This is a genomic window from [Lactobacillus] rogosae (assembly GCA_900112995.1).
GTDB lineage: Bacteria > Bacillota > Clostridia > Lachnospirales > Lachnospiraceae > Lachnospira > Lachnospira rogosae.
Genome location: FONU01000007.1, coordinates 1 through 115,343 on the forward strand (window position 1 = coordinate 1; position 115,343 = coordinate 115,343).

General features: G+C 37.1%; 92 protein-coding genes, 2 tRNA genes, 1 other RNA gene and 1 pseudogene (1 of these 96 running past the window's edge). 15 read left to right on the top strand and 81 right to left on the bottom strand.

Translation table 11 applies throughout. The features are described 5' to 3' along the window. From BM157_RS03015 to BM157_RS03050, 8 genes are all read right to left on the bottom strand, one after another. The coding region (locus BM157_RS03015) for a transposase (protein ID WP_318255788.1) at window positions 1-297 on the bottom strand (297 nt) is incomplete at its 3' end. A 137-nt stretch (window positions 298-434) separates the two neighbouring features. Then, on the bottom strand, window positions 435-878 hold the full coding sequence (aroQ, locus tag BM157_RS03020; RefSeq protein ID WP_022503322.1) for a type II 3-dehydroquinate dehydratase: 444 nt from the start codon (window positions 876-878) through the stop codon (window positions 435-437). A 2-nt stretch (window positions 879-880) separates the two neighbouring features. After that, a complete protein-coding gene (locus tag BM157_RS03025; protein WP_090139906.1) occupies window positions 881-1,390 on the bottom strand; it encodes a shikimate kinase in 510 nt (169 codons plus the stop codon). Then, window positions 1,383-2,255 (bottom strand): shikimate dehydrogenase, encoded by an 873-nt coding sequence (gene aroE, locus BM157_RS03030; RefSeq protein ID WP_318255789.1) that lies wholly within the window; start codon window positions 2,253-2,255, stop codon window positions 1,383-1,385. The genes BM157_RS03025 and aroE overlap by 8 nt, the downstream gene beginning before the upstream one ends. A 109-nt stretch (window positions 2,256-2,364) precedes the next feature. After that, on the bottom strand, window positions 2,365-2,886 hold the full coding sequence (locus BM157_RS03035; protein WP_022503319.1) for a YqeG family HAD IIIA-type phosphatase: 522 nt from the start codon (window positions 2,884-2,886) through the stop codon (window positions 2,365-2,367). 67 nt (window positions 2,887-2,953) lie between these two features. Beyond that, window positions 2,954-3,403: a transcriptional regulator NrdR gene (gene nrdR / locus BM157_RS03040; RefSeq protein ID WP_022503318.1), complete on the bottom strand. Its 450-nt coding sequence runs from the start codon at window positions 3,401-3,403 to the stop codon at window positions 2,954-2,956. Between the two features lie 327 nt (window positions 3,404-3,730). Continuing rightward, on the bottom strand, window positions 3,731-4,507 hold the full coding sequence (gene sigG / locus BM157_RS03045) for an RNA polymerase sporulation sigma factor SigG (protein ID WP_022503317.1): 777 nt from the start codon (window positions 4,505-4,507) through the stop codon (window positions 3,731-3,733). A 139-nt stretch (window positions 4,508-4,646) separates the two neighbouring features. After that, window positions 4,647-5,330, bottom strand: a complete 684-nt coding sequence (locus BM157_RS03050) for a zinc metallopeptidase (RefSeq protein ID WP_022503316.1) — start codon at window positions 5,328-5,330, stop codon at window positions 4,647-4,649. Window positions 5,331-5,510: 180 nt separating this feature from the next. Between BM157_RS03050 and BM157_RS03055 the strand changes: the two genes are divergently transcribed. Next, window positions 5,511-5,765 carry a PRC-barrel domain-containing protein gene (locus tag BM157_RS03055; protein ID WP_022503315.1) on the top strand — a complete coding sequence of 85 codons (255 nt, stop codon included), beginning with the start codon at window positions 5,511-5,513 and terminating at the stop codon, window positions 5,763-5,765. 78 nt (window positions 5,766-5,843) lie between these two features. Continuing rightward, window positions 5,844-6,893, top strand: coding sequence for a lactonase family protein (locus BM157_RS03060; RefSeq protein WP_022503314.1), 1,050 nt, complete (start codon window positions 5,844-5,846; stop codon window positions 6,891-6,893). Window positions 6,894-7,000: 107 nt separating this feature from the next. Here BM157_RS03060 and trpS read toward each other — a convergent pair whose 3' ends face one another. Beyond that, window positions 7,001-8,086 carry a tryptophan--tRNA ligase gene (gene trpS / locus BM157_RS03065; protein WP_055174133.1) on the bottom strand — a complete coding sequence of 362 codons (1,086 nt, stop codon included), beginning with the start codon at window positions 8,084-8,086 and terminating at the stop codon, window positions 7,001-7,003. A gap of 162 nt (window positions 8,087-8,248) precedes the next feature. Here trpS and pyrB point away from each other — a divergent pair, with 162 nt between their 5' ends. Then, window positions 8,249-9,169, top strand: coding sequence for an aspartate carbamoyltransferase (gene pyrB, locus BM157_RS03070; RefSeq protein ID WP_022503312.1), 921 nt, complete (start codon window positions 8,249-8,251; stop codon window positions 9,167-9,169). 16 nt (window positions 9,170-9,185) lie between these two features. Beyond that, the gene (locus BM157_RS03075) at window positions 9,186-9,614 is read left to right on the top strand and encodes an aspartate carbamoyltransferase regulatory subunit (RefSeq protein WP_022503311.1); all 429 of its coding nucleotides are present in this window, start codon (window positions 9,186-9,188) and stop codon (window positions 9,612-9,614) included. A 207-nt stretch (window positions 9,615-9,821) separates the two neighbouring features. Here BM157_RS03075 and BM157_RS13200 read toward each other — a convergent pair. Continuing rightward, window positions 9,822-10,102, bottom strand: a pseudogene (locus tag BM157_RS13200) (transposase); the annotation flags it as partial. 254 nt (window positions 10,103-10,356) lie between these two features. Between BM157_RS13200 and BM157_RS03085 the strand changes: the two are divergent. Beyond that, entirely contained in the window at window positions 10,357-11,745 is a 1,389-nt protein-coding gene (locus BM157_RS03085; RefSeq protein ID WP_022503310.1) for an alanine/glycine:cation symporter family protein, read from the top strand. Beyond that, window positions 11,742-12,077 carry a hypothetical protein gene (locus tag BM157_RS12890; RefSeq protein ID WP_147581221.1) on the top strand — a complete coding sequence of 112 codons (336 nt, stop codon included), beginning with the start codon at window positions 11,742-11,744 and terminating at the stop codon, window positions 12,075-12,077. The genes BM157_RS03085 and BM157_RS12890 overlap by 4 nt, the downstream gene beginning before the upstream one ends. Window positions 12,078-12,205: 128 nt before the next feature. Here BM157_RS12890 and BM157_RS03095 read toward each other — a convergent pair whose 3' ends face one another. From BM157_RS03095 to BM157_RS03180, 18 genes are all read right to left on the bottom strand, one after another. Continuing rightward, complete coding sequence (locus tag BM157_RS03095; protein WP_090139908.1) at window positions 12,206-14,248, bottom strand: DUF4012 domain-containing protein; 2,043 nt, start codon at window positions 14,246-14,248, stop codon at window positions 12,206-12,208. A 165-nt stretch (window positions 14,249-14,413) separates the two neighbouring features. Then, an RNA gene (rnpB, locus tag BM157_RS03100) (RNase P RNA component class A) lies at window positions 14,414-14,802 on the bottom strand. 49 nt (window positions 14,803-14,851) lie between these two features. Then, entirely contained in the window at window positions 14,852-15,883 is a 1,032-nt protein-coding gene (queA, locus tag BM157_RS03105; RefSeq protein ID WP_055174128.1) for a tRNA preQ1(34) S-adenosylmethionine ribosyltransferase-isomerase QueA, read from the bottom strand. 36 nt (window positions 15,884-15,919) lie between these two features. Continuing rightward, window positions 15,920-18,346 carry a phenylalanine--tRNA ligase subunit beta gene (pheT, locus tag BM157_RS03110; RefSeq protein WP_055306145.1) on the bottom strand — a complete coding sequence of 809 codons (2,427 nt, stop codon included), beginning with the start codon at window positions 18,344-18,346 and terminating at the stop codon, window positions 15,920-15,922. Window positions 18,347-18,369: 23 nt separating this feature from the next. Then, entirely contained in the window at window positions 18,370-19,389 is a 1,020-nt protein-coding gene (gene pheS, locus BM157_RS03115) for a phenylalanine--tRNA ligase subunit alpha (RefSeq protein WP_022503216.1), read from the bottom strand. A gap of 96 nt (window positions 19,390-19,485) precedes the next feature. Further along, the gene (locus tag BM157_RS03120) at window positions 19,486-20,973 is read right to left on the bottom strand and encodes a hypothetical protein (RefSeq protein WP_090139911.1); all 1,488 of its coding nucleotides are present in this window, start codon (window positions 20,971-20,973) and stop codon (window positions 19,486-19,488) included. Between the two features lie 8 nt (window positions 20,974-20,981). Beyond that, window positions 20,982-21,803 carry a hypothetical protein gene (locus BM157_RS03125; RefSeq protein ID WP_022503214.1) on the bottom strand — a complete coding sequence of 274 codons (822 nt, stop codon included), beginning with the start codon at window positions 21,801-21,803 and terminating at the stop codon, window positions 20,982-20,984. After that, window positions 21,800-22,864 (bottom strand): DUF5716 family protein, encoded by a 1,065-nt coding sequence (locus BM157_RS03130; RefSeq protein ID WP_090139913.1) that lies wholly within the window; start codon window positions 22,862-22,864, stop codon window positions 21,800-21,802. Before BM157_RS03130 ends, BM157_RS03125 begins: the two co-directional genes overlap by 4 nt. A 31-nt stretch (window positions 22,865-22,895) precedes the next feature. Then, window positions 22,896-26,453 (bottom strand): DUF5717 family protein, encoded by a 3,558-nt coding sequence (locus BM157_RS03135; RefSeq protein ID WP_055306147.1) that lies wholly within the window; start codon window positions 26,451-26,453, stop codon window positions 22,896-22,898. 5 nt (window positions 26,454-26,458) lie between these two features. After that, window positions 26,459-27,781: a replication-associated recombination protein A gene (locus BM157_RS03140; RefSeq protein ID WP_022503211.1), complete on the bottom strand. Its 1,323-nt coding sequence runs from the start codon at window positions 27,779-27,781 to the stop codon at window positions 26,459-26,461. A gap of 77 nt (window positions 27,782-27,858) precedes the next feature. Beyond that, the gene (locus tag BM157_RS03145; RefSeq protein ID WP_443974483.1) at window positions 27,859-29,028 is read right to left on the bottom strand and encodes a D-alanyl-D-alanine carboxypeptidase family protein; all 1,170 of its coding nucleotides are present in this window, start codon (window positions 29,026-29,028) and stop codon (window positions 27,859-27,861) included. A 179-nt stretch (window positions 29,029-29,207) separates the two neighbouring features. After that, window positions 29,208-31,016 carry a hypothetical protein gene (locus BM157_RS03150; RefSeq protein WP_090139915.1) on the bottom strand — a complete coding sequence of 603 codons (1,809 nt, stop codon included), beginning with the start codon at window positions 31,014-31,016 and terminating at the stop codon, window positions 29,208-29,210. Window positions 31,017-31,031: 15 nt separating this feature from the next. Then, window positions 31,032-32,420 (bottom strand): glycine--tRNA ligase, encoded by a 1,389-nt coding sequence (locus BM157_RS03155; RefSeq protein ID WP_055306149.1) that lies wholly within the window; start codon window positions 32,418-32,420, stop codon window positions 31,032-31,034. 150 nt (window positions 32,421-32,570) lie between these two features. Continuing rightward, window positions 32,571-33,176: a TatD family nuclease-associated radical SAM protein gene (locus tag BM157_RS03160; protein ID WP_022503207.1), complete on the bottom strand. Its 606-nt coding sequence runs from the start codon at window positions 33,174-33,176 to the stop codon at window positions 32,571-32,573. A gap of 112 nt (window positions 33,177-33,288) precedes the next feature. Beyond that, complete coding sequence (locus BM157_RS03165; protein ID WP_022503206.1) at window positions 33,289-34,116, bottom strand: pyridoxamine kinase; 828 nt, start codon at window positions 34,114-34,116, stop codon at window positions 33,289-33,291. A gap of 93 nt (window positions 34,117-34,209) precedes the next feature. After that, window positions 34,210-34,950 carry a DNA repair protein RecO gene (recO, locus tag BM157_RS03170; RefSeq protein ID WP_022503205.1) on the bottom strand — a complete coding sequence of 247 codons (741 nt, stop codon included), beginning with the start codon at window positions 34,948-34,950 and terminating at the stop codon, window positions 34,210-34,212. 15 nt (window positions 34,951-34,965) lie between these two features. Next, the gene (era, locus tag BM157_RS03175; RefSeq protein WP_082421519.1) at window positions 34,966-35,943 is read right to left on the bottom strand and encodes a GTPase Era; all 978 of its coding nucleotides are present in this window, start codon (window positions 35,941-35,943) and stop codon (window positions 34,966-34,968) included. A 28-nt stretch (window positions 35,944-35,971) separates the two neighbouring features. Beyond that, window positions 35,972-38,947 carry an insulinase family protein gene (locus BM157_RS03180; protein WP_090139918.1) on the bottom strand — a complete coding sequence of 992 codons (2,976 nt, stop codon included), beginning with the start codon at window positions 38,945-38,947 and terminating at the stop codon, window positions 35,972-35,974. 308 nt (window positions 38,948-39,255) lie between these two features. On the opposite strand from BM157_RS03180, the gene rfbD reads away from it, so the two are divergent. Continuing rightward, window positions 39,256-40,095, top strand: a complete 840-nt coding sequence (gene rfbD / locus BM157_RS03185) for a dTDP-4-dehydrorhamnose reductase (protein WP_022503202.1) — start codon at window positions 39,256-39,258, stop codon at window positions 40,093-40,095. Between the two features lie 3 nt (window positions 40,096-40,098). Further along, window positions 40,099-41,391 (top strand): dicarboxylate/amino acid:cation symporter, encoded by a 1,293-nt coding sequence (locus tag BM157_RS03190; RefSeq protein WP_022503201.1) that lies wholly within the window; start codon window positions 40,099-40,101, stop codon window positions 41,389-41,391. Between the two features lie 134 nt (window positions 41,392-41,525). Here the strand turns inward: BM157_RS03190 and BM157_RS03195 are convergent, their stop codons facing one another. The 6 genes from BM157_RS03195 to thrC all read right to left on the bottom strand — a co-directional run bounded on the left by BM157_RS03195 (window position 41,526) and on the right by thrC (window position 49,344). Continuing rightward, window positions 41,526-42,167: a bifunctional 4-hydroxy-2-oxoglutarate aldolase/2-dehydro-3-deoxy-phosphogluconate aldolase gene (locus BM157_RS03195; protein ID WP_022503200.1), complete on the bottom strand. Its 642-nt coding sequence runs from the start codon at window positions 42,165-42,167 to the stop codon at window positions 41,526-41,528. A gap of 129 nt (window positions 42,168-42,296) precedes the next feature. Further along, window positions 42,297-43,427, bottom strand: coding sequence for a molecular chaperone DnaJ (dnaJ, locus tag BM157_RS03200; protein ID WP_022503199.1), 1,131 nt, complete (start codon window positions 43,425-43,427; stop codon window positions 42,297-42,299). Window positions 43,428-43,620: 193 nt separating this feature from the next. Beyond that, complete coding sequence (gene dnaK / locus BM157_RS03205; protein WP_055174123.1) at window positions 43,621-45,501, bottom strand: molecular chaperone DnaK; 1,881 nt, start codon at window positions 45,499-45,501, stop codon at window positions 43,621-43,623. Between the two features lie 190 nt (window positions 45,502-45,691). Beyond that, window positions 45,692-46,333, bottom strand: a complete 642-nt coding sequence (gene grpE, locus BM157_RS03210; protein WP_022013298.1) for a nucleotide exchange factor GrpE — start codon at window positions 46,331-46,333, stop codon at window positions 45,692-45,694. Between the two features lie 17 nt (window positions 46,334-46,350). Beyond that, entirely contained in the window at window positions 46,351-47,451 is a 1,101-nt protein-coding gene (hrcA, locus tag BM157_RS03215) for a heat-inducible transcriptional repressor HrcA (protein WP_022013297.1), read from the bottom strand. 405 nt (window positions 47,452-47,856) lie between these two features. Then, the gene (gene thrC / locus BM157_RS03220; RefSeq protein WP_055174122.1) at window positions 47,857-49,344 is read right to left on the bottom strand and encodes a threonine synthase; all 1,488 of its coding nucleotides are present in this window, start codon (window positions 49,342-49,344) and stop codon (window positions 47,857-47,859) included. A gap of 378 nt (window positions 49,345-49,722) precedes the next feature. On the opposite strand from thrC, the gene BM157_RS03225 reads away from it, so the two are divergent. Then, window positions 49,723-50,550, top strand: a complete 828-nt coding sequence (locus BM157_RS03225; protein ID WP_055306151.1) for an AP2/ERF family transcription factor — start codon at window positions 49,723-49,725, stop codon at window positions 50,548-50,550. An 888-nt stretch (window positions 50,551-51,438) separates the two neighbouring features. Here the strand turns inward: BM157_RS03225 and leuD are convergent. From leuD to BM157_RS03250, 5 genes are all read right to left on the bottom strand, one after another. After that, window positions 51,439-51,924, bottom strand: a complete 486-nt coding sequence (gene leuD, locus BM157_RS03230) for a 3-isopropylmalate dehydratase small subunit (RefSeq protein ID WP_022502660.1) — start codon at window positions 51,922-51,924, stop codon at window positions 51,439-51,441. A 91-nt stretch (window positions 51,925-52,015) separates the two neighbouring features. Further along, window positions 52,016-53,281, bottom strand: a complete 1,266-nt coding sequence (gene leuC, locus BM157_RS03235) for a 3-isopropylmalate dehydratase large subunit (protein ID WP_022502659.1) — start codon at window positions 53,279-53,281, stop codon at window positions 52,016-52,018. 198 nt (window positions 53,282-53,479) lie between these two features. Beyond that, window positions 53,480-54,535 carry a S66 family peptidase gene (locus BM157_RS03240; RefSeq protein WP_090139920.1) on the bottom strand — a complete coding sequence of 352 codons (1,056 nt, stop codon included), beginning with the start codon at window positions 54,533-54,535 and terminating at the stop codon, window positions 53,480-53,482. Between the two features lie 15 nt (window positions 54,536-54,550). Then, the gene (locus tag BM157_RS03245) at window positions 54,551-55,333 is read right to left on the bottom strand and encodes an adaptor protein MecA (protein ID WP_022502657.1); all 783 of its coding nucleotides are present in this window, start codon (window positions 55,331-55,333) and stop codon (window positions 54,551-54,553) included. Window positions 55,334-55,401: 68 nt separating this feature from the next. After that, window positions 55,402-56,328: a hypothetical protein gene (locus tag BM157_RS03250; protein WP_090139922.1), complete on the bottom strand. Its 927-nt coding sequence runs from the start codon at window positions 56,326-56,328 to the stop codon at window positions 55,402-55,404. Between the two features lie 179 nt (window positions 56,329-56,507). Between BM157_RS03250 and BM157_RS03255 the strand changes: the two genes are divergently transcribed. Then, a complete protein-coding gene (locus BM157_RS03255) occupies window positions 56,508-58,004 on the top strand; it encodes a hypothetical protein (protein WP_090139924.1) in 1,497 nt (498 codons plus the stop codon). Between the two features lie 79 nt (window positions 58,005-58,083). Here BM157_RS03255 and ilvC read toward each other — a convergent pair whose 3' ends face one another. The 13 genes from ilvC to BM157_RS03320 form a co-directional block, all read right to left on the bottom strand. Next, the gene (gene ilvC / locus BM157_RS03260) at window positions 58,084-59,109 is read right to left on the bottom strand and encodes a ketol-acid reductoisomerase (RefSeq protein ID WP_090139926.1); all 1,026 of its coding nucleotides are present in this window, start codon (window positions 59,107-59,109) and stop codon (window positions 58,084-58,086) included. A gap of 31 nt (window positions 59,110-59,140) precedes the next feature. Next, the gene (ilvN, locus tag BM157_RS03265; protein ID WP_022502653.1) at window positions 59,141-59,632 is read right to left on the bottom strand and encodes an acetolactate synthase small subunit; all 492 of its coding nucleotides are present in this window, start codon (window positions 59,630-59,632) and stop codon (window positions 59,141-59,143) included. 43 nt (window positions 59,633-59,675) lie between these two features. Continuing rightward, entirely contained in the window at window positions 59,676-60,320 is a 645-nt protein-coding gene (locus BM157_RS03270; protein ID WP_090139928.1) for an ATP-binding cassette domain-containing protein, read from the bottom strand. 21 nt (window positions 60,321-60,341) lie between these two features. Further along, the gene (locus tag BM157_RS03275; protein WP_022502651.1) at window positions 60,342-61,103 is read right to left on the bottom strand and encodes an ABC transporter permease; all 762 of its coding nucleotides are present in this window, start codon (window positions 61,101-61,103) and stop codon (window positions 60,342-60,344) included. Beyond that, window positions 61,090-61,977: a hemolysin family protein gene (locus BM157_RS03280; RefSeq protein WP_022502650.1), complete on the bottom strand. Its 888-nt coding sequence runs from the start codon at window positions 61,975-61,977 to the stop codon at window positions 61,090-61,092. The genes BM157_RS03275 and BM157_RS03280 overlap by 14 nt, the downstream gene beginning before the upstream one ends. A gap of 86 nt (window positions 61,978-62,063) precedes the next feature. Beyond that, window positions 62,064-62,420: a type II toxin-antitoxin system PemK/MazF family toxin gene (locus BM157_RS03285; RefSeq protein ID WP_022502649.1), complete on the bottom strand. Its 357-nt coding sequence runs from the start codon at window positions 62,418-62,420 to the stop codon at window positions 62,064-62,066. A gap of 134 nt (window positions 62,421-62,554) precedes the next feature. Further along, complete coding sequence (gene alr, locus BM157_RS03290) at window positions 62,555-63,739, bottom strand: alanine racemase (protein ID WP_022502648.1); 1,185 nt, start codon at window positions 63,737-63,739, stop codon at window positions 62,555-62,557. Next, window positions 63,739-65,370: an NAD(P)H-hydrate dehydratase gene (locus BM157_RS03295; protein WP_055174111.1), complete on the bottom strand. Its 1,632-nt coding sequence runs from the start codon at window positions 65,368-65,370 to the stop codon at window positions 63,739-63,741. Before BM157_RS03295 ends, alr begins: the two co-directional genes overlap by 1 nt. Continuing rightward, window positions 65,367-65,987 carry a hypothetical protein gene (locus tag BM157_RS03300; protein ID WP_055306328.1) on the bottom strand — a complete coding sequence of 207 codons (621 nt, stop codon included), beginning with the start codon at window positions 65,985-65,987 and terminating at the stop codon, window positions 65,367-65,369. The genes BM157_RS03295 and BM157_RS03300 overlap by 4 nt, the downstream gene beginning before the upstream one ends. 29 nt (window positions 65,988-66,016) lie before the next feature. After that, window positions 66,017-66,652, bottom strand: coding sequence for a redox-sensing transcriptional repressor Rex (locus BM157_RS03305; RefSeq protein ID WP_055174110.1), 636 nt, complete (start codon window positions 66,650-66,652; stop codon window positions 66,017-66,019). 130 nt (window positions 66,653-66,782) lie between these two features. Continuing rightward, window positions 66,783-69,239, bottom strand: coding sequence for a homocysteine S-methyltransferase family protein (locus BM157_RS03310; RefSeq protein WP_090139931.1), 2,457 nt, complete (start codon window positions 69,237-69,239; stop codon window positions 66,783-66,785). After that, on the bottom strand, window positions 69,232-69,915 hold the full coding sequence (locus BM157_RS03315; protein ID WP_090139933.1) for a hypothetical protein: 684 nt from the start codon (window positions 69,913-69,915) through the stop codon (window positions 69,232-69,234). The genes BM157_RS03310 and BM157_RS03315 overlap by 8 nt, the downstream gene beginning before the upstream one ends. Continuing rightward, window positions 69,916-71,553: a DEAD/DEAH box helicase gene (locus BM157_RS03320; RefSeq protein WP_022502642.1), complete on the bottom strand. Its 1,638-nt coding sequence runs from the start codon at window positions 71,551-71,553 to the stop codon at window positions 69,916-69,918. It lies immediately after the preceding gene. A 150-nt stretch (window positions 71,554-71,703) separates the two neighbouring features. Here BM157_RS03320 and abc-f point away from each other — a divergent pair, with 150 nt between their 5' ends. From abc-f to BM157_RS03340, 4 genes are all read left to right on the top strand, one after another. Beyond that, window positions 71,704-73,608, top strand: a complete 1,905-nt coding sequence (gene abc-f / locus BM157_RS03325; RefSeq protein ID WP_055174108.1) for a ribosomal protection-like ABC-F family protein — start codon at window positions 71,704-71,706, stop codon at window positions 73,606-73,608. Between the two features lie 137 nt (window positions 73,609-73,745). Next, window positions 73,746-74,027, top strand: coding sequence for an HU family DNA-binding protein (locus BM157_RS03330; protein WP_022502640.1), 282 nt, complete (start codon window positions 73,746-73,748; stop codon window positions 74,025-74,027). A 112-nt stretch (window positions 74,028-74,139) separates the two neighbouring features. Next, window positions 74,140-74,592: a CYTH domain-containing protein gene (locus BM157_RS03335; protein WP_055174107.1), complete on the top strand. Its 453-nt coding sequence runs from the start codon at window positions 74,140-74,142 to the stop codon at window positions 74,590-74,592. Window positions 74,593-74,623: 31 nt separating this feature from the next. After that, on the top strand, window positions 74,624-75,913 hold the full coding sequence (locus tag BM157_RS03340; protein WP_172677767.1) for a chloride channel protein: 1,290 nt from the start codon (window positions 74,624-74,626) through the stop codon (window positions 75,911-75,913). A gap of 121 nt (window positions 75,914-76,034) precedes the next feature. Here BM157_RS03340 and BM157_RS03345 read toward each other — a convergent pair whose 3' ends face one another. The 8 genes from BM157_RS03345 to BM157_RS03380 form a co-directional block, all read right to left on the bottom strand. Beyond that, window positions 76,035-77,060, bottom strand: coding sequence for an ABC transporter substrate-binding protein (locus tag BM157_RS03345; RefSeq protein WP_242854089.1), 1,026 nt, complete (start codon window positions 77,058-77,060; stop codon window positions 76,035-76,037). Continuing rightward, entirely contained in the window at window positions 77,057-78,763 is a 1,707-nt protein-coding gene (gene recJ / locus BM157_RS03350; RefSeq protein ID WP_055306331.1) for a single-stranded-DNA-specific exonuclease RecJ, read from the bottom strand. The genes BM157_RS03345 and recJ overlap by 4 nt, the downstream gene beginning before the upstream one ends. Before the next feature lie 119 nt (window positions 78,764-78,882). Beyond that, window positions 78,883-81,123: a protein translocase subunit SecD gene (gene secD / locus BM157_RS03355; RefSeq protein WP_090139934.1), complete on the bottom strand. Its 2,241-nt coding sequence runs from the start codon at window positions 81,121-81,123 to the stop codon at window positions 78,883-78,885. Between the two features lie 31 nt (window positions 81,124-81,154). Beyond that, window positions 81,155-82,513, bottom strand: a complete 1,359-nt coding sequence (gene scfB / locus BM157_RS03360) for a thioether cross-link-forming SCIFF peptide maturase (RefSeq protein WP_055306159.1) — start codon at window positions 82,511-82,513, stop codon at window positions 81,155-81,157. 172 nt (window positions 82,514-82,685) lie between these two features. Further along, window positions 82,686-82,832 (bottom strand): six-cysteine ranthipeptide SCIFF, encoded by a 147-nt coding sequence (gene scfA / locus BM157_RS03365; protein WP_012739622.1) that lies wholly within the window; start codon window positions 82,830-82,832, stop codon window positions 82,686-82,688. Between the two features lie 67 nt (window positions 82,833-82,899). Continuing rightward, window positions 82,900-83,865 (bottom strand): AEC family transporter, encoded by a 966-nt coding sequence (locus BM157_RS03370; RefSeq protein ID WP_022502633.1) that lies wholly within the window; start codon window positions 83,863-83,865, stop codon window positions 82,900-82,902. A gap of 24 nt (window positions 83,866-83,889) precedes the next feature. Continuing rightward, window positions 83,890-84,690, bottom strand: coding sequence for a bifunctional hydroxymethylpyrimidine kinase/phosphomethylpyrimidine kinase (gene thiD, locus BM157_RS03375; RefSeq protein WP_055306161.1), 801 nt, complete (start codon window positions 84,688-84,690; stop codon window positions 83,890-83,892). Between the two features lie 222 nt (window positions 84,691-84,912). After that, a tRNA-Leu gene (locus BM157_RS03380) sits at window positions 84,913-84,997 on the bottom strand. A 266-nt stretch (window positions 84,998-85,263) separates the two neighbouring features. Between BM157_RS03380 and BM157_RS03385 the strand changes: the two genes are divergently transcribed. Then, window positions 85,264-85,346: transfer RNA gene (locus BM157_RS03385), tRNA-Leu, on the top strand. A gap of 171 nt (window positions 85,347-85,517) precedes the next feature. Here the strand turns inward: BM157_RS03385 and BM157_RS03390 are convergent. The 21 genes from BM157_RS03390 to BM157_RS03490 form a co-directional block, all read right to left on the bottom strand. Then, complete coding sequence (locus tag BM157_RS03390; RefSeq protein ID WP_443974422.1) at window positions 85,518-86,075, bottom strand: peptidylprolyl isomerase; 558 nt, start codon at window positions 86,073-86,075, stop codon at window positions 85,518-85,520. An 87-nt stretch (window positions 86,076-86,162) separates the two neighbouring features. Continuing rightward, window positions 86,163-86,399, bottom strand: a complete 237-nt coding sequence (locus tag BM157_RS03395; protein WP_022502630.1) for an HPr family phosphocarrier protein — start codon at window positions 86,397-86,399, stop codon at window positions 86,163-86,165. Between the two features lie 205 nt (window positions 86,400-86,604). Continuing rightward, window positions 86,605-87,192, bottom strand: a complete 588-nt coding sequence (yihA, locus tag BM157_RS03400) for a ribosome biogenesis GTP-binding protein YihA/YsxC (protein ID WP_022502629.1) — start codon at window positions 87,190-87,192, stop codon at window positions 86,605-86,607. Window positions 87,193-87,213: 21 nt separating this feature from the next. Further along, on the bottom strand, window positions 87,214-89,568 hold the full coding sequence (lon, locus tag BM157_RS03405) for an endopeptidase La (protein ID WP_349153328.1): 2,355 nt from the start codon (window positions 89,566-89,568) through the stop codon (window positions 87,214-87,216). Further along, entirely contained in the window at window positions 89,565-90,836 is a 1,272-nt protein-coding gene (clpX, locus tag BM157_RS03410) for an ATP-dependent Clp protease ATP-binding subunit ClpX (protein WP_055306163.1), read from the bottom strand. Before clpX ends, lon begins: the two co-directional genes overlap by 4 nt. A gap of 237 nt (window positions 90,837-91,073) precedes the next feature. Then, window positions 91,074-91,655, bottom strand: coding sequence for an ATP-dependent Clp endopeptidase proteolytic subunit ClpP (gene clpP / locus BM157_RS03415; RefSeq protein WP_022207568.1), 582 nt, complete (start codon window positions 91,653-91,655; stop codon window positions 91,074-91,076). Window positions 91,656-91,829: 174 nt separating this feature from the next. Further along, a complete protein-coding gene (tig, locus tag BM157_RS03420) occupies window positions 91,830-93,119 on the bottom strand; it encodes a trigger factor (RefSeq protein WP_022502626.1) in 1,290 nt (429 codons plus the stop codon). A 130-nt stretch (window positions 93,120-93,249) separates the two neighbouring features. Then, window positions 93,250-93,675 carry a hypothetical protein gene (locus BM157_RS03425; protein WP_055306165.1) on the bottom strand — a complete coding sequence of 142 codons (426 nt, stop codon included), beginning with the start codon at window positions 93,673-93,675 and terminating at the stop codon, window positions 93,250-93,252. 284 nt (window positions 93,676-93,959) lie between these two features. Then, on the bottom strand, window positions 93,960-95,444 hold the full coding sequence (locus tag BM157_RS03430; protein WP_090139937.1) for a glutamate synthase subunit beta: 1,485 nt from the start codon (window positions 95,442-95,444) through the stop codon (window positions 93,960-93,962). A gap of 90 nt (window positions 95,445-95,534) precedes the next feature. Further along, complete coding sequence (gltB, locus tag BM157_RS03435; RefSeq protein ID WP_090139939.1) at window positions 95,535-100,076, bottom strand: glutamate synthase large subunit; 4,542 nt, start codon at window positions 100,074-100,076, stop codon at window positions 95,535-95,537. Window positions 100,077-100,583: 507 nt separating this feature from the next. Further along, window positions 100,584-101,513: a diacylglycerol/lipid kinase family protein gene (locus tag BM157_RS03440; protein ID WP_242854088.1), complete on the bottom strand. Its 930-nt coding sequence runs from the start codon at window positions 101,511-101,513 to the stop codon at window positions 100,584-100,586. A gap of 104 nt (window positions 101,514-101,617) precedes the next feature. Then, window positions 101,618-103,231 carry an MBL fold metallo-hydrolase RNA specificity domain-containing protein gene (locus BM157_RS03445; RefSeq protein WP_055174098.1) on the bottom strand — a complete coding sequence of 538 codons (1,614 nt, stop codon included), beginning with the start codon at window positions 103,229-103,231 and terminating at the stop codon, window positions 101,618-101,620. 102 nt (window positions 103,232-103,333) lie between these two features. After that, on the bottom strand, window positions 103,334-104,764 hold the full coding sequence (locus BM157_RS03450) for a GDSL-type esterase/lipase family protein (protein WP_090139941.1): 1,431 nt from the start codon (window positions 104,762-104,764) through the stop codon (window positions 103,334-103,336). Between the two features lie 25 nt (window positions 104,765-104,789). Beyond that, window positions 104,790-107,420 (bottom strand): NYN domain-containing protein, encoded by a 2,631-nt coding sequence (locus tag BM157_RS03455; RefSeq protein WP_456361687.1) that lies wholly within the window; start codon window positions 107,418-107,420, stop codon window positions 104,790-104,792. Beyond that, on the bottom strand, window positions 107,413-108,279 hold the full coding sequence (gene aguB / locus BM157_RS03460; RefSeq protein ID WP_055306168.1) for an N-carbamoylputrescine amidase: 867 nt from the start codon (window positions 108,277-108,279) through the stop codon (window positions 107,413-107,415). Before aguB ends, BM157_RS03455 begins: the two co-directional genes overlap by 8 nt. Before the next feature lie 127 nt (window positions 108,280-108,406). After that, window positions 108,407-109,564 (bottom strand): agmatine deiminase, encoded by a 1,158-nt coding sequence (aguA, locus tag BM157_RS03465; protein ID WP_022502617.1) that lies wholly within the window; start codon window positions 109,562-109,564, stop codon window positions 108,407-108,409. After that, window positions 109,561-110,778: a carboxynorspermidine decarboxylase gene (nspC, locus tag BM157_RS03470; protein WP_090139943.1), complete on the bottom strand. Its 1,218-nt coding sequence runs from the start codon at window positions 110,776-110,778 to the stop codon at window positions 109,561-109,563. The genes aguA and nspC overlap by 4 nt, the downstream gene beginning before the upstream one ends. 15 nt (window positions 110,779-110,793) lie before the next feature. Then, on the bottom strand, window positions 110,794-112,053 hold the full coding sequence (locus tag BM157_RS03475; RefSeq protein ID WP_055306171.1) for a saccharopine dehydrogenase family protein: 1,260 nt from the start codon (window positions 112,051-112,053) through the stop codon (window positions 110,794-110,796). A gap of 76 nt (window positions 112,054-112,129) precedes the next feature. After that, window positions 112,130-112,996, bottom strand: a complete 867-nt coding sequence (gene speE / locus BM157_RS03480) for a polyamine aminopropyltransferase (RefSeq protein WP_055174093.1) — start codon at window positions 112,994-112,996, stop codon at window positions 112,130-112,132. 58 nt (window positions 112,997-113,054) lie between these two features. Beyond that, window positions 113,055-114,500 carry an aminotransferase class I/II-fold pyridoxal phosphate-dependent enzyme gene (locus BM157_RS03485; RefSeq protein ID WP_090139960.1) on the bottom strand — a complete coding sequence of 482 codons (1,446 nt, stop codon included), beginning with the start codon at window positions 114,498-114,500 and terminating at the stop codon, window positions 113,055-113,057. Window positions 114,501-115,108: 608 nt separating this feature from the next. Next, window positions 115,109-115,343, bottom strand: the 3' portion of a protein-coding gene (locus tag BM157_RS03490; protein WP_022502612.1) for a ribonuclease H1 domain-containing protein. Its footprint extends 353 nt past the window's final position; 235 of the gene's 588 nt are visible here — the last part of the coding sequence; its start codon lies beyond the right edge, outside the window; its stop codon occupies window positions 115,109-115,111.

The window sequence follows — 115,343 nt, forward strand, 5'->3', positions numbered from 1 at the left end:
ATATTTGCGAACCCATTGATATAACATAGAATCACGAATTCCTGCGTGAATTGCGACTGATTTGTTGGATTCTCCGGAAATCACTCTAGCAACAAGTTCCAATTTTTCTTCAGGGGACCATTTTTTATAAGATCCTTTTGGCTTTAGTGCATCGGGCCCTTGAGCATCTTCAAGATGCATCCAATCATTTAAGTAATGGATAAAACGTTCTCTGGAAATACCTTTAGGAATGTCTGGAACAATCCCTTGGCGATACATCTCTACACATTTCCTTTTAAATTCATAACTATATCGCATAAAAATACCCTCCTTACTGGTTTGTCCAGTAAAGAGGGTACATATCAGTGTACAGGCTCTTTTTATTCTGCCCATTATAAAGAAGAACCTATAGCCAAATCGTGCTATAGGTTCTTCTTTATAATGATTATCATCTATTAATTACTCTTCGTCATATCTGTTAATGCTTCCATCGCATACAGATAACCTCTAAGTCCAAGTCCTACAACCTGTCCCTGACATACTGGAACTGTAACAGATGTATGTCTGAATTCTTCTCTTGTATGAACATTGGATATATGTACTTCTATCTTCGGTATTGCAGCTATCGAAGCAAGTGCATCTCTTACTGCATAGCTGTAATGTGTAAATGCCCCCGGATTAATTACAATACCATCAACATCATTGTAATAAGCTTCCTGAAGCTTATCTATAATTGCACCCTCATGGTTGCTCTGGAATACCTCAACTTTAACATTAAGTTCCTCTGCTTTCTTGTTAATCATATCAACAAGCGTGTCATAATTATCATTGCCATATATTCCTTTTTCTCTTATTCCAAGGAAATTAATATTAGGTCCGTTAATAACAAGTATCTTCATTGCTAATCCTCCATATTCTTAATGATTGCTGTATACATCTGTTCAAATGACATCTTCTGCGTATCAACTATCATATCAGCCGCATCCAGATATATATCTTCTCTCTGCTCCATAAGGTTATGTATCTTCTCGTGAAGCCCACCGCCCTGTAATAATGGACGTTTGGTGTCCTTACTCAACCTTTTGCAGAGTTCCTCCTCAGAAGCTTTAAGATATACTACTGTTCCAAGCTTTCTTAAAAGCTCCCTATTGACCTCTCTTAACACAAGTCCGCCACCAACAGATATGACGCAGTTATCAAGAGTATCTGATAACTCTTTTACCGTCTCTGTCTCCATATCCCTGAAAGCTTCCTCTCCCTTCTTTGCAAAGATTTCGCTTATTGTTGTATTCTGCTTTTTCTCGATATACTCATCTGTATCATAGAACTTTCTATCGTGTCGTCTTGAAACCCAGCGGCCAAATGTCGTCTTTCCACTTCCCATAAATCCAATAAGTACAATATTATTCAATTCCAAGTTCCTCTTTCATCTTATTATACACTTTATCCGCCTGTTCTTTTGTGACACTTACATCATTCCATAACTCATACGCCGCAACCCCTTGGTATAAAAGCATTTTTAAACCGTTGCAGGCTGGCTTTCCGGAATTTTTACACATTTTCATAAAACGTGTTTCACTAGGATTATATATAATATCAACTCCGACTTTTACCTTCTTATAAAATGCTTCATCATCAATTACAACATCATCCACATTAGGATAAAGTCCAACGCTTGTGGTCTGTATCACAACGTAATCATCAGCTTCCAGCTTATCATACTCACTTATAAGCATAGGCTTGATACATTCTTTACCGAAATAATCATTAACTGCTTTGGCTATATCGTAAGCCTTTTCCTTAGTCCTGTTAAGCACATATATTTCTTTAGCACCGCTCTTTGCACATAAAAATGCTATTGCTCTTGCCGCTCCGCCTGCACCAAGAATTACACAACGGCTGCCTAAAAGCACAACTCCCTCGTCTATAAGTTCTCTTTCAAGTCCCAATATATCTGTATTATAGCCTTTATAGCCCTTATCTGTTCTTACAAGCGTATTAACAGCTCCTATAGCTTTAGCAAGCGGATCAATATCCACAAGTGACTCCATAACAGCCTGCTTGTGTGGAACTGTTACATTAAGTCCTAATATGTTAAGTGCATAAGCTCCATTTACTGCTGTGACAACATCACCCTTTTCAACCTTGAAGGTTGTATACACCATATTCATATCCATAAGCTGTGCAAGGCTGTTATGTATCACCGGGGAAATTGAATGTCCCACCGGATTACCTATAAGACCGCACACTCTTGTTGTACCATTAATATCTATCATTAAAATCTTACTTCCTTTCTTATGAGCTTATATCTAAAGTACAGATAAATTCATATATTATGAAATCACAATAAATATATATCTTGAAATTATATTAAACCTATATGTATTAGAAACCTGCTTTTCCGCCTTCTCTTTTAATATGCTTCTTATAAAAATGCAGAACTATCCATTCAAGCCTTCTTTTTAGAATTATCTGTATTTCCTCGTGCTTGTCTATCGGCTTTACAAGAACAGACTTAATTCCTGCCCTGTTAGCACCCCACACATCTGTGAACAACTGATCCCCCACAAAATATGTGTCAGACTTATCAGTATTCATATACTCCATAGCTTTAACATAATTCTTAGGAGATGGCTTTCCTGCCTTGCTTACATATAATGAACCAACCTCATCTGCAAGCGGCTTAACCCTGTATTCTTTATTATTGGATATTATGCAGGTATTATATCCCATAGCCTTTAAATCACCAAACAGCTTCTTTGCACGCTCAGTAACTGGTGCTCCGTGTTCAACAAGCGTGTTGTCAACATCAAATATAATTCCCCTGTAGCCTTTATCATAAAGTCCCTTGTAATCTATATCGTATGCAGAGTCTATATACATATCCGGATAAAACCTTTTAAACATCTGTAATTACTACCTTTCTTATCAGCCTTTCTGCTGTTCTTAAGCATTTGTTACTTTTAAGTATCTACTACTTTTTAAGTATTTTCTTGATTTCGTCCATAAATGTATTAACATCCTTAAACTCCCTGTATACAGAAGCAAATCTTACATATGCAACTTCATCTAAATCCTTTAACTTATCCATAACAATAGAACCTATCGTTGTTGTAGGTATCTCTTTCTCCTCCATATTAAATATCTGTCCCTCAATGTCATCTACCATATCATTAATCTGTTTCATTGATATCGGACGCTTATGGCACGACCTGACTATTCCAGCCACTATCTTTTCCCTGTCATAAGGTTCTCTGTTATTATCTTTCTTCACAACTATAAGAGGAAGTGTCTCTACTTTCTCGTATGTGGTAAAACGCTTTCCACATTCATCACACTGACGGCGTCTTCTTATAGAGCTGTCATCTGTAGGTCTTGAATCTATTACTCTTGTATTCTCTTTTCCGCAATATGGGCACTTCATTCACAAACCTCCCCTAAATACAATAAACTACTAGAATTATAGCCCACTGGTGCTGTTATGTCAAAATATCTATAAAATATTCCATAAACACACTATAGCACTAATTAATAATCAATCTATATTACAGTCAAAAGCCTTTCTGACTGTAAAGACATACAATAATAATACCATATACAATACACATAACATAAAATATCAGGGCTGCCGCACCAAATATAATCTATAATATAAAGACATTATCAACCTGTTATTATCTTCCTATTATAAATTCTACTTTGTGCGACAGCCCTTTATTTATTTATTATTTTATTAATACTTGCTATGCTGTTAAGACATATGCTTCTTCATATTCTTAAGAGCACATTTTTCAAGCCTGCTTACCTGTGCCTGTGATATTCCAATCTCTTCGGCTATCTCCATCTGTGTCTTATATTCATAAAAACGCTTTCTTATTATCTGCTGTTCACGCCCGCTTAACTTTGCAAAGGCAGAGTCCAATGCCAGATGTGTAACCCAGTTCTCTTCCCCATCTGCTTTATCTTTAATCTGGTCTATGACATATAATGTATCCCCGCCTTCATTAAATACCGGTTCATACAGTGAAACAGTTGGGGATACAGCCTCAAGTGCTATAACAATATCCTCCTTAGATGCTCCTATCTCACTTGCAATCTCCGATATTGTCGGTTCCTTCTGCCTGCTCTTTAATAGCTGTTCTTTTGTATAAAGTGCCTTATAAGCCATATCCTTTAATGAACGGCTTACTCTTATTGCACTGTTATCACGAAGATACCTCTTAATCTCCCCAGTAATCATTGGAACTGCATAGGTTGAGAACTGCACGCCCTGCGATACATCAAAATTGTCTATTGATTTTATAAGACCTATACAGCCAATCTGGAATAAATCATCCACATTTTCATTACTGTTAGAAAATCTGCCAACAATGCTTAATACCAGACGGAGATTACCTTTAATAAATCTCTCTCTTGCTGTCTGGTCACCAGCCTTTATCTTTAATAAAAGCTCTTTCTTCTCCTTCGCACTAAGCAGAGGCAGCTCCTGCGTATTAACACCACATATCGTAACTTTTACACCAGCCATTAACCTTTCCTCCTAAAGACATTGCGAACATTTATCTTTAGTGGAAAGGCATACATTTAAGTTCGCTTATATTACAAGCATTACCACATAAATGTACTTTTATACTGTTGTGAACTGGCAATTATATACATATTTAATATTAATCATCTCTTCTTGTAAGAAGAACAAGTCTTAAAAGCTGAAGAATAGATGTAAGAAGTGCCGCTACATATGTTAATGCTGCTGCTGTAAGCACCTTTCTTGCACCGGTAAGTTCACTTGACTCAAGCATATTACGTTCTCTTAAGGTTCTTAATGCTCTTGCGGAAGCATCAAATTCAACCGGGAGAGTAAGAAGCTGGAATACTACAACAAGTGAGAAAAGCACTACTCCAAGCTGCATAAGTCCTGTAGCTCCAAGGAATAAACCTAAAAGAATTATTGGCCATGAAAGAGCTGAACCAATATTAGCTATCGGTATTACAGCTGCTCTTATCTTAATTGGAAAATATTCTTCGTCATACTGCATAGCATGTCCACACTCATGGGCGGCCACGCCTATAGCTGCTACTGATGTTGAATTGTATACAGAATCTGATAATCTAAGAACTCCTTCCTTTGGTGAATAATGGTCTGTAAGATTACCGCTTACTCTCTCAATTCTTACATTAGTAATTCCTGCCGCTCTTAATATTTCCTGTGCTGCCATAGCACCTGTAAGCCCTGAACGGCTGTTATACTTATCATATCTGTTAAATGTCGATTTAACATTCATAGATGCTATAAGACTTATTATTGCACCTATAATAACGAGTATATATGTTGCATCATAGAAATAATACATATATTTTCCTCCATCGAATTATCAATTTTATTATTTAATATGATAGCCTATGCCAATCTGTGTGTCAAACCCATAACACATTTGTTCATTAATATTTCATTATTATACCTGTTATATGCACTTTCCCCTTTAAAAATACATATTTTATATTAAGTATAATTATATAAAATGAGGTGTTGTATGAAGATATTTGAACTAAAAAACAAGCAGGTTATCAACGAAGAGGACTGCTGTATTATAGGCTGTGTTATTGATATTGACTTTGACCCTAAAAATGGCTGTATCAATTCTATAATAATTCCTGGTCCTGGACGGCTTTGCGGCTTCTTTGGACGTGAATTTGTGTATGTCATACCTTTCAGATGTATCAAATCTATTGGGCGTGACATTATCCTTGTCAATGTCTGCCTTGATAAACATAAAGAAAAATGCTAATATATACATATAATTTAGTGAGTACACGGTTATTTAACTTATCTTGACTATACGTTATATTTTGATTGGAGGTTACTTATGAACGATAGATATGTGGCTTATGCAGGTACTTATACCCACGAAAGCAGCAAAGGTATTCATATATATGATATGGACGTTGAAAAGGGACGAATAACTGAAAGATGTGAGGTTACAATTGATAATCCCTCATATATAACATTATCTTCTAATAAGAAGTATTTATACGCAATATGTGATCAGGGTATTTCTTCATTTGCTATTACTGAAGATGGTTCTCTTGAACTTATGAATGTTGCTTCTATCAACGGAATGAGAGGCTGTCATATTTCTGTAACTAAGGATAACCGTTTTCTTGTTATTTCCGGCTATCACGATGGCAAGATTACTGTAATGCATATTAATGCTGATGGTTCTTTAGGTGATATAGCTGATGAGGTATTTCATAAGGGTCTTGGAAGCGTTGCTGAACGTAATTTCAGACCCCATATAAGTCATACCTGCTTTACACCTGATGAAGAACTTTTATGTGTATGTGATCTTGGAATTGACCAGATTAAGCTTTATGAATTCAACCATACAACTGGAAAGCTCAAGCTTTTTGATATTATACGTTCACAGCTTGAATCTGCTCCAAGAAAGATGATATTCTCAGAAGATGGACGATTCGCTTATGTTGTATGTGAATTAAAGAATTATATTAACGTATATTCTTATGATGCTTCTTCTGATAAGAACAGATTTGAGATGATTCAGAATATATTCACTGTAAGACGCGACCATAAGTCTAACAGTGCAGCTTCAGACATATGCCTTACTAATTCAGGCAATAACTTAATCTGCTCTAATGCCGGTGATAACACTGCTACAATATATTCTGTGGACAAGACTACAGGAAAGATAATTACACTTAACTCACTTCCTGTAAGTGGTGATTATCCTAAGTACATATGCCTTTTTCCTGATGACAAGCACCTTTTATCCATGAATAATGAAGGCAACTCAATAACAATATTTACTGTAGACTATACCAAAGGACTTATTGTTATGAATGGCAAAGAACTTAAAATATCACGTCCTAACAATATGGTTATTAAAAAGTTAGATTAATTGATAAAGGATCGGCCATAAATCCAGACCAAGCCTTTATCAAAGCAAAAGGCACTGTGCTATATGCATTCTCATCCTGAATACATATATGGCACAGTGCCTTTTTATTATCCGCTGTACTTTTCTGACTGTGCATTTATAAGCTGAACATCATCAAAGTAATTAATCTTCATAGCAGCCTTAACTTCGCTTAATGTCTGTTCTGCTACCTCATAAGCATTCTTAGTTCCCTGTTTAAGTATCTCGTATACATAAGGAATATCCTTCTCATATTCGTGTCTTCTATTTCTGATTGGCTCTAATTCCTTGTTAAGAACATTTAAAAGGAACTTCTTAACCTTAACATCACCAAGTCCACCTCTCTTATAGTGGTCTTTTAATTCATCAAGGTTATTATACTCTGGTAAGAATAATCCAAAGTCTTCTTCCTTACTGAATGCATCAAGATATGTAAATACAGTATTACCTTCTATCTTACCAGGATCCGATACCTTAATATGATCTGGATCTGTATACATACTCATAACCTTTTTCTTAACATCTTCTTCTGTATCAGAAAGATATATGCAGTTACCAAGCGACTTACTCATCTTAGCTTTGCCATCTGTACCTGGAAGTCTTAAACATACTTTATTATCCGGAAGAAGTATCTGTGGTTCTACCAATGTATCTCCATATACTGAATTGAACTTTCTTACAATCTCTCTTGTCTGTTCAATCATCGGCTCCTGATCCTCACCTGCCGGAACTGTTGTAGCCTTAAATGCTGTTATATCAGCGGCCTGGCTTATTGGATAGCAGAAAAATCCAACCGGTATGCTCGCTTCAAAGTTACGCATCTGGATCTCTGACTTAACTGTTGGGTTTCTCTGAAGTCTTGAAACTGTAACAAGATTCATATAATAAAATGTAAGCTCTGTAAGCTGTGAAATCTGTGACTGAATAAATATATCAGACTTAGCTGGGTCTAAACCGACTGAAAGATAATCAAGTGCAACCTCTATTATGTTCTGGCGTACCTTCTCAGGATTATCAGCATTATCTGTAAGTGCCTGAGCATCTGCTATCATAATAAATATCTTATCGTATTCACCTGAATTCTGTAATTCTACTCTTCTCTTTAATGAACCAACATAATGACCAACATGAAGCTTTCCTGTTGGACGGTCACCTGTTAATATTATCTTAGACATATTGCTCCTCCATTCTTATGCAACGCATCTATGCATATCACAAATATTCATAATTTTATCACATTTTTTTTAAAATAACAATTGAGAATTAATCTAATTAATAGTAATATATATAACAGAGTGCCAAGAGCACAATAATATATACTTGTGGAGGAACAATTAATGAAACATTTACTTAGTCCACTAGACTTAAGTGTCACAGAACTTGAAGATTTACTTAATCTTGCAAGAGACATTTCTAAAGATCCTAAAAAATACAGCCATGTATGTGATGGTAAAAAGTTAGCAACTTTATTTTATGAACCTAGTACAAGAACCCGTCTTAGTTTTGAAGCAGCAATGCTCAATCTTGGAGGGTCTGTATTAGGTTTTTCTTCTGCTAACTCAAGTTCAGCATCAAAGGGCGAAAGCGTGGCTGATACTATACGGGTAATTTCCTGCTATGCAGACATATGTGCTATGCGCCACCCAAAAGAAGGTGCTCCTATGGTTGCAGCAAGCAAGTCTTCTATACCTGTAATCAATGCAGGTGATGGCGGACACCAGCACCCAACACAGACACTTACAGATCTTATGACTATAAGGGAACTCCGCGGTTCTCTTGACAACTTTACAATAGGCCTTTGTGGTGACCTTAAGTTCGGAAGAACTGTTCATTCACTTATCAATTCACTCGTAAGATATAAAAATGTCAAATTCGTGCTTATATCTCCTAAGGAATTAAGAATACCTGATTATATAAGAGATGATGTATTAAAAGCCAACCAGGCTGAATTCATTGAAATGGAAAACCTAGAAGATGCTATGCCTGAGCTTAACATATTATATATGACAAGAGTACAGCGTGAAAGATTCTTCTCAGAAGATGAATACCTCAGAATGAAAGATTTCTATATACTTGATAAGTCAAAAATGGCTCTTGCAAAAGAGGATATGTATGTTCTCCACCCACTTCCTCGTGTTAATGAAATATCAGTAGATATAGATGATGACCCAAGAGCTGCTTACTTTAAACAGGTACAATTCGGTGTATATGTAAGAATGGCTCTTATTATGACACTTCTTGGTCTTAATAACAAGTAAATATAGGAGGGTAATTATGTTAAATGTAGGACAACTTAATGAAGGCTTTGTACTAGACCATATTGAAGCCGGCAAATCAATGATGATATATAATAACCTTGGTCTTGGCGAACTCGACTGTCAGGTTGCTATTATCAAGAATGCAAGAAGCAGTAAAATGGGAAGAAAGGATATTATCAAGATTGAGGGCGGACTTGACCTTGTTGATTTAGATGTATTAGGATTTATCGATCATAATATCACTGTTAATATTATTAAAGACGGACAAATAGTAGATAAGAAATCACTTTCATTACCAAAGCAGATTACTAATGTTATCAAATGTAAGAATCCTAGATGTATTACTTCTATTGAACAGGGTCTTGACCATGTATTTGTTCTTTCTGACCCTGTTAAGCAGGTATACAGATGTAAATACTGTGAAGAGAAATATACTGGTAAATAATATCCCCCAATACAACATTCGTACAGCTTTATTATATAAGCTTGAAGTTCTAATGTAATCTTCTGATTATATAGTAAAAAGGGGATGTGAAAAAACTCGATTGAGTTTTTTCGCATCTCCCTTTTTGTACCTGTTGTGTATAAATGACTGAAATCATGCGCAAAGAAAGCACACTTCCCCTACCCCATAGAAATTCTTTTTTTGAATCTATGCGGCAGTTCTGTTTCTCATCTTTTTTTCTGATGTTTATATAGATTGTGGCCTATCGCCACAAGTAAAACTTCCAGTTTGACTGAATGAATACCTCTTCGGACAATTCTCTTGTACCAACGGTCGTTTTTTATAATTCCGAAAGTCAAGTGTTCATAATGACGCTGTTCTTTGGATTTTCGCTTTCCACTTCCGTAAACAAATGTACTTGTATCCAGTTCCCATAAAAGTACTAGCTGCTCAACGATTTCATTCAGATAATCCGGTACATACTTAGTTACCAGTGAACCAATGGTATTTAGATAATGCAAACAATACTTGATGAAATTCCATGTTAAACGATGCTGTAGGCTTCAAACATAGTTGAAAGATTTAATTATTTAAAGTTTTTGACTTTAACCCTTAAAAGTACTTGCGTTTAAGGGTTAATATGGGCTATACTATTATGGAATTTGTCCGGGAATCAGGCTGTTGTAGATGACGTGAGCAGCATGTATCCCGGATGTTGTGAGTATGGAAGAGGGTTTAAAGTATGATAGTTACTCTGATTGAGAAAGTATATAGTTTTCTGTGGGGAGATCTGGTGCAGATTCCACTGCCGGGCGGCAGCACTCTGGGGATTTCGCTTCTGATTATATTACTGATTCCTACAGGAATTTATTTTACGGTTCGGACGCGTTTTCTGCCGATTCGCCTGTTCCCGGATATGGTGCAGGCACTGGTTGAGAAGAAACAAGAAAAAAACAGTCTGTCTTCATTTCAGACACTGATCGTTTCGACGGCAACCCGTGTCGGTATGGGAAATCTGGTCGGTGTTGTTGCGGCAATTTCGGCAGGCGGCGCCGGTGCGGTTTTCTGGATGTGGGTGACGGCAATTATCGGTTCATCAACAGCTTTTATTGAAGCGACACTGGCACAGCTTTATAAAGAAAAAGATCCGCTGTACGGAGGTTACCGCGGCGGTCCGGCGTATTATATTCATGCATATGTAGAAGAAAAACAAAAGAAAAAGAGAAACAAAGTGGTGATTTCTGTGTTGTTTGCAATCTCCGGTCTGATCTGCTGGTGCGGTATCAGTCAAGTGATCAGCAATTCTGTTGTTTCTTCATTTAAAAATGCATTTTCCATTCCGCCGATCTATATGACGGTAGTACTTGTTGCTGTGGCTGCTGTGATAGTGCTTCGTAAAGATGCGACAGTTAAGATCCTGGATATGGTAGTGCCGGTCATGGCGGTATGCTATTTTGCAATCACGATTCTGATCATTGTGACGAATCTTGGAAGTTTACCGGGTGTTTTTGCAAGAATTTTTGAGGAAGCATTTGGATTCCGACAGGCAGCAGCCGGCGGTTTTGGCGCAGTCCTAATGAATGGAATCAAACGTGGACTGTTTTCGAATGAAGCAGGTTCCGGATCTGCTCCGTGTGCGGCAGCAGCGGCAGAATGTGACCAGCCGGTCAAAGCCGGATTGGTACAGGCGCTCGGGGTATTTGTGGATACGATCGTGATCTGCAGCTGTACAGCATTTATCATGCTGCTTGCGCCGGAAGAAAAAGTTACAGGACTTTCCGGAATGGATCTTCTGCAGACAGCAATGGAACATCATCTTGGCCGTTTTGGTGTGATCTTTATTGCGGCGACGCTGTTTTTATTCAGTTTTTCGACGTTTCTGGGCATCCTTTTTTATGCGAGATGCAATGTTGCATATCTTTTCGGAGATAACTGGGCTTCACAGACTGCATACAAAGTACTGGCACTTGTGATGCTGTTCATCGGCGGCCTTGCAGCATATACATTTGTGTGGGATCTTGGTGATGTTGGAATCGGACTGATGACGATCTTTAATATCATCATTCTTTACCCACAGGGTGAGAAGGCTCTGAAAGAACTGAAAGAATACGAAAAAGAAAAAAGAAAATGAAAAACACAAAGAGAAAGCATTTGAAACTATGTCTGTTGTTATTGTTTATGGTTTTGGGATGTTTTGCGATAACCAATGTCAGGACGACAACGGTGCAGGCATCATCGCGGACGTTCAAATCAAATGGCAGAACCTATATGGAAAAGCATAATGACAATACACTTAATACGGTATTGTATCAAAAAGTTTCCGGACGTTACAAACAGGTTGCGAAATCGTCAACATATCTCATCTACAGATTTTCTTATGGAAAGAAATTGTATTTTTCAAGTGCTGACGATGAAACTTCTGATATACCAGGGGTAATTTTCGAACATTTTTTGGGGATGTGAAAAAACTCAATCGAGTTTTTTCACATCCCCTTTTTTTATTTCATATATACCATATAATCAACAGGTTGTATACACTACAACCTGCCTTCATAACACTTTCTAAAATATTCAATACTTACTGACTTGTTTTATCTGTATGCCTGTAATGTAGGTGTTGTGCGAATCTTAAGTGGTGTATCAACGCCTTCTGCTGTTGTTACTGTATACTTTATTACCTGTGGTGAACCTGCTTCTACTACAAGATCAACATTATAACCAACCTCAAGATTATCATACTCATCAGTTGTTATCTTAAGGCCATTATTAGTCTCAAAGTTACCTATAGTACCACCTGCTGGTGCGAATAAATGAACAAATCCTCTTATTCCACCATCGAATCCACCAAGAATATAGCCACCTGCTCTTGTTATATTGCTTCTTTTAATTGTATTAGTTAATGTCACAGTAATATCATAGCTTCTTGTTCCATCTGTATTAATAACAGGCTCACTCATCTCTGTATCAATATTTAAGAACCAGCCTAATTTACAAGGCTCATATAAGCTGAAGAATACTCCTGCTTCTGGATTAGCCGGGTCATCATTAAGATTCCCTGAACAGCCTGCATCCTTAGCATACTGCTCTTCCTGCTCATCTACGAACCAGAGCATAATTGTGTTCTCTTCAACACCTTCATTAAACATATCTACATATTCATTAATTCTCTTAAAATCAAAGCCTGATACCAATACTGCCATTGCCTGCTTGGCTGTCTCTGCAAAAAGACCATCAACATATTCATTAGCTTCATTATAATCAACATTAGTGCCTCTGTCACTAAGATATTTATAATAAAGCTCATACTGTAATACTGATACGGCATTATCACCATTAAGCTCTGTTCCATCAGGAAGTGTAATTGGTCCTGATATTCTAAGAACCTTCTGTATAATAGTCGGTGTAAGTGAGAGCACACCATCAACGCTCTCACCGTGCTTAGCTTCATAAGCCAAAGCCCATATCTGAGCAGCTCTTTCAAAATCAGGGTTAAAACTTGCATCTCTTGAATAGATTAACGTATCATTGAATATCTTTAATTCTTTTCTTGTAACATTAGCTTCATCTGGTGGGTATGTTGCCAATACATCATTAACAGGATTAAAATCTCCAATTGACATTACACCATCTTCAACCCTTATTGTTCCGATTGAACCTGGGAAACCACCTGCAGCTCTTATCTCTGCTGTATTCTGTGCAGCAAGAAGATATACCTTATCACTTCCATCGCCGATAAATGCTTTCATTAATGGAATGTAATCTTCATAATCTGTGTACATACTCATAAGTGATGTTATCTTATCACTATAAGAAGATATCATTGTTCCCATACTTCCCGGAAGTTCAACCTTGTTCATCTTAGCAGTCATATTATTAACCACTGGCTGTATCTGCTCTAAAAGATCAAGATAGGCATTAATTGTTGTTACACTAAAACCATCACCTACTTTAAGACCTGACATAGGGTATTCTGATATTGTTGCTACTGCCGGCTTTATAATATCATCTGATGCATCTTCAACAAGTCCTATAAGTGTATCTACTGACTTAACATACTTTCCTGCAACCGGAATGTGGCTTGCCATCTTCCACAATGGGCTTGATAATGTCTTGCTTATCTTATAAGTTGTATTGTCAAGCTTTAATACTGCTGTATTAGCTGCCTCAGCATCCTGGGCTTTTACAGCTCCAAGCATATCATTCATCTCTGTCTTTAATTCATTAGCATTCTTTAACATTCCCTTGGCATCAGATAAGCCTTTAACACCCATAATTCCTATAATAACAACAACCGCAGCTACTATTGAAACAATTGTTATAGTACGTTTCTTTTTCTGCTGTTTTGTTAATCTCTTCTTACCACTGTGGCTGTGATGTTCCCCACTGCTATGGTGGCTGTGATGTTCCCCACTGCTATGGTGGCTGTGGTGTCCTTCACTACTATTGCTGCTGTGATGTTCTGAATTATTGTTACTGCCCTCTCTTACATTGTGACGGCTGTTATTGTTAGCTGTATTACTGCCAGTATGCTGGACATTGCTTCTTCTATGACCACTGTTCTGGCTGCTTTTATTATCCACAGTGTTCTCACTGTTTAAGTTCTCATTGTTATCTTTATAATCATTATTGTTCATTACTATCCATCCATTTCCTATTATAAAAAAGAATGTGCTAAGCACATTCTCGCGACGAGTGCTGTCGCTTGCGACAAACTACAGCTTCACGCGAGTGCGCATAACTGGCACATAGTGCCTTTTATTTAATAGGAAATTATATTGGAATTTCCTATTAAATAAAAAAATATGAGCAGTACTATAAGCCGGGTTATGTCCAGCCAGGCTTTGACCTGACTACTGATGATCATCTATCTAGACCTGCTGTTACCAGCAGGCTCAAGCAACCTACCTAAAAGCACGACGGGCAGCCGTATCGCTTTATATTTGGTCTTGCTTCGAATGGGGTTTACATAGCCAGTATTGTTACCAATACCACGGTAGTCTCTTACACTGCCTTTCCACCCTTACCAATAAGCTCAACACTAAGTGTTAAGCACTGGCGGTATATTTCTGTTGCACTAGCCTTGGAGTCACCTCCACCGGACGTTATCCGGCATCCTGCCCTGCGAAGCCCGGACTTTCCTCACCTGCGGTCTTTCGACACTTGCAGCCGCGATCATCTGTACTACTCACATTTATTAGTATTATTAAGTTAATTGTAACTTTGTAAACATCTAACGCCTACTTAATGAACATAGCATCCCCAAAACTAAAGAATCTGTAACGTTCTTTTACTGCAACTTCATAAGCATTAAGAACATTTTCTCTTCCTGCAAGTGCTGACACAAGCATTACAAGAGTTGATTCTGGGAGATGGAAATTAGTTATAAGACAATCTATTGCCTTAAACTTATAACCTGGATATATAAATATTTCTGTCCAGCCACTCTTAACTGGTATATGTCCATTTTCATCAGCTACTGATTCAAGAGTTCTTGTGCTTGTAGTTCCTACAGCTATAACTCTTCCACCATTAGCCTTGGTATTATTAATTATATCTGCTGCTTCTTTATCAACCTGATAGAATTCTGAGTGCATATGATGATCAAGTATATTCTCAACCTTAACTGGTCTGAATGTTCCAAGACCTACGTGAAGAGTAACTCTTGCAATCTTCACTCCCATATCTTCTATCTGTTTAAGCAGTTCTTTTGTAAAATGTAGTCCTGCCGTAGGTGCTGCTGCTGAACCCTCGTGCTTGGCATATACTGTCTGATAGCGGTTCTTATCTTCAAGCTTATGTGTGATATATGGTGGAAGCGGCATCTGTCCTAGTTCATCAAGAATTTCCTCAAATATGCCATCATAACTAAACTGTATAAGTCTGTTACCTTCCTCAACTATATCAATAATCTCACCTGTAAGCTTTCCGCCACCAAATACTATCCTTGCACCAACCTTGCATTTCTTTCCTGGCTTAACAAGGACTTCCCACGTATCCTGTCTGTCTTCGAGTCTTTTTAACAAAAGCACTTCAATGGCAGCACCTGTTCCTTCTTTCTCACCGATAAGTCTTGCAGGTATAACCTTAGTATCATTAATTACAAGGCAGTCACCCGGCTTAAGATATTCTGTTATATCCCTAAATATCTTGTGTTCTATAGCTCCTGTGTTCTTATCAAGAACCATCAATCTGGAGCTTGAACGGTCTGACAGAGGGTCTTGTGCTATAAGTTCCTCTGGCAGATCATAATAAAAATCATGTAAATCCATAATAATCCTCTATTCAGATTGTGCACTCTATATTCACTACATACGAAGTTCGATTCCATTATCACTTAAGTCTTTATATATCTTCTCCATTACTGGTGTGATATCCTTATCCTCAAGTGTTCTGTCCTTAGCTCTAAAAGATATTGAATATGCTACTGACTTGTAGCCCTCTTTAATCTGGGCACCTTCATATATATCAAATAACTTGTAACTCTCAAGTATGCTTCCGCCGCGTTTCTCGATTATCTTCTCAATCTTTCCTACAAGAACTGACTTAGGCATAACCATACTTATATCCCTTGTAACTGCTGGGAACTTGGCAATACCCTCAAACTTTCTGTCAAAGCTTGCCATCTTAGTTACAATTGAAAGGTCAATAACAACAATATATGTTCTGTCGCCTAATGAATAAGTATCTGCTACATCTGGATGTAATTCACCCATATAGCCAATCTTTGTTCCATCATAGATAATCTCTGCCTGACGTCCTGGGTGAAGGAATGTAATTCCTGCCTCTGGATTGTATTCCGGCTTAACTCTCATTCCAATTCTTTCAAGGAATTCTTCAACTACACCCTTCATCTGGAAGAAATCAACATCTCCAAATGCTCCAAGCGTGAACATAACTCTCTCATCTGGAAGCTCGTTAACATCATCTGCTGCAAGATATACCTTTGCAAGCTCATATAACTTAACATTCTTATTACGTCTGTTATAGTTAGTTGATAATGATGTAAGCATACCATTAACAGGAAGTGTTCTCATTATTGAGAAATCTTCTCCTAATGGATTAGAGATAACCACTGTCTTTCTGTATTCTGAGTCGGCCGCAAGCTTAAGCTTATCAAATACCTTAGGGCTTTCAAATGAATATGTCATAGCCTGTGAGAATCCACAGAACTGTGCAACTTCACCTGCTACATCTTCAATACTTCTCTCAAATGGTATCTTACCCATTGTTGTAGAACCCTTTGGAAGTGTTGTAGGAATATTATCATATCCGAAGAATCTTGCTACTTCCTCTGCAATATCTGCATCTCTGTTAAGATCCTGTCTAAATGTAGGAATAATAAGCTCATTAGAAGCTTCATCATATTCTACTTCAAGTCTCTTGAAATATGAAAGCATATCTTCCTTTGATACATTTGTTCCAAGAAGTGCATTATACTTATCTGGTTCAAATGATATTCTCTTCTTAGATACCGGCTCATCATATATATCAACAACACCGCCAACTACTTCACCTGCACCTAACTGTTCTATAAGGTCACAGGCCCTGTTCATAGCTTCAAGTGCAAGCTCTGGATCTAAGCCCTTCTCAAACTTACCAGAAGCATCTGTTCTTAAACCAATCTTCTTAGTTGACTTTCTTATATTAGTTCCATCAAATGTTGCAGCTTCAAAAAGCATTGTCTTAACATCATCTGTTATCATTGAGTTCTCACCACCCATAATACCAGCAAGACCAATAGCCTTTTCTCCATCACATATAAGAAGTGCTTCTGAATCAAGTGTTCTTTCCTGTCCATCAAGTGTAACGAACTTCTCATTCTCAGCAGCAGTTCTTACAATAATCTTCTTATCAGCGATTGTATCATAATCATAAGCGTGCATTGGCTGACCATATTCTATCATAACATAGTTAGTAATATCTACTATGTTATTAATAGGTCTGATGCCTGCTGTCATAAGTCTGTGCTGCATCCACTTTGGTGATGGAGCAAGCTTTATATTCTTAACAACTCTTGCTGTATATCTCTTGCAAAGCTGCTTAGCTGCTACTTCAATCTTAATATAGTCATTAACATCTTCGCTATTGCCTGTAGCATTAACAACTGGAGGATTGAATGGCTTTCTGAATGTAGCTGCTGCCTCTCTTGCGATACCAAGGATACTATAGCAGTCTACACGGTTGTTAGTAATCTCATATTCAAATACTGTATCATCAAGTCCAAGATATTCTACAGCACTCTCTCCTACTTTGGCATCATCACCAAATATATAAATACCATTTTCTGCTGCATCTGGATAGAATTCTCTTGATGAACCAAGTTCTTCAATTGAACACATCATTCCATAAGACTCAACGCCTCTTAACTTGCCTTTTTTAATCTTAATTCCATCTTCTGGAAGTGGACTTCCATCGTGTCCGCCAGCCACACGTCCGCCGTCAAGAACAACTGGAACTTTCTGTCCACTTGTTCCTGGTTCAATATTAGGAGCACCTGTAACTATCTGAACAGTTTCATTTCCTACATTCACCTGACATACTACAAGCTTGTCTGCATCTGGATGTCTTTCTACTGAAACAATCTGTCCTACAACAATTTTATCCAGATTTTTATCAAGCTCATTAAAACATTCTACCTTAGTACCTGAAAGAGTCATAGCATCTCTGAATTCCTGATTTGTACACTCTAAACCTGGAACAAGGTCCTTTATCCATTTAATAGATGTATCCATACTTATCCTCCACTTATTATTAATTAGAACTGCTTTAAGAATCTTGTATCATTCTCGTATAACAATCTCATATCATCGATTTCGTATTTAAGAAGGGCAACTCTTTCAAGACCTACGCCAAACGCAAAACCTGTATATTTATCTTTATCAATTCCGCACATTTCAAATACATGTGGGTGAACCATTCCGCAGCCAAGTATTTCAATCCAGCCCTCACCCTTACAAAAACGGCATCCCTTGCCGCCACATTTAAAGCAGCTTACATCCATCTCGGCACTAGGCTCTGTGAACGGGAAATGATGTGGTCTGAACTTAACCTTAGTATCTTCACCGAATAACTCCTTAGCGAATTCTGCAAGTGTTCCCTTAAGGTCAGCAAATGTTATGTTCTCATCAATTACAAGACCTTCAACCTGATGGAAGCAAGGTGAATGGGTTGCATCAACTTCATCTGCTCTGTATACACGTCCAGGTGAAATCATTCTTATTGGAAGTCTGCCTTTTTCCATAACTCTTGCCTGAACAGGTGATGTCTGTGTTCTAAGAACAACTTTATCATTGATATAGAATGTATCCTGTTCATCTTTTGCTGGATGGTTAGCTGGAATATTAAGTGCCTCAAAGTTGTAATAATCATATTCTACCTCTGGACCTTCTACAACTTCGTATCCCATTCCTATAAATATCTTTTCTATTTCTTCACGCGCAAGCATATTAGGATGTTTATGTCCAAGTTCAGCTTTCTTGGCTGGAAGTGTTACATCAATTACCTCTGCCTTCATCTGAAGCTCTCTCTTCTTGGCAGCAAGCTCTTTCTTGGCAGCCTCTAATACTTCTTCAATTGCCTGTCTTGTTTCGTTGACAATCTGTCCAACCTTAGGTCTGTCCTCAGGAGCTACCTCCTTCATACCCTTTAAAACTTCAGTAAGCTCGCCTTTTTTACCAAGAAAAGCAACTCTGATATCATTTAACTTATCAAGAGAATCTGTTGCCTTTATCTGTGACAACGCATTTTCTTTGATTGCATCAAGTCTTTCTTTCATCTTATCCTCCTTCTTGCGCTATTTACACATTGTTAATCATTTCGCAAAAAACCACTCTCAATTGTAACACAATGCTCATATTTCGCAAGTATTATTTTAATTATTCTTATGTCTTTTCTCATAAATCTCAAGAACCTGCATAGCTTCCTTGGCATGCACCTTATTCTTTTTAGTCACATTTTTAATATTATTTCTTGCATCTTCTATTCTTGATTCATTATATTCTATCTGTTCTCTTAACTTCTGGCGTCTTATGGAAAGATTATGTCTTACCTCTACCATTTCTTTAGGATTAAGTATCGCCTTAACTTGTCCTATCCATATATGTGTATCAATTACACCAAGCTGTCTTAATATATCTGTAAGCTCCGCTTCTGCCTCATTAAGATTACTTGTTATCTCAAGTATTTTACGCTGTTCATCTTTCATCTCAACATATGCCTGAAACTTCTGCTCAAGCTCAAATGCACTCTTTACCGCATATTTGCTATATTCATATTCAAGCACATTTACAGCATTTACATACTTTATCTTGTACTTATTAAGAAGTGCTGTTGCTTTATTAAGCTTTACCTCTGTCACATACACTTTTCGTTCTGTTGATTTAAGATAAGCAAACAGACCAAGCGAAAGCGTAAGTGCAAGTATTACAACTGTTATGAACATTCCAATGTGTTCATCATCTGGTGAAGCCGCTGATATAAGAAGAAATATAACAAACACCCCTACAAGAAGTGCCAGCATAAGTACTGAATACTTCTTAATTCTAAGCTGTTTTTTCACAAGGTCATTTGCCTCTATACGATACATTGACCTCTCACCCTTAATCATTCTTACATTCTTTAATACTGTATTGTAATCTTCTTCATCGTGCCTCAGCTTTACAAGTGCCTCTGGAAAATCTTCCTCATAAGATTCCATCATACGGTACACTTTGTTGGAAAGCTTGTTCTCCGGTGATTTAAAAATACGCCTGTCAACCGACAGATTATCAACACGGTCTGCCGCATACATAAGCTTAAGCTTTATATTTTCCGGTGCATTCTCGATTCTTTGTATATCCTCATAATAATCAGTTACACTGTCATATTCTACCTTGGCATTTTCTATATATCTTGAAGCTTCCTCCATAATATCACACTGGCTTTTAACAAAGCTCCCAACCTCTGAGCCTGTAAATCCTGCCGTGTCAACCTCTTCAAGATTATCCTGCGTATTATTGACCGCTCCGCCAAGATTAACCTTATCAACTGTTCTTATAAGCGTCTGTGCCTGTATACTGTTAAGCAGGTGGTCATATTTTTCTTCTTCCTTTAACACATCTGCCTGCTGTTTCTTAGTCTTTTCTGTCAGCCCTCTGAATTCATCAGCAGATGCATCACTGCCAGCCGTCTTATATAATTCTTCTTCCAGATCATCATTATGATTACTGCCAGTATACGAACCCACCTGATAGCTGTGTATCATATCATTAATAGAACGTTTATTTCTAAATCCATTCTCATCTTCATACACAAGCTCCTCAAGGTCTTTTAAATCCTCATCACTGTCATAATTATTTTTTAAGAATTTGAATAATCCCACTTGTCTTATCACCTCGCAGTATATTTATAATAATCCTGTTTCCAATTGGTAAGAATATCATCTAATACTTTATGATACCCTGCCACATCTCCTGCATTTTTATACTTCTCTGTGTCATTAAGCTTTCTAATCTCGTCCTGATACGCAGCATTATCCATAAGCTGTTCTATCTTTCTTCTTATGATATACTCCTCCTCTGGCACATCTTCATTAATAACACTTCCGTCTTTATCCATAAACCACTTTGCCGCAAGGTAACACTTGTATGAATTCTTATGCTGTCCTATCTCATATGCTTTCATAAAGCTGTATGAAGCCTCATTATATAAGAACATTCTTGCAAGTGCAACACCCATATTATGGTACACACCTGCTAAGAACGCTGCCGGGGCAGCATTGCTGTATTCATCTATAATCTGCTTATAACAGTCAACCGCCTTATAGAAGCACTCATTAGAAAGAAAACTGTCCCCTCTTAATCCAAGTCTTTCATAAGCATTCTGATTATCAAGCGTATTCAGTATTTCGCTTATCTTTTCAATCTGTTCCAAAGAATAATAATCAACTGATTTAAGTATTGTGACAAGCATACTTGCCAACAGCTCATTATTACTTTTCATTATGGTTAATCTCTGGGCAAGTGCTGTATTTCCCACTTCATCCCTAAGAAATGTTATAAGCTCATCATTGATAAAATCATTAGTAAGTATATATATATTATTGTAAATATAATAACACAGTTCTTCTTCTGTATACAATCTGATACCTGACTGCATTATATATAAAGGATTGTCTGCAACCTTCCCCCTGCACAAAATCATTGCACTCATACATCTGCCTCACTTAAATCCAGTTCTTCAACTATAACACTATCCGATGCCTGATATATCTCACCAAAACCAAGGTCTTTTACTGTAACAATACATTTATCCTGTGAAGATGCCTTTACATTCATTGATATTCTTGTTGTCTTTCCTTCCCTGTAAGGAATAGAGCTTATATCAACCTGCTTTTCTATATATTTTCCGTCCGGCCATATAATCTGGAAATTTATAACCGACACATCTTCAATAATAAAATCAATTGTTCTTTCTGCCATATACCAGTTAGTTCCCATTTTGACAATTCTAAACTTCATAGGACGTCCGTGTTCTGATATATCCGTTTCAATATCAGCTTTTATCCTGCCATCTGTAAGAAGGCACACATTACCAAATACCTGTGGAGATATATACTCCAACGCTGCAAAGCACGCACCTCTTACATATAAATTCTGCCCAACAAATGCTTTTCTTCCTGCAACTAATACTTTGGTGAATTCATCTGGAAGCCTGTCCACATCAAATCCCATACCTGTAAGATATACACTTGAAGCCCTGTGCTTCTTAAAATATTCTGTCATATACAAGGTAACGGAATGTGAAGCCTTTTCTATTGTACTTCCTTCAGGCTGGCTTAATGTATGCTCCTGTAATATGTACTGCATATCACCAATCTTATTGCAGTACAATCTGTATACATCAATTCCCGAAGCATTGTAATCCATAAGCACTGTACCATTCTGATAAAGTTCCTTCTTCTGGCTGTACGCATAATATGCAAAGCTTTCTATTCTGCTTATTATCTGGTACTGCTCATTTGCAACACCTGCATTGTACAGCTCCTCCTTTACAATCTCCAGTGTATCTTTGGTAAAATCAGGAACAACAACACATATAGAAGCTACACTGCTGGCATTTTTCTTATTAATAACAGCTTTTATATTCTCTGATAAAGTTTTGTCTTTTTCGGTATCTGCTGCCACTGGTGCTTTTAACTCACTGTCATACACACACATCTGTATATTATCCTCAAGCAGCTCCACTCCTATTATCAAATCTGTATCGTTCATAACTATCTCCATTCTTAGCAGGAATTTAGTCTTACTGCCTCATATTCTCTGGTACAAACAACTGCTTTGTCACATAATCTTCTACTGCATAGCTTTCCATAAGCTTCTTTAATGTAACCATATCCCTTAGCTCCTCGCTTGCAAGACATTCATTAATTGCATCAAATCTGCCCTTATTATCTCCATCATTAAGGTTATCGTACAATATGTTATATTCCTTCGTATTAGTGTCTGTTCCAATTGTATAATTATATATAACCTTGTCGTTATAGAACAATGAAAGTCTGTATGTAAATACTCCGCAGTTATCACATTTCATAACTGCACTTGCATATTCTTTAGCATCATTAACTTTATAATTAATGACAACTTTATTATCAGGATTGCCATAATACTCAATCACTGTAACACCACATGCATTATACGGTATATTAAGAACACCATTAAAACGTTTATAATAATCATAGATTATCTCTTTTGCACATAATTCATCAAGAATCTTCTGTGCTGTGTCTTTAATATCTGGTTTATTCAATTCTTTTATATTCTCTGATACTTTTTTAAGCCACGCAGCAAGGCATATTACAGGAATACCAATCTTATCTTTGTAACATTCTTTTACAACCGTAAATGTTATGTCACTTACATTTTTTCCTTTAATAAAATATAAAAATGAATTATAAGCTATATATGCTTTGGCTATCAGCTGTGATGCACCTTTATTATAATAATCTGTAAATACCTGTGTAAGCTTATCATAATAATCTTTATCCTGAGTAAACATATACTGTGAGATAACCCTCTCAGAAAGATTTTTAATATTTACGCCAAAATCAGATGCACTCTTCCACAACCTGTACATATCCTTGTCTGAACCATTATAATTATCAACCATATATTCAAGTACCAGCTCATTATACAGATGATTCCTGAACACATATTCACACAATATATCTTTATAGCTTTCCTTATTAACCGAAGCAGTAAGCTCGTGTACTATGAACTTAAACATCTTGCCTGCTGGAACTATTGTATAGCCGTAGCGTTCCATAAGTTCCCTTGCCTCATAATACATTCCGTACTCCAAAAGTATTTCAATAAGCCCCTGTGCCGTATTGATATCAAGACCATCTTTAATAAGGTCACTGTACTCATCATTAAAGGTTTCACCTTCATAATATTCTTTATAATATTCAATAAGCCACGAATTAATAAGTTGTCGGTATTCGTATGTAACTCCTTTAACCATCGCCGCTTTCTTATATATAGATGGTGTATCCGCATTATATATATGCTTCTTTCTGCAATAATCTGCTCTGAATAAAGCTATATATGGCTCTTCAATGTCATATTCATCTAACAATGTTATATCCAGTGGTTCTTCTAATATCTTTTCTATCTCATAATTGACAGTGTTTCTTCTTATAACTCCGTCCGTACAGATAAATGCCATAGAACAGTTAGAGATATAAAGCGGAATATATATATCATTGCCTGTCATCTCATATATTGCAGGCTCTTTCATATAGCCGCATTTTACTATAACAGCTTTTACTTTACTGCAATCAGCAGTTACACGATACATAAATCTTAACTTAACCGCATATTCTGCTGTTTCATTATTGATAAGCTGTGGCTTTAAAAATTGTCTGTAAAGATACATAAGGTCATTATTGATACAGCCGGCCTTTAACTGCTCATAAAGATACAGTTCTATCATCTGCTCGTACGAATCATATATATCCTTATAGAATGCTTTATTATAGACAACATTGGCATATAAGAAGGACTTCCATTCATAATTAATACCTGAATCATATGTAAAATACAAAAGGACAATTCTTGGAATTCTCACCTTTATATCTTTCTTTATGCTTGCCATATAGAACTCATATAATCTTGTTATTCTTATGCCTCTAAGAACCGCTTTCTCATAAAATGGAAATGCTTCCTCACCAGCTATTCCTTCCCTTACCATATGTGATATTAATACTTCTAATATGTCATCTTCTTCATATATTGTATAAAGTTTTTTTAATATCTCTATATTATCTTTATTAGTAATTCTTTCATTGGCAATTACAGCCGCTGCCTGCTTTGCAAGCTTTTCTGTAATCATATTGTACTTTATACCAAATGCTATCACCTGAATCTCAAATCTGTTAAACAGCCTTAACAGCTCTGGCTGTGCATTATATATATTAAGTGCCTCTAAATACATAACCGGGCTTATACAGCCATCATTAAAGCAATCCTTTATTCTTATAAGCTTAATGCTCTTGTTATTCTCAGACTGTCCGTCTATATAGAATAATATCCACAAAAGCACCCAGCTGTCATATCCGTGTTCATAACACTCTGTAACTATCTGGGCTACATCTGATGTATATCCTGCATCTTTTCTTTCAAGCGTGCTTACATAAAGGTAAAGACTGTATAACTCAATATGATTATCAACATCGCTTAATACCCTGTCCTTAATGTTCTCAAGAATTCTGCTTCCATTGTAATCATCACCTGATATAAAATTAACACCAGCCTGCAATACGTCAAATATTATGTCCGATTTCTTCAATCCACGAACTCTGTCAAGAATTTTATTAGTGTTAATAACCCATTCCTGCTTGGTTATGCGTTTCATTCTGAACTGGAGATATTCTGCTGTAAGCCTGCTCTTTGCAGTTCTTATCTCTCTGTGTTCATCAAAGCCGCTGTCATTAACAATCTCTTTTCCATTTATTGTAATCTCTATTACTTCCTGATGACTGTAAGAGCTTATTATAATATACGCATAGTTATTGCCTGCATGAAGAAGCTTATCATCTATTATATAATCCAGCTCATATACATCACCTATGAAATCATCAGAAGTTATTATTCCTCTTTTCATCTTAATAAATGGTGCTTCACACTGTACGTCAAGCTTTATATAGCCCCAGCCGTTCTTTTCTATAATTATGCTGTCCTTTTCGTTAGCACCATCTATATTATAATCTCTTATATTATTATCAACACTGAAAGTAAGAGCAGACTTTTTCTTAATTGCTATTAAGAACTCCTCCATTGACTCATATACATTTTCTCTGTCATACAGGACATCGTAAAGATTATTTAATACATCATCACCCTGTAAGAATATTTTTTTGAATTTATCGGATCTGTATAAGCTTACTGCTTCTTCTTTATTAACCTGCACAAGATTAGTAAAATGGAACAGGTTATCCGCTTTTCCAAGGCTTGTATCTACTGTTTCTTTAACTGCTGTAAAGCTGTATAATACCTCTTTCTCTCCAGCATTAGTAACAAGCGTGAACTCTCCTTCTATGCTGTCCCCCTCTGAAAGTCCCCTTGCATCTATAACGTATTTAATATCACTGTCTTTTCCCGCAAATGACGGTGTAAGCACTGTCACCTTGGCATTATCAGAGTATACTACCCCCTTAATTACATCTTGCGCCTGTATATGAAATTCTGCATTATGTATTGTGTCACAGATAACATCTTCTATAATAACATCATCAGGTTGTATTATATCTGGAATGTCATATCTGAACTTTCCTCTTGAAAGTCTGTTAATATACTCTCTCATCAGTTCTACGTCTCCGAATTAATCTTTTTTAAATGTGTCTTTATCTGCTTCTCATAGCCATTATCTGTTGGTTCATAGAACTTTACGTCCTCAAGTCCATCAGGTAAATACTGTTGCTTCACATAGTGGTTAGGATAATCGTGTGCATATTTATAACCTATGCCGTGTCCTAACTTTGAAGCACTCTTATAATGTGCATCCTGCAAATGTGCCGGCACAGGTGCTGTCTTGGTTGTCTTAACAAGTTCCATAGCCTTGTCAACTGCCATATAACAAGAGTTGCTCTTAGGTGCACAGGCAACATATAACGCCGCCTGTGAAAGAATTATCCTTGCCTCCGGCATACCTATCCTCTCAACTGCAAGTGCTGCATTCGTAGCAACAACTAATGCGTAAGGGTCTGCATTGCCTACATCTTCACTTGCACATATCATTATTCTTCTTGCAATAAACTTTATATCTTCACCTGCATATAACATCTTTGCCAGATAATAACTTACTGCATCAGGGTCAGACCCCCTCATACTTTTAATAAATGCTGATATGGTATCATAATGATTATCACCCGTCTTATCATATCGGACAGCCCTTTTTTGTATACACTGTTCTGCTGTCTTTAAATCTATATGTATAAGTCCGTCATCTGACCTGTCAGTTGTAAGTATTCCAAGTTCTATCGCATTAAGTGCACTTCTTGCATCGCCATTTGCTATATCAGCAAGAAACTCCAAAGCCTCATCATCTATGTCAGCCTTGTAGCTTCCCATACCTCTTTCTTTATCGTATACAGCTCTCTTTAGTATCTCTTTGATATCTTCCTTTGACAATGGCTTTAACTCAAATATTATAGACCTTGAAATCAAGGCTCCATTAACCTCAAAATATGGATTTTCTGTTGTTGCACCAACAAGCACAATAGTTCCGTCTTCCACGAATGGCAGAAGATAATCCTGCTGCCCCTTATTAAACCTATGTATCTCATCTACAAAAAGTATTGTCTTCTTACCATACATTCCAAGATTATTTTTCGCCCTCTCTACAACATCTTCCATCTCTTTCTTGCCTGCTACTGTAGCATTAATCTGACAGAAATCCGCACTTGTCGTATTGGCAATAACCTTGGCTAATGTAGTCTTTCCAGTTCCAGGAGGTCCATAAAATATAATAGAGCTTAATTTATCCGCCTTTATAGCCCTGTATAAAAGCTTATCCTTACCAACAATATGCTGTTGTCCTACAACTTCTTCCAAAGTTCTTGGTCTTAATCTCATCGCAAGAGGAGAATCATTCTCCTGATTAGTCTTTCGCATATAATCAAATAAATCCATAATTGTGTCCTTGTGATTCCCTTAATGAATATTATTTAATAATATAGCATATTATACGGCAAATGGCACTACTTTAATTAAAGTAAGCTTTTAAATATTTTCTTAACCGTGTCCATAAAGCCTGCTGTATCAACATTTTCGCAGCTTATTATCTTAACACTTCCAATATAAGCCTCATTGTAATAATATTTAATAACGCCTACCTCATCACCCTCTTTTAATGGAGCTTTAATATTATCATTAATTATGCACTCCCGTCTTATATCATCATTGTTATATTTATTAATGAACATATATGAATAGTCTTTTTCCTTTGTTATCTTAATCTTATCCTGCCTGCCCGATGAGATTTTAATGCTCTCTGTATCAAGCGGTTCTTCATCTTTATATATACTGCACACACTAAAACCATAATTAAGAAGCGTTATCGCATCACTGAATCGTATCTTGCTTGTCGGTGCCGCCATAACAACTGCTATAAGATCTATTCCGTCTTTATTGGCTGTTCCTGAAAGGCAGCAGCCTGCCTTGCTCGTTGAACCTGTCTTTAAGCCTGTGGCATAGGCATACTGTTTCATAAGCTTATTAGTATTGGTAAGCACGAAATCCTTCTCGCCTTTTCTTGTAATGTGTGTTATGCTCTCCATCCATATACTGCTGAATTCTTTTATCTGTGGGTGGTTATTAATAAGCTCCCGGCTCATAACCGCTACATCTCTCGCACTTGATGTATGTCCGTCTACATCAAGTCCACAGCAGTTAATAAAATGTGTGTTGCTCATTCCTAGTTCACGGGCTTTCTCATTCATTTTATCGACAAATACATTCTCTGCCCCGCTTATGTGTTCTGCCATTGCAACACAGGCATCATTAGCACTTGCCACCGCTATACACTTAATCATAGTCCTGACACTCTGTATCTCTCCCGGCTCAAGGAACACCTGGCTTCCGCCCATTGAAGCCGCATATTCCGACACAGTTACCGGGTCTTCCATATTAATGCTTCCGTCCTCTATTGCCTCAAATATAAGTATAAGCGTCATTATCTTTGTTATGCTTGCAGGTGCAAGAACTGTATCGGCATCCTTTTCATATATTACCTGTCCTGTCGCCGCCTCCATAAGTATCGCAGAAGGTGTATCTATGTCTGGTCCTGATACTTCCTCTGCACAGCAAAAAACAGGTACAATAACAGCCGTAGTAATTAACATAATTATGGCTGTTATTATACCTGTAATTCTTTTTATATGTCCTGTTCTGTCCTTATGTCCTGCTTTATCTGAATATTCTGCTAACACTTTCATATATCCGGACATAATAATAACCTCTTATAACATTTGTTATTATATATGTCCTTATATACCCTATTATACCTTAAAGTCTTAGAATAATGCTGTAATATCTGTTCCATTAATATACAATTGTTTTAATGTGTTCCAATCCACAGCCTGTCCACTGTTCCTATCTGGCTCTTTGAACCACCCTTTAAATCGCAAGAATATAATGTCTTATCAGAACCATAATAATACAATCTCTTTCTGTAAAGACTTGTATCAGATGTATTAACTGTATCTGTAACATTTCCCATAAGCACTTTCTTAGCTGATGGTGTCTTTAAATAATACTGTCCGTCATTATCTATATAAGTAATAGACTCTTTTGTATTATTAATAAGCGATAAGCTTCCGTCCTTCACATTCTCTGCAATAACAGTCTTATCACCCTTTAATGCATTGATAAGCTTTGCCTCTGAATTAATGTATACAAGTTCACCCGATGCTTTTAAGAATACTATGTTCTGCATATTTCCTATGCTGCCAAGTTCTTTCTTATCTGACACCATTCCATCTTTATACTTTGCATATGACACTTTTTTATTACCTACCCAGTATATGTAATCATTCTTACTATCAATAATATATGTCATATTAGCACCATCAATGCCATCAAGCTGCTGTGCCAAGCCATTCTTAACACTAACAATATAATTATTGTCCTGTGAATTATATATATATTCATCAGCCTTGTCAGATGTATTCAGATGTCCTGCACCTTTAGTATACACGCCATCTGTATCACTTAATGGATATATATTATCCACATTATCTGCCACATATGTCTGCTTCTTATTGCTATAATTGTACTGATATAATCTGTTATCACTATCAAGTATTATAATTGTATCGCTGTCACTGTATACATATGCCTGCGTAAGACTGGCTTCTATTGTATCAGTCTTTCCTATAAGACTTCCTGAACTTTTATCATTGGTAATCTCTGCCATAGACAGCTTAAGTCCACCTGTCTTTCCTGTGTCATTGATAGTTTCTGTTTCTTTGTAAATAATTGTGCCTTTATCTGAAATATAATATATCTCGTGTGCATATATATTATTTACAACTTCCACACTTCCATCCTGTGACCATACATATAATGAATATAGCTCATCTTCATCATTATACACATCTGCCGCATAATACTTTCCATCCGGACTTGCAGCACTTGAAACCACACTGTCCTTAGATATATTTTCCGGCCATTCCGGTGTATAAAATGTAACTTCATCAAGACCAAATAATGCATCCTTAACATCACATATATACTGGCTTTCAAGTGAAGATACATCATATATGCGGCTTCCATCACTCATATATATATATGAATTCTTCCTTAACAAAACAGCCATAATTAATGAAATAGCAGCTATCGCCACTATAACTATGGCGACAGCTACTCCTGCTTTCTTATATGAATGTTTTGTCTGTGGTCTTATCCTGCTATCCATCTTAATATTATTATCTGCCTTAACATTATTATCCGTCTTAGCATTATTATTTTTTCTGGTCTTAGCCTTTTCCTGCTGGGCTTTTCCTTTAGCTTTACTGGCAAGCTTTTCACTTCCAGCCTTTAACTTATCAGCCACATCATTAAAATCAACTTTAGTTATATCAAAGACACCTTCATCATAATTCTTTACCTTATTCGAACGCTTCTTTGCACGCTTTCCCTGCTGTATTGTCTTGCCATCTTTATCAGATTGTTCTGATTCACCAGACAAAACATTGCAAGCTTCTTCTGCACTGTCTAAGACCTTCTGTATCTCTTTTCTTGCCAGGCTTTCTTCATATGCTTTACGTCTAGCCATATAGTCACTGCTGTTAATCTTAATTACAGGTCCATTACATCTGGGACACTCATTGCCCTCATATTCTGTTCCACATTTAACACATTTCATAAATTAATACCTATATTAAAATGTAAACTTGTCTTCAAAATATGCCTTAAGATCAGAAATCTTTACTCTTTCCTGCTGCATAGTATCTCTATCTCTTACTGTTACAGCATTATCTTCTTCTGACTCAAAGTCATATGTTATGCAGAATGGAGTACCAATCTCATCCTGTCTTCTGTATCTCTTACCGATATTACCTCTGTCATCAAATTCACAGTTGTAATACTTAGAAAGTTCTGCATATACCTTCTCTGCACCTTCATTAAGCTTCTTAGAAAGTGGAAGGATACCAACCTTGACTGGTGCTAATGCTGGATGGAAATGAAGAACTGTTCTTACATCTCCTCCTTCAAGTTCTTCCTCATCATAAGCTGCACAGAGGAATGCAAGTGTCACTCTGTCCGCACCAAGTGATGGTTCAATAACATATGGAATATACTTTTCCTTAGCTTCGTCATCAAAGTATGACATATCCTCGCCAGATACTGTCTGGTGCTGTGTAAGGTCATAATCTGTTCTGTCAGCAATACCCCATAATTCACCCCAGCCAAATGGGAATAAGAACTCGATATCTGTTGTTCCCTTAGAATAGAAGCAGAGTTCTTCTGGTGAATGATCTCTTGCTCTCATCTCATCTTCCTTGATACCAAGTGCCTTAAGCCAGTCTATGCAGTACTGTCTCCAGTAATTGAACCATTCAAGGTCTGTTCCAGGCTTGCAGAAGAACTCTAATTCCATCTGCTCGAATTCCCTTGTTCTGAATGTAAAATTACCAGGTGTAATCTCGTTACGGAATGACTTACCGATCTGTCCAATACCAAATGGCACTTTCTTTCTTGATGTTCTCTGTACATTTTTAAAGTTAACAAATATACCCTGAGCTGTTTCTGGTCTTAAGTATACTGTATTCTTAGCATCTTCAGTTACACCCTGAAATGTCTTGAACATAAGGTTGAACTGTCTTATATCTGTAAAGTTGTGCTTGCCACAAGTTGGGCAGCATATATTCTTCTCATCAATAAAGTTCTTCATCTGTTCCTGTGACCATGCATCAACTGAACCTTCTATCTCATAGTTATTCTCATCTGCCCAGTCTTCAATAAGCTTATCAGCTCTGAATCTTTCGTGGCAGTCTTTACAATCCATAAGAGGATCAGAGAAACCGCCAAGATGTCCTGAAGCAACCCAAGTCTGTGGATTCATAAGTATTGCACAGTCAACACCTACATTGTATGGGCTTTCCTGTACGAACTTCTGCCACCAGGCCTTCTTAACGTTATTCTTAAGCTCAACACCAAGGTTACCATAATCCCATGTATTAGCAAGTCCACCATAGATTTCTGAACCCGGATACACGAATCCTCTTGCCTTTGCTAAAGCTACTATCTTTTCCATTGTCTTTTCCATATCAATAATCCTCCTAAAGATACAGATGCCATCTATTGATAAGGTGATAATGTACTTAACACATATACACCATAATATTTCGCATCTTCACAATAATCTTTTTAATTCTATAACATTCCTTGTATAATTTCAACTGTGAATATCGTGTAATTATGACTCCCATGGACGTATTCTATAAGAAGCACCTATCTTATCGCATATTATCCGGCACTGTGCTTCTTCCTCGTGTGATATAGTTGTGTCAACCGTTGTCATAACAACATTAAGCCCATTTGCTACGCATTTCTTCGCAAAATCTATCATCTCATCAAATGTCTTATCACCGAATTTACTTCTTACAAGCTTGTTATACTCATCCTTATCAGGATTGTTAAGACTTATTGATACAGTATCTATAAGACCGGCCATTTCTTTTGTTATATCTCTTTCATTGATAAGGTTGCCTGCTCCATTAGTATTGATTCTGATTGGCTTATTATTGTAAGTCTTTTTAATAAATGCTGCTACCTCTCTTACCTTATCCCAGCTTTCTGTAGGCTCACCAAAACCACAGAATACTACTTCACCAAAATCATCAAGATTCCATTTGGCGAATTCATCTATAACTTCACTTACAAGAGGTTCTCTTTCAAGCCATAATCTGTCCGACTCGCCAATTCTATCCATAGTCTGTCTAAGACAAAATGTACAGGCAAATGGACATTTATTAGTCATATTAACATAAAGATTATTATGTACTTTATATAATATCTCCATAATTGTTCTCTCTTTCTTTTATTAAATCATCTAACATTAACATTCTTCTAATTATCTCTCATTATTATCAGACGTCTTAAATATCAAAATATTTTAATATCTTATCCATTAATCATCTTAATGTTGTAAGCAGCTCCTCAAAGCACACTCCGTCAGTAACTGGTATCTCTAATTCTATTGATTTCATTATGCATTTCTTTATGAACTGTGAAGCCTTTCTTACTGATTCGTGGAAATTAACTTTATTAACTGCATCTGCTGCAATTATCGCCGTAAATATATCACCGGTTCCAGACCTCTGTGTTCCAACCTTAGTTGTCTTAATCTCATATCCGCCACAGCCGTCCTCATAACAATAGTTAGCAATATATGTACCTCTGACAATTCCTGTTATAACTATCTTTGAAGGTCCCATATCTGATAACTGCTTAGCGATTATCTCAAGCTCTTCATTACCGTACTCTGCATTATATTCCCTGCCTGTTAATATACAGGCTTCTGTAAGATTAGGTGTAAGAATATTGGCATAACTTACAAGCTTTTTCATCTCTTCGCAGGTTTCTTTAGTATATGTAGCATACAAATTACCGTAATCACCCATAACAGGGTCAACAACAACTATATTATCAGGTGTCTTAAATATGTCAAAGAAATATCTGACTATCTCAATCTGTTTATGAGAACCTAGAAAACCTGTACATATTCCATCGAATTTAAGATTAAGCTTCTCCCACTCCTTTATATAAGCCGGCATACTTTCTGTAAAGTCTTCAAAATAAAAGCTTTCAAAACCTGTATGATTAGACAATATTGATGTTGGCAGTGGGCAACACTGCACTTTAAGAGCTGATATAATCGGAAGCTCTACAGCTATAGAACATCTTCCAAAACCTGAGTAATCATTAATAGCTGCTATCTTTTTCTGGTTATTGTGACTCATAAATCTTCCTTCCTATCCTGTATTTAACTTTAATCAGTAATGTCTTAACCAATATATTATTAAAATTAATATCTTCTTAAAACCTATATACTCTTAACCAATATCAAGCATTTCTTTGGATTTGAAATGTTTATCAAATGTGATAAATTCTATTCTATTCACCACCTTTTTAAGTTCATTTAGCACATCAGCTTTTACAACGAAGTTAAACAGCTTTGTAAGTGGTGCTGTAATAATATACTGTAATGTATACAAGGTTGAAGATTGAAGCACTATTCCGTCACCAGACGAGGCAGCACACTCCACGCAGTACATTCCATTTTCCTTATATGAATATAACTGTAACTCCTTCTCACTTCCGCAGCCTGCACAGCTAAAGAAATCCGGACACTCTCCATTAACGGCTATCAGCCGTATCTCATATATATATCTTACAAGTTCATTGGGTAATGATTTATTAACCAGTGCCTTAAATGCAACATATAAAAGATTAATCATATCTGCGGCATCAAGATTTTCCCTGCCATAATATTCTGCCAGCTCCGCAAAATAATATCCGTACAGCACACCATCAAGATCGCTTACAAGCTCTTCAAAATAATTCGTAACATTGGCTTTCTGTATTGTGTAAGAGTCCCTGCCCCTGTACACCTCGAATGTTCCAAATATAAATGGTCTTGTAACTCCTATAAGGTGGCTGTTAGGACGTCTTGCTCCTTTGGCAAATGCCGCTATCTTACCAAGCTCCCTGCTGAGTATGACAACACGTCTGTCATAATCTCCAACAGGCATACTCGACAATATAAATCCTGTGACAGAAACTACATCAGCCACCCTGCCACCTCCGGATTAATTCTGTGTCTTGTTATCTTTCTTATCATAGCCAAAATTCTTTATAAGAATGTCGCTGTCTCTCCATTCCTTCTTAACCTTCACCCAGAGTTTAAGATTAACCTTGTTGCCAAGTTGCTTTTCTATCTCATACCTGGCATTAGTTCCTATCTTTTTAAGCATTTCACCACCCTTGCCGATGATAATACCCTTATGTGAATCTCTTTCACATATTATTGTTGCATCTATATCTGTAATCTTGCCTTTAGATGACTTTCTGTCTTTAAATGTATCTATAACAACAGCTATTCCGTGTGGAATTTCTTCATTGAGGGCATGAAGTGCTTTCTCTCTTATAAGCTCTGCAACAATCTGTCTTAATGGCTGGTCTGTAACAGTATCTTCATCATAGAACATAGGTCCGTAAGTAAGATATTTGAATATTGTTGTTACAAGGTCATCAACATTACTGCCATTTCTTGCTGATACTGGAATTATCTCATCAAATTCAAGCTCTTTATTGTAGCAGTCGATTACAGGAAGTATCTCCTCTTTCTTTACTGTATCAACCTTGTTGATTACTAATATCTTAGGTGCATTTACCTTTTTTAACTTCTCTATAATATGCTGCTCACCTGCTCCGATATACGTTGTTGGTTCTACTATAAAGCACACAACATCAACTTCATTAATAGTCTTCTCAGCAGCTCCTACCATATATTCACCAAGCTTATTCTTAGCCTTATGGATACCCGGCGTATCAACAAATACAATCTGTCCTCTCTCATCTGTATACACTGTCTGTATCCTGTTTCTTGTTGTCTGTGGCTTATTAGATGTTATCGCAATCTTCTGCCCTATAATATTATTCATAAGTGTAGACTTGCCAACATTAGGTCTTCCAATAAATGTTACAAATCCCGATTTCACATTGTCGTTGCCAGAAGCAGCACCGCCGCTTATTCCACTGGCTTTAAGCATTTCATCTAAATTCATCGTATTCTCCTTATATATCCAATATCATTTATCCGATAAGAGGCTTTATTTCATCAAATAAATCTGCTGCCTCATTAATCTGCTTCTGGTTACCTACTACGCATAAATAATTCTGCCCAACTGCTGATTCTATAAGTGGAGCAAGTTCTCTTATACTCTCAACTGTCGCATCAAGAACTTCTTCCCTGTCTTTTCTTAACATATCTTCTGTGCAATTGCACATATAATGTGTAAATGACCTGCTGCCAATAGCTGATGGTGTAAGAGGTGCATCTATCTCTCCAATGGTTCCTATTATGAACTTAACCATATCTCTTCTGCTGACATTAAAATTCCTTATATAATCAGCCGCACCCTCGTATATATCGTTAGTCTTTTCAAGATTAGGATCCCTGTAAGATACCATATAGAAATCACCATTTCTTGATGAACCACTCATGCAGCCGTAAGCTCCACCTTTAACCCTTACATTAATCCAGAGATAATCATAAGAGAATATAACCTTTAACACTTTAAGTGCTCCTGTATACTTATATCCGTCTTTTACGAAATTACCACATCTTGCAACATACTGTACCTGTGATGCTGATGTGTATCCAGTCTTTACATTAACCGGTATAAAGCTTCTTACTGCTGTATTATAATGTTCATCTTTGATATTACAGCTCTTGGCTGACAATGCCTTGACAAAGCAGTCATAACCCTCATCGTCTGCTGTAAGGCTTACTATAACATTATCCTTATTGAATATATATCCAACAAGCTTATTAAGCTTATCCACTATCTGTGTCTTATTCTGCTCAAATTCTTCATCAAGCTTCTTAATGAACTCATAATATTTGTAACCCCTTAATATATCTGAGTAATAAGCCGACTCTGAGAACTGTGCACAGCACTCTAACATAGCAATTGAATGACCCTGCCCCATAAGAGAAGCTTCTAGTCTTGATTTAATTCTTGCAATTATCTCCTTTAATCTCTTATAGTCATCAAATCTGGTATTATACATAATCTCTTCCATCATACCAAGAACAAATGGAACTTTCTCATATAATGCCTTACTCTTAACCTCATATACAATTGTATTCTTACTAAAATCAACCTTATCGCTATATAGAGCTGTTCCTGTTGCAAGACCACCGCAGTTAATATTAATCTCGTTAGTAAGCTCTGGATAAGTATAATTCTTAGTATCCATAAGACTTAATGTTGAGCCTAACAAGCCCATATATGGTATAAGTTCATCTGGAACACACTTAGTGTCAAATGACATATTAATATATGCAATCTTATTAGTAAATATATTATGGTGTACTATCTTAATTCCATCAACACTCTTAACATCATTATAATCCTTAGCAGGCTCTCTTTTAATGTCTGACAGCTCAAGCATTGGTATCTTTTCAAGATCTTCCTGACTTGATGGAGTATCCTGATATTCCTTTAATTCCTTTGTCTTTTTAACAAGCTCTTTTAATTCATCATTAGTTAATGTACTCTTATACTCTGCAAGCTTGTCCGCTTCTTTCTGTTCCTTTTCCTTCTCAAGCCCATACTCTGGAACAAGGCTTATAATTGACTTGTGATTGTTATCAAGAAGATACTCTTTTATAAGCTTCTCGAAATAGCCATTTCTGGCGTCTTTCTTTAACTCATCAAATGTATCTCCCGCCTCTATATGGATAAATGGCTTTGTTTCATCATATAACCAGCTATCCATCATAGTAAGATAATACATAAGTCCCTTTGGATATGGACCATAATCTGCTTCTCTGTATTTGAATTCGTAATAATTAATTCCAGCTTCTATTGTTCTTTCATTAATTCCGTCCTTAACAAGCTTTTCTAATGTGTCATTGATAACTGATACAAATCTGTCCTGCTCCTTAGAATTAGAATTCTTGGCAACTATTGAATATACAGGCTGGTAAAGTGATGTCTCATAACTTGAATATACATCAGTGCTTATACCTGCATCTAAAAGTGCCTGCTTAACAGGTGCTCCCGGTGTCATAACAAGTGCATAATCAAGTATCTGGAATGCAAGATAAAGCTTGGCATCAACAGAAGTTCCAATAACTGCATTATATGAAAGATAAGTATTATCCTCTAATGACTCATCTTCTGTTATGGCATAAGGCTTTGTTTCATATACAGGCTTGTCAAATGCTGCCTGTCTTTCTATATTGGCATGAATATCAACATCTGATACATCAAAGTCTGATAGATATTCCCTGTCAAGATATTCAAGTCTTTCATTAACGTCCATATCGCCATAGATATATATATAGCTGTTAGATGGGTGATAATATTCCTCGTGGTACTTAAGGAAATCTTCATACTTAAGTGTAGGTATAACCTCAGGGTCACCGCCCGATTCATTCTTGTATACAGTATCTGGGAATAATGATACAAATGTATATCTTGAAAGCACGTCATCTGGTGATGAAAATGCCCCCTTCATCTCATTAAATACAACGCCATTATACTTGATATCATCATCTGCATTATCAAGTTCATAATGCCAGCCTTCCTGCATAAATATCTCTGGCTTTTCATACATTGCAGGATAGAACACTGCATCCATATATACATCCATAATATTCTTAAAGTCAGTATCATTACAGCTTGCCACTGGATATACTGTCTTGTCTGGATAAGTCATAGCATTAAGAAATGTATTAAGTGAACCCTTGCACAATTCAACAAATGGATCTTTAACAGGATATTTTCTTGAACCACACAATGTTGAATGTTCAATTATATGCTGCATTCCTGTATCGTTAAAAGGTGGTGTCTTAAAACCTATTGAAAATACCTTATTATTATCATCATTAGATATAACGACAACCCTCGCTCCTGATTTCTTATGTCTTAATATAATACCTGCTGAATTAAGATCTTTTAATTCTTCTTCAAGGACAATATCATATCTTGCATTACTGCCACTTATTATGTCTGATTTATTCAATTCTTCTATCTTCTTTTTAACGTCAAAACTCATCTCATAACCTCATCTAATCAATAAAATCAATATTCTTATATATTGTACCATACCTTGCCAATATTGTAATCTATTTATATAATTTTTATAACCAGCAATTATTTATAACTTGATAAAATCTTATGGCATAATTTTCATTTTTAAAATACTTGCCAAATACCAAGTTTATTGTATAATTAATTGTTTGCATATAAACATATTATAATATAAGCTGTCCCACTTATTCTTTAACATATATTATATGCAGCTAAATTACAAATTATATTTAATGCACTATGCGAAAGCGTTAGTGCTGGAATGGAGGTTATATGGAAAAAATATGGATTACCGGTGCCAAAGGCCACGTTGGTACTGCACTTTCTGCTCTCTTAGACTGCCGTGAGTATGAAATATTCCCTACTGATGTTGACGAAGTCGATGTTACAGACCTTGAAGCTGTCAACAATTATGCAAGAGTTAATCGTCCTGATATCATTATCAACTGCGTTGGTTACAGTGATGTTGCAGGCTGCGAAACTAATCCTGACAAAGCATTTGCGGTAAATGCTGTAGGAACACGAAACCTTGCTGTTATGGCACAGTCTATCGGTGCAAAGCTAATTCACATATCTACAGATGATATATTCTCTGGTACAGAGGATCATTCTTATAATGAATTTGATACACCTAATCCTAGAAATATATATGGTAAAAGTAAGCTTGCCGGCGAAGCTTATATACAGTCTTTCTGTTCGCGTTATGTGATACTAAGAAGCAGCTGGGTATATGGAATAGGACAGGATTTCCTTAACACTGTACTTTCAGCAGTTAAAGATCCTTCTGTAAATGAACTCACTGTATCTGAATATGAATATGCGTGTCCTACAAGCGCTTCTGAGCTAGCCAGAATTATTGAATATTTCATTAAAAATGAGTGTCTTGGAATATACCATGCTGTATGTCAGGGCTCTTGCAGCCGTCTTGAATATGCCAGGACTATTCTTGAATATGCCAATGCAACAGACAAGTTAAAACTTGTTCCTGCCAACAATAATAAACCAGTATATTCAGTTCTTGATAATATGATGTTAAGACTTGAACACATTGAACAGCCTAAGAACTGGAAAGATGCGCTTAAAGAATATATTAATTTATCAGGAGGCTGCTAAAGAATGGAAAAATCTTTAAAAAACACAAAAAAGCCTATGGGGCTTTCTACTAAGATATTCATAGCACTTATAGCCGGTGCAATAAGTGGTGTTTTAATCCACTATTTTATGCCAGCAGGCTATATCCGTGATTCAGTTATCGTTGAGGGTGTCCTCTATGTAATTGGACAAGGTTTTATCCGCCTTATGCAGATGCTTGTAGTTCCACTTGTATTCTGCTCACTTATATGCGGAAGTATGGCTATCGGTGATACTAAGACACTTGGTAAAGTAGGTATTAAAACTATTCTTTTCTATCTTCTTACTACTGCTGTTGCTGTATCAGTTGCATTATCAGTTGCTATGCTCATCAATCCTGGTATTGGCGTTACAATTGAAAATGTATCTACAAGCAGTGTAACTATCACTGAGAAACAACCACTTACACAAACACTTCTTAACATAATACCTAAGAATCCTGTTGAATCACTTGCAACTGCTGATATGCTTCCAATTATCGTATTTGCATTATTCGTAGGTATTCTTTTAGCGAAAATGGGTAATAAGGCATCAACTGTAGCTAACTTTTTCAGTCAGTTCAATGACCTTATGATGGAAATGACTATGGCAGTTATGAAGGCAGCTCCTATCGGTGTATTCTGCCTTATCGCAAGAACATTTGCTAATATTGGTTTTGACGCATTTGTTCCAATGCTTAAATATATGGGCTGCGTAATACTCGCACTTGCTATCCAGTGCTTCGTAGTATACCAGTTACTTTTATTTCTCTTTACAAGACTTAATCCATTTAAGTTCCTAAAGAAGTTCTTCCCAGTTATGAACTTCGCATTTACAACAGCTACATCAAATGCAACAATTCCGCTTTCAATCAACACACTTGATAAAAAGCTTGGTGTAAGCAAGAAAATATCATCTTTCACAATACCACTTGGTGCTACCGTTAATATGGATGGTACATCAATTATGCAGGGTGTTGCTGTAATATTCGTAGCACAGATATTTGGAATTACACTTTCTCCATCTGACCTTGTTACAGTAATTATAACAGCTACACTTGCTTCAATCGGAACAAGTGGTGTGCCATCTGTAGGTCTTATAACACTTGCAATGGTATTCCAGAGCGTAGGTGTTCCAACAGAAGGTATCGCACTTATTATGGGTATTGACCGAATTCTTGATATGTTAAGAACAGCCGTTAATATCACTGGTGATGCTGTATGTACAACTATCGTTGCTAATCAGGAAGGCCTTGTCAATAAAGAAACCTTTAATTCTGATGTTACTGTAGATAACTAATTATCAATAAATATTTATTAATATTATGAACAAAAGGGCTTCATATACCTGTCACACAGATATATGAAGCCCTTTTAAATAACATTATTCAATTGTCATCTTAGCGATAATCTGAATTATGTAGCCTGAACTAATTACTTAGAACGGATTTCCTTAACTAAAGCAACTGCCTCAGCTGTCATATCCTTAATCTTATCGAATTCTCCAGCCTTGATTAAGTCACCCTTAACCATCCAAGAACCACCACAGCAGAAGATCTTATCGCAAGATAAGAATTCTTCAAGGTTAGATGTATTGATACCACCTGTAGGCATAATTCTTACTGTTGTGTAAGCTGCACACATAGCCTTAATCATCTTAATTCCGCCTGCTGCTGTAGCTGGGAAGAATTTAACTCTTGTAAGACCTCTCTTAACTGCCTGAGCAAGTTCAGATGGTGTTACGATACCTGGCATTACAGGAATATTCTTAGAGATACAGTAATCAACGATTTCTGGATCAAAACCTGGGCTTACGATAACTGAAGCACCAGCTGCTACAGCTCTGTCAACCTGCTCTGTTGTAAGTACTGTACCTGCTGCAAGTACCATATCTGGATATGCTTCGTGCATAAGACGGATAGATTCCTCTGCTGCTTCTGTACGGAATGTAACTTCTGCACATGGAAGACCTCCTTCTACTAATGCCTTAGCTAATGGAAGTGCGTCCTTTGTATCATTCAATACTACTACTGGAATTACTCCAAGTTCTTCAAACTTATCTGCTATATTACTCATTATAATAATAGCCCCTTTCTTTTAATTATTCGACTGATACTTCTCAGTGTCTTTGATTATATCATAATTCTTTAAATACGACAATGAAATGATATATTTCGTTTGTATTTTTATAAGAACTTTATGCATTTATTTAAAGAAGCCCTTCTTCTTTGGATGTTTGTGTTCCTCTCCTGTAAGTGTCTTATCATATTCCATAAGTGCTTCTTTCTGTTCATTATTAAGCTTTGTAGGAATATCAACAATAAGTGTAATGTAATGATCTCCTCTTGTCTGAGGATTTCTTAATGTTGGCATACCTTTGCCTCTGAGCCTTACTCTTGTACCTGAAGCTGTTCCCGGCTTAACTTCATATATAACTTCACCATCAACAGTCTTTACCTTGACTTCTCCGCCAAGAACTGCTGTAGGATAGCTTATTACAACATCTGAGAAAATGTTATAGCCATCTCTCTCAAATGCTGGATCTGCTGATATCATTACAGCTACTAATAAATCGCCTCTTGGACCGCCATTAGTACCTGGCTCGCCCTTGCCCTGAATACGGACACACTGTCCATTATCAATACCAGCAGGTATATTAACTTCAATTGTCTTCTTGCTGCTTATATAACCTGTTCCATAGCAGTCTGGACACTTTTCTTTAACAATCTTACCTGTTCCGTGACAGTCTGGGCAAGGCTGTACACTTCTCATCATTCCAAGGAATGACTGCTGTGTTACTGTTACCTGTCCACGTCCGCCACATTTCTTACAAGTTTCAGGACTTGTTCCCGGCTTTGCACCTGTTCCGTGACACTTAGAACATTCGTCCTTAAGTGTTACATCTATCTTCTTCTTAGTTCCTGTAACTGACTCTGCAAATGTAATTCTTACATTAACCCTTATATCTGCACCACGTCTTGGTCCGTTGCTGTTACGTCTGCTGCTTGAACCTCCTCCGAACATGCCACCGAATATATCACCAAATATATCGCCCATATCACCGAAGTCAAAATCAAAGCCGCCACCGCCAGCTCCACCTGCACCGCCTTCAAATGCTGCGTGTCCGAACTGGTCATACTGTCTTCTCTTATCTGCATCACTAAGAACTGCATATGCTTCTGATGCTTCCTTAAACTTAGCCTCAGCCTCTTTATCTCCCGGATTCATATCAGGGTGATACTTCTTAGCTAACTGTCTATATGCTCTTTTAATTGCTGCATCATCTGCGTCCTTAGGCACACCAAGGACCTCGTAATAATCTCTCTTTTCTGCCATATAGGTTCCGCCTTTCTATACCCGAAAGGAGTCAGGTACCCTGATATGAGTCCTGACTTCCTTTCTGATTTCATCTATAATTGTCAAGTCTTAAGAAGTCTTTATATAACTCCATAATTAATCATTGTTAATTGCATTAACTCTGATATTATAACCTTCAATAATCATAGACCACATCATATATATTACTTAATTATACTTCCTTGTAGTCACCATCTACAACATCATCACCATAAGGTGCGCTTCCCTGTGCATTATCAGCACCTGCGCCAGCTCCCATATCAGGACCAGCACCGGCTGTGCCTGCACCCTGAGTTGCTTCATACATCTTAGCAAAGAGGTTCTGTGCTGATGTCATAAGCTTTTCTTTAGCTGCCTTAATCTCATCAACCTGAGCATCTGTCATATTCTCAGCATCTGTTGATTCAACAAGTGACTTAAGTGCGTTAAGGTCTGCCTCAACATTTGCCTTGTCGTTAGCATCAAGCTTGTCGCCAGCTTCATCAAGAGCCTTCTGTGTCTGGAATACCATAGAGTCAGCTTCGTTACGAACTTCGATAGCTTCCTTACGCTTCTTATCCTGAGCTTCGAACTCAGCAGCTTCCTTAACAGCCTTATCGATATCTTCATCAGACATATTAGAACCAGCTGTTATTGTAATATGCTGCTCCTTGCCTGTTCCAAGATCCTTAGCAGATACATTAACGATACCATTAGCATCGATATCAAATGTAACTTCAATCTGTGGAACACCTCTTCTTGCTGGAGGTATACCATCAAGTCTGAACTGTCCAAGTGACTTGTTATCCTTGGCAAACTGTCTTTCACCCTGTACTACGTTGATATCAACGGCTGTCTGGTTATCAGCAGCTGTGGAGAATATCTGGCTCTTCTTTGTAGGAATAGTTGTATTTCTCTCGATAAGTCTTGTAGCAATACCACCCATTGTCTCAATTGAAAGTGAAAGTGGTGTTACATCAAGAAGAAGGATATCACCAGCACCGGCATCACCAGCAAGCTTACCACCCTGAATAGAAGCACCGATAGCAACACATTCATCTGGGTTAAGTGACTTGTTAGGTTCGTGACCTGTTAACTGCTTTACTTTATCCTGTACAGCTGGAATTCTTGTAGAACCACCAACTAATAATACCTTTGAAAGTTCTGAAGCTGTAAGACCTGCATCTGAAAGTGCGTTCTTAACTGGCTCAGCTGTCTTTTCTACTAAGTCGTGTGTAAGTTCATCGAACTTAGCTCTTGTAAGTGTCATATCAAAATGCTTTGGACCTTCTGCTGTTGCTGTGATGTATGGAAGGTTGATGTTAGTCTGCATAGCACTTGATAATTCCTTCTTAGCCTGCTCAGCAGCAACCTTTAATCTCTGAAGTGCCATTGTATCTGTAGAAAGATCTACGCCTTCCTTAGCCTTGAAGTCATCTAACATATACTGTGTAATAGCATTATCAAAATCATCACCACCAAGTCTGTTGTTACCAGCAGTAGCAAGAACTTCGATTACACCATCACCGATTTCAATGATAGATACATCGAATGTACCACCACCAAGGTCATATACCATAATCTTCTGCTCGTGTTCATTATCAAGACCATAAGCTAAAGCAGCAGCTGTAGGCTCGTTGATAATTCTCTTAACATCAAGACCTGCAATCTTACCAGCATCCTTAGTTGCCTGTCTCTGTGCATCATTGAAGTAAGCTGGAACTGTGATAACAGCTTCTGAAACTGTCTCACCAAGATAGCTCTCAGCATCAGCCTTTAACTTCTGAAGAATCATAGCTGATATTTCCTGTGGTGTGTACTTCTTACCATCAATATCAACCTTGTAATCTGTACCCATATGTCTCTTGATTGAAGAAATTGTCTTATCAGCATTAGTAACTGCCTGACGCTTAGCAGGATCACCTACCAATCTTTCTCCGTTCTTTGTAAATGCAACTATTGATGGAGTAGTTCTGATACCTTCTGTGTTAGTAATAACAACTGGCTTACCACCTTCCATAACAGCTACGCATGAATTAGTTGTACCTAAATCTATACCAATAATCTTGCTCATAATTATCTTCCTTTCTATGTCTTATATAGACATACTGTTTAATAATATCAATTCTATTTGTTACAAGTGTGTGTATTGTTCTGATAAGCCCTAAGCCTGTAAACGACTTCTTTCTATATCACAACTGCCCACATACTTTACTTCTGGTAAAAGCTCATACCATTATACATCAACTAAATATTCTGATGTATTAGTTAGCAACCTTTACCATACTGTGGCGGATAACCACATCTCTATATGTGTAACCCTTCTCGAACTCTTCAACGATAATATTCTCGCCCTGAGAGTCATCTTCCACATGCATAACTGCATTATGAAATTCAGGATTAAACTCTGAACCAACTGCCTCGATTGGCTTAACCTGTAAGTCTTCAAGCATCTTAATTGTCTGCTTGTAAACCATATCCATACCTTTGGCAAATGGTGTTTGTAACTCTTCCTCTGTCACTGACTTAAAGCCGCGTTCAAAATTATCTACTATCGGAAGAAGTTTCTTTACTACATCCGAAGCTCCCATCTCGAACATTGCTGACTTTTCTTTGTCAGTACGCTTTCTGTAGTTGTCAAACTCAGCCATCTGACGCTTCAAACGATCTTGTAAATCCTCAATCACAGCGTCCTTCTGGTCCTTTTTATTATTTATATCAACTGTTTCCTCCGCTCCTTGCGCATCACTTGCGTTGTCAGATTTCTCTGCCTTCACATCTGCGTCAGACGAGCCCTGAGCTTCTACAGTATCAGCGTCTTTATCTGTATCTGATGTAACATCTGTATCATTAATATTAACATCTGCTTCATCAACATTATTAATGTTATTATCTTTCTTAGACACCTTATCTCCTCACCTTTCTATGATTTCTTGAATACATCATCCAACTGCGTCCTCATATTCTTCAAGGTTTCCACAACCTTTTCATAATCCATACGCTTTGGACCAATAATACCAATTGTACCCTTCATTCCATCCTGTAATTCATATGTTGCTGTTACAACGCTACAGTCTTTCATAGATTCAATCGGTGTTTCATTTCCTATATATACCTGAATACCATTGTTGGAACTACTATCCTGTTCATCAACACTATTGTCATCATCAACAACAAGATCTGACAGGCTCTGCTTTTCCTCCAAGGCATATATAAGCTCACTGGCTTTGGTTGAATCACTAAGTTCTGGATACTTGAATATGTTGGTTGCACCGCTTGTATATATCTTTAAATCATCTGCGCTGCTTATTGTATCAACAATCGCATCAAGAACTTCTTTGACAAGATTAATATGTTCTCCTGCCTGATTTTCCATCTTTGAAACAATGCTCAAATTCATCTGTTCAAGAGTAAGCCCTGTAAGTGTTGTATTAATAAGAATGTTAAGCTTTAACAAATTCTCCTGTGACAAATCCTCGCTTACTGTTATCACCTTATTCCTTATAAGATTGCCTTCCATAACTATTACGGCTAATATCTTATTGGCTTCAAGCTGTGATAACTGAACGAACTTAAGCTTATTGCCTGTTACCTTAGGTGTCGTTACCATAGTTGCATAATTAGTATCTTTGGCAAGAACCTTGGCAACATTCTGAAGAAGCTCTTCTACCTTTTCAACCTTCTCACCTAACATATCCTTCATTGAACTTAATTCCTGTTCTTTAACAGCAACCTCGTTCTCTCTGTTGGTTATGTTCTGTTCTTTCTCAGACATCATATCGTCTACATATAATCTGTAGCCTTTATCTGTAGGAATTCTTCCTGCTGATGTATGTGGCTGAACTATATACCCAAGCTCTTCCAGGTCTGCCATCTCATTCCTTATTGTCGCGGAACTAAGCTTCATGTCTGTGAACTTAGATATCGTTCTTGAACCAACTGGCTCGCCTGTTTCTAAGTAGTTCTTAATGATTGCTTTAAGTATCTTTACTTTACGCTCATCAAGCTGTTCATCAAGCCCCATGACATACCTCCTTTTCTTTGTTGTTAGCACTCAATAATTAGGAGTGCTAATATCAACATAATTAAGGTATCACTTTGCAAGGGTGATGTCAACAATTAATTTAATTTTTTGTATAAATAAATTATAAACTTTATTAAGTGTTTGGAGAAGGGGGTGGGGCTTCGGGCACTAGAAAGCTGATTGGATATTTCTAAGACTTTCCTTTTGTTGTGGTTATGAGGGACGCAAACGCTCAGACGCAACGTCCTGTTGCGTATTCGCTCCATCGCACATCCGTGTGCGATAATTCTATCAGAATTTCCTATTACATAAAAAACTGCTGTGTAAATCTGGGGCTTTGCCTGATTTACACAGCAGTTTTATTGAGGTTAAAATTATTCTTAATAGAAATTACTTAGGATTAGATTATATTCCTAAGAATTTCTTTACTTCATTGGTCATCTCGCTTACTTCACATACTGTGTTGTGGAGGACTGGAGCTGTTCTGATTTCTTCGATAGCGTTAGGAACTTTTACTTTAGCAAGTTCGCTTAACTTATCTACAAGTTCAAAGTCACCCATTGAAGCATACTTAGGGTCGATTGCTTCCATTACGCTTCTTGTAAACTTGTATGGGCTTGCTGTTGAAGCTATAACTGTCTTAGTTTCGTCCTTAGTGTCTGCCTTGTACTTGTTATAAACTGTAGCAGCTACTGCTGTATGTGTATCTATAACATATCCACAAGTTTCATATAAATCCTTTATAGTAGCAGCATCTTCCGCCTCTGTAGCATAGTTGCCATAGAAATCTGAAAGCTGTGCTTTCATATCAGCAGTAATCTCATACTTACCTGTTTCTTTAAGTGAAGCCATAAGCTCGCTGTTCTTCTCAGCACTGTTGCCTGCTATTCTATAGATAAGTCTTTCAAGGTTGCTTGAGATAAGAATATCCATAGATGGTGATGTTGTAAGAACGAAATCTCTGTTTCTGTCATACTCACCCGTTGTAAAGAAATCGTATAACACCTTATTCTCATTAGAAGCACATATAAGCTTATTAATAGGAAGTCCCATATTCTTAGCATAAAATGCAGCAAGGATATTACCAAAGTTACCTGTAGGAACTACTGCATTAATCTTTTCACCTGCCTTGATTTCTCCGTTAGCAAGAAGTCTTGCATATGCATATACATAGTATACAATCTGTGGAACAAGACGTCCTATATTGATTGAGTTAGCTGATGAGAACTGGAAGCCGGCATTGTTCATAACCTTTTCAAGTTCCTTATCACCAAATATATTCTTAACACCTGTCTGTGCATCATCAAAGTTACCCTTAATTCCAATTACGTGAGTATTAGCACCCTTCTGTGTAACCATCTGCTTTTCCTGAATAGGGCTTACACCGTTCTTAGGATAGAATACAACAATTCTTGTTCCTGGAACATCTGCAAAACCTGCAAGAGCTGCTTTACCTGTATCTCCTGATGTTGCTGTAAGTATTACTATTTCATTTTTAACATCATTCTTCTTAGCTGATGTTGTAAGTAAGTGTGGTAATATAGATAAAGCCATATCCTTAAATGCAATAGTTGCACCATGGAATAACTCTAAGAAATATGCACCCTCTGCCTTAACTAATGGTGCAATCTCTTCAGTATCAAACTTAGAATCATAAGCTTTGTCAATACAGTTCTTTAACTCTTCTTCTGTAAAGTCATCAAGCATAAGCTTCATAACTTCATAAGCAACTTCCTTATAAGACATCTTTGAAAGTTCTTCTAAGCTCTTATCTAATGAAGGAATAGATTCTGGTACGAATAATCCACCATCTGGAGCAAGTCCCTTTAATATAGCCTGTGAGGCTGTTACTCTTACACTATCATCCCTTGTACTTCTGTAAAATAAACTCATCTCTTATTCCACCTTCTTATTTTATTGGGGTGAATCACAGTCAATCTGATGCATAACCGTCTCCCACATACATATGTACCTGCCAGAACAACATCTGGTAAATGGAACAGCTTTATCATCACTAACCGGATTCCTGTTAAAAATGCTTTAAACAGAGACCATTATACAACAGGAATGATACGAAAAACAATAGGTATATTGAATTATTACTAATTTTATCATATAATTTATAGGATTGATAAATATTAGACAATTTCCGGCTGACAGTAATATATACAATATTATTAAGATAGCAATGTATTTATTATAAAATCAAATTAACATATCACTAATATATGATAGCATAATAATCAAGATACGTTAAAGGAGAACCACAACTTGGCTAAAGGTGTTTACAAGACCAATAAAAAAGACGGCTCTGTATATTACAGGGTTTCAATAACATATAAGAATAAACATATAAGTATCGGAAGTTATGATGATGAAAATACAGCCTCACAGGTTTACTGTACTGCTTGCGATATACTTTTTAAGCCTGACATATATTATGTTAATATTGACCTTCATACTTCATCATACGCCGAATGTCATATTGATTTTCCTTATTCTAAGTTCATAAGTCTTATTAATTTCCGCGACAATGGCATATATATTAAGACACCCATATACCTGTGCAACAAGGCATTTTTGTATTTTCTTGAACCCGGGAATACTCTTATATTTTCCATTGATGACCTTTTCTATTATTCGCACCACACAATTATGTGCCGCGGCGGTTATTATTTCGTAAATGATTATGGTATGCAGACAAGCATTTTATCCAGATTTGGAATACGCAGTCATTCCGTTAAAGGAAAAGATTACATTTTCAGGAATAATGACGAACACGATTTCAGATATGAAAATGTGTGTGTAGTCAATAAATATAATGGCGTGAGCCAGATTGTAAAAAACGGACGTATAATGTTCCAGAGCAGAATTCACATTAATGGTGATTTTATAATAGGGACTTATGGGACGGAATATGAGGCAGCTATTGCTTATAATAAGGCAGCTGATATGCTAGAACCGGTGTTTCCGGTGAGTTATACGAGGAATTATATTGAGGATATATCGCACATTACTTATGCGGCTGCTTATAATAGTGTGAAGATTTCTAAGAGAGTGATTGAGTATGTTAAGTGGCTGGCGGAGAAAGTGAAATAATTGACAATTGGTTGGTTATAAATTCAATTGACAACGGATATCTTTCAATTGACAACGGATATCTTTTAGTTGACAACGGACGCGGGCGGAATAGCCAATATATCAACGTCAGGCACGCTCCCGCTACTCTCAAACGCAGCGGATACTAAGGCGGTAAAGGACACCGCCTAAGTACCGGCGTTTTCAAAGTACCTGACTTTTGATATATTGGCTATTCCGCCCGCTGGGTGTCTACTCATTTAGGTATGCGTTTATTTTTTTAATTTACTTAGCCTCACAAGTAATAACCCTCATACCTGAAATTAACATTGCAATTATTTCAACCGCTGTAATTGTATTATATCTGTTATCTTTATTTCTATATTTTCTGTATTATAATTTCATTTTATGACCACCTAATCTACACAATCTATATACTGTAAACTATTATTGCCAGCAATTAACTATCCCCTTCAGCCTAGAATGTCAGAACTCAATCCATACAGAATATATTCTATAATCTATATTCCCACGACTACACCTATACCCGCCCAACATACAATGTGCAACGGGCTCTTGTCACTAAACTATATGCATCTATCTTATGGGCAAATACATATCATAGGACATACAGATTGCTCTTACCACTAAACAATCTACATCTATCTTCTGCCAGCACACAGAAATACAACGAAATAGCGGCTATATATCGTTAATCAGGTACTTTGAAAACGCCGGTACTTAGGTGCTGTCCTTTAGCACCTTAGTATCCGCTGCGTTTGAGAGTAGCGGGAGCGTGCCTGATGTTGATATATAGCCGCTATTTTGTTGTATTTCGTCCGTCTGCCACAAAGCTCAATAGAATTAGAATTATTGTCCATTAAGCAGCACCGGTGTGTAATGCATTTTTTATTTATTATTGATATAATTCACAAGTCCCTCAGCCTTTATGATTTTCTGCATAAATTCTGGGAATGCCTGTCCCTGGAATGTCTGTCCTGTTGTCTTATCTGTGATAACGCCGCTGTCAAAGTCGATAGCTACATCATCGCCTGCATTGATAGCCTTAGCTGCTTCTGGACACTCTATAATAGGAAGTCCGATGTTAATTGAATTTCTGTAGAATATTCTCGCAAATGTCTCTGCAATAACACAGCTTACACCTGCTGCCTTAATAGCTATAGGTGCGTGCTCTCTTGATGAACCACATCCAAAGTTCTTATTAGCAACAATTATGTCGCCTTTATTAACATTTTTCACAAAATCCTTATCGATATCTTCCATACAGTGAGTAGCAAGCTCTGCTGGGTCTGAAGAATTAAGATATCTTGCAGGAATAATAACGTCTGTATCTACATTATCGCCGAATTTAAAAACTCTTCCTTCTGCTTTCATATACTCCTCATTTCCTGTGTATTCGTACACATTTATAATTCATAATAATTATGTATCTTCTAAATATATTCAGTGTGCTGATTACAATATATTATAAACCAAGGTCAGATGGCTGGCTTATCTTGCCTGTAACTGCACTTGCTGCTGCAACAGCAGGGCTTGCAAGATATATTTCTGAATCAACGTGTCCCATACGTCCAACAAAGTTTCTGTTAGTTGTTGATACACATCTCTCGCCTTCTGCAAGGATACCCATATATCCACCAAGACATGGTCCGCAGGTTGGTGTGCTGACAACTGCTCCTGCTTTAATAAATGTCTGTACAAGACCTTCTTCTATAGCCTGCATATATATTTTCTGTGTAGCTGGGATAACGATTACTCTTAAGCCCTTTGCTACCTTTCTGCCTTCTAATATCTTAGCGGCACATCTTAAATCATCAATACGTCCATTAGTACATGAACCGATAACTACCTGATCAATCTTGATATCATCTATAGAATCAACTGTGTGTGTATTCTCTGGAAGATGTGGGAATGCTACTGTTGACTTAATTGTGCTAAGGTCAATATCAATCACCTGATCGTATTCTGCATCGTCATCTGCTGTATATTCAACAAATGGTCTCTTAGAATGTTCCTTCATATACTCTCTTGCAAGATCATCAACAGGGAATATTCCGTTCTTTCCACCTGCCTCTATAGCCATATTGGCAATAGTAAATCTATCATCCATAGTAAGTGTAGATACTCCCGGACCAGCAAATTCCATAGACTTATAAAGAGCTCCGTCAACACCTATCATTCCGATAATATGAAGAATCACATCTTTACCGCTTACCCAAGGGTTAAGCTTTCCTGTAAGATTGAACTTAATAGCTGATGGTACTTTAAACCAGGCCTTACCTGTTGCCATACCTGCTGCCATATCTGTTGAACCTACACCAGTTGAGAATGCACCAAGTGCACCATATGTACATGTATGTGAATCAGCACCGATAATAACATCGCCAGCTACTGTAAGTCCCTGCTCTGGTAAAAGAGCGTGCTCAATACCCATCTGTCCTACTTCAAAGTAGTTAGTAATATCATGCTTTGCTGCGAATTCTCTTACACATTTGCAGTGCTCTGCTGACTTAATATCCTTATTAGGCACAAAATGATCTGGAACAAGTGCAATCTTATCCTTATCAAATACTGTCTTAACAGTCATCTTATCCATTTCATGAATGGCAACTGGAGATGTAATATCATTACCAAGTACGAGGTCTAAGTCCGCCTCAATTAATTGTCCTGCTTTAACTTCAGAAAGACCTGCGTGAGCCGCAAGAATCTTCTGTGTCATTGTCATTCCCATTATAAATCCTCCTTGTATCCGCGAAGTATATACTTATATATCCAACGCTTAATCTTATTTATTTTACAGTATATTCCATACATTTGCAAGATATCTGAATTCTATACGTTTTTATGTTTTATAAGCATAAAATTTTTACATATTTCATCATATCTGGTACATTTTACACTTTTCATCATAATATATACATTTTATATATTACTTTAACTCATATAAAAAATGTATATTATCATCTTTAACAGAAACTTCTGCATATGCACCGCTTATTACAGGCATTGCTGGTGGAAGATGCCCCAGATCTGCATCCATAATTACCGGAACATTGTATCTGCCTGCTGTTTTAATAATAGCACTGTACTGGTCAAGTCCCATCATTTCCTGTCCATATACAAGTGGCCTTCCAATTACAAATGCCTTAACATTCTCAAACCAGCCAGCATTGTCCATCTGCCACATAGCCCTTCTTATTGAAAATACATTAAGGTCGCAGCTTTCAAGAAACCATATAATGCCATCATCGCTGTATTTACTATTAAATTCCTTAACTTTGTCGTATTTAGTTCCTAAAAGGTTGACAAGGCAGTCCATACATCCGCCTATAAGCCTGCCTGATGCCTTTATATTATTAAAGCTTTCTGAACTATTATCAAGCTTCTTATCTCCTATATAAGCTGTAAGCACCTTTTTCTCAGTAAGGTTATACGCTGGCGTAGGATTGTCCTCTGTCTTTAAAGACTCCTTTTCCCACATATCATAACCACTTATATTAAGCTTTTCTCCCGTCAGCACGCCGATTGCATCAAGCTGGGAATTATGAAGCTTGTCTGCACCAAATGCCGCCGCACAAGGTCCATATACGCTTGCAGTATCAGCTATTGTATTAAGCAGAAATGTAAAATTCGTATTGTCTGAATATCCCATAAACCACTTAGGTTCTGCTTTAACAATCTTATCCCAGTCAACATAACCAAGAATTTCACACATAAGCTCACCTCCGCCGCATGATATTAATGCATCAGACTTGTCAGATGTGTACATATCAGTAAGCTCCTGTCCACAAAGCTCTGGCGTATTGCTTATTCCTATTCCATTTGCCTCATATACATTAGGACCATTAACTATTCCATAGCCTAGATTTTTAAATCTCTCCTGTGCCTTTTTAAAACCTGTAATATAAGGCTCCGTTGCACAGCCAAATGATGGTGCAACGAAGCCTATATTTCCATTACAGGCAAGAAAATGCGGATACCTCATATTCTTCTCCCTTAATTATAAATACTTCTTAACTTTACTAATCGCGTTGGCTTTTATAACCGCCTCACAATTCTCCTTAACCCATATAACTCTCTGCTCTTTCTCTGAGTCAAGGCGTGCATACTCGCTTATAACATTACATATTGAGTTATAGCGTTCCCTGGCACATCTTCCCTTCTCAAGCACAAGATAATACCGGTTGTCCTTCTTATATATTCCATTGGCAACTCCCCATACCTTAGGGCATACCATACACATATCTTCAAAGTCCTCAAAGCTGTCAAGAATATATACGCCATAGCCTACAGTCACAACATCACTGACCTTTGGCTTATTATCTTTCGCTTTCTTAGCTTCTTTTATAAATTTCTCTGCCTCAGGTATGTCTTTCATCTGGTCAAATATATCCTTCAACTTATCAAATGCAGCGAACTCCGGAGCTTTAAGATCCTCACCGCCATTCTTTATAACATTACTCTCACTCTTTGACCTGTCACCTAAAGCTTTTGCAGCTCTCTCGCCTGCCTGCTTTAACATATTACCAAAATCTTCCTTTCCTGATGATACAGTAAGAAGGATTGAATGGTCTGGCTGTGGTGCAAGCTGTAATGACATAACGCCGCCACCAAGTTCAACTCCTATATTCTTATGTGCTTCGTCCATAATAACTTCCAACAGATTATGTATCTTTTCTGTGTCATTTCTAAAGAAATCATCAAGTGTTATATTATTATATTCAAGATCCTCTTCGTATAACAGGCATTGAAACTTGTCTTCATTTATCTTCTTAAATTCCATAAATTACCATTCCCATCTAGTCTATATATAATTCAACATTTTAATAATAACATATCTGTCAATATTAATCACGCTAATTTATGCAAAATCTGTCTTACAAGTTTATCCATCATTCTCTCAATATATACATCTTCGCCTTTCACCTCACATCGGAAGCTCTTATCACCCCTGTATATATTGGCTGCAATAACAGCATTTTTACCATTAAATGATACAATCACCTTTGCATCATCTACCATTCCGTAAGACTTAATCCGCCCTATTAATGCACTTTCAATATCTATTATCTTTATAGTCTGCTCATCGCTTGCCTTCCCTATAATACTGCATATTTCCTCATCATCAGCAGTAAGTATTGCAGACACTGCCTCCCCTGTATCCGGTATATATATATTATTCTCCACATAATTATAATCACAGCCTCTTATGTGGTTGAGCCTTAACATTCTTATATTATCGCTTCCTGCAAATACCCCATCACACTCATTTTCCATAAGCATATCAATGCAGTCCTCTATTGTATCTAAAAGCTGGCAACTGGTATTATCATAAATGTATCTGCACCTTTTAAGCTTATCGTAATTGTCCGTATAAAGCTTTACTTTATTATCTGTATCAGCACTTCTTCGTTTCTTCTTAGTTATAAGCACAGCCCTTGTGTCCCGCCTTTTTGTTATTGCACTAAGTGTGACACCTTGTTTTAATATTTCAGACATATCATTAGCAAAAAGTTCATTAAGACCTGTAACTCCCACATCTATATAACCTGCTGATATTGCATCAGATACAGCTACTGACCACGGCACAACATCATTCATATTACATAATACATTTTCAGGCACCCCTGCTATTCCTGATGTATTAAAATGCCTGCCACCGCCTATATCAAACTTAGTAAAGCTCACATCCTTGTGTACCTTTTTAATATGGCTTATGACAAGCTCTGTCTGGGCATTTATTATTTCGTTATTACATATTCCAACTTTCAGCCTCATTTTACTAATATCTTCTTTCCTTATATCCATTTATCTATTAAAAATATCTATTCTAATTAAATGTATCTATTTAAACGTGCCATTTTGCATCTTTTCTTGAAAGTATGTGCATAATATGTTATTTTACCATATGGTAAAAACAATATAAACATTAAATATATACAGATTGGAGATTAATAATGAAACTGCTACTTAAATCTGCTGTCATTGCATTTTCCGCCATCGGAATAGTGTTGTCTTTACACACCATTTCCTATGCGGCAGACAGCAGTACTGCTAATATTGCAAATGCACCGGACATCACATCTGGAAATTCTGCCACAACTGACAATGATACAGCACATAATATAGGCATAACCGTATCCGTTAATAATAATGGCAGTGTATCTGATTACACTAAGAATTTAACAGACGGCTCATATGACACAACTATTAATCTCGTCCCTAATGCCACAGTAAATGTCAAGGCAGATGAGAACATTTATGGGCTTTACATCATATGGAGCAGTGAAGTCACTAATTATACGATTACTTATAACAGCCAGACTGTTAAGTGTGGAGAAAATGGATTTCTTCACGACTATATGGATATCAAAGACGGAAGCCGTGATATTACAATAAATGTACCAGAGGGTATGCAGATATCAGACATATACGCATATTCCAGGGGAAATCTTCCTGACAATGTGCAAAGATGGGAAGCACCTCTGTATGGAATGACAGATATTCTTGTATTCTCAACACACGCTGATGATGAGATATTATTCTTAGGTGGAGTTCTTACTAACTATGGCGGTGAGCAAAATCTTAATGTACAGATTGCCTATATGTGCGATTTCTTTCTCACTGAACCTGTAAGACAGCACGAGGAACTTGATGGTCTGTGGGAATGTGGAATTAAGAATTATCCTGTTAAAGGAACGTTTGAGGACTTATACTCCTTAAGCCTTGAAAAAGCCAAATCACAGTATGTATATGATGATATTATCTCATATTCAACAGAATGTATAAGAAAGTTCAAACCTTTAGTATGTGTATCACAGGATTTCAATGGTGAATATGGACACGGCGGACACCGTATATATGCCGCCGCAATACAGGAAGCATTAGAAGCTTCCAATAACGCTGATATGTATCCCGATTCTGCTTCCAAGTATGGCTTATGGGACGTTCCAAAGGCCTATTATCATCTTTATGGTGATAATACAATAACTCTTGATGTAGATACACCGCTTTATAAGCTTGGCGGCCGCACTTCTGTACAGGTATTGCAGGACGCTTTCAAAAAACATGTATCACAGATATCTTATTCATTTAATATGCTTGACAGCGGTTATGCAATAACCTTTAATGGACAATTCGATACACGTTCATTCGGACTTTACAGAACTCTTGTCGGCTTGGATACTACTAATAATATGATGGAAAATGTTACACCTTACAAAGAACAGGCTGCTACTAAGACAGACGAACCTATAGATGTTGAATTCGGCGTTGACCAAGAAGATACTGCCGATAATGCCGCAAACACCAAGCCTGATATCAAACAATCAGCAGTTACAATAATTGCTATTATTATAATCGGAGTTGTTATTATAGCCCAGGCATATAGAACCAAGAATTTATATAAGAAAAAATATGATGAGAACAAGGACGAATTCGAGAATAAGCAGTAATAAGCCATCAGAATTCCCTATTACATAAAAATACCCCTCCTTACCAATACAGTAAGGAGGGGTTATATTCTGCTTATAATTAGTTGTTAATAAGCTTTCCTGACTCATCATTCCAGCTGTAAAGCTTTCTGATTTCTTCGCCAACCTTTTCTGAAGGATGCTCTGATGCAAGCTTTCTCATAGCCTTGAAGTGAACCTGTCCACCAGCTTCGCTCATATCGAGTAAGAATTCCTTAGCGAATGTACCATCCTGAATATCAGAAAGGATCTTCTTCATAGTCTTCTTAGTCTCTTCTGTTATAAGCTTAGGTCCTGTTATGTAATCACCATATTCAGCTGTGTTAGAGATAGAATATCTCATTCCAGCAAAGCCTGACTGATAGATAAGATCTACAATAAGCTTCATCTCGTGGATACATTCGAAGTAAGCGTTACGTGGGTCATAACCAGCTTCGCAAAGTGTTTCAAAACCAGCCTGCATAAGTGCACATACACCACCACAAAGAACTGCCTGCTCACCAAAGAGGTCTGTTTCTGTCTCTGTTCTGAATGTTGTCTCAAGAACACCAGCTCTTGCTCCACCAATACCAAGTGAATATGCAAGTGCCATATCAAGTGCCTTACCTGTCTCATCCTGCTCTACAGCTACAAGACAAGGAACACCCTTACCTTCCTGATATTCAGAACGTACTGTATGTCCAGGTCCCTTAGGTGCGATCATTGTAACATCAACGCCCTTAGGTGCCTTAATTAAACCAAAATGAACATTGAAACCGTGAGCAAACATAAGCATATTGCCTGGTTCAAGGTTTGGTTCAATATCTTCCTTATATAATTTAGCCTGCTTCTCATCGTTGATAAGAATCATAATAATATCAGCCTGCTTAGCTGCCTCTGCTGCTGTGAATACTTCAAAGCCCTGCTCTTCAGCTCTCTTCCATGACTTTGATCCTTCATAAAGACCGATAATTACGTGGCATCCTGAATCCTTTAAGTTTAATGCATGTGCATGTCCCTGGCTGCCGTAACCGATGATTGCGATTGTCTTTCCATCAAGTAATGATAAATTACAATCTGACTGATAATAAATCTTAGCCTCTGCCATCTTACAAATACCTCCGAATGTAATAAATAATTTATTTTAAATTTGCAGCACCACGAGCAAGTCCAGTTATTCCAGTTCTTGCGAGTTCTGTAATTTTAAAACCATCAAGTAATGCGATAAATGAATCTATCTTACTCTGGCTTCCTGTAAGCGAAATAATAAGAGAATTCTTAGCAACATCTACTATATTAGCCCTGTATATATCTGCCATAGTTGTTATCTGCTGTCTTTCCTCTCTTGTACATAATACCTTGATAAGAACAAGTTCCCTGCATACAGATTCATCATGAGGAAGTTCTACGATTTCCTTTACATCAATAAGCTTAGCAAGCTGCTTTTCAATCTGCTCAAGAATATCATCATCACCTGTTACTGTTATTGTCATTCTTGAAAGCTTAGGGTCAAGTGTCTCACCAACTGTAAGACTGTCAATATTATAGCCTCTTCGGCTGAATAAGCCTGCTACACGGCTAAGAACACCTGATGAATTGTCTACTAGAATTGAAAATACTGCTCTTCTCATATCTCTTTCCTCCATACTGCCAATATATGACAGTCATCTAAAATCACACATTATTGTAGCAACTGCCAGCTTTATTGTCAACAAAAAGCACATTAGCTCTTAATTTTTTTACATCTTCCTCATCGTGTGTGGATATTATCACAATACGATTATTGATATTATTCATTATATAATTAATAACATTATCTTTGGTAACTTCATCAAGACCTGCAAATGGCTCGTCCATAATAACTATATCCGATTCAGCCATCACTGCCCTTACAATCTCAACACGCCTCTTCATGCCACCGCTTAATTCACTACAAGGCTTATCTAGTGCCTCTTTGTCAAGAAGCTTTAAAAGCTCACTCTTTACAGCAAAAGCCACGTCTTTGGCAGAATTCTTCTTATTCTTCTTTAGCACCATTTTTACATTAATCACTGGTGACAGGTGTTCTATAAGCCTGCAATCCTGAAATACTGCTGAAAACCCTGGCTTAACACTTTGTCCATTATCATTAACGAATTCCACTATGCCTTTATCCGTCTTTTCAACTCCCATTATAATATTAAGCAGTGTCGTCTTTCCAGCACCTGATTGTCCCCTGATACAGATTATCTTAGATGAAGTAAATTCTGCATTAGCATTAGCAAGGACTGTGATGTCATTGTACTTCTTTGATATATCTGATAATTTTAATGTTTTCATATTTTTACCAATTTAATAATTTTATATATGCTGTATGCACTTATATAGCATCTTCGCAAGCCATATTATACATTTTTCTATAACAAGGCTCACCACAATTACAACTATGCTCCACGAGAATAACTCAGCAGATAAAAGATACATTTTGGCATAGTACATCTGCGTACCGATTGTCCCTGTCACAAGCCCTATTATCTCTGCCGATATTCCAGCTTTAAAGCACATTCCGGCTGCCACCTTTAACTGTGCTGTAATATACGGATATACACCTGTAAGATATACATATCTGAATGTGTTAAATGCAGTCATATCATATACTCTGGCAAGTTCTATCTGCTTGTTATCTGTATTATCAATGCCTTCTTTTACGCCTGTCGTAATCATTGGTATTACAACCATTGCACTGATAATAAATGTAACATTTTTAGAACCCCACCACATAAGCACAAGTATTATAAATGCCGCAACCGGAAGGGATTTCATTAACTGTACGGCAATGCCGAGCCACTCCTTTAAAAAATCAAACCGTGCAGACAATATTCCTGCACATATTCCAATCAGACAGCCAGCAAGCATACCCGACATAATATGCATAACACTTAAATACAGTATCCCATAGAACTGCCTTGTAACAAGCATACCCGCCAGTGTCCTTAATACAGTAACAGGACTTGCAAGCAAAAGCTCAAGTCCTGTCATCACACTGGCAATCTGCCATATTATCAGCCACAAAGATACTGCCGCCAGCCTTTTTATAAGCTTATTAATCTTATCCGGCTTCATTACCCTTATCCTTCTTATCAGCTTTACTCACAAGCACCTTCTGAATCATCTTATTGCCAACAGATAATATGCGGAATATATATCCCCCACACTCTGTTTCAAACTCTTCATTCTCATCAGGAATCTTACCAAGCTTATATATAAGATATCCATTGATAGTATCAATATCTTCACAGTCAAACTTAATATCAAGCTTCTCTTCAATATCTTCAAGAGGTGTCTGGCCGTCCATCTCGTAACTTCCATCAGAAAGCTGTCTTATCTGCTCCTCTTCCTCGTCATATTCATCAAAAATATTACCTACTATCTCTTCAAGTATATCTTCCATTGTAATAATTCCTGTTGTCTGTCCATACTCATCAACAACAACAGCAAAATGATTCTTCTTTGACTGCATTTCCTTAAACAATACACTTATGCTTCTTGTCTCTGGAATACAGAATGGGTCAAACATAACCTGATTTTTAACCTGATAAAGCTTCTTATCCTTATCACTGCCTTTAACGTATACCTTCAGAAGATCTCTGATATGTAATATGCCAATTATGTTATCAATATCATCATCATATACAGGATATCTTGAGTAGCTTTCTTCCATCACTATATCAAATGCCTCTTTAACTGTAAGTGAGGCATCAAGTGCTACTATGTTCTTCCTGTGGGTCATAACATCTGATGCCTGCTTCTCGGCAAATTCAAATATATTGCCAATCATCTCAGCTTCATTCTCAGCTATAACTCCCTGTTCATGGCTTTCATTAACCATATCCATAATTTCTTCTGTTACATCTTCGTCGCGTTTTCCTTTAGTAAGCTTCTTAAATAAGCCAGAAAACAATCCTTGGTTCCCATCCGCGGGATGACCATCATTCATAGTTATATCCATTTCCTTTCGTTATTTAGATAATTATATTATTATATAATTATTCCCTATAGAATACCATATATTCTATTATATCGTCAATCTTGTTTCAGGTTCATCTCAAGACTAACCCTCAATGCCTTGTCAACCTGATTAATTATCTCATTATCAAGATGACATACTTTATCTTTGAGTCTTTTCTTGTCTATTGTTCTTAACTGTTCCAGCAATATAACTGAATCTTTTACGATATCGTAATGACACGCATCAATCTCAACGTGCGTTGGCAGCTTAGCTTTATTCATCTTGGATGTTATAGCTGCACATATAACTGTCGGACTATGCCTGTTGCCTGTATCATTCTGAATTATAAGAACAGGTCTTATACCTCCCTGTTCAGAACCTACCACAGGTCTTAAATCTGCATAAAATATATCCCCACGTTTAATTACCACTTATATCACACTCCCAAAGCATTTACTTAATTGTTTATACTCAAAGTATTGCCAAGGTTTCTGACGTGTATTCAATTATTTTGCAGGTTTGTTATTTAATAATTTTATGAAAATGCTGTATATTCCACTACTTCTTAATCTGTTATTAACTTCCAGTTCTCATGAAAATAATCATGACTTCCAATATATTGTCCATTAAGATAATAATTTCTTGGAATTCTCTTGCCAAGGTCACACACAAATTCATAATTAAATGTTCCTGCTAAAGCAGCAATCTCTTCAACTGTAATCTCTGCATCCTTGTCTTTTCCTACTAATGTTACAACATCACCACGATTTACAGGACCTATATCTGTAACATCTACCATCATCTGGTCCATACATACCCTTCCTGTTATAGGAGCTTTCTTACCATTAATAAGCACATATCCCTTTGATGATAATGACCTTGGATATCCATCGCCATATCCCACTGTTACAGTTGCAAGCACTGTTTCTCTCTTAGTTTCAAATGTTCCGCCGTAACCTATCTTTTCTCCTGCTGGAACTGTCTTTACCATAGCCACATGGCTTTTGAGCTGTAGTGCTGGTTTCAGTGCTACTGCTGACTTATCCACTTCATCTGATGGATACATTCCATATAAAGCAATTCCAAGTCGCACCATTCCATGATTAGCCTGTGGCATATCTATAATAGCTGCACTGTTGGATACATGCTTTATCTCAAATGATATACCTTCTTTCTTCAACGCATCGTCAAAAGCATCATACTTTGCAATCTGTCTTAATGCAGCGGTCTTATCCTTCTCATCAGCAGTTGCAAGATGTGTAAACAGGCCTCTTGCATTGAGTGCCTTTAAATTCTTTATCTTTTTAACTATCTCAACACCACTTTCATCTGGCTCAAGACCTATTCTTCTCATTCCGGTATCAACCTTGATATGGCAGAAAGCTACCTTTCCAAGCCTTAAGGCAACATCATTAAGTGCCTTGGCTGTCTCATAGTCAAATACTGTTGCATCTATTTCATTCTTAACCAATGCCTCATATTCCTCAGGCTCAACATAGCCTAATATAAGTATTGGCTTATTAATTCCATTTTCTCTTAAATTAACAGCTTCATCCAGCGTAGCAACTGCATATCCATATACTAAATCTCTTACTGCCTTGGATACAGCCACATCTCCGTGTCCATAGCCATCTGCTTTAACAACTGCAAGTGCCTTTGTTGAAGGTTCTGTCTTGCTCATAAGCTCAATACAATTAGCCCTGATTGCATCCAGATCTACATCTGCATATACTCTGTAATACTTACTCATTATTCACCTCTTGCTTTTATAAGCACATTTTTTATATTGTCAATAATATCGCCCGCAACCATAGAATACTTACCATTACTTAAGGCAGCTTCATCTCCTGCACAGCCGTGTATATATACGCCAAGTGCTGAAGCTTCAAAAGTAGTAAGTCCCTGTGCCATAAGTCCTGTTATTATGCCTGAAAGCACATCTCCCGAACCTCCTGTTGCCATTCCATCATTGCCTGACATATTAATATACACTCTTTCTCCATCAGAAACAATAGTTCTTGCATCTTTTAATACACATACGCAATTATGTTCTCTTGAATATGTTCTTGCTGTATCTATAGGATTATTCTTTATCATCGCAATATCAAGTCCTGTAAGACGTGACATTTCTCCTATGTGTGGTGTAACGACAACATTCTTATCTGACATATCATCTTTATATGAAGCATTACCACTATTGCCGCCAGCTTCATAGTCTACATCATCATTACTGCCATCAAGTTCAATTTTATATTGGGCGATTATATTAAGGGCATCTGCATCATACAGCTTTTTAATATTCTTCTTTGCTGACACACTTCTTACAAGCTTTACTGCACTTTCTTCCATAGACAGCCCCGGACCTATGCACACAACATCTGCCCAGCAGATACATTTATCCACTAATGTCTCTGTATTCTTAACAAAATCGCCACATTCCTCATCAGTATCATATGTATCAACAATACATTCCATATTGCCCGTTATAACTGCTGTACGGTTGCTTATATGCGTAAGGGTTCTTACAAGCCCTGCACCTATACGTGCCGCCGCTCTTGAACTTAATACTGCTGCACCTCCATAAAGCCTTGAACCAGCTATTACAAGTGCCTTTCCAAATGTTCCTTTATTGCCATCAGGCTTTCTTAGCGGAAGCATATCAGATATATCACTATAATCATATGTGAAAATATCCCTTGTCATATCCGGATATTGTGCAAAACCTATATCTTTTCTTATAATCTTCCCACAATATGAAGCTGCTGGATATAATATATGTCCGATTTTTTCAAATCCGAAGGTAACTGTTATATCAGCATTAACCGCAGATCCCATAACCACACCTGTCGATGCACTTATACCTGATGGTATGTCAACAGCCACAACAAGCCTGTTTCCATTATTGTCGCTATTCTGTGTATACTGTGAACGCACTGATGTACTGCATTTATTAATTGTATCTACTACTATTCTGGCCTCTCCTGCCAGTTCTCTTGATAAGCCATTGCCAAATAAGGCATCTACAATAACCCCATATTTAGAAAAATCCGGGCTATTAATACATTCTATGCCCAGATTCTTTATTATGTTCAATTGTATATCGAATTCTTTGGTAGAAGCGTGTGAGTTAATTATATACACATCCACATTGTAGCCCTTAAGATAAAGCTGTCTTGCCACCGCAAGTCCATCTGCCCCATTATTGCCACGTCCACATACGCATATAATGTCTGTATGTATATTTCCTTTAACCTTGCTTTCAATAGCTTCTGTCACTGAGAGTGCGGCTCTTTCCATAAGCACAACTGATGGTATACCAAGAGTATTAATTGAATAAGAATCCACATTCTTCATAGAAGCCGCATCTAATACATATCTCATTCCTGCTTATCTCCTACATTGCCTTCATTAATTCTGTCAACTGCACTACAATTCTCAGGTCCGATAATATCGTGTATAAGAGAATACATATTATTATTAACAGTTTCTTTATCCTGTTTTATAAGAATATTCTTCTTAAGCTTGACTCTTGTAGCATTAATCCACTTATCAAGTACCTCTATATCCTCTGTATTGGCATTCATTCTGTCATAGCAGGCTTTAAGTGTCTCTGTAAGAAGCTTCTCGTTAGCCCTTGCCAATTCTCTTGGTACTTCTAAGAGTTCATCTTCAAGCGAAGCTATCTTGTCATTAGACTCCTGTATAAGTCTTTGGTTCTGGCTCATACGCTTCTGCTTCTGCCTGCTTGAATCATCATCTTCCATATTCTCAACAACATCATTGATAAACTGCTTTTTAAGCTTCTTGATATCTTTAATGTCATTATTAATTCTTCCCTGCTTCTTAAGCAGTTCATTAACCTGTTTCTCCCAATACGCAATCTCATCTGTCTTATTCTTCTCGTTAATAAGGTGATACCATCGCTCATCAAGCGTAAGAATCGGAATATTCTTAAATACATCACTATTCTTTAACAATTCATAAGTTATCTTAGACACCATCAATTCCCCCTTTGGATTTAATATCTTTATGAGTGCTTATTGGCAATTGTGTAAGAAAGTCTCATAAGGCTTTCTGATAAATGTACATTCTCAACTATTACGTCATCTGGCAGATTAAGATCTGTATGTGCGAAATTCCATATAGCCTTAATTCCTGCATCTGCAACCTGCTTTCCGATTTCCTTAGCCGCCTGCTTTGGTATTGTCAGTGCAACTATCTCTATATCGTTCTTATGTATAAAATCGGCAAGTTGATCCATCATCATTATATCTATTCCGTGAATGCTTTCACCTTTAAGCTCTGGATTGTTATCAAATACGCCGCATATAACAAAACCACGCTTCTCAAAGTCTGTATAATTAACAATAGCACGTCCAAGGTTACCAGCACCTATTATTATCATATTATGCTTCCTGTCTATTCCAAGTATCTTGCCTATCTCATCATAAAGATACTTCACATTATATCCATATCCCTGCTGTCCAAAACCTCCGAAATTATTGAGGTCCTGTCTTATCTGTGATGCTGTAACTTTCATTCTCACACTTAAATCTTTAGATGAAATCCTCTGAACACCACTTTCTATAAGTTCGCCCAGATATCTGTAATATCTTGGCAATCTTCTTATAACAGCCGATGAAATCTTCTTTTTCTCTTCCATAACATTCTCCATTCCTGTGCAATACTGCTACGAAAAGGAGATGGGAAACCTGTAATTACCAGCTTCCCATCAGCCTTCAAAATTAATGTTAATTATATAACTATTTTGCTAAAAAGTAAAGAAATGTACTCTATCCAAGCACTCTCTTAGCAATATCCACAGACTCCTTTGCATCCTTTGAATAGAAATCTGCATGTATTTCCTTAGCATATTCAGGAGTAAGCACTGCTCCTCCTACCATAACCTTACAATCAAGATTGTTCTTATGTATAAGTTCTATTGTCTTTTTCATTGAAACAAGTGTTGTTGTCATAAGTGCTGACAGACCACAAAGCTTCGCACCATTTTCTTTAATCGCATCTACAACAACCTGATATTCAACATCCTTTCCAAGATCAATAACCTCATAACCATAATTCTCAAGAAGTACCTTTACGATATTCTTTCCAATATCGTGGACATCTCCCTTAACCGTCGCAATAACAATCTTTCCCTTGCTTACAGGTGCATTATTGCTCATAATCATATGTTTTCTTATAACCTCAAACGCTCCCTGTGCAACGCCAGCCGCCATTATAAGCTGTGGCAGGAATAATGTTCCCTTCTCGAACTCCTCACCTATCTTATCAAGTGCAGGAATCAAGGCATTATTAACAATGTCCATAGAATCCATACCTGCAAGAAGTTCTTCTGTTATTGCTGCACCTTCATTTTTTAGACCTTTCTCTACTGCATAGAATAAGTCATCACAGGTATAACTGCCCTTCTTATCCTTAAGATTAACACTTCCACCTGCCTGTGCTGTCTGACCACCCTGTACTGCATTTGCCGCTGTATTCATTGGATTAATCTTGCTTATATTAGGCATTGAAGCATAAGCCTTAATATAATCAACAGAATTCTTATCTATATTGGCAAGAAGCTTATATGCCCTTACTGCCCCCATCATCTCATATATGTTAGGGTTAATAATCGCAAGATCAAGACCATTCTGCATAGCCATTGTTAAGAAAATGTGATTGACAAGCACTCTGTTAGGAAGTCCGAAAGATATATTCGATACACCAAGCACCGTCCTTAAGCCAAGAGTATGCTTAACCTCATAAAGTGCATTAAGCGTTTCCATTACCCCCTCCTGTTCGGCTGAGGCTGTAAGTGTAAGACAGTCTATATATATATCCTCTTTAGGAATTCCTATAGCTATTGCCCTGTCCATAATCTTTCTTGCTATGGCAACTCTGTCTTCTGCTTTCTTAGGAATACCATCTTTATCAAGAGCAAGGCCAATTACTGCCGCACCATATTTTTTAACTATTGGCAGAATGTTATTAAGAGAGTCTTCTTCTCCATTAACTGAATTGACAATCGGCTTACCATTATATACTCTTAATGCAGCATCAAGAACCTCAGGTATAGTTGAGTCAAGCTGGAGAGGCACATCCACAACCGACTGAAGTGCTTTCACAGTATCAACCATCATCTGTCTTTCATCAATTCCCGGAAGTCCTACATTGACATCAAGAATATCAGCACCCGCACCAGTCTGTTCTAATGCCTGTCCAAGTATATAATCCATATCATTATCTAAGAGTGCCTGCTTAAATACCTTTTTACCTGTTGGGTTAATTCTCTCTCCTACAACTCTTGGCTGGTCAACTATAACTGTGCTTGTAGCTGAGCATACAGCCGATGGCATTTTCACTGGCTCTTTTGCTAAATTGCCTTCTTTATGTAACATATCTGATAAGAACTTTATGAATTCAGGAGTTGTTCCACAACAACCACCGAATATTTTAATGCCATACTTTCTTAAATCCTTCATAAATTCAGCAAACTGCTCTGCTGTCACATTATATTCATTAGTAACAGGGTCGGGAAGTCCTGCATTAGGCTTTACTATAACCGGAAGATTAGTCCAGCCTGTAAGTTCCTTAATAACCGGCTCAAGTTCCTTAGGTCCAAGTGAACAGTTGACACCTAAGGCATCAACTCCAAGTCCTGATATTGTAAGTGCAAATGAAGATATCTGACATCCTGTAAATGTACGCATATTTTCTTCAAATGTCATAGTCGTCATTATTGGAAGCTGGCTATTCTCCTTTGCTGCAAGCACTGCCGCTTTCACATCTAACAGATCTGTCATTGTCTCAAATACAACAAGATCTGCACCTGCCGCCTCACCAGCCTTTACTATCTCAGCATACATCTCATAAGCTTCCTCAAAGCTTAATGTACCTGTTGGCTCTAGAAGCTGTCCTATAGGTCCTACATCAAGTGCTACAAGTGCTCGTGGATTCACATTGGCACACGCCTTCTTTGCATTTTTAATTCCCGCTGTTACAAGTTCATCAACTGAATGCCCACATTCTTCAAGCTTATATCTGTTGCCACCAAATGTATTGGCATATATTATGTCTGCACCTGCCTTTAGATACTGCTCGTGTATGGAAATGAGAAGTTCCGGTTCTGTAATATTAAGCATCTCTGGTGTTTCACCCATCTTCATTCCTGCCGCCTGAAGCATAGTACCCATTCCACCATCAAGAATCACATAATCCTTTTGTAAAAGTTCTTTTAATTTATTCATTACAATGTCCTCCTGCTTCCCTGAATCTACATGTACCTTTAAGGTTACACGACATACAGCCTTTTTTCTTTGAACTGACCTCTCCGGTTGTAAGCCCAATAACTGCTGTTACAGACTTGGTTGGTGTCATCATATCAGTCTTTCCTATATTAAGCCCTATAAGCTTAGGTGCATTTAGTATTTTTAAGAATTCGCCCTGCTGTGACAAAGGCAGATCACCATATCCTATTCCAAACCTGAATGTCTGGTTATACTCTGGAAGTTCCTCTTTAATAACAGCCTCAACCTTATCGCATACCTGTTCAATTGCTGCACTTGCCATACTGTCTGATATTACAGCCCTGGCAAGGTCTGATGCCTGCATTATCCTTAACATCCTGTCTATTCCATCAGAGATTGTCACTGCTATAAGTGCCGCTTTATTACAGCCTTTAAGATGTTCTTTAATTGAGTTTCCTTTTAATGTAACAGAAGTTCCTTCAAGCCTTACGCCCTCATCAACCTGTGTCACATCCACTACCCTGTATACATATCTTGGAACTGCCGCTTTTAAGACCTCTGCCTCACATTCATCTATAAGGCTGTTTATTGTCTCATCTGCCCCTATTCCCTTGTATCCTAAGTATCTTAATACTTCTGCCCTGTTTATACTGCCTAATGTCACCTGTTTTTTCATTTATTTATTCTTTCTTGCTTTGTCCTTATGCTTGCCTTTTCCTCTGCCCTTGCCTCTTGACTGGTTAGCCTTCTCAACATTAACACGGCGTCCCTTAATCTGCACGTTATCATTCATTGCCTTAAGAATTTTCTCTGCGTGTATAGCTGGTACATCAACAAATGTATAGTTGTCCATCATATCTATCGCGCCTACAAGCTTGCCAGGCATACCAGATTCACCTGCAATAGCTCCAAGAATATTAGCTGGCTTTATTTTATCCTTTTTTCCAATATTAATAAAGAGTCTTACCATTCTTGAATCATCTTTATCTGTATCAAAATGGAATTCTTCTACTTCATCTTCTCTGTCAAGGGTATCACCTATAAGCATTTTTAAAAGTGCTGCTGCCATATCCATAGATGTATATTCTTCCTGATTAACGTGTTCTTCAACAAGATTAACCATATCTGTAAGTCCACCCTCTTCGATTGTCTGTCTGATTTTATCAAACATATTATCAAGCTTGGTGTTCTTAACATCATCCAATGATGGAACAGGCTTTGCAAGTATCTTAGTCTTACAGTAACGCTCGATATCCTTTAACTTATACACTTCCTTGCCACTTATAAATGAAAGTGCCATTCCAGATCTTCCTGCACGCCCTGTTCTTCCAATTCTATGAACATAATATTCCTCATCCTGAGGAATGTCATAGTTAAATACCATATCTACATCATCAACATCAATTCCTCTTGCTGCTACATCAGTTGCTATAAGTATGTCTACCTTGCCGCTTCTAAAGTCATCCATTACTCTGTCACGCTGCTGCTGTTTCATATCACCATGTATTCCGTCAGCAAAATAACCTCTGCCCTTAAGCTCTGATATAAGCTCATCAACCTGTCTTTTAGTGTTACAGAACACTACTGAAAGTCTTGGATTGTATATATCAATAAGCCTGCACAATACTTCTGTCTTATTCTTAGGTCTTACCTCATAATAGAACTGTTCTATATTAGATACTGTAAGTTCTTTTCTTACTACCTTTATAATCCTGGCATCTTTCTGGAAGTTTCTTGCAATATCCATAATAGCCTTTGGCATAGTAGCTGAGAACATTACTGTCTGTCTGTCTTCTGGCGTTTCTGTAAGAATTGTTTCCATATCTTCCCTGAATCCCATATCAAGCATTTCATCAGCTTCATCAAGAATAACCATATTAATATTATCAAACTTAACAGTCTTTCTTCTCATATGGTCCATAACTCTTCCAGGAGTTCCAACAATAATCTGTACGCCCGTCTTTAATGACTTTATCTGTCTTACTATCTCCTGTCCTCCATATACTGGAAGAACTTTAATATCACTCATATATTTGGCAAGTTTTCTTATCTCCTCAGCCACCTGTACAGCAAGCTCTCTTGTAGGGCAGAGTACGATTGCCTGAGGCTTTTTTATCTGTGGGTCTATCTTCATAAGCATAGGAATTGTGTATGCTGCTGTCTTACCAGTACCTGTCTGTGCCTGTCCGACAACATCAATACCTTCACATACAGCTGGAATTGCCTGTGTCTGTATAGGTGAAGTTTCCTCAAATCCCATATCCTCAATAGCTCTTAATATTCTTTCATCAATGTTTAACTCGTCAAATTTCATTCATTTCCTCATTTCTTAAATTTAATACACTTATCTTAGTCTAACTTTTTAATAATACATTATAGGAAGAAATAAGTCAAAAAAATTGCAATTTATTCTTAAAGCAAGTATAATTCAACTAATTAATTTAAAGAAAGGAACACTGTTATTATGATTCTTTCCTGTAATAATATAAGTAAATCTTTTGGAACAGATGTTATTATCAAATCCTGTTCTTTTAATATTGAAGACCACGAAAAAGCAGCTATCGTTGGTATCAACGGTGCTGGAAAGTCTACTCTTTTAAAGATTATAACCGGAATTGAACCTGCTGACACAGGACTTGTAACGTTAGCTAAGGACAAGACTTTAGGTTATCTTTCACAGCAGCAAAATCTTAATTCAGACAACACCATTTATGATGAGCTTTTATCTGTGAAGCAATATATCCTTGATATGGAAGCACAGCTAAGAAGTATTGAGAACCAGATGAAATCAGCAGATGATACAGCTCTTGAAACACTTATGAAGAAATATTCAGACCTTAACCACGAGTTTGAATTAAACAACGGTTACGCTTACAAAAGCGAGATAACTGGTGTTCTTAAAGGCCTTGGCTTTGCAGAAGAAGATTTCACACTTAATGTTAATACTTTATCAGGCGGACAAAAGACACGGGTTGCACTTGGCAGGCTTTTATTATCAAAGCCTGATATTATACTTCTTGACGAGCCTACCAACCACCTTGATATGGAGTCTATAAGCTGGCTGGAGAACTATCTGCTTAACTACAGTGGTGCTGTACTTATAGTTGCCCACGACAGATATTTCCTTGACAAGATAGTAAGCAAGATTATCGAGTTAGACAATGGCAATGCAACTGTATTCTCAGGCAACTATACTGATTACGCTTCAAAGAAAGCTATCCTGCGCAATATGCAGCTAAAGGAATATCTTAACCAGCAGCGTGAAATCAAACATCAGGAGGAGGTTATAACAAAGCTTAAGCAGTTCAACCGTGAGAAATCTATTAAAAGAGCTGAAAGCCGTGAAAAAATGCTTAACAAGATGGAATTTGTCGATAAGCCTGAAATTTTAAACGACAAAATGGATATTAAGCTTGAACCTAATGTAATAAGCGGTAATGATGTCCTTACTGTAGACAACCTTACTAAAGGTTTTGACGGAACTGTTCTTTTTGATAACATATGCTTCCAGATTAAACGTGGTGAACGCGTAGCACTTATCGGAAGTAACGGAACAGGCAAGACAACAATATTAAAATTAATTAATGGAATTATACCTGCCGATTCAGGCTCGATATATCTTGGTGCTAAAGTAAATATTGGTTATTATGATCAGGAACACCACGTTCTTGACCCTGACAAGACTATTTTTGATGAAATCAGGGATGCTTACCCAGACCTTAATAATACACAGATAAGAAATACACTTGCAGCATTTTTATTCACCAATGAAGATGTATTTAAGTATATAAAAGACTTAAGCGGTGGCGAGCGCGGACGTGTATCATTAGCCAAACTTATGCTCTCTAATGCCAACTTCCTTATATTAGATGAGCCTACTAACCACCTTGATATCACTTCAAAGGAAATTCTTGAAAATGCACTTAATAGTTACACAGGTACTGTCCTGTTCGTATCACACGACAGATACTTTATTAATTCTACTGCAACAAGAATTATTGAGCTTGCCAATAAAACAGTTGTTAATTATATTGGTAATTATGACTATTATCTTGAAAAAAAGGATATACTAGGAGCAAAACCAATAACCAATAACACTTCTAAATCCAGCAGTTCAGCCATTTCAAAGCTTAACTGGCAGGAAGAAAAGGTAAAGCAGGCACAGCAAAAGAAGATTAAAAACGAAATCAAGCGTACTGAAGAACGTATGGCTTTAATTGAGGCTGAGATTGAGGAACTTGATAATATGTACGCCGACCCTGCCATAAGCAGTGATACTGCCAAACTTATGGAAATACACACCAGGAAGGAAGCTCTTAGCAAAGAGCTTGATGAGCTATATGATAAATGGGGAGAATTAACATTATAATTCCAATACCAAAAACAGCGAAAAATGCCGAAATAAGGCAATTCTTAAGCGTTTTTTATTGACAAAATTACCTATATGGAGTATAAATAACCTATACTTATTATTACTTATTTCATTTAAGGAGGATGTAGTTTATTATGAATAAGACAGAGTTAGTTGCTGCAATCGCAGAGAAGGCTGAACTTTCAAAGAAGGATGCTGAGAAGGCTTTAAAGGCTTTCACAGAAACTGTTGCTGAACAGTTAAAGAATGGTGACAAGATTCAGTTAGTTGGTTTCGGTACTTTCGAAGTTGCTGAAAGAGCTGCTAGAACAGGTCAGAATCCTCAGACAGGTAAGGCTATTGAAATTCCTGCTTCTAAGGCACCTAAGTTTAAGGCTGGTAAGGCTTTAAAGGATACTGTTAACTCAGCTAAATAATTAATATTCGATAGTGGATATTGCGACTGTCACTTAGGTGACAGTCTTTTTTATATGTATTTATAGATACATATAAATATTATCAATGAAATTCAGAAAACGGAGACACACTATGGAAATAGAACGTAAATTCTTAGTTGCACAATTGCCAGATAATCTGGACAATTATAATTGCAGATATATTGAACAGGGTTATCTTTCAACTAAACCTGTAGTCAGGGTAAGACGTGATAATGATGATTATTATCTTACTTACAAAGGCAGTGGTATGATGGCACGTGAAGAATACAATCTTCCACTCACCAAAGACTCGTATGAACATTTGATTAAAAAAGCTGACGGTAATATAATAACCAAAAAGCGTTATGAAATTCCAGATGGTAACGGATACACTATTGAACTTGACATATTTGAAGGAGCATTCAACGGCACTGTTATTGCAGAAGTTGAATTTAACACTATAGAAGAAGCTGACAATTACATTATGCCAGAGTTTTTTACAGAAGATGTAACTAATAACCCTGAATATCACAACAGCAATATGAGTAAAAAGAAGTTCGACTAACGTAAACACTCTAAGAAAAGAGGATAACCTGATGAAAAAACTCTCTGATATATTAGATATAAGTCCTGATATTACTCTTGAAACACTTCAAAGAGCAAGAATGGCAGCCTTAACACTTATCAAATGGCTTCTCTGCTCTTTATTTACAGGAAGCTTTATAGGACTTATCGGAGCATTATTTTATAAAGCTTTACAATATGTAACAAGCTTTCGGATCCAACACCCTTACACTTTATTCTTTCTTCCTGCTGCCGGTATAATAATCGTTCTTATGTACCATTTTACGCACGAAGACAAGAATACAGGAACTAATCTTGTAATAACAGCAATCCAGTCCAATGCAGAAGTTCCTGTCCGTGTTGCTCCTCTTATTATAATATCAACACTGCTTACACATCTTTGCGGTGGTTCAGCAGGACGAGAAGGTGCAGCCCTGCAGGTTGGCGGCTCCTTAAGCAATTTTATCGCCAAAATATTACATTTTGACGACAAAGATACAAGAATTATGATTATGTGCGGAATGAGTGCCTGTTTCTCTGCTCTTTTCGGAACTCCTATAGCCGCAGCCATATTTTCTATGGAGGTTATAAGTGTGGGGGTTATGTATTACGCCGCACTTGTTCCCTGTATTATATCCGCACTTATTGCTTCCGGCGTAGCTGGGTTATTCAATATAACACCAACTATGTTTATAATAAGCGAAATATGTGAACTAAGCATATCTACCGGAATAAGATTTATGATAATGTCAGTAATATTTGCCCTCGCAAGCATTGTATTCTGTTATATGCTTCATTCATCAGCCAAAATATATTCTGAATACTTAAGCAACCCATATATCCGTATTATAATAGCTGGTGTGCTTGTTATTATTTTAAGATATATAACCGGTACTACTGATTATCTTGGTGCTGGTGCTCCTATGATTGCGGCAAGCTTTATAACAAGCTGTTCGTGGTATGTCTTTATTTTAAAAATGCTGTTTACAGCCATTACATTAGGTGGTGGATTTAAAGGCGGTGAGATTGTCCCTACACTTTTTGTCGGTGCAACTCTTGGAAGCTTTTTGGCTCCTGTATTCGGACTTCCAATCGGCTTATGTGCCGCGTGCGGTATGGTAAGCGTATTCTGTGGCGTAACTAACTGCCCACTCACTTCTTTCATATTATCAATTGAAATGTTTGGTGCTGGTTCAATGAAATTCGTAATTATATGCGTAGCAATAAGTTATATGCTCTCTGGCTACTACAGTCTTTATAACAGCCAGAAGATTGTTTACTCTAAATACAAGACAGAATATATTAACAGACATTCACATTAATTATAATAAAAAAGGCAATTCATACAGAATTATCATATCTACCGATTTTTCTGCTAATGAATTGCCTTTTTACTGCTTTTACCGCTTTTACTGCTTTAACTATGCATCATTCTTATATATTTTATTTGTAGAAATTGTCCTCTGGAAGCTTTCCACCAACTGAAGCTGGATTTGCTTCGTAAAGAACATTTAAATATTTGCTTATTTTGTCTTTGGCATCACTGCCTGTTATTATTGTTATGTTGCATTTAGGTATTGCCTGCTTTGCAACTGCGGCTTTTGTTATACCATATTTTTCTACAAGTGTTGAAACCTCATCTACATTTGCATTAACATAATCTGCTGAAAGCTTATATTCCTCAAGGAACTTGTCAACCGCAGCCTTATGGTTATTGTAATATTCTGTATTGACAACTATTACACCTGTTACTACTGTACTTCCGTCCTTTGATACATTTTCCCATTCCTTAGTAACATCAAGAGCTATTCTTGCTTCCTTATTATTCATAAGAACTGTTGTAGCAAATGGCTGTGGAAGCATAGCTACAGTTTCTTCCTTCGCTGATGCCATAATAGCCGCAACCTCGGAAGCCTCTGACTTAAATTCAATGTGTACATCCTTATCAGGGTCAATTCCGTTGGTATTTAAAAGGTATCTTAATGTATATTCAGGTGTAGTTCCTTTACCTGTTGTGTATATTGTACGTCCTTTAAGGTCGCTTACATTAGTTACCTCGCCCTTATTATCAAGTATATATAACACGCCAAGTGTATTAATTCCTACAACAGATACCTTGCCATTACTCTTATTATAAAGTGTTGCCGCCGCATTACAAGGCATAGCTGCAATCTGGACATCGCCCTTTATAAGGTCTGCTGTAAATGCATCTGCCGCCGCCTCTATCTGAAATGTGTAATTATTGGCTGTTTTATTATCCTCATTATCGCTCATAAGCTTAACCATTCCGATAGCTGTAGGTCCTTTAAGTGCAGCTACTTTTATGTCTTCGCTTACATACTCACTTGTACTTTCCTGTGTTGCATTGTCTGACTTATCACTGCTGTTACTGCCACAGGCTGTAAACATTACGCTGACCATTACAAGCATAAGAATAGCAGCTGTCAGTTTCCTCATTCTCTCTCTCATATTGTTTCCTTCCATTCCTTTATAATTATCTGTAATGACATTATTCCGTTAAATGTATTGATATCCGGATAATATATTATAGAAATTCTCATTCCTGCCCTTGGAATATCATCTATATTATTAATTCCAAACTGTACAGCAGGTACATAAGTTCCGTCCTCTGTTTCTAACTGGCATCTAAGAACATTTTTGTTCTTTCCAATAACTGAAGCTGTCTTTACATATAAGTTCCTATCTGCAAATACCGGCTTTTCATTACCCTTTCCGAATGGTTCAAGCAGCTTTAACTGGTTAACCAGCCGGATATTGGCATACGATACAGGCATTGGAACATCAATCCACATTTTAGGAATTAAATCCTCATCTGTAAGTATCGCATTATCATTCAGCATTTTTCTGAATATGTCAATATCAGATATTGCTAATGATAAACCAGCCGCCATAGGATGTCCACCATATTTAGTGAGAACATTTTTACATTTATTAATCTCTTCGTACATATTATAGCCTTCGATTGAACGTCCTGAGCCTTTTGCCCCGTCCTCAGCATTAGTAATAACAAATGTAGGCCTGTAATATCTTTCTTTAATTCTGCCTGCTATTATTCCAGCTATGCTCTCGTGGCAGTCCTTTAAATATATAACAAGCACTCTATCCTTAAGAAGACCAGTATTCTCTACTAATTCTATTGCCTTCTGCGTCTCCTGCTCTGTCATTGACTTTCTTTCATTATTAAGGGCTATAAGCTCTTTTGCCATATTATGTGCCTTTTCATTATCCTTGCAAAGCATAAGTTCAATTGCCTGTCTTGCTGTATCAAGACGTCCACTGGCGTTAAGACATGGTCCTATTACAAAGCCTATATGATATGAGCTTATATTATTAATATCAAGCTGGCACTCCTCTATAAGTGCCCTAAGCCCTGTATTTTTTGTATGTGCAATATGCTTAAGGCCATATTTAACTACTATTCTATTCTCGTCAATAAGGTCGACTATATCACCTACAGTGGCTATTGCCATAAATTCAATATAATCTTCAAGCTCTTTCTTATCAAGCCCTAATCTGTCATATAACAGGCTTATAAGCTTATATGCAACGCCTGCTCCACATAACAGCTTAAATGGATAATCACAATCTGCCTGTTTAGGGTTAATAACTGCATCTGCCGGAGGTACAATGTATACCTTTTTATCGTCCTTTATCTCAAATGGAACATCGTGGTGGTCGGTCACTATCATTGTAATTCCATTATCCTTTGCATACCTGACCTGATTATATGCAGCTATTCCATTATCACAGGTAACAATTGTATCAATCCCTTCATTGATTGCATTGTCTATTAAATGCTCATTAATTCCATAACCATCATTTATCCTATGCGGCACAACATAATCCACATCTGCTCCTGCCGCCTTTAAGCCGCAGAATAATATATAAATAGAACATATTCCATCAATATCATAATCTCCGATTATTCTTACAGGCTTATGTTCCTCTATTTTCTTAGTAATAATATCAACAAATTTATCGGCATCTTTCATACTATGAGGATTATGTATATCGTTAAGATTCCCATTAAGATACATATCTATATCTTTACTGCCGCATATATCCCTGTTTCTTATTATACGGGCAAGAACCTGATCTATTCCGTATTCAGAGGCTATCTGCTTAAAATCTGCTTTTTTGGCGTATACCATCCATTTGCTGTTCACGTTTGTTCTCCATTCTTATGGCAATATTGCTTGTATTAAAAATGGTGCATCGTTTGATGATGCACCATTTTACTGCTTTACAAAGCCATTATATTAATTATTTATTATACCTGAGCTCCGTCTTTACCTATGCTTTCTGCTTTTTTTCTTTTATTAACTGCTTCATCAATAACTCCTCTGTTCTTTCCACCAAGCATATACCAGAATGAACTTGTAAGGAATACTGATGAGTAGAAACCTACGATAATACCAACAATAAGTGGAAGTGAGAATTCCTTAACTGATGTTACACCGAGTATGTATAACATAACCAGCATAATAAGAGTTGTTATTGTTGTATTAATATTTCTTGTTAATGTACTTGTTATAGCTGAGTTAACAAGCTCTGTAATATTAGTCTTAGAGTTAGCACCCTTTAACATTTCCCTGATACGGTCAAATATAATGATTGTACCATTAATTGAGTAACCTACTATTGTAAGCATACAGGCAATAAATGTGTTACCTACTGGCACTCTGAATACTGCATAGAATGTAATAACTACTAATACATCCTGTAAAAGAGCCATAACAGCTGCAAGCGCGAATTTGATATCCCTGAATCTTGCAAAGATATATATAAGCATTGCTATTGTAGCAAGAATTACTGAAAGAATAGCATTCTTCTTCATAGTACTGCTGACAGATGAGCTGATTGTGTCTGTCTCAACTATTGAACCATCTTCAATAGGGAACTTAGCTGTTACAGCTTCCTCAACAGCTTCTCTTTGCTCAAGTGAAAGGTCTGTTGTCTTAAATGAAACCTTAGTTGAGTTCTGAACCTTCTGCTGTTGTACTTCTGTTATACCTGCAGCATCCCTGATTACAGGAATAATATCATTCTCTATCTCTGACTGTGAATATTCTTTGTCAAATGTAAAGCTTGTTGTTGAACCGCCAACAAATTCAAGGCTGAAATTAAGTGCTCTGTTACCAAGTGCACTCTGTACTCCCATTGTTATAAAACCAATAACAATAAGAACAATTGAAACCGTAATAGTCCATTTCTTAATTGAAAGAATATCATAAGTTCTTCTATGTGTTGTCTTTCCATACATCGATGGCTTAGTAAGACCAAAGTTATAAAGAAGCTTCATAATAACCTTAGTAATTACAAGTGCTGTAAATATTGAAACTATGTTACCTACTGCAAGAGTTGTTGCAAATCCCTTAACAGGACCAGTACCGAATATATAAAGTACAATAGCTGCAATAAGTGTTGTTACGTTACCATCAACGATAGCTGATGTAGCTTTGTCGTAACCTGCAAGAATAGAATTCTCAACACTCTTTCCTGCGGCTATCTCTTCCCTGATACGTGTATAGATAATAACATTGGCATCAACCGCCATACCAATACCAAGTATGATACCGGCAATACCCGGAAGTGTTAATGTAAGATCATATACACTTACAAGGAATAATACTAATGTTGTGTATATAATAAGCGAAAGTGTTGCAACAACACCTGGTACTCTGTATATAGCAATCATAAATACACATAACAATGCAAAACCAATAGCTGCTGCTATAAGACTTGTATGAATTGCATCGTGTCCTAACTGTGCACCTACGATATTAGAGCTTACTTCATTAAGTGTAAGAGGAATAGATCCAATTCTTATGTATGTAGCAAGATTATCTGCCGCATCAAATGTTTCCATACCTGTAATTGAAGCATTACCACCTGTTATAGCCTGATTAACTGTTGGATAACTTACAACCGAACCATCATATACTATGTATATTCTGCTTCCTATATTGTTAGCTGTTGCCTCAGCGAACTTATCTCCACCTTCATCTGTAAATGTAAGCGATACACCATATGGTGTGCTGTCTTTAGATGATGTATCTGTGTAAGCCTGTGCTGTCTTTACGTCAGAACCTGTAAGAAGTGGTGTGTAATCCTCTCCCTGTGACCACGCTGTATAACCTGTGTAATCAAGGAATTCAAGTGAACCTGGTGTTCCTAATTCTGTAAGAATTTCATTAGCATCTGTAACACCTGGAATTTCTACTGTAATTCTGTTCTCGCCCTCTTTGTAGACCTGAGATTCTGTACTTCTTCCCTCGATACGTTTCTCAAGCTTATATATAGTATCTTCTATATCCTGGGAACTTGGGTTATCTTCTTTAATCTCATAAGTAATACTGACACCACCTGCAAGGTCAAGACCTAAGTTGATGTCCTTAGCACTGCCATAGCCTTTGCCGTTCATTCCGAATATAGCTGTAAGCGAAAGTCCTACAAGCAATACAAGAATAATAATGCTATAGCTTATCTTCTTAGTTAAATTGTACTTCATTTTACTATTAATACTCCCTTCAACATTCCTTTTAATCTTCTGCCATCGCAGCTCTTATCATAATTGCACATTCAATTCTCTTCTTCTGCATCTCACAGCCAACATCATATGCATCATTGATGTTACCATGGAAGTTGTAAGAATTAGCGGCACACCCACCACTACAGTAGAACTTGGCAAAACAGTTCTTACACTTTTCTTTTGAATATACATTACAACTCTTGAATTCATCTCTTATATCATTACGGGTTATGCCTTCATCAACATTACCCATAAGGAAATCTTCATTACCTACGAACTGATGACATGGATAGAAATCACCCCAAGGAGTAACAGCAAGGTACTCACATCCTGAGCCACAGCCTGATAATCTCTTAGCCACGCAAGGACCACCGTTAAGATCAATCATAAAGTGGAAGAAATTAAACCCATTGCCTGCTTTCTTTCTCTTAATAATTTCCTTGGCAAGCTTATCATACTGCTCAAATATAATTGGAAGGTCTTCTTCTCTTATCGCATAAGAGTCTGTAGGCTGTGCAACAACCGGCTCTACCGAAATCTGCTCAAAACCTTCGTCTGCTAAGTGAAGAACATCTTCTGAAAAATCAAGATTGTTATGTGTAAATGTACCTCTGACATAATAATTCATCTGGTTACGGCTTTCAGCAACCTTTTTAAACTTAGGCATTATAATGTCATATGAACTTCCGTGGTTATTTCTTGTTGGTCGCATAAGATCATTAATCTCTTTACGTCCATCTATGCTTAATACGATATTGCTCATCTCTTTATTGGCAAAATCAAGTATCTCATCATTAAGAAGTATACCATTAGTTGTAAGTGTAAAACGGAATTTCTTATTGTGCTCTTCTTCAAGGCTTCTTCCATATTCTACAAGCTGCTTTACAACTTCAAAATTCATTGTTGGCTCACCACCAAAGAAGTCAACCTCAAGATTTCTTCTTGAGCCTGAATTAGCAACAAGGAAATCCAATGCCTTCTTACCAACTTCAAAGCTCATAAGAGCTCTTCTTCCGTGATACTCACCTTCTTCTGCAAAACAATATCTGCAGGCAAGGTTACAGTCGTGTGCAATATGAAGGCATAGAGCTTTAACAACTGTAGGTCTGTCCTTAAATGAATCTATATATGGCTCATATATATCTTCTGTGAAAAGCTGTCCTTCTTCTTTTAATTCTTCTATCTCCTGACAGGCTTCCCTGATATCTTCTTCCTTATATTTATCTTTAAGCTTATCTGCTATCTCATCAACACTTGAATTCTCATAAAGTGCGATTATATCATATACTATATCATCAACAACGTGTACAGAACCACTATTTACGTCTAACACGATGTTATATCCATTATTCTTATACTGATGTATCATAATTATCCTCAATTTCTATTGGCTGTATACAGCCATTTATTCTTAATCACAGTTAACTAATATACCTGTAGCTATCAGACATACACTAACTATGAACTGTCTTAACAGAAATAAGAGAGTGTCTAAAATGCTTTAGCACTCTCTTACCCTTCACTAACCAATTAACTAATTATTAGTTATTCTTATTCTCACAGCTCTGGTTACCAACTGTGCAAGATGTCTTACAAGCTGACTGACATGATGTCTGGCATTCGCCACATCCACCGTGCTTCATTGTATCCTTTAATACGCGATTGCTGATTGTCTTAATATGCTTCACAACAATACCTCCTTTTTGTTCATAACTATTAGAAGTATAACATATAGCTATTACATTTTCAACAACTTTATATCAAGCCTAATGCTCTTAAAATAAATATCCAGCCTGTTAATGTTATGCTTGATAATACTGTCGTCAAAACAATTATGCTTGATGATAATACCTCATCATTATCCATACTCTTTGCCATAACATAGCTTGTAACTGTAGTAGGAGATGCAAGCATTATAAGAGCCGCCACAAGCTCCTGATTTCTAAAGCCAAGAAATACTGCAACCGGAATAAACACTGCCGCAAGTCCTATAAGTTTAATAAATGTTGCTATAATAGTAGGCTTTATCTTCTTTAATGCTTTTCTCCCCTCAAAACCTGCACCAATGCATATTAAAGCTATAGGTGTTGCTGTCTGTGCAAGGCTTTCTATAGTCTTATTAATAATTGCAGGATACTTCATATTAAGCATTGATGATATAAAACCAAGAACTATACCTATAATAATTGGATTTTTTAATATATTAACAAATGCTTTTTTTATATTATTACCTCTTCCAGCCTTAACAGCTTCACTGCTGTCTGCCGGATGTGCCTTAAATGTAAGTACAACGACTGCAAATATATTAAATAACGGAACTGCTGCAACAATCATAAGCGGTGCCATTCCTGTATCTGAATACATATTCTGCACAAATGCCATTCCAAGAATTGCTGCACTGCTTCTGCACGAACCCTGCACAAACGCTCCCTTTTGTGTATCGTCTTTCATTAATATCTCAGTTGCTATCCACACTAATGAGAACATAAGTATTGTTACTATACTGCAATACAATACAAACTGCGGGTCAAATTTACCTTTAAAATCAGACTTTGACAAATCCCTGAACAGTAATGCTGGCAATGCCACCTTAAACACATATCTGTTAGCAACATTGGCAAAATGGTCATCAATAAGGCCTATCTGTTTAATAAACCACCCTATAATCATCACAAGAAATATAGGAACTGTTGCATTAATACTATATATAAAACTATCCATTATCAATCTCCTATCCACACCATTTTACTTATCAAGCACATACATATGATTAAGAGGACCACTTCCCTTACCTATGTTAAGTCCAGCCTTAAGAGCACCTGTTATGTATTCCTTCGCCCTTGCAACCGACTCCTTAACACTATACCCTTCTGCTATATTACATGCAATAGCAGATGACAGCGTACAGCCTGTTCCGTGTGTATTAGGATTATCTACTCTTTCTGCCTCAAACCAGCTTGTTCCAATCTCTGTATACAGATAATCATTAGCACAATTAATGGAATGTCCGCCTTTTACAAGAACTGCCGGTCCTTCATCATTAATATTTATCTTTTTATAGATGATTTCTGCCGCTTTTTCCATATCATATCTGTCATTAATAGTTATACCTGACAGACTTTCAGCTTCTGGAATATTAGGTGTTATAACTGTTGCAAGCGGCATAAGCTTCTTAATAAGCACTTCCTCTGCTTCTTTAGTGATGAGCTTCTTACCACTTGTTGACACCATAACCGGATCTAACACAATATTAACCGCTTTGTATTTTCTTAATTCTTCTGCTATCTCCTCTACTATGTATGGTTCAGACACCATTCCAATCTTTACCGCATCTGGTCTTATATCCTCAAATACCGCATCTATCTGGCTTGCTGTAAAGCCTTTCTTACAATTCATTATTCCATATACGCCCGTTGTATTCTGTGCTGTAAGTGATGTAATAACACTCATTCCATATACACCGTGTGCGGCAAATGTCTTTAAATCTGCCTGTATTCCAGCACCTCCGCTACAATCACTTCCCGCTATTGTCAATACTTTTTTCATAATATCCTTATTTCCTTATTTATCATTTTTTATATTTTACCAATTAATATTCTGTGTAATATATTATTATTTTCCTATAAATACACTTAACCTTTTATATAAGACACTGATGCCTTTGCATAAACAGATATTTTCATAATCACAATCTGCATACATATTTACTTTCTATATCTATATATTGATATAGAAAAAGGGAAGCCTGACCAGCTTCCCTCAATAAAGTGCAGTCGGCGGGACTTGAACCCGCACCCAAGCAATATGGACTAGATCCTTAGTCTAGCGCGTATGCCAATTCCGCCACGACTGCTTATTTAGTTAATCGCTGTTTCCCAACGACTTGATTATATTATCATCTGCGTAACACTTTGTCAACTGCTTTTTACAATTTTTTCAATTATTTTTTAATTCGTCTTTAATTTTGTTGTATAACTGTCACTTTTTAAAAATAATATTAAATCTATCTTCAAATTCTTACTATTGATTTTTAATCTTTTTTAAATTAAGTGTGTCTGCTAACTAGTACTTCTTTATGCCTTGACAAAATCCCTGCCTTAGAATACAATAATATAGTTAGCGGAAATGTCGGAATGGCAGACGAGCAAGATTCAGATTCTTGTGTGGGTTACCACGTGTGGGTTCAAGTCCCATTTTCCGCATTAATTAATATTTTTAAAGGTGTGATAAGATTAATTCCTATCACACCTTTTTTTACATTTCATATTTACAATTGTAATCAAGACCTGTAACACAGGTTATTACAATTGTTACCCAAATCTATAACTCTGGTTATTACAATCCATTGTTATTTCTATAATCCGATATTATTCCTAATCAATAACTGCTATCTTAGTTATAACCGGCTGGTTATTCTTAGCAACCGTACCATTGTCATCTGTTGCCTTAACATTGGCACATATCTTATCTACAATATCCATACCATCTGTTACATAACCAAAACAGGCATAATTACCATCAAGGTATGTACTGTCTTTATGAACTATAAAGAACTGTGAACTTGCACTGTCATTATTACTTGAACGTGCCATTGAGATTGCTCCTCTTGTATGCGAGAGATTATTCTCAATTCCATTATTGCTGAACTCGCCCTTTATCTTATTATCCGAGCCACCTGTTCCATTGCCAAGTGGATCACCACCCTGTATCATAAAACCTTTGATTATTCTATGAAATGTAAGTCCATCATAAAATCCATCATTAGCAAGATTAATAAAATTAGTCACTGTAATAGGTGCCACGTCAGCATCTAATTCCACATTAATATCACCATAATCCTGCACTGTAATTGTAACGTGATGTTTTCCTGATAAAAGATTATCCTCTTCTTTAGTCTGTGTCTGGCTGTCAGCAGCTTTTCCACAGGCCATTAAAGACACTGATAACATCATTGCAATTAATATACTTAGTATCTTCTTCAATTCTTTCTCCATTCCAGTCCAAGAAATTCTGCTTCCTTAATACTGCATAAATTCGTTAATATCTCTTAACACATCTTCAATCTCACTCTCGCCGCCATTAACTGTCAGCTGGAGTGGTCTGCTTATATCAAGGCTGAATAATCCAACAAGAGACTTACCATCAACACAGCTATTGCCACATTCGACATCGAATCCACACGAATATCTGCTTATTTTGCTCACAAATCTTTGAACTTTCTCAACTGAATCAAGTAAAATTGTTACTGTCAACATATACTAATAATCCTCCTGTAAATTATCCTACAATTCTTCAAATGTAATTAATCAACCCACAACACCAACAACTATACTACTTTTCATAAATAATTACAACCAGTTTAATATATCTGTCACTGCGATTATCTGACTTTTTATAATATTCCAGCTGTTACTTTTTATGCCATACCAGTTGTTACTGCATAATGTGCATCTTTAATAATTACTGCCCGATGTAGCCCTCTATTGTATTCCACAGTTCATCAAGCCCCTGCTTTGTCTGTGAAGAAAATGGTATGAGTATATCATCTTCTTTAAGACCAAGACCTGCTCTTACAGCTTTAACGTGCTTTGCTATCTGGCTTCTCTTTAATTTATCAAGCTTTGTTGCAATTATAACCGGTCTGAAGCCGTTATCAACAATCCAGTTATACATCATCTTATCATTCTCTGATGGGTCGTGTCTTATGTCAACTAATAAGAACACCTGCTTTAGATTAGCAGACTGTCTTAAATATTTCTCTATCATCTTACCCCATTTTGCCTTTACCGCAGGACTGGCATTGGCATAGCCATATCCCGGAAGGTCAACAAGATACATCGCATCATTAATATTGTAGAAATTAATAGTCTGTGTCTTACCAGGCTGTGACGATGTTCTTGCATATGATTTTCTATTCATAAGAGCATTAATCAAAGATGACTTACCAACATTTGATTTGCCCGCAAATGCTACCTCTGGAAACTCTGTATCTGGTATAGCACTTGTCACACCTATTACTATATCAAGATTAACCTTTTTAATTACCATATTTATCCTCATTTCTATGCTCTATAATACAAGTGCATTATTAAGAACCTCTGACATATCCTTTACATATACAAGTTCTAAGCCGTCAGTTATCTCTGCATCTAACTCTTCTACATCAGATACATTTTCTTCTGGCACAAGCACTTTCTTCATACCAGCAAGCTTGGCCGCAAGAAGCTTTTCCTTAAGCCCGCCTATTGCAAGTACCCTTCCTCTAAGAGTCACCTCGCCTGTCATAGCGACATCTGGTCTTACCGGTATACCTGTAACTGCCGACAACATAGCCGTTGTCATTGTCACTCCTGCTGATGGACCATCTTTAGGAACTGCTCCTTCTGGTATATGAAGATGAAGCATATGTTCATCAAAATACTTCATATCAACTTTATATTTTCCACTCTCAGTAATAGCTCTCACATAAGAATACGCAATCATAGCAGACTCTTTCATAACATCTCCCATATTGCCTGTGAGCCTCAAATCATCACTTCCCGGCATTGCATTAACTTCTATTTCAAGAGTTTCACCACCAACGCTTGTCCATGCAAGTCCTCTTACAATTCCTACCTGTGGCTTCTTGTATGCTTTGTCAGTCTTATATTTAATATTGCCAAGATAATCAGTCAAATTCTTGTCCGTTATTCTTATGCACACCTTGACTTCTTTGTTTCTTGTGCCATCAGCATTAAAAACTCCTGCCTCATACAGCTTGGTTACTGCTTTTCTGCATATTTTGGCAATCTGTCTTTCAAGCTCCCTCACACCTGACTCTTTAGTGTAACCAAGAATTATATGCTTTAATGCTGAGTCTGATATCTTTAAAAGTGATGTGGCAAGCCCGTTCTTACGAAGCTGCTTGCCAACAAGGTGTTCCTTTGCTATATGAAGCTTCTCATTAACACTATAGCCAGATACTTCTATAATCTCCATTCTGTCAAGCAGCGGTCTGCTGAGTGTTGATAAATCATTAGCCGTTGCTATAAATAATACCTTAGATAAATCTACAGGCATTTCTATATAATGATCCGTAAAATGTGAATTCTGCTCGCTGTCTAACACTTCCAGAAGAGCCGAGGCTGTATCTGATTTATAATCATTGCTCACCTTATCAATCTCATCAAGAAGCATTAATGGATTGGCTGTTCCTGCCTTCTTTAAACCCTCTATTATTCTTCCCGGCATTGCACCGACATATGTCTTTCTATGTCCTCTTATCTCTGCTTCATCTTTTACTCCGCCAAGACATATCCTTACATATTCTTTATTAAGGGCAGCCGCCACCGAACGTGCTATTGAAGTCTTTCCTGTTCCCGGAGGTCCTGCAAGACATAATATCGGAGCATCTGTATTAGAAGTTATATTTCTTACAGCAAGTGCCTCTATTATTCTGTCTTTAATATCTTTCATTCCATAATGGTCATTATCAAGCACTTTTCTTGCATTAATAATATCATTGTTATCCTCTGACATATTATTCCAAGGAAGTTCAAGACAATTCTCAATATATGTTCTTTCAACATTGACCTCTGATGAACCCTTAGATAAGTTCTTAAGCCTTTTTACCTCCTTATGAAGCTTATCCTTTACTTCATCAGAAGCATTAAGCTTATCTATCTTTTCTTCTAATTCATTAGTTTCAGAATATTCATCCTGCCCAAGCTCCTTATTAAGAATTTCAAGCTGTTCTTTTAATATATATTCTCTCTGGTTCTCATCTACTTTAGCCCTGACTTTACCAGATATTTCTTCTTTAATACTATACGCTTGCGTCAGCTCTATAAGTATCCCTGCAATATATTCATACATATCAAGTATATTATTCATCTCAAGGAACTTCTGACGGTCAGTATATTCCATAGGAAAATCACAGATTACACTGCTCATAAGTTCTCTGGCATTGTCAATCGCCAGCCAGTGATTAAGCATCTCCTTATTACATCTTGGATTAGCAGCCGCATATTGTCTTAATAATTCATTCATTCCAATGACAATAGCTTTATCTGATACTTTATCCGTTTCTTCTATAAATGTACTGCACTCCTGTACATCTGCATATATGTAATCACCCTCAGTATTAATGTCTGCGGCTACAGCCTTCTTAAGTCCCTCAACCTGCACTCTTACTAACTTATTAGGCATTCTTATAACCCGCTTAACAGAAGCTATAGTTCCTGTCATATATAAATCTTTAGCTGTAGGACTTTTAACTGCTGAGTCGGTCTGTGTCAACAGCAGCACCTTCTCATCATTTTCCATAGCAGCTTCTACTGCTTTAATTGATATTTTTCTGCTTATATCAAAATGTATGACCATGTCGGGTAACACGGTCATACTTCTTAACGCAATTACTGGTATTGTAATCATATTCATATTTATTGTGCTTTCTTAACTTCATCAGTTCTATACTCTATAACAGGCTTTCCTGTTCCCATAACTGCATCCTTAGTTATTGTACATCTTGCTATCGTTTCATCAGATGGCACTTCATACATAACTTCGTTCATAACAGCTTCTAATATAGAACGTAATCCTCTTGCTCCAGTCTTTCTTTCAAAACTCTTATGTGCAATAGCCTTAACTGCATCATCATCGAATTCCAGATCCACTTCATCAAGGCTTAATAATGCCTTATACTGCTTAAGTATAGCATTCTTAGGTTCTCTAAGAATTCTTACAAGTGACTCCTCATCTAATGAATCAAGTGCAACAACAACAGGTACTCTTCCTACAAATTCAGGAATAAGACCGAACTTAATAAGATCCTGTGGAAGTGCCTTATGGAACATCTCTCCAACATCTTCAGTTGCTGTCTTATCTTTAATCTGTGAATTAAATCCGATTGTACTCTGATCCATTCTTGCTTCTATAATCTTCTCAAGTCCGTCAAAAGCACCACCACATATAAAGAGAATGTTAGTTGTGTCAATCGGAATAAGCTCCTGCTGTGGGTGCTTTCTTCCTCCCTGTGGTGGAACAGAAGCAACAGTTCCCTCTAATATCTTAAGAAGTGCCTGCTGTACGCCCTCGCCGGATACATCTCTTGTTATAGATACATTTTCCGACTTCTTAGTTATCTTATCTATCTCATCAATATAGATAATTCCATATTGTGCCTTTTCAACATCATAATCAGCCGCCTGAATAAGCTTTAATAAAATGTTCTCTACATCCTCACCTACATAACCTGCTTCTGTAAGTGTTGTAGCATCTGCAATTGCAAATGGTACATTAAGAAGCCTTGCAAGATTCTGGGCAAGAAATGTCTTACCTGAACCTGTAGGTCCTAACATAAGAATATTACTCTTCTGAAGCTCTACATCGACATCTTTGGCTGATAATATTCTCTTGTAATGATTATATACAGCAACTGATAATACCTTTTTGGCCTCATCCTGTCCAATCACATAATCATCAAGAAATTCTTTAATTTCTTTAGGTTTTAAAAGGTTGATATTCATACCCTCAGCATCTTCCTGAATATCTTCCTCATTTTCAAATTCTTCGTCAAGAATGTCAGCACATATTCCTACACACTCATCACATATATATGCCCCATTAGGGCCAGCTATAAGCTTCTTAACCTGATCCTGTGTTTTATTACAGAATGAGCATCTTAGCTTTTCATCTACATTTCTGCCTGCCATACTTCCTCCACAATTACTATAACAGCTTTATACACCTGATTAACAAATGTATCCACTGTATTATTGTCTGAACAAAGAGTCACTTTGTGACTCTTTGCGCGCCCATGTGGGCACGCAAGTGCATCTTCATCTCCACATGGGTCGCATCCCCGCGGAGCGTTTTTACTTTATAGGAAATGCAATTTCCTATAAAGTAAAAAACGGGACTGTGCGAAAAGCTACAGTCCCGTTAAGCAACTATCTCTTTTCAACAACACTATCAATCAAACCATATGCAACAGCTTCCTGTGCAGTCATATAATTATCACGTTCTGTATCTCGAGAGATTTCTTCTACTGATTTACCTGTATTAGCTGCAAGTATTTCATTCAATTTGTTTCTTGTCTTTAAAATGTTCTCTGCAACTATTCTGATCTCTGTTTCCTGTCCTCTTGCACCACCTGATGGCTGATGAATCATAATCTCAGCATTAGGAAGAGCAAGTCTTTTGCCTTTAGTTCCGCCTGAAAGAAGAAATGCTCCCATACTAGCTGCCATACCAATACAGATTGTAGACACATCGCACTTAATGTACTGCATAGTATCATATATTGCAAAACCTGCAGACACAGAACCACCTGGGCTGTTAATATAAAAATGTATATCCTTGCTTGGATCTTCTGCTTCAAGGAATAACATCTGCGCAACCACAAGATTTGCAGACACATCTGTAACCTCTTCACCTAAAAAAATAATTCTGTCTTTTAACAAACGTGAATAAATATCATAAGATCTTTCTCCACGGCTGTTCTGTTCAATGACATAAGGTACAAAACTCATCTTAATCCTCATTTCTGCGCACAGATTATATAACATATTGCGCATATAAACCTGTGTCAAGTGCGCACTGACACAAATTCCGCATACAGACAGGCAATAGCTGCTTATATGCCGTAGCACACAGGCAGCCTGCACTTAAATCCGTCTATATTGCTTTCGTATATTAAGTATTAATTACTTTTCTACTACTGAGTTAACGATAACATCAACAGCCTTCTGGATTGCGATATCTTCCTTAATCTGCTTTTCTTCGTATTCACCCATAAATTCTTTAACTTTTTCGATTTCCATCTTGTACTGCTCAGCCATCTTGTTAAGCTCATCCTGGAATTCTTCTTCTGAAGCTGTAAGACCTTCTGCCTTAACAACTGCTTCAAGAACAAGTCTTGACTGAATTCTCTTAACTGCTTCTGGCTTCATATCTTCGATAATCTTCTCAGCAGTTACACCTGTATACTGGAAGTACTGTTCTACTGATAATCCCTGCATCTGTAATCTCTGAGCGAAATCTTCTAACATTCTGTTAACCTGTGTGTTAACCATAGCTTCTGGAATATCCATCTTAGAAGATTCGATAATCTTAGCGATTGCTTCGTCTTCCTTCTTAGCCTTAGCTTCGTTAGCCTTACGTTCTGCTATTGTCTTCTTTAAATCATCCTTGTATTCTGCAAGTGTATCAAAGTCAGATACGTCCTGAGCGAAATCATCATCAAGTTCTGGAAGAACCTTTTCCTTAATCTCGTTAACCTTTACCTTGAACATAGCTGGCTTACCCTTTAATTCTTCAGCGTGGTATTCTTCTGGGAATGTTACGTTGATTTCTTTCTCATCACCAATGTTCATACCTATAATCTGCTCTTCGAAATTATCAATGAATGAATGTGAACCGATTGTAAGTGGATAGTTCTCACCCTTACCGCCTTCAAATGCTACACCATCAACAAATCCTTCAAAGTCAATTGTTGTCATATCGCCATCTTTAACAGCTCTGTCTTCAACAGTAACAACTCTTGAATTCTTATCCTGAACCTTCTTTAATTCTTCTTCAACATCAGCATCTGTAACTTCTGTATCACACTTCTCTACTTCTACACCCTTGTACTGTCCAAGTTCTACTTCTGGCTTAACAGCTACAACAGCTTCAAATATGAAAGGCTTTCCAGCTTCAATCTGAACTACATTAATCTTAGGCTGTGAAACTATCTCTAATTCGCTTTCATCTGCTGCCTTAGCATAAGCATCAGGAATAATTGCATTAGCTGCATCTTCGTAGAAGATTTCTGTTCCGTAAAGCTTTTCTACCATCTTTCTTGGAGCCTTGCCTTTTCTGAAACCAGGAACACTAATCTTATTCTTATTCTTATTAAAAGCTGTATTAAGACCTGCTTCGAATTCTTCAGCTGTAGCCTCGATTACAAGCTTGACCATATTCTTTTCTTCCATATTCTCAACTTTAAAACTCATTGTTAATAATTCCTCCTTAAATATATATATGAAGTCTCTTTTCTATTCGTACAATGTACATACTAATGAATTGTATCACATCAGGTATTAATTTGCCAATATATTTTTTATAATTTATATTTATTTATGTTTATTTTAATATTTCGTCCTTGGCATCAACTTCTTCCTTTGCATTATTATCATCATAATCATTCTTGCAGAAGAAGAACTTTCTTGTAGCAAATAACACACATATAGATAATACACCTAATGCTGTGTTAAGTGCCGAATCATGATGTGTAACCATCTCCCTTGCTATTGCAAACATAAGCACTTCAACAACTGTTGCCGGCGTATGCTGTGATAACATCTTAATAAGCTCAACTCCAACCGCCAGCGTCATTATATCTGCAACAAAAGTTTCAAAGAATTCCACTGGTGCACTATCAAACATTCCACCAAGATCAAACACAAACCTCACACACATAACTGCAACGACAACCACAAGAATTGCCGATATTATCCATTCAAGTATATTGCATACTTTTCTGAATATTCCATTTACTTTGTTCTTCATATATCTCTGACCTTTCTATTTATTTATTCATATTCCATTACTGGTATCCAAACCCGCAGTTTAGTCCAATAACCTGAACAACACTCATCCCTGCAATATATAAATTTAATTATATATCGAATTACAGGCTTTAATTTAAACAATATTAAGTATACGAAAAAATCCCACATATAGCAATACAACTTCACTTCAAAAAGCCCACAAAGACCATACGCTAGTCTTTGCGGGCTTCTTACTTATTTTAATAGTTTTATAAAATGTAATCTTTACTTACAGACTAAGAATTACAGATTAGTATATCCCATAAGATACTTATCAACTTCCCTAGCGCAGTCCCTGCCCTGTCTGATAGCCTTTACAACAAGTGACTGGCCTGTGTGGCAGTCGCCGGCAGCGAATACTCCTGCTACATTAGTAGCGAACTTGTCTACATCTGTCTTTATGTTAGTTCTCTCATTAACCTCAACACCAAATGCATCTGTAAGATACTTCTGTGTTCCAAGGAAACCAGCAGCTATAAGAACAAGCTCACAAGGAAGTTCTTTTTCTGTTCCCTCAACCGGAACCATCATTCTTCTTCCTGTCTTCTCATCAACCCTAGATTCAAGCTGGACAGTTACAACCTTTTCAAGATTGCCCTTCTTATCCTTCTTAAATTCCTTAACTGTTGTTGTATATATTCTTGGGTCGTGTCCAAATACTGCTATAGCTTCTTCCTGACCATAATCAGTCTTGCAGACTAAAGGCCACTGTGGCCAAGGATTAGTATCTCTTCTTACATCTGGTGCTTTTGGCATCATTTCAAGCTGTGTTACCGACTTACAGCCGTGTCTTATACAAGTTCCGACACAGTCATTACCTGTATCACCACCGCCAATTACAATAACATTCTTATCTTTGGCACTTATATACCTGCCATCTGTAAGATCTGAATCAAGAAGACTCTTAGTTGTAGCTGCGAGGAAATCTACTGCAAAATGTATTCCATTGGCATCTCTTCCAGGTGCATTGATATCTCTAGGATTAGAAGCACCTACAGCAAGCACAACAGCATCATAATCTTCCATTATCTTCTTAGCTTTAATATTCTGTCCAATATTAGCTTCTGTTATGAATTCAATTCCTTCTTCCTTCATAACATCTATCTTTCTGTCAATTATATGCTTTTCAAGCTTCATATTAGGTATTCCGTATCTTAAAAGACCGCCTACCCTGTCAGCTCTTTCATATACTGTCACAAGATGACCTCTCTGGTTTAACTGGTCTGCTACTGCAAGTCCTGAAGGGCCTGAACCTATTACAGCAATTCTCTTTCCTGTTCTTGCCTTAGGTGGCTTAGGACCAGCAAGTCCATTGGCATATGCATGCTCAATTATAGCCATCTCATTTTCCTTAGTACATACTGGATCACCATTAAGTCCACAGGTACAAGCCTTCTCGCAAAGTGCAGGACATACACGGCTTGTAAATTCAGGAAAATTGCTTGTCTTATGTAATCTGTTATAAGCCTGCTCCCAGTTGCCCGTGTATACAAGGTCATTCCATTCAGGAATAAGGTTGTTAAGAGGACAGCCACTTGTCATTCCTTTTATATTCATACCTGACTGGCAGAATGGCACGCCACAATCCATACAGCGGGCACTCTGGCATCTCTGCTCAGCTTCTGAAAGTGGTGTATGAAATTCATTAAAATTCTTTATTCTTTCTTTTGGTGAAACTGCTTTAGCTTCCACACGTTCATATTCTAAAAATCCAGTTGGTTTTCCCATGATTATCTCCTTTCAAATACACATTTTCACAAATATGTACCAGCAGACTTATAATCTGCTAATACATATCTGTTATTGTACATTTCTATCTTACTTAGTTGCTGCATAAAATGCTTCAATCTGAGCCTGTTCACTGCTAAGACCTTTTTCTTCCATCTGAACAATCATATTAAGCATCTTCTTATAATCATGTGGCATAATCTTCTTAAACTTAGGAAGATATTCGCCAAAGTTGTCTAACACTTCTTTACCCTTCTTAGAATTAGTATAAGCAACGTGTTCTGTAATCATCTGCTTAAGTTCAAGTACATCATACTTGTTAGTTACAGGTTCAAGTGATACAAGCTGCTTGTTGACTCTCTTATAAAGTGTTGTGTCATCATCAAGAACATATGCAACACCGCCGCTCATACCTGCTGCGAAGTTCTTACCAGTTCTACCAAGTACAACAACCCTTCCGCCTGTCATATATTCACAACCATGGTCGCCAGTACCTTCAACAACTGCTGTTGCACCAGAGTTACGTACACAGAATCTCTCACCTGCTACACCATTGATAAATGCCTTGCCACTTGTTGCTCCATAGAGTGCTACGTTACCGATGATGATATTCTCATCTTCCTTATAAGATACACCTGTTGGTGGATATACAATAAGCTTACCACCTGAAAGACCTTTTCCGAAGTAATCGTTGCTGTCACCGACAAGTTCAAGTGTAAGTCCCTTAGGGATAAATGCACCGAAGCTCTGTCCGCCAGCACCTGTACATTTAACTGTATAAGTATCTTCTGCAAGGCTCTCACCAAATCTTCTTGTTATCTCTGCACCAAGAAGTGTTCCTAATGCTCTATCTGTATTAGTTACATCAACCTCAACACTTCTCTTCTGCTTCTTATCCATAGCATCCGAAAGCTTCTTAATAAGAATCTTCTCATCTACTGTCTTCTCAAGTTCAAAGTCATATACATTCTTCTTATCATACTTAATTGAAGAAGCTTCCTTAACATAAGGATTGTTAAGTATATTAGAAAGGTCAACCTTTGAAGCTCTTCCGCTTCCCTCTACATCTTCTCTTGCTTCAAGGAAATCTGTTCTTCCTACAAGTTCATCAACAGTCTTAACACCAAGCTTTGCCATATATTCACGAAGCTCCTGTGCGATAAATCTCATAAAGTTGACAACATATTCAGGCTTGCCTGCAAATCTCTTTCTAAGCTCAGGATTCTGTGTAGCAATACCAACTGGACAAGTATCAAGGTTACATACTCTCATCATTACACAGCCCATTGTTACAAGTGGAGCTGTTGCAAAACCGAATTCTTCTGCACCAAGCATAGCTGCTATTGCAACATCACGTCCGCTCATAAGCTTACCATCTGTCTCGATTATAACCTTATTACGAAGTCCGTTCATTGTAAGTGTCTGATGAGCTTCTGCAAGTCCTAATTCCCAAGGAAGTCCTGCATTATGTATAGAACTTCTTGGAGCTGCACCAGTACCTCCATCATAACCTGATATAAGGATAACCTGTGCACCTGCCTTGGCAACACCAGAAGCTATAGTACCAACACCTGCTTCTGATACAAGCTTAACTGATATTCTTGCATTCCTGTTGGCATTCTTTAAATCATATATAAGCTGTGCTAAATCTTCGATAGAATAAATGTCGTGATGAGGTGGTGGTGATATAAGTGATACACCTGGTGTTGAAAGACGTGTCTTTGCAATCCAAGGATATACCTTCTTTCCTGGAAGATGTCCACCTTCACCTGGCTTAGCACCCTGTGCCATCTTAATCTGGATTTCCTTAGCACTTACAAGATACTTGCTTGTAACACCAAAACGTCCTGAAGCTACCTGCTTGATAGCTGAACATCTGTTAAGTCCGTCAGCACCTACTGTAAGTCTGTCTTCATCTTCTCCACCTTCACCTGAGTTAGACTTGCCGTGAAGCATATTCATAGCAATAGCCATAGTCTCGTGTGCTTCCTTAGAGATGGAACCGTATGACATGGCACCGGTCTTAAATCTCTTAACGATAGAATCAACACTCTCTACCTGATCTATATTTATTCCCTTCTTAGGGAACTTGATATCCATAAGTCCTCTTAAGTTCTTAACGCCCTCTTCTTTATTAACAAGAGCTGTATATTCCTTAAATGTATTATAATCACCTGTACGTGCTGCAAGCTGTAAAAGATGTATTGTCTGTGGATTGTAAAGATGTTCTTCTTTTCCACTTCTCATCTTATGAGCGCCCTCACTGTCAAGAGTTGTATCTGTTGAAAGTCCAAGTGGATCAAATGCCTTAGAATGAAGTGTTTCCACATCTTCCTGAATATCCTTAAGTCCGATTCCTTCAATTCTTGATACAGTACCAGTGAAGTACTTATTAATTACATCTGAGTTAATACCAATTGCCTCAAATATCTTAGCACCCTGATATGACTGGATTGTTGAAATACCCATTTTAGCTGCAATCTTAACAATACCACTTATAATAGCATTGTTGTAGTCATCAACTGCTGCATAGTAATCCTTGTCAAGCATATTAAGGTCGATAAGCTCCTGTATGCTCTCCTGTGCAAGATATGGGTTGATAGCTGATGCACCATATCCTAAAAGTGTTGCAAAATGATGTACATCTCTTGGCTCACCACTTTCAAGTATAACTGCCATACTTGTTCTCTTCTTAGTCTGTACAAGGTAATGCTGTACAGCACCTACTGCAAGAAGTGATGGAATTGCAACGTGATTCTCATCAACACCCCTGTCTGAAAGGATAATGATGTTAGCACCTTCTCTGTGTGCCCTGTCAACCTCTACGAATATATGGTCAATAGCCTTTTCAATTGATGTATTCTTATAATATGTAATAGGAATTGTCTCTACCTTAAAGCCTTCAACTTTCATATTCTTAATCTTTAAAAGATCTGTATTAGTAAGAATAGGATTGTTAATCTTTAAGTTCTTACAGTTCTCTGGCTTTTCCTCAAGCACATTTCCATCTTTACCAAGATATACAGTAGTTGAAGTTACAATCTTTTCTCTTATCGAATCAATAGGTGGATTAGTAACCTGTGCAAATAACTGCTTAAAATAGTTAAATAAAGGCTGGTGTCTGTTAGAAAGCACCGCAAGTGGTGTATCTATACCCATAGCTCCAATTGACTCTGCTCCATTAAGTGCCATTGGAAGTATTGATGTTCTGAAATCTTCATATGTATAACCGAAAGCTTTCTGTAATCTTGCTCTTTCTTCCTTAGTATGTGTTGGAACTTTCTTGTTAGGAATCTTTAAATCACAAAGATTTATAAGATTGTTATCAAGCCATTCACCATAAGGCTGCTTAGTTGCATACTGCTCTTTAAGCTTGTCATCATCAATAAGCTCTCCCTTAACTGTATCTACAAGAAGCATTTTTCCTGGATGAAGTCTGTCCTTAACTTTAATTCTACTCTCATCTATTGGAAGTGCACCTACTTCTGATGAAAGAATAAGATAACCATCATTAGTAATATAGTATCTTGAAGGACGAAGACCATTTCTATCAAGAACTGCTCCCATAATATCTCCATCTGAGAAGAGGATTGAAGCAGGTCCGTCCCAAGGCTCCATCATTGTTGCATAATACTGGTAGAAGTCTTTCTTCTCCTGCTCCATAGCTTTATTATTGCTCCAAGGCTCTGGAATTGTAATCATAACAGCAAGTGGAAGTGGCATACCATTCATTACAAAGAATTCAAGAGTATTATCTAACATAGCTGAATCTGAACCGTTAGTATTAACAACTGGTGTTATCTTAGACATTTCATCTTCAAGATATGGAGAAACCATAGTTTCTTCTCTTGATAACATTCTATCTGCGTTACCTTTGATTGTATTAATCTCACCATTATGAACAATAAATCTATTAGGATGAGCACGTTCCCAGCTTGGGTTAGTGTTAGTTGAAAATCTTGAATGAACAAGTGCAATAGCTGACTCATAATCTTCATCTACAAGATCCTTAAAGAATGTTCTTAACTGTCCAACAAGGAACATACCCTTGTATACAATAGTTCTGCTTGAAAGCGAACAGACATATGTATCTTCTGCTGTCTGCTCGAATACACGTCTTGCAACATAAAGCTTTCTATCAAAGTCAATTCCCTTATTAACATCCTTAGGTTTCTTTACAAAGCCCTGCATAATGTATGGCATACAGTCAACTGCCTTTTTACCAAGTACATTAGGAAATGTTGGAACTTCTCTCCAGCCTAAGAACTCAAGACCTTCTTTTTCAACGATGATTTCAAACATCTTCTTAGCACGGTTTCTTGCAAGTTCGTCCTGTGGGAAGAAGAACATACCTACACCATACTCTCTTTCCTCACCAATCTTAATTCCAAGAGGTTTAACTGCTTTCTTAAAGAATTTATGTGATATTTGAAGAAGGATACCTACACCATCACCAGTCTTTCCCTCTGCATCTTTACCTGCTCTGTGTTCGAGGTTCTCAACGATGCTTAATGCGTCTGATACTGTCTGATGTGTCTTTACTCCCTTGATGCTTACAACTGCACCGATGCCACAGTTATCGTGTTCAAACTGTGGGCTGTAAAGTCCAGGCTGATTATTTTGATTTTCCATAGTCTGCTCATCCTTTCATATATAATCTGTAATGCAAGTCTTATCGTATGATTTGTATAATTAACAATCGTCTGATTTAACCCACAAATGTGGTAGACTTGTTTTTCTTGTGCTTAATATACTCCTATTTTTTTATCTTGTAAACTTTTTATTTGGTTAAATTATCAGATTATTCAATTATTTGTAATTTAATACATTATTATCTGACTATTTCATTGAATCAGCACTTAAAATATATTATACGCAAACATATTAATACATTTTATATATCAAGTCATCTTTCTATCAGCCCATATTCCAACATCACTTTATCATAAAATTTAAAATTGTGTCTAAATTGTTTATCTTTTAAGTTCCATTTTCTGCCCTTAAAACTAAAGTTGTAAAAAAATAAAGTGATAAAAGCCATATACCCTTGCTGATAGCTTTTATCACTTTAATTATTTAATATTTCGACATATTTTTTACAAACAATTATTAATTTAATTAACTTTATCAATCCGCTTATTAATTTAATAAATCTTTTTCTTCTTTTTTCCTTCTTTTCTTAACTATGAAATCCACCGCTTTCTGGCAGACTTTTAAGTTGACATTATTATGTATGCCTCCAAATTCTCCGTCAAGTGTCCACTTAACTTCTTCCTTTGACTCAAATGTTATATCCTTGGTCTTAAATGTATATACCATATCGCAGTCATCTATCTTCTGTGTTATAAAAGCATTAACTATTGCCTGTAAATCCATAGGATTCTTAATCTCCCTTATAAGGGTAACTTCAAACATTCCGTCCTGATAATCAACTCCTTCTGCTATAAGGCCTTTCATTCCGCCTATTGAGCTTGCGTTGCTAACCATTCCATATATAAATGAATCTTCCACATTAAGTTCATCGCTCTTAATCTTCATTCTGCAAGCCTTAAGATTAGATAATCTCTTAACACCCTCAATAACATACGCCTGATGACCTAACACATTCTTAAGATCCTGCGGTGTTTCGTAGGCAACATCTGTAAATGCACCAAAAGCTGCCACATAATTAAAATATTTATGGTCATTGGCAATTCCTATATCGCATGGAAAGCTTTCACCATTGATTATATTGCAAGCAGCCCTGATCTTATCTGACGGTATTCCAAGACTCCTGGCAAAATCATTAGTAGAACCGCTTGGAATATAACCTATCGGTGGTTTAACTGTACTATATCCTGCTACAGCACTGACAATCTCATTAAGAGTACCATCGCCGCCACTGCATACAATAACATCATATCGTCCTTCATCAGCTTTAACTCTCTCAAATCCGTCCAGTGCTGCTTTCGTAGGATACACAGTAACCTCATAGTCCGCATTGGAGAATATCTGAATAATCTTTAACAAAGAATTCTTAATCTGAGCCTTACCAGAATTAGGATTGAATACAAAAAGCATTTTTTTCATAATAATCTCCATTCTTATCTAATCGCTTAAATTATATATAATTATATTATTAATAATAATTTACTATTATTATATTTATAATTATTTCATCTTAAATTATTCTCTTATCTGTCCCATTTATCGCAAAGTGAATTAATCTGGTCTGTAAACTTCGCAAGATCCTTATTCGCACCGCCCTCATTGTGTGCAATAACACTCATAAGTCTCTTACCAGCCGCAACAAGCCTGTCAAATACGCTCTTATTACGCTTATTAACTGTTGTTCTTCTGCTCTTCTTCTCCTTATTGCCCTCAGCAATCATCTGTCCTGTAATCAGGTCAAATGAAGTGCCGGTATATGGAGCATACGCATCAAAACCATATTCTTCTTTAAGACATTGTGTAAATTCTTCACACACACTGTCCTCACCGTGTACAACGAATACCTTTCTTGGCTTATTGGTAAATGCATTCACCCAATGAATCAGACCGTCTTTATCAGCGTGTCCGCTTGAACCCGGAAGCTGTGCAATCTCTGCTTTTACCTGAATTGGCTCACCAAATAACTTAATCTCGTCAATTCCGTCAACAATAATTCGTCCTGTTGTACCATTGGCCTGATAACCTACAAAAAGTATCGTACACTCTGGTCTCCACAGATTGTGCTTTAAATGATGTCTTATTCGTCCGGCCTCACACATACCAGATGCTGATATGATTACCTTAGGATTAGTATCAAAATTAATCATCTTGGACTCTTCACTTGATATGGCATATTTAAGCCCCGGAAAAGATAAAGGATTAATCCCCTGTCTTACAAGTTCAATCGCATCTTCATCAAAGCACTGCTCTACATTCTTACTAAACACCTCTGTAGCTTCAATTGCAAGAGGGCTGTCGACATACACATCAAAATCCCTGTCCATAAGTCCATCCGCTTTTATCTTTCTTATATGATATAAAAGCTCCTGTGTTCTTCCAACCGCAAATGATGGTATAACAACATTACCGCCTCTGTCAAATGTACGCTTGAATACTTTGACAAGCTCAGCCACATAATCAGGTGTTCCATTATGGCTTCTGTTGCCATAAGTTGACTCCATAACAACATAATCTGCATCTGCAACTGTTGCAGGGTCCTTGGTTATCGGCTTATGAACATTGCCTATATCTCCAGAGAATACAAGCTTTCTTTCAACCCTGCCCTCTGGTGTATCTTCTGATGCCCATACTTCAATACTGGCAGAACCAAGCAGATGTCCTACATCTCTTAATCTTATGCTCACATTATCATCAATCTTTACAATCTTCTCATATTCAAGACCAACGAACTGCTTCATAACCTCATATACTGCTTTTGCATCATATAATGGAATAAATTCCTTTAAAGTGCCATTAGAACGCTTAGCCTTTCTGTTACGCCACTCAGCTTCAAACATCTGTATATGTGCACTATCTCTTAACATTATGTCACATAGCTGTACTGTCGCCTCTGTACAGTATATCTTTCCCCTGAAACCATTCACATAAAGAAGTGGAATAAGTCCTGAATGGTCAATATGTGCGTGGGTAAGAAGCACATAATCAACATCACACGCTGGAATTGGAAGCTCCTGATTCTCATACACATCATTGCCCTGCTCCATTCCGCAATCAATTAAAATGTTCTTGTCTGCCACCTGTAGATAATGGCAGCTTCCTGTCACCTCGTGATCTGCTCCTAAAAATGTTATTCTCATAAGCATACCCCCAGTCCAATATTCAATTAACACAATCCTGTTTAATATATGAAACACAGCCTTCTTCTATGTTCTATATTTTGTTAGATTTATTATAACATTTTATTCATTCTTTGTATATTTAATATTAGAAAATATAACATCTGCATTTCTTGATACGAACATTCCTACATATACATGAGCCGGGTCAATTGCAGTAAGCTTAAAATCATATCCGCCTGTAATAACATCACCCTTTCCAAACTTAGCCGCATATCCGTCAGAAGAAGATGAAAGCATAAGCTCATACTCCCCACCTTCTTTTATAACCTCATTCGTATCTTTTCCAAGCACAAGCTGTCCGCTTCGTCTTGCAAATGTAGCTGTCGCCTTCTCACCCTTTGTTATAAATAATGGTGCGGCGGCAACATAATCTCCTAATATGTCAGGCATATTCTTATCAATATAGCAGTCATCTCTTACCATAAGCCCAAAAGATACCTGGTCATTAGCAAATATTTTATTAACCTTAACTGTTGCTGTAAGAGTAAAATGCTCTGTTATATCAACTTTTTTATAATACATAGCAATGCCGTCTGTTACAGCAGATATCTTGCCTCTGTTATTTCTGACAGCTATATTCATATCACCATTATCATCTTCTCCAAGAGTAAAGTCTTTATCATCAACTTCTCCTAATACATCACCAAATACAGCCGCCTTGTACTCTCCATAATCCTTAAACAATCTGCTGTCTGGAAGCTTATCGCTGAATACAACTGGAACATAATCTTTATTAGATACAAGAAACTTTTCTTTATAATCTAATGGGTTGTTATCAATGTTCACAACATTTTCCGACAGACCACTTATATTAAGTTCTTTCACTGCTGACATTATCATATAAGCATTAACCCTTGCTCCCCATATGTTAGTATGTGTATTATCAACGCTCAGCTTATTATTAGATGGCCACGCATGAAGATATATTGTATTATCAGATCCTAACTTTTCATATTCATCCCTGGTAAGCTGTGTCATATCTATAACCGGAACGCCAACGGCTTTTCCTAATTCTCTTACTGCAAGTGCATAATCTCCGCCTTTATACTGTGCAACGTCCTGTGTAATATGAAGTTCTGTGGCTTTCCATTCGCCAGATGCACTTCTTCTTACAATAGGAGTACAAAGTATAGGATAACAGCCTGCATTCCTTGCTTTCCTGATATAATTAACATATAAAGTATTAGCAAATGTTCCTTCTGTCATATAGTCACCAACAGGACTTGTATATCTTTCCTTCTCTGTCTTTTCATCATTGTGTCCAAAACCTATTAAAAGATAATCACCCTGCTTCATTCCATTAATAAGCGTATTATATTCAGGCTCTGAAAGATAACTCTTACTGCTTCTGCCAGATAATGCAATGTTGACAACCTTGACATTATCATTAAGGTACTTATCAAGCATTGTTCCATAACCATATCTTGGATAGTAGTATTTATCCTCAAAACTGCTTACTGTTGAATCTCCTATAACCCATAATGTACTCATAATCCATAACCTCGATTTCCATTAATTAATATGTCCTGTTAAGGTAATCGCTGCGGATATGCTCCTCCATAGCTTTTACCTCTTTCTCAAATTCTCTTGCTGAATACAAAAGACAGCCTGCTCCACGGATAATAACCTGCTCAAGTCCATCTGATGTAGCAACTGTTATATTATATTTCTTTCCATTCTCATGTGCAAACTTTTCTATATAATGGTCTGCCGTTTCTGCCTCTTTCGTGTATACAACGTGAATATTATGATAGTCCATATATTCTTCATGATGTCCTGATACCCTGTAAGCATCAAATACAACGATAAGCTCACACTTCTTCATACCCTGATAATTGCACATTATATCAAGAAGCTTATCCCTTGCACTGTCCATATTAATTCTTGACAATTCCTCAAGCTCGCTCCACGCGTGTATTATATTATAGCCGTCTACAAGAAGATACGATATTGAATTTGTCTGCTTCTTAGACTGCGAAGCTTTATACTGTCCATTATTATAGCTTCCACTGCCAGAGGCTGTTACATATCTTCCCATTTCATCAGAGGCTTTTCTTTTAGACATATTACGTCTTTCATTATCACCCCTGCTGTTAGCAAAGTACGTCTGTGCCAGTATTCTGTCAACTTCATCTGTTCCAATCCATTCATCAGATACCGTTCTTGCTGCTTCTTTTGGTGTGAGAACTACATTTTCATTAGTTCCCACTGGATTAAGCACGCTGTCAACGTGTGCATAATCTTTGACTTCATACCAAGGCACATTAAAACCTGAACCGTGCGCACAGAATACTGAATCTGCTGGATTTCTTGTATCTCTCTCGGCTTCATATCCGATTTGTTCAATAACCTCATCTGTATTATGACAAGGTCTGTAGCCAGACATTTTAAGTCTTAATACTCCCTTTCCCCTAGTGTACGCATTAACCTCTGCCTGATAGTTACCAACAGTGGCAACAGGACCAGCACCCTTTATTACTGCTTCATCACCATTATCGTTAATCTCAAACTGTGCACCCATTCTCTCAAAGTCAGTCATAGCCCTGCCTATATACTGTCTGTCAAGTATTAGAGTGAATTCATAAAATGGCTCAAGCAGTACACTCTCTGCCTGCATAAGTCCATTTCTTACTGCCCTGTATGTAGCCTGCCTGAAATCTCCGCCCTCTGTATGCTTGTTATGTGCTCTGCCTGCAACAACCGTTATCTTAACATCAGTAAGTGCTGAACCTGTAAGCACACCCTTATGTGTCTTTTCACACAGATGTGTATATATAAGCCTCTGCCAGTTCTTGGCAAGCATATCCTCACTGCAATCAAGCTCATACTGCATACCGCTCCCAGCTTCACCCGGCTCTAATATAAGATGCACCTCCGCATAATGTCTTAAAGGTTCAAAATGTCCGATTCCTTCAACTTTATCAGCTATGGTTTCCTTGTATACAATGCTTCCTTCAGAAAATGTCACATCACAATCGAAACGTTCCTTAATAATATTCTGAAGGACTTCTATCATAACAGGTCCCATAACCTGCACATGTATTTCTTTAAAGCTCTCATTCCATTCAATGTGAAGCTGTGGTTCTTCCTCCTCAATCATCTTAAGTTTAGGAAGCATCATAAGCGGGTCTGTTCCTGCTGGAAGATTAATCTTATAATTAAGCACAGGGGATAACACCGGTGCATTATCATTATTCTCCCTGCCTAATGCCTGTCCTGCATAGGTGCCCTCCGGCCCTGTTATTGCACATATACTTCCACATACAGCTTCATTTACCGAAGTGTACTTCTCACCTGAATATATTCTGATCTGGTTAATCTTCTCACCATTAATAAGCTGTTTAGCTTTAAGGCTTCCGCCTGTAACCTTAATGTGTGTAAGCCTTTCACCCCTGTCATCTCTTGATATTTTATATACTCTTGCTGACATATCCGACTGCTTATCATCACCATTTTCAGATACCTCACAATATTTATTCATAATATCAAGAAGTCTGTCCACTCCATCAAGTCTTAATGCAGAGCCGAATATTACAGGAAATACTTCTCTTTGGCTTATCATATTTCCTATAAGCTTATCATCAACAATGCCTTCATCTAACACCTGCTCTAATGCTTCTTCATTGCACACAGCAAGCTCTTCATAATCAAGCCTGTCAAAATCCACACATCCTGATGATAACTTATTCTTTAATTGTTCTAATATTCTATGCTTGTCTGTTCCCTGCTGGTCCATTTTATTGACAAATATAAACACAGGGACTTTTAATCTCTTTAAAAGTCCCCAAAGTGTCTCTGTATGTCCCTGAACCCCATCCATTCCGTTAATAACAAGAACAGCATAATCAAGCACCCAGAGCGTTCTCTCCATCTCTGCCGAAAAATCAACGTGTCCGGGTGTATCAAGCAATGTAACATCTAAATCTTTGTAGGTAAATACTGCCTGCTTGGAAAATATCGTTATTCCACGCTGTCTTTCATAATCATTATTATCAAGAAACGCATCTTTGTTATCTACTCTTCCAAGCTTTCTTATAGCTCCCGATGTATACAATATGCTCTCAGATAATGTTGTCTTACCTGCATCAACGTGGGCAAGCATACCTATAACAAGTTTCTTCACTACGTTTATCTCCAATTCAGTTATATATTTCCGGTCTTCTATCTCTGAATAACCCCCACGATAATCTGTCTGTCATATATTCATCTAAATCAAACTGTGCAACAAGTACTTCTTCTGTATCTCTTCCTGCTTCACATATGACTTCACCTGTATTATCTGTTATAAATGATGAACCATAGAACTTGAGTGAACTTTTCTGTCCACCATTTGCCTCGCAAGGGTCTACTGTTTCTATTCCAATTCTGTTAGCTGCCACCACAGGAACAAGATTACAGCCGGCGTGTCCCTGCATACACCTTCTCCAATGAGGCATACTGTCACATTCAAGTATAGGCTCACTTCCTATAGCTGTAGGATAGAATAATATCTCTGCACCCTTTACCGCTAATGCTCTTGCCGTTTCAGGGAACCACTGATCCCAGCATATTCCTATACCTATATTGCCAAACCTTGTATTAAACACCTTAAATCCTGTATTACCCGGCGTAAAATAGAATTTCTCCTGATAATAATGGTCATCTGGAATATGTGTCTTTCTGTATATTCCAAGATTGCTTCCATCAGCATCAATAACCGTAACTGTATTATACAACACATTTATGTTTTTTTCATAAAAACTTACAATTATAACAACTCCAAGTTCCTTAGCAGTCTGTGTAAAATGCTGGACAGCATCATTTTCTTGTACGCTTTTGGCATAGGCGTAATATTCATATCTTCTCTCCTGACAGAAATACTGTCTTTCAAATAATTCTGGCAGAAGAATTATATTAGCTCCCTTTTTTACTGCTTCTCTTGTCATTTCATCAGCTTTTTTTATATTATCGCCGACATTATTACTGCACCGCATCTGAATTGCCGCAGCTTTTACTTTTCTGCTCATATTACCTCATTTCCGTGTCTGTCACACTAAAACCAATCTATAACCTATTACGCTTTGACTTCTTTTTATACCTTAATTGTGCCAGCAGCACTAATCCGTAACATATATACCACTTTAATATATCCTGTTATTGCGGTATCTGCTGTGTAATACAATGTATATTGCCTCCACCAACAATTATATCTCTTGCATACACACCAATAACCTCATACTCTGGCATAAGATTCTGAATAAGATCTACTGCCTGCTTATCTTTAACATCGCCAAACTGTGGAACAAGCACAATATCATTGGCTATATAGAAGTTAGCATAACTGGCCGCAAGCCGCTCTCCCGCTTCACGCATATCTTCTCCTGCTTCAAACACAAGACCCTTTAAATCATTATCAGTTATGCACACTGGGACATCCGGTATATGCAGTTTATGAACATTAAACTTACGTCCTCTGGCATCAGTTTCTCTTTCAAGCACCTTCATATCAGCCAAAGACATTGCATATTGAGGATCTTCCTCATTATCCGTCCACGCAAGAACTACATTAGCTGGTGAGGTAAATGCACACACATTATCAACGTGTTCATTAGTTTCATCATTATATATTCCATATGGAATCCATATAATTTTCTTTGCCCCTAGATATTTCTTAAGATTATGCTCAATCTGTTCCCTGCTCATATCTGGATTTCTTCCCTTGCTTAAAAGACAGCTGTCAGTTACTATAACCGTACCTTCACCATCACTGTGTATAGAACCTCCCTCAAGCACAAACGGATTGGCATCATAGCAATCATATCCTGTCATATTACAGAATTGCAGAGCTGCTTTATCGTCCTTTTCCCAATTCTTGTAAAGTCCGTCATAATCGCCACCCCACGCATTGAATTTCCAGTTAATCCCACGTACATCACCTGTATGTCCGTTTTTTACAAACGTGGGACATACATCTCTTGCCCACGCATCATCTGTTTCGATGCAGACTACTTCAATATTCCAGGCAGCTTTAATATCTTCACTGGCTTTATTACATTCTCCTGTTACAGCGTCTTTTATTTTCATAAATCTTGCTTCTGCCTGTGCATAGTGCTTCTCATCTGCTAATATATACACTTTTTCGTGTCTGGATATTATATGTGCAATATCCACAAATACATTCTGTGCAGCTACAGCATTATAAGGCCACGAGCCTGTCCTTACAGGCCATATCATAATTGTAGCCTTGTGCCTGTCATATTCTGCCGGCATATAATAGCCATCTTCTATAGGTGTAGTATCTGTTATTCTCACGAAAGCCTCCACTTAAAATCTTCATAACCAAATTCTTTAATAACCCGCACTTCTTTATCTTTCATTACCGCTATAGCTGGAAGTGGTATTCCATTAAATGTATTATTCTTTACCATTGAGTATATCGCCATATCCTCAAATACAAGCCTGTCCCCTATATTAATCTTACTGTCAAACTTATAATCACCTATAATATCTCCTGCAAGACAGGTATATGAAGACAGCCTGTATACATTTTCTCTGTATTCTTTTTTATCTTTATACTTCATAATATCTTCATTTTCCTGAATATCTTTACCAGCAGTAACATCTTTATATTCTTTGATATTTTTAATTATCTGTGCCCCCCGAAGTGGTGGTGTATATGGCATTTCGAGGACATCTGGCATATGGCACGCGGCAGAAGCATCAAGTATAAGCGTTTCGATTCCATTATCAACCTTATCTAACACCTCTGTAACAAGATAACCGGCATTAAGAGCAACAGCCTCGCCCGGCTCTAAATACACCTGTACATTATATTCACTCTTTATGTGATTAACGCAGCCAATAAGTGTATCTATATCATAATCTTTTCTTGTTATATGATGTCCACCGCCCATATTAATCCACTTCATATTCTTCATAATATGCCCGAATTTATCTTCAACTGCTTTAAGTGTAATTGCAAGTGCATCTGAATTCTGCTCACAGAGAGTATGAAAATGAAGTCCCTCAACTCCATTAAGAACTTCCTCATCTGCCTTGTTTAACATATCAATAGTTACTCCAAGCCTTGAACCATACGCACAAGGGTCATATATTGCATTATCACCCTGCGTAGATATTTCCGGATTAATTCTAAGTCCTATGCTGATACCGCTTCTTATACATTTTTCCTTATAACGCATAAGCTGCCCTATGGAATTAAATATTATATGGTCACATATTTTTACAAGTTCATCTATATCCTTTTCTTTGTAAGCAGGAGCATAGACGTGATTTTCTTTATTCATCTCTTCCCTGCCAAGCCTTGCCTCATACAATCCACTTGCTGTTGTGCCACTTATGTATCTGCCAATTAACGGATATTCATAAAATGCTGAAAATGCTTTCTGTGCAAGCAATATTTTACATCCTGTTTTGTCTTCAACATATTTTAAAATTTCAAGATTATGAACCAGAATATTCTCATCTATAATATATGCTGGTGTTGTAATATCATCTATTGTCATCAACTCTTATATCCTCTATTCTACAAGCTGTGGATTTTCCTCAACTACCCAAGGAAGTCCCCATTTATTAAGTGCTTCCATATATGGATCAGGATCAAATTCTTCCACATTGTATACACCTGCTTTATTCCACATTCCTGTGACAACCATCATTGTTCCTATCATTGCAGGAACTCCTGTTGTATATGATATTGCCTGTGATTCAACTTCCCTGTAACATTCCTGATGGTCACATACATTATAAATATATATTGTCTTTTCTTTTCCATCTTTTCTTCCCCTGAATATACAGCCAATGTTAGTCTTTCCTACTGTTCTTTCTCCAAGTGTAGCAGGATCTGGAAGAAGTTCTTTTAAGAGCTGTATAGGAACAACTTCAACACCATTGACTTTTACAGGGTCAGTTCTTAACATTCCAACATTCTCAAGACATTTCATATGTGTAAGGTAGCTCTGTCCAAATGTCATAAAAAATCTTATTCTTTTAACTCCCGGAATGTTTTTAGCAAGCGATTCTATCTCCTCGTGATGTAAAAGATACATATCCTTCATTCCAACCTGTGGGAAATCATATTCTCTCTTTATAGACATAGCTGGTACTTCTACCCAGTGTCCATCTTCCCAATATGAGCCAGGTGCTGATACTTCTCTTAAATTAATCTCAGGATTAAAATTAGTCGCAAACGGATAGCCGTGATCTCCGCCGTTGCAGTCAAGAATATCAATTGTGTCTATTTCATCAAAGTAGTGCTTAAGTGCATATGCTGAAAATACACTTGTTACACCAGGATCAAAGCCCGTTCCTAAAAGTCCCATTATTCCAGCTTCTTCAAATTGCTTCTTATAATTCCACTGCCAAGAATAATCAAAATAAGCTGAAAAACCTTCTTCCTTACATCTTTTTTCATATATAGCTCTCCACTCAGGATCTTCGGTATCTTCTGCTTCATAGTTAGCAGTATCAATATAATGCACCTTTGTCTTAAGGCAGGCATCCATTATTGTTAAATCCTGATATGGAAGTGCAAGGTTAAGCACTGCCTCTGGTTTATAGCTTTCAATAAGCTTCACAAGTTCTTCTACATTATCTGCATCAACCTTTGCTGTTGTAATTACTGTCTTTGTATCAGGCTGTAATTTATCCTTTAAAGCATCACATTTGCTCTTAGTCCTGCTTGCTATACATATCTCTGTAAATACTTCACTGTTCTGACAGCACTTGTTAATTGCCACTGTTGCAACTCCACCACAACCTATTATTAATACTCTGCTCATAATTATCCTCCATTCTTTAAGCCCTGTTTATTAATTATCTTAACGCTTTCTTTTTAAACACTGTCTATTACTCTTTTCAGGCTTTCTTCTCATTTTCTTCTTCTTCAAGCATCTGCTCTACATAACCCGGAAGCATAAATGCTCCCCTGTGAAGATTAGTTGTATAATATCTTGTCTTTATACCTAACTTCTTCCATTCCTCCGGTCTGAAATCATCAAGCGGATGATATTTCTTGGAAGCAAATCCAAACAGCCAATAGCCTGATGAACAAGTTGGTATATGTGCCTGATATACACGGCTTACAGGAAATGCCTGATATGCCTTTCTGTGCATTTTCACACATTCATCTTTATCTTCTGAATAAAATGGACTTCCATGCTGATATACCATAATGCCATCACTTTTAAGTGCTTTATAACAGCTTCCATAAAATTCTTTGGTGAATAAACCTTCTGTATATCCAAATGGATCTGTCGCATCATTAATTATCAGGTCATAATCACCCGTCTTATTTCTTAAAAATCTTAATGCATCCTGAATATACACATTAACCCTGTCATCATCCAGTCCACAGGTAAGCTCAGGAAAATGCTTTCTACATACTTCAACAAGCATTTCATCCGGTTCAACAACATCTATTCTTTCTATACATTTATAATTGATAAGTTCTCTTGCAACTCCACCATCGGCTCCACCAATTATTAATACATTCTTTACATCAGGGTGGACTGCCATCGGAATATGGGTTACCATCTCATCATATATAAACTCGTCTTTTTCAGAAAATAGTATCTCTCCGTCTAATGCAAGAAATTTACCAAATTCATCTGAAACAAGCACATCAATCCTCTGACAGTCACTCTCCACCGAACACAATTGTTCTTCTATTCTCATTGAAAGCTTCACATTGCTTGTATGAAGCTCTGAAAACCACATCTCCATATTAAATAATCCTCATTTCCTGTATATACTTTCATATGGCTCTTCCACAATTATCTGTCTATACCAGAACCTTTAATTTATTAACGCTCTTGTCTTCTGTTCCCTGCATTGAACAGCCTTTTTCTTTAACATACAGAATATACTGTATAATCTCGTCTGTAATCATCTCTCCCGGTGCTAATATCGGAATTCCCGGAGGATAACACATAACAAATTCTCCTGATATTCTTCCCTCAGTCTTCTCAACTGGCAGGGACTCCTTGGCAGAATAGAAAGCTTCCTGAGGTGATCTGGCTACTATTGGACTTATGAATTCTCCGCTTAACATTCCAGTACTGTCTTTTTTATATATTCTGGCTATATCTGCCAGAGCTCCGACAAGTCTTTCTATATCCTGTAATCTGTCTCCGATAGATATATAAGCAAGGATATTGCTTACATCTCCGAATTCTATCTGGATATCATATTCATCTCTTAACAGATCATATACTTCAATTCCAGCAAGTCCCAATCCAAGCGTATGAACTGACAATTTGGTGACATCATAATCATATACGCTTGTTCCATTAACAAGTTCTTTTCCATACGCATAGTATCCGCCTATTTCATTAATCTCCCTGCGTGCATATTCTGCCATATCCATTACCTTTGCAAATGACTCTTCACCCCTTAAGGCAAGATTTCTTCTTGAAATATCAAGACTGGCAAGCAAAAGATATGAACCACTTGTCGTCTGCGTAAGATTGATAATCTGTCTGACATAATCAGCATTAACACCTTTATTCGTAAGAAGTATCGAACTTTGTGTTAAAGAACCACCCGATTTGTGCATAGATACTGCCGCCATATCAGCCCCTGCTGCCATAGCAGAAACTGGTAATTGCGGCTGGAAATATAAATGTGTTCCGTGTGCCTCATCAGCTAACACTTTCATTCCGTATTCGTGTGCCAGCTTCACTATTGAACATATATCAGAGCATATTCCATAATATGTAGGGTTATTTACAAGCACTGCAACCGCATCAGGATTTTCTTTTACAGCTTTTCGTACTGACTCCAGATTCATACCAAGTGAAATACCAAGCTGATGATTAACCTCCGGATTAACATATACAGGAATTGCACCGCATAACACTAAAGCATTAATGGCACTTTTATGCACATTCCTTGGAAGTATTATTTTATCTCCTCTCTTACAATTCGATAATATCATCGCCTGCACAGCAGATGTCGTTCCACCTACCATAAGAAATGCGTTCTCTGCACCAAATGCCCTGGCCGCTAATTCTTCTGCATCCCTTATAACTGATACCGGATGACACAGATTATCTAATGGCTTCATAGAATTAACATCTATTCCAACACATTTTTCTCCTAATAATTCCACTAATTCAGGATTGCCCCTTCCTCTTTTATGACCCGGAACATCAAATGGTACTACTCTTTTTCTTCTAAGCTTTTCCAGTGCTTCATATACTGGTGCTCTTGTCTGATCATTAGACATCTCCCTTACCTCACATACATTAAAAATAATTTCTTTAAGCACTGCCAGAAAATTTCCATAATTATGTAAAATCTTATAATTAAACTTCATAAACAGTGCAGTTTTTCTTAATCACACAAAGCTTCCTAAATTACACAAAAAAGGTGGCAGTGCTTACACACTTACCACCTTATTAGTCATAATATAATATCAACATCATTACATTAAAATATATCTGTAACTATACAATATAATGTCATAATATATACGAAATCAGCGAATATATTTCATAGACGACTTGTCTATGTCATACAAATATGCGTCACTCTTTATTGACCGTTTCACAAGATGATGTGCTTGGCACAGATTATAAAGTAATCAACTTAAAAAACAGAGCTTAATGCTCAATCAATAATAATAATGTGGTTCTACCACACCGGCAACCGACCCGCCTGTCCGTTAGGCTTAACTTTATCCTGATATGCTGTATAACTACTGCACACCTAAGATACAAGTGGTCATATTTGTATGAAATCATATACTTCCTGACTCACACGAATAAATAATATCATATATTAATGTTATATGTCAATTATTATCTGACAATCTTTTGTCTATCTTTTATCTATTTATAATATTCCTACAGCTTTCTTAGCCAGCCTGTCGGCTTCCTCATTACCTTCAACACCTGAATGTCCCTTAACTTTAACAAAATTAATGGCTATCTTATCTTTTACTGACTGCATATAATCATAATAAGCTATAGTACCTTTCTTATTACGCTTCCACTCTCCAAGTGCCCACGCTCTTATTCCCATATAATCAAAATATATATCTACACTTTTAACGCCAAGTTCTATTGCT

Excerpts from the sequence above, each read along its gene's own strand:
- tig (WP_022502626.1), bottom strand. The coding sequence starts at position 93,119 with ATGAGTTTTAAAGTTGAGAATATGGAAGAAAAGAATATGGTCAAGCTT.
- rfbD (WP_022503202.1), top strand. The coding sequence starts at position 39,256 with ATGGAAAAAATATGGATTACCGGTGCCAAAGGCCACGTTGGTACTGCA.
- hrcA (WP_022013297.1), bottom strand. The coding sequence starts at position 47,451 with ATGGGGCTTGATGAACAGCTTGATGAGCGTAAAGTAAAGATACTTAAA.
- BM157_RS03130 (WP_090139913.1), bottom strand. The coding sequence starts at position 22,864 with ATGAACGATACAGATTTGATAATAGGAGTGGAGCTGCTTGAGGATAAT.
- trpS (WP_055174133.1), bottom strand. The coding sequence starts at position 8,086 with ATGTCTAAGATAATATTAACAGGTGACCGTCCAACAGGAAAGCTTCAT.
- BM157_RS03320 (WP_022502642.1), bottom strand. The coding sequence starts at position 71,553 with ATGAAATTTGACGAGTTAAACATTGATGAAAGAATATTAAGAGCTATT.
- recJ (WP_055306331.1), bottom strand. The coding sequence starts at position 78,763 with ATGGTATACGCCAAAAAAGCAGATTTTAAGCAGATAGCCTCTGAATAC.
- BM157_RS03240 (WP_090139920.1), bottom strand. The coding sequence starts at position 54,535 with ATGAGGTATCCGCATTTTCTTGCCTGTAATGGAAATATAGGCTTCGTT.
- BM157_RS03335 (WP_055174107.1), top strand. The coding sequence starts at position 74,140 with ATGGAAATAGAACGTAAATTCTTAGTTGCACAATTGCCAGATAATCTG.
- thrC (WP_055174122.1), bottom strand. The coding sequence starts at position 49,344 with ATGAGTTTATTTTACAGAAGTACAAGGGATGATAGTGTAAGAGTAACA.
- aguB (WP_055306168.1), bottom strand. The coding sequence starts at position 108,279 with ATGAGCAGAAAAGTAAAAGCTGCGGCAATTCAGATGCGGTGCAGTAAT.
- queA (WP_055174128.1), bottom strand. The coding sequence starts at position 15,883 with ATGGATTTACATGATTTTTATTATGATCTGCCAGAGGAACTTATAGCA.
- BM157_RS03245 (WP_022502657.1), bottom strand. The coding sequence starts at position 55,333 with ATGGAATTTAAGAAGATAAATGAAGACAAGTTTCAATGCCTGTTATAC.
- BM157_RS03305 (WP_055174110.1), bottom strand. The coding sequence starts at position 66,652 with ATGGAAGAGAAAAAGAAGATTTCATCGGCTGTTATAAGAAGATTGCCA.
- dnaJ (WP_022503199.1), bottom strand. The coding sequence starts at position 43,427 with ATGGCAGAAAAGAGAGATTATTACGAGGTCCTTGGTGTGCCTAAGGAC.
- leuD (WP_022502660.1), bottom strand. The coding sequence starts at position 51,924 with ATGAAAGCAGAAGGAAGAGTTTTTAAATTCGGCGATAATGTAGATACA.
- ilvC (WP_090139926.1), bottom strand. The coding sequence starts at position 59,109 with ATGGCAGAGGCTAAGATTTATTATCAGTCAGATTGTAATTTATCATTA.
- BM157_RS03180 (WP_090139918.1), bottom strand. The coding sequence starts at position 38,947 with ATGAGTTTTGACGTTAAAAAGAAGATAGAAGAATTGAATAAATCAGAC.
- BM157_RS03395 (WP_022502630.1), bottom strand. The coding sequence starts at position 86,399 with ATGTTGACAGTAACAATTTTACTTGATTCAGTTGAGAAAGTTCAAAGA.
- scfB (WP_055306159.1), bottom strand. The coding sequence starts at position 82,513 with ATGATACATCAGTATAAGAATAATGGATATAACATCGTGTTAGACGTA.
- BM157_RS03160 (WP_022503207.1), bottom strand. The coding sequence starts at position 33,176 with ATGGAGATATTATATAAAGTACATAATAATCTTTATGTTAATATGACT.
- BM157_RS03155 (WP_055306149.1), bottom strand. The coding sequence starts at position 32,420 with ATGGAAAAGACAATGGAAAAGATAGTAGCTTTAGCAAAGGCAAGAGGA.
- BM157_RS03440 (WP_242854088.1), bottom strand. The coding sequence starts at position 101,513 with ATGAAAAAAATGCTTTTTGTATTCAATCCTAATTCTGGTAAGGCTCAG.
- thiD (WP_055306161.1), bottom strand. The coding sequence starts at position 84,690 with ATGAAAAAAGTATTGACAATAGCGGGAAGTGATTGTAGCGGAGGTGCT.
- BM157_RS03340 (WP_172677767.1), top strand. The coding sequence starts at position 74,624 with ATGAAAAAACTCTCTGATATATTAGATATAAGTCCTGATATTACTCTT.
- BM157_RS03270 (WP_090139928.1), bottom strand. The coding sequence starts at position 60,320 with ATGAAAACATTAAAATTATCAGATATATCAAAGAAGTACAATGACATC.
- era (WP_082421519.1), bottom strand. The coding sequence starts at position 35,943 with ATGAATTTAGATGAAATGCTTAAAGCCAGTGGAATAAGCGGCGGTGCT.
- sigG (WP_022503317.1), bottom strand. The coding sequence starts at position 4,507 with ATGGCTGGTGTAAAAGTTACGATATGTGGTGTTAATACGCAGGAGCTG.
- BM157_RS03330 (WP_022502640.1), top strand. The coding sequence starts at position 73,746 with ATGAATAAGACAGAGTTAGTTGCTGCAATCGCAGAGAAGGCTGAACTT.
- nspC (WP_090139943.1), bottom strand. The coding sequence starts at position 110,778 with ATGACAATAGATGATATTACAACACCAGCATATATTATAGATGAGAAT.
- pyrB (WP_022503312.1), top strand. The coding sequence starts at position 8,249 with ATGAAACATTTACTTAGTCCACTAGACTTAAGTGTCACAGAACTTGAA.
- gltB (WP_090139939.1), bottom strand. The coding sequence starts at position 100,076 with ATGGAAAATCAAAATAATCAGCCTGGACTTTACAGCCCACAGTTTGAA.
- BM157_RS03050 (WP_022503316.1), bottom strand. The coding sequence starts at position 5,330 with ATGTATTATTTCTATGATGCAACATATATACTCGTTATTATAGGTGCA.
- secD (WP_090139934.1), bottom strand. The coding sequence starts at position 81,123 with ATGAAGTACAATTTAACTAAGAAGATAAGCTATAGCATTATTATTCTT.
- BM157_RS03450 (WP_090139941.1), bottom strand. The coding sequence starts at position 104,764 with ATGAGTACATTATGGGTTATAGGAGATTCAACAGTAAGCAGTTTTGAG.
- ilvN (WP_022502653.1), bottom strand. The coding sequence starts at position 59,632 with ATGAGAAGAGCAGTATTTTCAATTCTAGTAGACAATTCATCAGGTGTT.
- BM157_RS12890 (WP_147581221.1), top strand. The coding sequence starts at position 11,742 with ATGAAAAACACAAAGAGAAAGCATTTGAAACTATGTCTGTTGTTATTG.
- yihA (WP_022502629.1), bottom strand. The coding sequence starts at position 87,192 with ATGGTAATTAAAAAGGTTAATCTTGATATAGTAATAGGTGTGACAAGT.
- aroQ (WP_022503322.1), bottom strand. The coding sequence starts at position 878 with ATGAAGATACTTGTTATTAACGGACCTAATATTAATTTCCTTGGAATA.
- BM157_RS03035 (WP_022503319.1), bottom strand. The coding sequence starts at position 2,886 with ATGTTTAAAAGGTTTTATCCGGATATGTATATAGACTCTGCATACGAT.
- BM157_RS03295 (WP_055174111.1), bottom strand. The coding sequence starts at position 65,370 with ATGAGATATGTATTAGATGCGGCTTCTATGAAGAATGTGGATTCTTAT.
- leuC (WP_022502659.1), bottom strand. The coding sequence starts at position 53,281 with ATGGGAATGACAATGACACAGAAGATTCTTGCGGCTCACGCAGGTCTT.
- BM157_RS03275 (WP_022502651.1), bottom strand. The coding sequence starts at position 61,103 with ATGAAGCCGGATAAGATTAATAAGCTTATAAAAAGGCTGGCGGCAGTA.
- clpX (WP_055306163.1), bottom strand. The coding sequence starts at position 90,836 with ATGGCAGGCAGAAATGTAGATGAAAAGCTAAGATGCTCATTCTGTAAT.
- BM157_RS03060 (WP_022503314.1), top strand. The coding sequence starts at position 5,844 with ATGAACGATAGATATGTGGCTTATGCAGGTACTTATACCCACGAAAGC.
- BM157_RS03055 (WP_022503315.1), top strand. The coding sequence starts at position 5,511 with ATGAAGATATTTGAACTAAAAAACAAGCAGGTTATCAACGAAGAGGAC.
- BM157_RS03425 (WP_055306165.1), bottom strand. The coding sequence starts at position 93,675 with ATGAAGAACAAAGTAAATGGAATATTCAGAAAAGTATGCAATATACTT.
- BM157_RS03250 (WP_090139922.1), bottom strand. The coding sequence starts at position 56,328 with ATGAGGCTGAAAGTTGGAATATGTAATAACGAAATAATAAATGCCCAG.
- BM157_RS03140 (WP_022503211.1), bottom strand. The coding sequence starts at position 27,781 with ATGGATTTATTTGATTATATGCGAAAGACTAATCAGGAGAATGATTCT.
- BM157_RS03150 (WP_090139915.1), bottom strand. The coding sequence starts at position 31,016 with ATGAAATGTGTTAAATGTGGAACAGAATATGAGGGCAATGAGTGTCCC.
- BM157_RS03315 (WP_090139933.1), bottom strand. The coding sequence starts at position 69,915 with ATGAAAAAACAGGTGACATTAGGCAGTATAAACAGGGCAGAAGTATTA.
- BM157_RS03280 (WP_022502650.1), bottom strand. The coding sequence starts at position 61,977 with ATGAATGATGGTCATCCCGCGGATGGGAACCAAGGATTGTTTTCTGGC.
- BM157_RS03345 (WP_242854089.1), bottom strand. The coding sequence starts at position 77,060 with ATGAGAGAGAGAATGAGGAAACTGACAGCTGCTATTCTTATGCTTGTA.
- BM157_RS03390 (WP_443974422.1), bottom strand. The coding sequence starts at position 86,075 with ATGGCCTGTGGAAAAGCTGCTGACAGCCAGACACAGACTAAAGAAGAG.
- BM157_RS03310 (WP_090139931.1), bottom strand. The coding sequence starts at position 69,239 with ATGAATAAATTAAAAGAACTTTTACAAAAGGATTATGTGATTCTTGAT.
- alr (WP_022502648.1), bottom strand. The coding sequence starts at position 63,739 with ATGAGTAAGTATTACAGAGTATATGCAGATGTAGATCTGGATGCAATC.
- BM157_RS03430 (WP_090139937.1), bottom strand. The coding sequence starts at position 95,444 with ATGGGAAAACCAACTGGATTTTTAGAATATGAACGTGTGGAAGCTAAA.
- dnaK (WP_055174123.1), bottom strand. The coding sequence starts at position 45,501 with ATGAGCAAGATTATTGGTATAGATTTAGGTACAACTAATTCATGCGTA.
- pheS (WP_022503216.1), bottom strand. The coding sequence starts at position 19,389 with ATGAAAGAAAGACTTGATGCAATCAAAGAAAATGCGTTGTCACAGATA.
- aroE (WP_318255789.1), bottom strand. The coding sequence starts at position 2,255 with ATGATAGATATTAATGGTACAACAAGAGTGTGCGGTCTTATAGGTAAT.
- BM157_RS03095 (WP_090139908.1), bottom strand. The coding sequence starts at position 14,248 with ATGAACAATAATGATTATAAAGATAACAATGAGAACTTAAACAGTGAG.
- BM157_RS03125 (WP_022503214.1), bottom strand. The coding sequence starts at position 21,803 with ATGAGTGCAATGATTTTGTGCAGGGGGAAGGTTGCAGACAATCCTTTA.
- pheT (WP_055306145.1), bottom strand. The coding sequence starts at position 18,346 with ATGGATACATCTATTAAATGGATAAAGGACCTTGTTCCAGGTTTAGAG.
- BM157_RS03485 (WP_090139960.1), bottom strand. The coding sequence starts at position 114,500 with ATGTCTAATGATCAGACAAGAGCACCAGTATATGAAGCACTGGAAAAG.
- BM157_RS03085 (WP_022503310.1), top strand. The coding sequence starts at position 10,357 with ATGATAGTTACTCTGATTGAGAAAGTATATAGTTTTCTGTGGGGAGAT.
- BM157_RS03190 (WP_022503201.1), top strand. The coding sequence starts at position 40,099 with ATGGAAAAATCTTTAAAAAACACAAAAAAGCCTATGGGGCTTTCTACT.
- nrdR (WP_022503318.1), bottom strand. The coding sequence starts at position 3,403 with ATGAAGTGCCCATATTGCGGAAAAGAGAATACAAGAGTAATAGATTCA.
- BM157_RS03370 (WP_022502633.1), bottom strand. The coding sequence starts at position 83,865 with ATGGATAGTTTTATATATAGTATTAATGCAACAGTTCCTATATTTCTT.
- BM157_RS03075 (WP_022503311.1), top strand. The coding sequence starts at position 9,186 with ATGTTAAATGTAGGACAACTTAATGAAGGCTTTGTACTAGACCATATT.
- BM157_RS03165 (WP_022503206.1), bottom strand. The coding sequence starts at position 34,116 with ATGAGTCACAATAACCAGAAAAAGATAGCAGCTATTAATGATTACTCA.
- BM157_RS03475 (WP_055306171.1), bottom strand. The coding sequence starts at position 112,053 with ATGAGCAGAGTATTAATAATAGGTTGTGGTGGAGTTGCAACAGTGGCA.
- speE (WP_055174093.1), bottom strand. The coding sequence starts at position 112,996 with ATGGAGATGTGGTTTTCAGAGCTTCATACAAGCAATGTGAAGCTTTCA.
- BM157_RS03445 (WP_055174098.1), bottom strand. The coding sequence starts at position 103,231 with ATGAGAATAACATTTTTAGGAGCAGATCACGAGGTGACAGGAAGCTGC.
- abc-f (WP_055174108.1), top strand. The coding sequence starts at position 71,704 with ATGATTCTTTCCTGTAATAATATAAGTAAATCTTTTGGAACAGATGTT.
- BM157_RS03195 (WP_022503200.1), bottom strand. The coding sequence starts at position 42,167 with ATGAGTAATATAGCAGATAAGTTTGAAGAACTTGGAGTAATTCCAGTA.
- BM157_RS03255 (WP_090139924.1), top strand. The coding sequence starts at position 56,508 with ATGAAACTGCTACTTAAATCTGCTGTCATTGCATTTTCCGCCATCGGA.
- BM157_RS03135 (WP_055306147.1), bottom strand. The coding sequence starts at position 26,453 with ATGAGAGAGTATATTAACAGACTTTCAAGAGGAAAGTTCAGATATGAC.
- clpP (WP_022207568.1), bottom strand. The coding sequence starts at position 91,655 with ATGAGTTTTGTACCTTATGTCATTGAACAGAACAGCCGTGGAGAAAGA.